General features: G+C 73.3%; 91 protein-coding genes and 1 tRNA gene (1 of these 92 running past the window's edge). 50 read left to right on the top strand and 42 right to left on the bottom strand.

The features are described from left to right. On the top strand, nucleotides 1–6926 hold the 3' portion of the coding sequence (locus VK611_27800; protein HMG45168.1) for an RNase A-like domain-containing protein. The gene continues 1681 nt to the left of window position 1, outside the view; only the last 6926 of its 8607 coding nucleotides appear in the window; its start codon lies off the left edge, out of view; its stop codon occupies nucleotides 6924–6926. Between the two features lie 13 nt (nucleotides 6927–6939). Then, nucleotides 6940–7482 (top strand): hypothetical protein, encoded by a 543-nt coding sequence (locus VK611_27795; protein HMG45167.1) that lies wholly within the window; start codon nucleotides 6940–6942, stop codon nucleotides 7480–7482. A gap of 96 nt (nucleotides 7483–7578) precedes the next feature. Here VK611_27795 and VK611_27790 read toward each other — a convergent pair whose 3' ends face one another. The 3 genes from VK611_27790 to VK611_27780 all read right to left on the bottom strand — a co-directional run bounded on the left by VK611_27790 (nucleotide 7579) and on the right by VK611_27780 (nucleotide 13247). After that, nucleotides 7579–7875: a WXG100 family type VII secretion target gene (locus VK611_27790; GenBank protein HMG45166.1), complete on the bottom strand. Its 297-nt coding sequence runs from the start codon at nucleotides 7873–7875 to the stop codon at nucleotides 7579–7581. A gap of 81 nt (nucleotides 7876–7956) precedes the next feature. Beyond that, a complete protein-coding gene (locus VK611_27785) occupies nucleotides 7957–12441 on the bottom strand; it encodes an FtsK/SpoIIIE domain-containing protein (protein ID HMG45165.1) in 4485 nt (1494 codons plus the stop codon). 71 nt (nucleotides 12442–12512) lie between these two features. Beyond that, nucleotides 12513–13247 carry a GntR family transcriptional regulator gene (locus tag VK611_27780; protein ID HMG45164.1) on the bottom strand — a complete coding sequence of 245 codons (735 nt, stop codon included), beginning with the start codon at nucleotides 13245–13247 and terminating at the stop codon, nucleotides 12513–12515. 46 nt (nucleotides 13248–13293) lie between these two features. Between VK611_27780 and VK611_27775 the strand changes: the two genes are divergently transcribed. From VK611_27775 to VK611_27765, 3 genes are all read left to right on the top strand, one after another. Continuing rightward, nucleotides 13294–15588 (top strand): aconitate hydratase, encoded by a 2295-nt coding sequence (locus VK611_27775; GenBank protein HMG45163.1) that lies wholly within the window; start codon nucleotides 13294–13296, stop codon nucleotides 15586–15588. 65 nt (nucleotides 15589–15653) lie between these two features. After that, complete coding sequence (locus VK611_27770; GenBank protein ID HMG45162.1) at nucleotides 15654–17309, top strand: diguanylate cyclase; 1656 nt, start codon at nucleotides 15654–15656, stop codon at nucleotides 17307–17309. Between the two features lie 5 nt (nucleotides 17310–17314). Further along, entirely contained in the window at nucleotides 17315–18547 is a 1233-nt protein-coding gene (locus tag VK611_27765; GenBank protein HMG45161.1) for a hypothetical protein, read from the top strand. A 38-nt stretch (nucleotides 18548–18585) separates the two neighbouring features. On the opposite strand, the gene VK611_27760 is transcribed toward VK611_27765, so the two are convergent. Then, a complete protein-coding gene (locus VK611_27760) occupies nucleotides 18586–20013 on the bottom strand; it encodes an HAD-IB family hydrolase (GenBank protein ID HMG45160.1) in 1428 nt (475 codons plus the stop codon). 246 nt (nucleotides 20014–20259) lie between these two features. Between VK611_27760 and VK611_27755 the strand changes: the two genes are divergently transcribed. From VK611_27755 to VK611_27745, 3 genes are read left to right on the top strand one after another with little or no spacing between them, the layout of a single operon-like run. Next, on the top strand, nucleotides 20260–21177 hold the full coding sequence (locus tag VK611_27755; GenBank protein HMG45159.1) for a LysR family transcriptional regulator: 918 nt from the start codon (nucleotides 20260–20262) through the stop codon (nucleotides 21175–21177). 30 nt (nucleotides 21178–21207) lie between these two features. Further along, nucleotides 21208–22479, top strand: coding sequence for a citrate synthase (locus VK611_27750; protein ID HMG45158.1), 1272 nt, complete (start codon nucleotides 21208–21210; stop codon nucleotides 22477–22479). Nucleotides 22480–22496: 17 nt separating this feature from the next. Next, nucleotides 22497–23444 carry a zinc-binding dehydrogenase gene (locus VK611_27745; protein ID HMG45157.1) on the top strand — a complete coding sequence of 316 codons (948 nt, stop codon included), beginning with the start codon at nucleotides 22497–22499 and terminating at the stop codon, nucleotides 23442–23444. A gap of 62 nt (nucleotides 23445–23506) precedes the next feature. Here the strand turns inward: VK611_27745 and VK611_27740 are convergent, their stop codons facing one another. Continuing rightward, nucleotides 23507–24289, bottom strand: a complete 783-nt coding sequence (locus tag VK611_27740; protein ID HMG45156.1) for an acyl-ACP thioesterase domain-containing protein — start codon at nucleotides 24287–24289, stop codon at nucleotides 23507–23509. 4 nt (nucleotides 24290–24293) lie between these two features. Then, nucleotides 24294–24806, bottom strand: coding sequence for a GNAT family N-acetyltransferase (locus tag VK611_27735; GenBank protein HMG45155.1), 513 nt, complete (start codon nucleotides 24804–24806; stop codon nucleotides 24294–24296). 37 nt (nucleotides 24807–24843) lie between these two features. On the opposite strand from VK611_27735, the gene VK611_27730 reads away from it, so the two are divergent. Together VK611_27730 and rsgA are read left to right on the top strand one after the other, a co-directional pair. Then, nucleotides 24844–25968 carry an acyl-CoA dehydrogenase family protein gene (locus VK611_27730; GenBank protein HMG45154.1) on the top strand — a complete coding sequence of 375 codons (1125 nt, stop codon included), beginning with the start codon at nucleotides 24844–24846 and terminating at the stop codon, nucleotides 25966–25968. A 131-nt stretch (nucleotides 25969–26099) separates the two neighbouring features. After that, entirely contained in the window at nucleotides 26100–27158 is a 1059-nt protein-coding gene (gene rsgA, locus VK611_27725) for a ribosome small subunit-dependent GTPase A (GenBank protein ID HMG45153.1), read from the top strand. Nucleotides 27159–27207: 49 nt separating this feature from the next. On the opposite strand, the gene VK611_27720 is transcribed toward rsgA, so the two are convergent. Next, nucleotides 27208–29901, bottom strand: coding sequence for a GNAT family N-acetyltransferase (locus VK611_27720; protein HMG45152.1), 2694 nt, complete (start codon nucleotides 29899–29901; stop codon nucleotides 27208–27210). Nucleotides 29902–30036: 135 nt separating this feature from the next. Between VK611_27720 and VK611_27715 the strand changes: the two genes are divergently transcribed. Next, nucleotides 30037–31440, top strand: coding sequence for a neutral zinc metallopeptidase (locus VK611_27715; GenBank protein ID HMG45151.1), 1404 nt, complete (start codon nucleotides 30037–30039; stop codon nucleotides 31438–31440). Nucleotides 31441–31458: 18 nt separating this feature from the next. Here the strand turns inward: VK611_27715 and VK611_27710 are convergent, their stop codons facing one another. Then, a complete protein-coding gene (locus tag VK611_27710) occupies nucleotides 31459–32736 on the bottom strand; it encodes a hypothetical protein (protein ID HMG45150.1) in 1278 nt (425 codons plus the stop codon). 150 nt (nucleotides 32737–32886) lie between these two features. On the opposite strand from VK611_27710, the gene VK611_27705 reads away from it, so the two are divergent. Then, the gene (locus VK611_27705; GenBank protein ID HMG45149.1) at nucleotides 32887–34161 is read left to right on the top strand and encodes a hypothetical protein; all 1275 of its coding nucleotides are present in this window, start codon (nucleotides 32887–32889) and stop codon (nucleotides 34159–34161) included. 23 nt (nucleotides 34162–34184) lie between these two features. Next, complete coding sequence (locus VK611_27700; protein HMG45148.1) at nucleotides 34185–34388, top strand: hypothetical protein; 204 nt, start codon at nucleotides 34185–34187, stop codon at nucleotides 34386–34388. On the opposite strand, the gene VK611_27695 is transcribed toward VK611_27700, so the two are convergent. Next, nucleotides 34385–34720: a hypothetical protein gene (locus tag VK611_27695; protein ID HMG45147.1), complete on the bottom strand. Its 336-nt coding sequence runs from the start codon at nucleotides 34718–34720 to the stop codon at nucleotides 34385–34387. The genes VK611_27700 and VK611_27695 overlap by 4 nt on opposite strands. Continuing rightward, the gene (locus tag VK611_27690) at nucleotides 34698–36155 is read right to left on the bottom strand and encodes an aldehyde dehydrogenase (GenBank protein HMG45146.1); all 1458 of its coding nucleotides are present in this window, start codon (nucleotides 36153–36155) and stop codon (nucleotides 34698–34700) included. The genes VK611_27695 and VK611_27690 overlap by 23 nt, the downstream gene beginning before the upstream one ends. 100 nt (nucleotides 36156–36255) lie before the next feature. Between VK611_27690 and VK611_27685 the strand changes: the two genes are divergently transcribed. Next, the gene (locus tag VK611_27685; protein HMG45145.1) at nucleotides 36256–37479 is read left to right on the top strand and encodes a cytochrome P450; all 1224 of its coding nucleotides are present in this window, start codon (nucleotides 36256–36258) and stop codon (nucleotides 37477–37479) included. Nucleotides 37480–37624: 145 nt separating this feature from the next. Continuing rightward, nucleotides 37625–38293, top strand: coding sequence for a hypothetical protein (locus tag VK611_27680; protein HMG45144.1), 669 nt, complete (start codon nucleotides 37625–37627; stop codon nucleotides 38291–38293). Here the strand turns inward: VK611_27680 and VK611_27675 are convergent. Further along, a complete protein-coding gene (locus VK611_27675; protein ID HMG45143.1) occupies nucleotides 38290–40299 on the bottom strand; it encodes an acetoacetate--CoA ligase in 2010 nt (669 codons plus the stop codon). The genes VK611_27680 and VK611_27675 overlap by 4 nt on opposite strands. Before the next feature lie 138 nt (nucleotides 40300–40437). Here VK611_27675 and VK611_27670 point away from each other — a divergent pair, with 138 nt between their 5' ends. Then, the gene (locus tag VK611_27670) at nucleotides 40438–40644 is read left to right on the top strand and encodes a hypothetical protein (GenBank protein ID HMG45142.1); all 207 of its coding nucleotides are present in this window, start codon (nucleotides 40438–40440) and stop codon (nucleotides 40642–40644) included. On the opposite strand, the gene VK611_27665 is transcribed toward VK611_27670, so the two are convergent. After that, entirely contained in the window at nucleotides 40641–41201 is a 561-nt protein-coding gene (locus VK611_27665) for a plastocyanin/azurin family copper-binding protein (protein HMG45141.1), read from the bottom strand. The genes VK611_27670 and VK611_27665 overlap by 4 nt on opposite strands. Next, the gene (locus VK611_27660; protein HMG45140.1) at nucleotides 41201–42247 is read right to left on the bottom strand and encodes a DUF2330 domain-containing protein; all 1047 of its coding nucleotides are present in this window, start codon (nucleotides 42245–42247) and stop codon (nucleotides 41201–41203) included. The genes VK611_27665 and VK611_27660 overlap by 1 nt, the downstream gene beginning before the upstream one ends. Before the next feature lie 70 nt (nucleotides 42248–42317). On the opposite strand from VK611_27660, the gene VK611_27655 reads away from it, so the two are divergent. Next, the gene (locus tag VK611_27655; protein ID HMG45139.1) at nucleotides 42318–43988 is read left to right on the top strand and encodes an amidohydrolase; all 1671 of its coding nucleotides are present in this window, start codon (nucleotides 42318–42320) and stop codon (nucleotides 43986–43988) included. A 66-nt stretch (nucleotides 43989–44054) separates the two neighbouring features. On the opposite strand, the gene VK611_27650 is transcribed toward VK611_27655, so the two are convergent. Together VK611_27650 and VK611_27645 are read right to left on the bottom strand one after the other, a co-directional pair. Further along, nucleotides 44055–44255 (bottom strand): dodecin family protein, encoded by a 201-nt coding sequence (locus tag VK611_27650; GenBank protein HMG45138.1) that lies wholly within the window; start codon nucleotides 44253–44255, stop codon nucleotides 44055–44057. An 82-nt stretch (nucleotides 44256–44337) separates the two neighbouring features. Further along, nucleotides 44338–45723 (bottom strand): trypsin-like peptidase domain-containing protein, encoded by a 1386-nt coding sequence (locus VK611_27645; protein ID HMG45137.1) that lies wholly within the window; start codon nucleotides 45721–45723, stop codon nucleotides 44338–44340. A gap of 95 nt (nucleotides 45724–45818) precedes the next feature. On the opposite strand from VK611_27645, the gene VK611_27640 reads away from it, so the two are divergent. Further along, a complete protein-coding gene (locus VK611_27640; GenBank protein HMG45136.1) occupies nucleotides 45819–47306 on the top strand; it encodes a HAMP domain-containing sensor histidine kinase in 1488 nt (495 codons plus the stop codon). Here VK611_27640 and VK611_27635 read toward each other — a convergent pair. The 3 genes from VK611_27635 to VK611_27625 are packed head-to-tail and all read right to left on the bottom strand — an operon-like array spanning nucleotide 47287 to nucleotide 48992. Continuing rightward, nucleotides 47287–47532: a hypothetical protein gene (locus VK611_27635; protein ID HMG45135.1), complete on the bottom strand. Its 246-nt coding sequence runs from the start codon at nucleotides 47530–47532 to the stop codon at nucleotides 47287–47289. The two genes, VK611_27640 and VK611_27635, sit on opposite strands and share 20 nt — an antisense overlap. Next, nucleotides 47529–48377 (bottom strand): Clp protease N-terminal domain-containing protein, encoded by an 849-nt coding sequence (locus tag VK611_27630; GenBank protein HMG45134.1) that lies wholly within the window; start codon nucleotides 48375–48377, stop codon nucleotides 47529–47531. Before VK611_27630 ends, VK611_27635 begins: the two co-directional genes overlap by 4 nt. 48 nt (nucleotides 48378–48425) lie before the next feature. Then, complete coding sequence (locus VK611_27625) at nucleotides 48426–48992, bottom strand: DinB family protein (GenBank protein HMG45133.1); 567 nt, start codon at nucleotides 48990–48992, stop codon at nucleotides 48426–48428. A 91-nt stretch (nucleotides 48993–49083) separates the two neighbouring features. Here VK611_27625 and VK611_27620 point away from each other — a divergent pair, with 91 nt between their 5' ends. After that, a complete protein-coding gene (locus VK611_27620; GenBank protein ID HMG45132.1) occupies nucleotides 49084–49827 on the top strand; it encodes an SDR family oxidoreductase in 744 nt (247 codons plus the stop codon). Between the two features lie 3 nt (nucleotides 49828–49830). Here the strand turns inward: VK611_27620 and VK611_27615 are convergent, their stop codons facing one another. From VK611_27615 to VK611_27605, 3 genes are all read right to left on the bottom strand, one after another. Continuing rightward, on the bottom strand, nucleotides 49831–51351 hold the full coding sequence (locus VK611_27615) for an alpha-amylase family glycosyl hydrolase (GenBank protein ID HMG45131.1): 1521 nt from the start codon (nucleotides 51349–51351) through the stop codon (nucleotides 49831–49833). Next, complete coding sequence (locus VK611_27610) at nucleotides 51344–54121, bottom strand: ATP-binding domain-containing protein (protein ID HMG45130.1); 2778 nt, start codon at nucleotides 54119–54121, stop codon at nucleotides 51344–51346. Before VK611_27610 ends, VK611_27615 begins: the two co-directional genes overlap by 8 nt. A 123-nt stretch (nucleotides 54122–54244) precedes the next feature. Further along, on the bottom strand, nucleotides 54245–55171 hold the full coding sequence (locus tag VK611_27605) for a cyclase family protein (protein HMG45129.1): 927 nt from the start codon (nucleotides 55169–55171) through the stop codon (nucleotides 54245–54247). Nucleotides 55172–55194: 23 nt separating this feature from the next. On the opposite strand from VK611_27605, the gene VK611_27600 reads away from it, so the two are divergent. The 9 genes from VK611_27600 (at nucleotide 55195) to VK611_27560 (ending at nucleotide 65467) form a co-directional block, all read left to right on the top strand. Continuing rightward, nucleotides 55195–55758: a DUF3105 domain-containing protein gene (locus VK611_27600; GenBank protein ID HMG45128.1), complete on the top strand. Its 564-nt coding sequence runs from the start codon at nucleotides 55195–55197 to the stop codon at nucleotides 55756–55758. Beyond that, nucleotides 55755–56378, top strand: a complete 624-nt coding sequence (locus VK611_27595) for a DUF305 domain-containing protein (GenBank protein HMG45127.1) — start codon at nucleotides 55755–55757, stop codon at nucleotides 56376–56378. Before VK611_27600 ends, VK611_27595 begins: the two co-directional genes overlap by 4 nt. Next, complete coding sequence (locus tag VK611_27590) at nucleotides 56378–57061, top strand: SCO family protein (protein ID HMG45126.1); 684 nt, start codon at nucleotides 56378–56380, stop codon at nucleotides 57059–57061. Before VK611_27595 ends, VK611_27590 begins: the two co-directional genes overlap by 1 nt. Then, nucleotides 57058–57897 (top strand): cytochrome c oxidase assembly protein, encoded by an 840-nt coding sequence (locus tag VK611_27585; protein HMG45125.1) that lies wholly within the window; start codon nucleotides 57058–57060, stop codon nucleotides 57895–57897. The genes VK611_27590 and VK611_27585 overlap by 4 nt, the downstream gene beginning before the upstream one ends. Nucleotides 57898–57934: 37 nt before the next feature. Then, nucleotides 57935–58573 (top strand): ATP-binding cassette domain-containing protein, encoded by a 639-nt coding sequence (locus VK611_27580; GenBank protein ID HMG45124.1) that lies wholly within the window; start codon nucleotides 57935–57937, stop codon nucleotides 58571–58573. Then, nucleotides 58570–59898, top strand: coding sequence for an ABC transporter substrate-binding protein (locus VK611_27575; protein HMG45123.1), 1329 nt, complete (start codon nucleotides 58570–58572; stop codon nucleotides 59896–59898). The genes VK611_27580 and VK611_27575 overlap by 4 nt, the downstream gene beginning before the upstream one ends. Then, nucleotides 59885–61669: an ABC transporter permease subunit gene (locus tag VK611_27570; GenBank protein ID HMG45122.1), complete on the top strand. Its 1785-nt coding sequence runs from the start codon at nucleotides 59885–59887 to the stop codon at nucleotides 61667–61669. The genes VK611_27575 and VK611_27570 overlap by 14 nt, the downstream gene beginning before the upstream one ends. Nucleotides 61670–61674: 5 nt before the next feature. Then, nucleotides 61675–64107 carry a tetratricopeptide repeat protein gene (locus VK611_27565; GenBank protein ID HMG45121.1) on the top strand — a complete coding sequence of 811 codons (2433 nt, stop codon included), beginning with the start codon at nucleotides 61675–61677 and terminating at the stop codon, nucleotides 64105–64107. A 73-nt stretch (nucleotides 64108–64180) separates the two neighbouring features. Then, nucleotides 64181–65467: a DUF4143 domain-containing protein gene (locus VK611_27560; protein ID HMG45120.1), complete on the top strand. Its 1287-nt coding sequence runs from the start codon at nucleotides 64181–64183 to the stop codon at nucleotides 65465–65467. Nucleotides 65468–65476: 9 nt separating this feature from the next. On the opposite strand, the gene VK611_27555 is transcribed toward VK611_27560, so the two are convergent. Genes VK611_27555 through VK611_27540 form a run of 4 tightly spaced genes read right to left on the bottom strand, consistent with a single transcriptional unit; the run spans nucleotide 65477 to nucleotide 70140 of the window. Continuing rightward, nucleotides 65477–66448, bottom strand: a complete 972-nt coding sequence (locus VK611_27555; protein HMG45119.1) for a hypothetical protein — start codon at nucleotides 66446–66448, stop codon at nucleotides 65477–65479. Between the two features lie 31 nt (nucleotides 66449–66479). Continuing rightward, the gene (locus tag VK611_27550; GenBank protein ID HMG45118.1) at nucleotides 66480–67496 is read right to left on the bottom strand and encodes a DUF1338 family protein; all 1017 of its coding nucleotides are present in this window, start codon (nucleotides 67494–67496) and stop codon (nucleotides 66480–66482) included. 11 nt (nucleotides 67497–67507) lie between these two features. Continuing rightward, nucleotides 67508–69034 (bottom strand): aldehyde dehydrogenase family protein, encoded by a 1527-nt coding sequence (locus VK611_27545; protein ID HMG45117.1) that lies wholly within the window; start codon nucleotides 69032–69034, stop codon nucleotides 67508–67510. Beyond that, nucleotides 69031–70140: a saccharopine dehydrogenase C-terminal domain-containing protein gene (locus VK611_27540; GenBank protein ID HMG45116.1), complete on the bottom strand. Its 1110-nt coding sequence runs from the start codon at nucleotides 70138–70140 to the stop codon at nucleotides 69031–69033. The genes VK611_27545 and VK611_27540 overlap by 4 nt, the downstream gene beginning before the upstream one ends. Nucleotides 70141–70221: 81 nt before the next feature. On the opposite strand from VK611_27540, the gene VK611_27535 reads away from it, so the two are divergent. Then, on the top strand, nucleotides 70222–70668 hold the full coding sequence (locus VK611_27535) for an Lrp/AsnC family transcriptional regulator (GenBank protein HMG45115.1): 447 nt from the start codon (nucleotides 70222–70224) through the stop codon (nucleotides 70666–70668). A gap of 86 nt (nucleotides 70669–70754) precedes the next feature. Continuing rightward, on the top strand, nucleotides 70755–71096 hold the full coding sequence (locus VK611_27530) for a DUF5655 domain-containing protein (protein ID HMG45114.1): 342 nt from the start codon (nucleotides 70755–70757) through the stop codon (nucleotides 71094–71096). Here VK611_27530 and VK611_27525 read toward each other — a convergent pair. After that, on the bottom strand, nucleotides 71075–71284 hold the full coding sequence (locus VK611_27525) for a hypothetical protein (protein HMG45113.1): 210 nt from the start codon (nucleotides 71282–71284) through the stop codon (nucleotides 71075–71077). The genes VK611_27530 and VK611_27525 overlap by 22 nt on opposite strands. A 150-nt stretch (nucleotides 71285–71434) precedes the next feature. Then, nucleotides 71435–73597, bottom strand: a complete 2163-nt coding sequence (locus tag VK611_27520; GenBank protein HMG45112.1) for a hypothetical protein — start codon at nucleotides 73595–73597, stop codon at nucleotides 71435–71437. A 158-nt stretch (nucleotides 73598–73755) separates the two neighbouring features. Here VK611_27520 and VK611_27515 point away from each other — a divergent pair, with 158 nt between their 5' ends. Together VK611_27515 and VK611_27510 are read left to right on the top strand one after the other, a co-directional pair. Continuing rightward, complete coding sequence (locus VK611_27515) at nucleotides 73756–73911, top strand: hypothetical protein (GenBank protein ID HMG45111.1); 156 nt, start codon at nucleotides 73756–73758, stop codon at nucleotides 73909–73911. 153 nt (nucleotides 73912–74064) lie between these two features. Beyond that, a complete protein-coding gene (locus tag VK611_27510; protein ID HMG45110.1) occupies nucleotides 74065–74322 on the top strand; it encodes a hypothetical protein in 258 nt (85 codons plus the stop codon). Nucleotides 74323–74401: 79 nt separating this feature from the next. On the opposite strand, the gene VK611_27505 is transcribed toward VK611_27510, so the two are convergent. Together VK611_27505 and VK611_27500 are read right to left on the bottom strand one after the other, a co-directional pair. Beyond that, nucleotides 74402–77008 (bottom strand): LuxR C-terminal-related transcriptional regulator, encoded by a 2607-nt coding sequence (locus VK611_27505; GenBank protein ID HMG45109.1) that lies wholly within the window; start codon nucleotides 77006–77008, stop codon nucleotides 74402–74404. A gap of 295 nt (nucleotides 77009–77303) precedes the next feature. Then, on the bottom strand, nucleotides 77304–79892 hold the full coding sequence (locus VK611_27500) for a LuxR C-terminal-related transcriptional regulator (protein HMG45108.1): 2589 nt from the start codon (nucleotides 79890–79892) through the stop codon (nucleotides 77304–77306). 175 nt (nucleotides 79893–80067) lie between these two features. Between VK611_27500 and VK611_27495 the strand changes: the two genes are divergently transcribed. From VK611_27495 to VK611_27475, 5 genes are all read left to right on the top strand, one after another. After that, nucleotides 80068–82479: a LuxR C-terminal-related transcriptional regulator gene (locus tag VK611_27495; GenBank protein ID HMG45107.1), complete on the top strand. Its 2412-nt coding sequence runs from the start codon at nucleotides 80068–80070 to the stop codon at nucleotides 82477–82479. A 197-nt stretch (nucleotides 82480–82676) separates the two neighbouring features. Beyond that, entirely contained in the window at nucleotides 82677–85076 is a 2400-nt protein-coding gene (locus VK611_27490; protein ID HMG45106.1) for a LuxR C-terminal-related transcriptional regulator, read from the top strand. A gap of 104 nt (nucleotides 85077–85180) precedes the next feature. Beyond that, nucleotides 85181–87019 (top strand): hypothetical protein, encoded by a 1839-nt coding sequence (locus VK611_27485; GenBank protein ID HMG45105.1) that lies wholly within the window; start codon nucleotides 85181–85183, stop codon nucleotides 87017–87019. A gap of 81 nt (nucleotides 87020–87100) precedes the next feature. Further along, entirely contained in the window at nucleotides 87101–87358 is a 258-nt protein-coding gene (locus VK611_27480) for a hypothetical protein (GenBank protein ID HMG45104.1), read from the top strand. Beyond that, nucleotides 87355–89028, top strand: coding sequence for an amidase (locus VK611_27475; protein HMG45103.1), 1674 nt, complete (start codon nucleotides 87355–87357; stop codon nucleotides 89026–89028). Before VK611_27480 ends, VK611_27475 begins: the two co-directional genes overlap by 4 nt. A gap of 51 nt (nucleotides 89029–89079) precedes the next feature. Here VK611_27475 and VK611_27470 read toward each other — a convergent pair whose 3' ends face one another. Both VK611_27470 and VK611_27465 read right to left on the bottom strand, forming a co-directional pair. After that, complete coding sequence (locus tag VK611_27470) at nucleotides 89080–89586, bottom strand: hypothetical protein (GenBank protein ID HMG45102.1); 507 nt, start codon at nucleotides 89584–89586, stop codon at nucleotides 89080–89082. Nucleotides 89587–90142: 556 nt separating this feature from the next. Beyond that, nucleotides 90143–90216, bottom strand: a tRNA-Val gene (locus VK611_27465). Nucleotides 90217–90369: 153 nt separating this feature from the next. On the opposite strand from VK611_27465, the gene VK611_27460 reads away from it, so the two are divergent. Next, nucleotides 90370–90603: a hypothetical protein gene (locus VK611_27460; protein HMG45101.1), complete on the top strand. Its 234-nt coding sequence runs from the start codon at nucleotides 90370–90372 to the stop codon at nucleotides 90601–90603. A 15-nt stretch (nucleotides 90604–90618) separates the two neighbouring features. Here the strand turns inward: VK611_27460 and hppD are convergent, their stop codons facing one another. After that, the gene (hppD, locus tag VK611_27455; GenBank protein ID HMG45100.1) at nucleotides 90619–91743 is read right to left on the bottom strand and encodes a 4-hydroxyphenylpyruvate dioxygenase; all 1125 of its coding nucleotides are present in this window, start codon (nucleotides 91741–91743) and stop codon (nucleotides 90619–90621) included. 113 nt (nucleotides 91744–91856) lie between these two features. Here hppD and VK611_27450 point away from each other — a divergent pair, with 113 nt between their 5' ends. Beyond that, nucleotides 91857–92360, top strand: a complete 504-nt coding sequence (locus VK611_27450; GenBank protein HMG45099.1) for an Lrp/AsnC family transcriptional regulator — start codon at nucleotides 91857–91859, stop codon at nucleotides 92358–92360. 59 nt (nucleotides 92361–92419) lie between these two features. Here the strand turns inward: VK611_27450 and VK611_27445 are convergent, their stop codons facing one another. Beyond that, nucleotides 92420–95419: a proline dehydrogenase family protein gene (locus VK611_27445; protein HMG45098.1), complete on the bottom strand. Its 3000-nt coding sequence runs from the start codon at nucleotides 95417–95419 to the stop codon at nucleotides 92420–92422. Between the two features lie 287 nt (nucleotides 95420–95706). On the opposite strand from VK611_27445, the gene VK611_27440 reads away from it, so the two are divergent. Beyond that, nucleotides 95707–95907, top strand: coding sequence for a cold-shock protein (locus VK611_27440; GenBank protein HMG45097.1), 201 nt, complete (start codon nucleotides 95707–95709; stop codon nucleotides 95905–95907). A gap of 76 nt (nucleotides 95908–95983) precedes the next feature. Next, nucleotides 95984–96256 carry a hypothetical protein gene (locus tag VK611_27435; protein HMG45096.1) on the top strand — a complete coding sequence of 91 codons (273 nt, stop codon included), beginning with the start codon at nucleotides 95984–95986 and terminating at the stop codon, nucleotides 96254–96256. A 92-nt stretch (nucleotides 96257–96348) separates the two neighbouring features. On the opposite strand, the gene VK611_27430 is transcribed toward VK611_27435, so the two are convergent. From VK611_27430 to VK611_27420, 3 genes are read right to left on the bottom strand one after another with little or no spacing between them, the layout of a single operon-like run. Further along, the gene (locus VK611_27430; protein HMG45095.1) at nucleotides 96349–96831 is read right to left on the bottom strand and encodes a peroxiredoxin; all 483 of its coding nucleotides are present in this window, start codon (nucleotides 96829–96831) and stop codon (nucleotides 96349–96351) included. A gap of 50 nt (nucleotides 96832–96881) precedes the next feature. Continuing rightward, the gene (locus VK611_27425; protein HMG45094.1) at nucleotides 96882–98072 is read right to left on the bottom strand and encodes a histidine kinase dimerization/phospho-acceptor domain-containing protein; all 1191 of its coding nucleotides are present in this window, start codon (nucleotides 98070–98072) and stop codon (nucleotides 96882–96884) included. Between the two features lie 3 nt (nucleotides 98073–98075). Beyond that, nucleotides 98076–98732 carry a response regulator transcription factor gene (locus tag VK611_27420; GenBank protein ID HMG45093.1) on the bottom strand — a complete coding sequence of 219 codons (657 nt, stop codon included), beginning with the start codon at nucleotides 98730–98732 and terminating at the stop codon, nucleotides 98076–98078. A gap of 129 nt (nucleotides 98733–98861) precedes the next feature. On the opposite strand from VK611_27420, the gene VK611_27415 reads away from it, so the two are divergent. From VK611_27415 to VK611_27405, 3 genes are all read left to right on the top strand, one after another. Beyond that, the gene (locus VK611_27415) at nucleotides 98862–99533 is read left to right on the top strand and encodes a GDSL-type esterase/lipase family protein (GenBank protein HMG45092.1); all 672 of its coding nucleotides are present in this window, start codon (nucleotides 98862–98864) and stop codon (nucleotides 99531–99533) included. Nucleotides 99534–99602: 69 nt separating this feature from the next. Further along, the gene (locus VK611_27410) at nucleotides 99603–101591 is read left to right on the top strand and encodes a hypothetical protein (protein HMG45091.1); all 1989 of its coding nucleotides are present in this window, start codon (nucleotides 99603–99605) and stop codon (nucleotides 101589–101591) included. Continuing rightward, nucleotides 101588–102733 carry a crosslink repair DNA glycosylase YcaQ family protein gene (locus VK611_27405; protein HMG45090.1) on the top strand — a complete coding sequence of 382 codons (1146 nt, stop codon included), beginning with the start codon at nucleotides 101588–101590 and terminating at the stop codon, nucleotides 102731–102733. Before VK611_27410 ends, VK611_27405 begins: the two co-directional genes overlap by 4 nt. A 61-nt stretch (nucleotides 102734–102794) precedes the next feature. On the opposite strand, the gene VK611_27400 is transcribed toward VK611_27405, so the two are convergent. Then, nucleotides 102795–104879 (bottom strand): hypothetical protein, encoded by a 2085-nt coding sequence (locus VK611_27400; GenBank protein HMG45089.1) that lies wholly within the window; start codon nucleotides 104877–104879, stop codon nucleotides 102795–102797. 61 nt (nucleotides 104880–104940) lie between these two features. Here VK611_27400 and VK611_27395 point away from each other — a divergent pair, with 61 nt between their 5' ends. From VK611_27395 to VK611_27385, 3 genes are all read left to right on the top strand, one after another. After that, nucleotides 104941–105393 (top strand): DUF3291 domain-containing protein, encoded by a 453-nt coding sequence (locus VK611_27395; GenBank protein ID HMG45088.1) that lies wholly within the window; start codon nucleotides 104941–104943, stop codon nucleotides 105391–105393. Nucleotides 105394–105567: 174 nt separating this feature from the next. Continuing rightward, nucleotides 105568–106773, top strand: a complete 1206-nt coding sequence (locus VK611_27390; GenBank protein HMG45087.1) for a serine hydrolase domain-containing protein — start codon at nucleotides 105568–105570, stop codon at nucleotides 106771–106773. Nucleotides 106774–106775: 2 nt separating this feature from the next. After that, nucleotides 106776–106961: a DUF1508 domain-containing protein gene (locus VK611_27385; GenBank protein HMG45086.1), complete on the top strand. Its 186-nt coding sequence runs from the start codon at nucleotides 106776–106778 to the stop codon at nucleotides 106959–106961. A gap of 11 nt (nucleotides 106962–106972) precedes the next feature. Here the strand turns inward: VK611_27385 and VK611_27380 are convergent, their stop codons facing one another. Then, on the bottom strand, nucleotides 106973–107278 hold the full coding sequence (locus tag VK611_27380) for a GNAT family N-acetyltransferase (protein HMG45085.1): 306 nt from the start codon (nucleotides 107276–107278) through the stop codon (nucleotides 106973–106975). A 58-nt stretch (nucleotides 107279–107336) separates the two neighbouring features. On the opposite strand from VK611_27380, the gene VK611_27375 reads away from it, so the two are divergent. Together VK611_27375 and VK611_27370 are read left to right on the top strand one after the other, a co-directional pair. Then, nucleotides 107337–108236: a GNAT family N-acetyltransferase gene (locus VK611_27375; GenBank protein HMG45084.1), complete on the top strand. Its 900-nt coding sequence runs from the start codon at nucleotides 107337–107339 to the stop codon at nucleotides 108234–108236. A gap of 81 nt (nucleotides 108237–108317) precedes the next feature. Next, complete coding sequence (locus tag VK611_27370) at nucleotides 108318–109949, top strand: N,N-dimethylformamidase beta subunit family domain-containing protein (protein HMG45083.1); 1632 nt, start codon at nucleotides 108318–108320, stop codon at nucleotides 109947–109949. A gap of 8 nt (nucleotides 109950–109957) precedes the next feature. Here the strand turns inward: VK611_27370 and VK611_27365 are convergent, their stop codons facing one another. From VK611_27365 to VK611_27355, 3 genes are all read right to left on the bottom strand, one after another. Further along, a complete protein-coding gene (locus VK611_27365) occupies nucleotides 109958–111235 on the bottom strand; it encodes a condensation domain-containing protein (GenBank protein ID HMG45082.1) in 1278 nt (425 codons plus the stop codon). A gap of 29 nt (nucleotides 111236–111264) precedes the next feature. Then, on the bottom strand, nucleotides 111265–112548 hold the full coding sequence (locus tag VK611_27360; GenBank protein ID HMG45081.1) for a hypothetical protein: 1284 nt from the start codon (nucleotides 112546–112548) through the stop codon (nucleotides 111265–111267). Between the two features lie 104 nt (nucleotides 112549–112652). Continuing rightward, nucleotides 112653–113306, bottom strand: a complete 654-nt coding sequence (locus VK611_27355; GenBank protein HMG45080.1) for a chaplin family protein — start codon at nucleotides 113304–113306, stop codon at nucleotides 112653–112655. Nucleotides 113307–113406: 100 nt separating this feature from the next. On the opposite strand from VK611_27355, the gene VK611_27350 reads away from it, so the two are divergent. Next, complete coding sequence (locus tag VK611_27350) at nucleotides 113407–114600, top strand: hypothetical protein (GenBank protein ID HMG45079.1); 1194 nt, start codon at nucleotides 113407–113409, stop codon at nucleotides 114598–114600. 34 nt (nucleotides 114601–114634) lie between these two features. On the opposite strand, the gene VK611_27345 is transcribed toward VK611_27350, so the two are convergent. Continuing rightward, nucleotides 114635–115111 carry a hypothetical protein gene (locus tag VK611_27345; GenBank protein ID HMG45078.1) on the bottom strand — a complete coding sequence of 159 codons (477 nt, stop codon included), beginning with the start codon at nucleotides 115109–115111 and terminating at the stop codon, nucleotides 114635–114637. Between the last annotated feature and the right edge of the window lie 232 nt (nucleotides 115112–115343).

Below are 115343 nucleotides of genomic sequence, written 5' to 3'. Positions count from 1 at the left end.
GCGTCGTCACCCGCACCGACCCCGACGGCAGCGTGTGGCGCACCGAGCACTCCCCCGCCGGCCGCGTGCTGGCCGTCGTCGACCCGCTCGGCAACCGCGAGGAGACCCGCTACGGCGCCCACGGCGAGCGCAGTGAGGTCGTCGACCCGCTCGGCGGGACCACCCGCTACGACTACGACACCCAGGGCAACGTCGCCGCGATCCTCGACCCCCTCGGCCACACGTGGCGCACCGAGCACGACGGCTGCCAGCGCCCCGTCGCCACCGTCGACCCGCTCGGCCACACCTGGCACCGGCGCCACGACCCCGAGGGCGAGGTCAGCGCCACCGACGCCCCGTCCGGCAAGCGCCAGGAGATCCCCCGCGACGAGGCCGGGCGGCCCCTCGCCCTCACCGCCGCCCACGCCGGCAGCCTCCTCGGGCCCACCGCCCGCCAGGACCCCGACGCACTGCCCTTCCAGATGTTCCTCGCCGCCGGCTTCGCCGGCCTCCCCGACGCGGCGGAGGTCACGGTCGGCTACGACGCCGCCGGCAACGTCGCCACCCTGGGCCGGGCCGACGGCACCGAGGCCCGCTCCGAGTACGACGGCTGCGGCCGCGTCGCCGTGCTGGTCCAGCCCAGCGGCGCCACCACCCGGTTCGGCTACACGCCGGGCGGGCGCCTGTCGCTGGCCACCGGCCCCACCGGCAGCATCACCCGCTACCGCTACGACGACTGCGGCCGGATGGCCGAGATGATCGACCCGACCGGCAGCCGCACCCGGGTCCGCTACGACGCCGACGGCAACGTCGTCGAGCTGCTGGAGGCCACCGGCGACCGCACCCGCCACAGCTACGACGCCTGCAGCCGGGTCGTCTCCTCCACCACCGCCAACGGCGGCACCACCACCTACGAGTACGACGCCGCCGGCCGGCAGGTCGCCGTCACGTCGCCCACCGGGGGCGTCACCCGGATCGCCCACGACGCCGCCGGCCGCACGATCGCCACCACCGACGCCAACGGCGGCACCACCACCTACGAGTACGACGGCCGCGACAACCTGGTGGCCGAGATCGACCCCCTCGGCGCTCGCACGACCCACGTCTACGACGCCTGCGGCCGGCTGACGGCCACCGTCGACCCGCTGGGCCGGGAGACGACCCGCGTCTACGACGTCGACGGGCGCCTGGTGTCGATCACCGAGCCCGACGGCACCGTCCACGAGCTCCTCGACGACAGCGACGAGCCCGATGCCTCCGATGCCTCCGGCGAAGGCGGGGACGCCGACGGCCCGGCGCTGGTGCGCGACGAGCTGGGCCGGATCAGCGAGGTCGCCACACCCGACGGCCAGGTGCTGCTGCGCCACGAGTGGGACGTCGACGGCAACCTCGTCGGCGAGACCACCATCACCGCCACCCAGGGCTGGACCTACGACCCCGCGGGCCGCCTCGTCGCCCACACCCTGGAGCTGCCCGGCCAGGAGCCGGCCACCACCCACTTCCGCCTCGACGCCGGCGGCCGCCCCGTCACCGTCACCGACCCGGCGCTCGGCCGGGTGGTCGTCGAGCGCGACGCCGCCGGCCGCGCCACCCGCGTCGTCGGCGCCGGCCTCGACGAGCGCCGCACCTGGCGGCACGGCCAGCTCAGCGCCTGGGCCCGGGTCCGCTCCGCCGACGAGGCCGCGGCCGCGCTCGCTGCCGAGGTCCGCTACGTGCGCGACGTGACCGGCCGGATCACCCGCGCCCGCCACGGCGACGGCACGACCGTCGACTACCGCTACGACCCCGCCGGGCAGCTCACCGAGGTCCGCCGCGACGACTCGACCTGGCGGTTCGGCTGGGACGCCGCCGGCCGGCTCGCCACCGAGGACACGCCCGACGGTCGCCGCGCCTTCACCTACGACGCCGCCGGGCAGCTCACCGAGCTCGACGACCACGACGGCACCACCCGCGTGGCCTGGGACCTCGCCGGTCGCCGCGAGTCGGAGGTCGGCCCCGCCGGCACCCGCTCCTACACCTGGGACGCCGACAGCGGCCGGCTCAGCGCCGTCCTGATCGAACCCGTGGGCGTCGACGACCCCACCGTCCACCAGCTCGACTACGACATCCTCGGGCGGCTGTGCGCGGTCGACAACACCGCCCTGGCCTGGGACGCCGCGACCGACCCCGTGCCGCGCCTGGTCGGCGTCGCCGGCCAGCGCATCACCGGGGCCCCCGGCGCACCCGTGGCGCCGGCCCTGGTCGCACCGGACGGGATGCCCGACTGGCTCCCCGCCGTCGACGACCGCTACGACGTCCCCGGCCTCGACCCGTGGGGCCGGGCGGGACGGGCGCAGGGTGGCGGCCCGGTCCTCATCCCGGGCTCCGACCTGGCGTTCGGGCACCGACAGGAGCTCAGCATCGACGGCCTGGTGTGGCTGCGCGCCCGCGCCTACGACCCGACGACCCGCAGCTTCCTCTCCCCGGACCCGCTGCCGCCGGTCCCCGGCGCACCCTGGACCCACAACACCTACCACTACGCCGCCAACGACCCGGTCAACTTCTGCGATCCCCTGGGCCTCCAGGCCCTGAGCGACGAGGCCCTCGCCGAGGTCCGCGCCGACTTCAAGAAGGGCTGGTGGGAGAAGCACTGGAAGGTCGTCGCCGGCATCGGCGTGGTGGCGCTGGGCGTCGTCCTCACCGTGATCCCGGTCGGCGGTCCCCTGGGCGTCGGCCTGATGCTGCTCGGCGGCGCCCTGATCGGCGGCGGCGCCTCGTACTCCATGCAGATGGGGATGACCGGCGAGGTCAGCTGGAAGCAGGTGTTCATCGATGCCGGCATCGGCGCCCTCAGCGCCGGGCTCTCCGGGCTGGCCGCCAAGGGCCTCTCCTCGGTCGCCATGCCCACACTCGCCCGGGTGAGCACCGTGGCCGCCACGGAGGCCGTCGTCAACGTGGGCGCCGGCATGACCACCCGGGCGATCAACGGGCAGCCGGTCCTCGACTGGACCAGCATCGGCATCGACGCCGGCGTCGGCGGCATCCTGGGCGGGGGCGTCGCGGGCGGCATCGCGTGGAAGGCGGCCCGCAACGCACCGACCGTCCCGGTCTCGACGCCGGACACACCGACGATCGTCCCGACCAACGTCGACGGCCCGAGGGTCGAGATCCCGGCCTCGGGTATCGACGACCTCCCGACCGGTACGAGCACCACGGGAGCCGGCGAGCCGGTCAACACCAGCACGACCACCACCGGAGCGGGCGACAACCCCGGCGCCAACACCGGAGCGGGCGACAACCCCGGGGCGAACACCGGAGCGGGCGACAACACCGGCGCCGACACCACCACGACGGCCGGCGACAACCCCGCCGACACCACCACGACGGCCGGCGACCCGAACGTCGTCAACCCGGCCGACAACCCGGCCGCCCCGGGCCAGACCGTCGACCAGCCCCGGGTCGACACGACGACCACCGCCGCGGGTGATCCGAACGTCGTCAACCCGGCCGACAGCCCCGTCGGCGCCGTCGACCAACCCCGCGTCGACACAGCGGCCCAGCCGGCCGGCCAACCCCGGACCGAAGCTCCGGCGCAGCCGGTCGACACACCGGCCCGTGTCGCCGACCCCGAGGCCTTCGCCCCCATCCACCTCGGGGAAGGCCCCCGGGTCAACGCCCTCGACCAGCCCCGCGTCGACGCCCCCACCGGCACCGGCCTCGACGACTTCGAGCCGATCCACCTCGGTGACCAGCCGGTGGTCCGGGGCGCCGACGACGTCCCGGCCCGGACGCAGATGGAAGCACCCCCGGCCCGTGCCGTCGAGGACCCGGCGGCCCGCCTCGACCCCGAGCTCGAGCCGGCCGCGGCCGCCGTCGTCTCGTCGCCCTCCTCCGCCCCCGCCGCCGCGGCAGCCGGCGCCTCGACCCCGGCACCGGCCGTCCGCGCGCCGGTCCCGTCCGGTGCAGTCGGGCCCGGCAGCTCCGTCCCGAGCAGCCCCGGCGGTCCCACCGGGCCCGGCGGCTCCGGCCCGGGTGGCCCCGGTGGTCCCGGTGCGGGAGCCCCACCGCCGCGGTTCCCCCCACGCCGGCCCAGCCAGTGGCACGACATCGCCGACCCGGGCCTGCAGGGCAACGCCCTCCTGCCCGACGGGACCCGCGTGGGCGACCACTTCCACGGCCCCACCAGCCGCCTGCCCCGGGACGCCCGCGACCTCACGGCCGGGTTCGTCACCGTCGACGGCCAGATCCCGCCGAGCATGCGGGCAGCCGACCCGAGCATCGCCGCCAACCCCGGCAACGCCGTCCGGTTCAGCGGCAACGGGCTCCACGCCGAGGACGTCGTCATCCAGTCGGGCGATCTCCAGCGGGCCGTGCAGGACGCCGCCGAGCTGGCGGCCGCCACGGGCAACCGGGTGCCGGTGAACCTCGTGATCAACCGGTCGCCGTGCAACACCCGGTGCCCCACGACCATCACCAACTACGTCACCCGCGAGCTGCCCGGGGCCCTGGTGCGCCCGCCGCGCATCTCGCAGGTCGACTGGGACGCCGCGCTCCGCAACGTCGACATCGAGCTGCACGTCCCCCACGCCTACGAGCCGCCCCGGATCGCCGACCGCACCACCACCGGCGACCTGCTGCAGCTCGAGTCGAGCGGCGTGCGGGTGGTCGTCTACCAGCCCCGACCCGGGGAGTACCGGCCTGGCAACCCCGCCGCCGGCGGGAAGGGCTCGGGCGGCAACGACGGCGGCAGCGGGGAGGCGCTCAACGAGACCCTCACCCACCTCGACGACTACCGGCTCACCACCGGCAGCCGGCCGCCCCGGCACTGGACCGAGACCGGCGAGCCGCCGGGCCCCGAAGGCCTCCCGCCGAGTGGCGGCCCCGACCCCGGCCCCGACGTCCCCGGCGGCCCCCGCACCACCGACCCGACGACCCCACAGTCCCGGGCCGACACCCCGGCGGCCCCCCAGGCCCGCACCGGCGGCCCCGCCGATGTCAGTCCCCCCGCCCGCCCCGTCGAGCCGCCCGCCGCTCGACCTGCCGACCCACCCACTGGACGCCCCACCGAGCCGCCCGCTGCTCGACCCACCGACCCACCCGTCGGACGCCCCACCGAGCCGCCGGGAGGCCGGCCCGTCGAGCCGCCCGCTGCTCGACCCGCTGATCCGGCCCAGCCGACCGGGCCCCGACCCGTCGACCAGCCGTCCGGGCCCCGGACCGGCGAAGAGGTTCCCGGCCCGCGGGCCGGTGAACCCGGCAGCCCCACCACCCCCGCCGCACGGGCCGGTGAACCGGAGAGCCCGGGGGTCCGGGGCGGAGAGGCCGACCCGGCAGCACCGCCCGGGGCCCGTGACGTCGACGTGCCCGGGGGGACCGGAGGGGGTGCCGGACCGAGAGGCGCACCCGACGCGCCCGGTCGGCCGGCACCGGACGGACACCCGGCACCGGACGGTCAGCCGTCGAGCTCCCCGGAGCCCGTCGATGGCACGGCCGTCGACGGCACGGCCCAGGTGCCGCCGCGTCCGGACAGCACGCCGGCGCCGCTCCAGCCCGTCCCTCCGCCGCGCCTCAACCCCGGGTTCCGGCCGGTCATCAAGCCGGAGACCCCCGCCAAGTGGTGGCAGATCAACCGCAAGCTCAAGGGCCTGAAGGAGTCGCTCTTCCCCAAGAGCGTGAGGATGGAGACGCCCCCGCCGCCCGGGCAGGCACCGGCGCACCTCCACCCCACGCACCAGATCGATCTGCTGATCCAGCAGCAGTACGTGCGGCAGGTGTTCCACCCCTCCCCCGTCGACGTGGGCCAGCGGGTCAGCGACCTCTACCCCCACCGGTTCGCTCCGACCCCCGGCGCCGACCAACGGCTCGCCGACGCGATCGAGCAGTTCGGACGCGAGAACCCGGAGCAGTGGCTCGACTTCGTCAACCCCCACTTCAACGCCGGCAACGGGGGGATGAACGCCTACGGGACCAACTGCACCGACAACATGCGGGCCTACGCCGACGCCCGCCAGGGCGCCCAGCCCTACGCGGCCTCGGGCGACCGGGCGTTCTTCGAGGCCGACCTCACCGCGTGGTGGGCCGGAGCGGTGCCCAACAACACCATCTACGCCCAGAACCTCGGTGACCTCGGCCTCTTCCAGCAGCGGGCGTGGAGCCACGTCGCCCTCCAGTTGCGAGGGCATCCGCCGGGCACGGTCGCCATCGTCGGCGTCGGCTGGGAGCCGTACATGGTGAACGGCGTCGCTCAGCGCGGTGCCGCCCACGTGTTCGGCGCCGAGGTCGCCCCGGACGGCACGCTGCGGTGGGTCGATCCGCAGCCGAAACCCCCGGTGTACCGGCCGTGGCCGCCGCAGTACCCGAACCGGGTCAGGTTCGTGCAGTCGATGTTCCGCCGCCCCGACGAGATGGTGTGGCGCACCGACAGCCCGCTGGACCAGTACCGGGCCGTGCCGAGCGCCCCGATCGACGGGCCCTTCCAGTCGAACATCACCCCGTACCGGTTCGAGGGCGGGACCCTGGCCATGCACGATGGGCTCCCCTCACTGACGGGGGGCCAACCCGGCCCCGCCCTGACCGAGCACATGGGCGCCGCCGACTCGTTCATGGAGCACCGGCTGTGGCAGAACCCCGACCTGCCCTACCACTCGACCTTCGACAACGGCCACACCGCCGACTTCTGGGTCGACCAGGCGATCGGCTCCAACCAGGCCCGGGTCGACCAGTGGCTCCAGGGCTCGACGGACGCCCGCCTCACGATCGACCAGCCCTTCTCGTCCGTCACCGGCCGAGCCATGGTGCAGGGCCAGAGCACCAGCGTGCCGGCCACCGGCGTCAAGGTGGTGCTCGAGCGGCGTCCCCCGGGCTCGTGGCCCGCCTACCTCATCGTGAAGGCGCAGCCGAGCCTCGTGGCACCCCCGCCGCCGCCCACGTTCCCGCCCACCGTCGCCGGCCCGGCCGGCGTCTCGTAGGGTGGACCGACCGATGACCGACACGCTCACCGCCCGCTGCCCCGAGGTCGTGTACCTGCTGAGCGCCTACGTCCTGGGCGACACGACGCTCGCCGCCGAGCTCGACGACTACACCAAGGTCGAGGGCCTCGAGCGGGGTGCCGACGCCCTCGGAGAGCTGCAGGCGCTCCTGGCCGACCCCACGGTCGCCGACGCCGACCTCGACGCCTTCGCCATGGCCCACTCGTCGAGGTACCTCGGCACGGGCCGCGCCACGTTGCAGTGGGTGGCCGACGAGCTGCAGCCGTCGCTGGAGCGGCTGGCCGCGGAACCGGACCCGGCCGAGCCGTCCGACGACGTGGCCGACCAGCTGGCCGGCTGGATCGAGGGCCAGGGCATGATCCGGCCCGCCGACCTCCAGAACTGGGAATGGGCCGACGCCGGCGACGGCCGGTGGGTGGTCACCCCGCCGGGCACCGGTGGTGTGATCTTCGTGGTCACCCCCACCGCCATCCGGGCGATCCGGCCGGCGTACGAGTCGGTGCCCGAAGCCCTCCGCGAGCTGGGCATCCAGTAGGCGCAGGCCCGGCGTCCCGGCCCCACCAGGCCCGGGCGCGACAGAAGGCCGGGGCGCGTGCTGCGCTCCCGGCCTTCGTGGACGTCGAGAGTGGCTTCAGGCGCCGCCGGAGGCGACGCGGCGGGCCATGGTGGCGTCCATCTCCTGGAAGCCGTCCTTCATGCTCACCAGCAGGTTCGAGCAGCCCCGGAGGTTGTCCTCCACGCCCTTGAACGAGCGCCGGGCGTTCCCGAACATGTCCTTGTAGGCGTCGCCGGCCGCGCCCTGCCAGTCGGTGCCCTGCAGGGCGGTCAGCTCCCGGTCGAAGTAGCTGGCCATCTCGTCCACCATCGAGTTGATGTTGTTGGCACGGGTCTGCAGCTCGGTGGGAGTCAGCTTCAGCAGGTCGCTCACGAGTCTTTCCTCCGTCAGTCGTTCCTCGTCCTACACGAGGAGATGTACATCACGAGCCCCCGGAGCGCGAGGGCGGCCCCCTCAGGTGAGGCCCACCTGCACCAGCGACCAGCTCCGGTTGGCCACGAAGATGCCCCGCCCCGGAGGGAAGTCCTGGCCGGGCCGGAGGGCCGGGCGCACGTCGAGCACGGTCTCGACGTCGGCGCGGGTGTCGGGCTGCAGGAACACGGCGCTGCGGTTGCGCCGCAGGGTGGACAGCCAGCCGCTGTAGGCCTTGGACATGGTCGACGGCTCGCACGCCACGATCAGCCGCACGCACTCGCGCTTGGCCAGCTGCTCGAGCGGGCGCTCGACGTCGAAGTCGTCGATCTCCTCGGCCCCGTCGATGAACAGGACGGCCCGGGCGTCGACGCCCTCGTCGTCGGCGACGGCCTCCCACAGCGCCTCGGCCACCCGGGCGTGGGCGGCCCGGGAGAAGGCGGCATCGTCCCACAGGTCGAGCGACTGCAGCGGGCTCGAGGCGGAACCGATGGCCACCAGCCGCAGGGCCTCGCCAGACGACGCCCGCAACCCGGCCGCTGCCGTGGCCAGCGTCGACGACCGGCCCGACATGGGCGGCCCGAGCACCACGAAGTTCTGGCGCCGCAGGTCGATCTGGAGGGTGGCGAGCGTGAGGTCGACCGCGCCCAGCGGGGCCGTGAGCTCGGCGCCCACGGGGGCATCGTCGAGCATCAGGCGCTCGGGCAGCTTGGGCAACGCCGGGGCCCGGGCGGCGCTCGCGGCCGCCAGCTTCTCGGCCTGCTTCAGGAGGGCGTCGACCTGGGCGGCGCCGGCCGGGTCGTCGCCCGGGCACGCCACCTGCACCTCGGTGGCGCCGCCGCCCAGCCACGAGGCGAACCCGCGGCCGAGGGGGAGGTCGGCGTCCTTCGCCACGGTGGTGGGCACGTTGAGCGACGTCATCTCGTCGACCGACGACATGCGCAGCACCAGCCGGGCGGCGATGGCCGACTGCAGCGCCGGACCGATGCCCATGCGCCGGTCGTGGGTGATGACGCAGTGGATGCCGACCTGCCGGCCGGCGGTGACGATCTGCTGGAAGATCGTCTGCCACTGGTAGCGGTCGGACTTGTCGAAGGTCTCGTGGAAGTTGCCGTAGCTGTCGAGCAGCACCACGATCCGCGGCACGTGGATCTCGCCGGAGCGCTGCCGGAGAGCGCCGAGGCTCTCCGAGCGATGCTGGGCGAGCAGCCGGCGGCGGATGTCGATCTCCTGCTCCAGCAGCGTGAGGAGCCGGGTGACGCCCTCCTCGTCGTCGCCCTGCAGCACGGCGGCGCACTGGGGTAGCTCGCTGAGCGGGTCGAGCGACCGGCTGGCGTAGTCGAGGGCGTAGACCACGACGTCGTCGGCGTCGCCCTGGGCGGTCATGCCGAGGGCCACGGTCCGGAGCAGGGTGGTCTTGCCGCTGCCGCCCGTGCCGTAGACCAGCAGTCCGCCGGACGCCTCGAGGTCGACGATGGCGGGCCGTTGGGCCTGGTTCTCCGGGTCGTCGTAGCGGCCGAGGACGGCGTAGCGGCCGGGGTCGCGGATGACGTCGAGCGGCGGGATCTCGGCGAGCACGTCGTCGACCGGGATGACCTCCGGCAGCGGCTCGACCCAGGGCCGGCGCACCGGCGGCAGGCCCAGCTGCCGGGCGGCGTCGGCGCTGGCACCCACCAGCACGTCGAGGTGGCTCTCGGGCTCGGCGACCACCAGCGACAGGGGGGCGACCTCCACGGCCGCGACCCCGTCGGGGTCGAACGCCCCGGGTGCGGCCTCGCCCGCCACCGACACCTCGGGCGCCATGTCGGGGTGCAGCACGAACGGGTGGACGTTGACGGCCTGCATCTCCTCGCCGCGGGACGCCACGAACGGCGCCCCCGACCAGGCGGTCTGGAACGGCACCAGCGTCTGGGGCCCGGTGCGGGCGAACGCCCGGCCCCGCAGCGGCACCGGGATGTCGGCCGCCTCGCGGGAGTTGATGATGTTGTCGGAGTCGGTGGGGTCGAGCATGCGCAGCGCGATGCGCAGGTTGGTGTTGGCCAGGATGTTGTCGTTGACGACGCCGGTCGGCCGCTGGGTGGCCAGCACCAGGTGGATGCCGAGGCTGCGACCCCGCTGGGCGATGTCGACGATGCCGGCCACGAAGTCCGGGATCTCCTTGACCAGCGCCGCGAACTCGTCGACGACGATCACCAGGCTGGGCGGGGCGTCCTCGGGGGCCACCTCCAGCATCTCGGTGAGGTCCTTGGCCCGGCCCTCCATGAGCAGCATGCGGCGCTTCAGCTCGGCCCGCAGCGACGTGAGCGCCCGCAGCGCCAGCCGCCCGGACAGGTTGGTGACGTAGCCGACCGTGTGGGGCAGGTCGCGGAACTCGGCGCTGCTGGCGCCGCCCTTGTAGTCGACGAACAGGAAGTTGAGCTTCTGCGGCGAGTAGTTGGCGGCCAGCGCCAGCACCAGGGTCTGCAGCAGCTCGCTCTTGCCGGCGCCGGACGTGCCGCCGATCAGGCTGTGAGGGCCCTGCTCCACCAGGTCGAGGGTGAACGGGCCCTCCACCGACTGGCCGATGGCGAACTCCAGTCCGTAGGGCCGGGCGACGTTCCAGCGGGCGGCGATCTGGTCGCCGTCGGGGTGGTCGAGGCCCAGCACGTCGAGCAGCGGCACCATCCGGGGGATGGCGGTGGTGGCGCTGCCGGCGCTGGCGTCGCGCAGCGGGGCCAGGGAGCGGGCGACGGTACGGGCCACGGCCGGGCCGGCGCCGTCGAGCTCGACGGGCTGCTCGGCGACCGTCGGGTCGGTGGAGCGCAGCACGCCGGTAAGGCCGACGCCGGCGCAGTGCAGCACCGCCCGGCACTGGCGGGGCACCTGCAGCTCGCTGCGGCCGAGCCACAGCATGTGGATCCCGAGGCCGGGGGCGACGTCGAGCAGCTGGGACAGGAGCGACCGGTCGGGCTCGGCGGCCTCGTCCATCACCACCAGCAGCCGGGGCCAGACCAGGGCGGTGTCGGCGTTGGAGAAGCCCTTCATGCGCTCGCCGCGCAGGCCGGCCACGGCCAACAGGTTGACCAGGAGCCGCCGGGTCTCGGCCGGGCCGACCACCACGTGGGCGCCGTCGAGCGGCGACGTGGCCGACCGCACGTGGGGCAGCCACTTGACCCAGTCGAAGCCGCTGGTGCTGCCGGCGCCGATGGCGGCCGCGACCACCAGGTCCTCGGGGCTGTGCAGGCAGGAGGCCTGCGCCACGAGCGCCCGCCCGGTGGCGGCCACCTGCGCCGGGTCGCCGCTCAGGCCGACGGTGCCGACCTCGACGACGTTGACGGTGACCGGCACGTCGAGCACGGCGCCGTGGTGGGCGAGCATGGCGTGGCCGGCGGCCTGCAGCTCCTCGTCGCCCTGGGGCCGGATGCGCTGGGAGATGTGCGAGGGCCGGTCACCCAGGCCGAGGCGCACGTCGAGGAGGTCGCCGGCGATGCGGTCGCGCTCCCACAGGCGCGGCATGTGGAAGGCGGCCTGGTGGCCGAGGTCGGCGAGGTCGGGGGCGGCGAGCAGCCGGATGCGGCGCTCGTGGTCGAGCGCCCGGTCGATCTCGGCCGAGCGGGACTCGACCTTGTCGAAGTACGCGGCCCGGTCGCGCAGGAACTTCTTCTTGCCGCCGCGCTTGTCGGTGAAGTGCTTCACGACGAGCAGCAGCGGTGTGGCCAGCATGAGGGCCAGGAACCACGGGTTGTTCATCATGAACGCGAAGCCGAGGCCGCTCATGGCGGGCAGCAGAGCCTGCATGATCGACAGGCCCTTGCGGTCGGGCGTGGTGGGCGGCGGGGGCAGCTCGTCGAACTCGCGGGCGGGGATCATCGCCCGCCGGTACGGCACCCGGTTGAACGGCACCTGGCCCAGACGGTCGCGCCGGCGGGTCTCGTCGGGCGAGAGCCGCCGGGGGATGAGCATGGTGGCCCCGGCCTGGATCTCCTCGCCGGGCATGACGAACGTGGGCTCGTCGAGCGTGGCGCCGCCCACCCGGGTGCCGGTGATCGCCTCGGGGGTGGGCGCCACCCGCAGCTCGCCCTGGGCCGTGACCTCCAGCGTGAACTGGAACCGGGCCAGCGTGGGATCGGCGATCACGATGTTGCAGCCCACCCCGCCGCCGACGGTGAGGCGCCCGGGCGCCAGGCGTACGGACCTCCCGGCCTGGGGGCCGGCGACCAGGTCGAGGGCCAGGGCCAGGTCGGGGGGCGGCGGCTCGAGCGGCCGGGGCGTGGTGAGGAGCACGGTGTCGCCGCTGACCAGGCCGGAGTCCACGATGCGGGCCGCGGGGTCGAGCGGCCGGTCGCCAGGACGGGCCGGCGAGCTGGCGGAGCCCCGGACGACCACCACCCGGTCCTCGGGCAGCGGCGCAGGGCTGTGCCGGTTGGCGTACGAGGCCAGAGCGTGGGTGAGCGCCTCGACGGTGTCGTCGGGGTCGATGTCGACGACGACGTCGGTCGAGGTCACCGCGCCGCCGTGCCAGCACCTCAGCTCCAGCAACAGGTCCATCCAACCCCTTGATGTCCGACGCGCCTCACCGTTGCGCGATCAGCCTCTCACGGCTGGGCGCGGCGTCCCGGTCAGTTCTCCACGAGGCGCAGGCCCGACGGGCCCATCGAGGGGTCGAAGCGGGGCAGCTCCACCACCAGCTCGGTGCGGTGGCCCGGGAACACGTGCTCCGACAGCAGCACCGCCCGCTCCTCGGTGTCCCAGGTCACCCGCTCGCAGCGCAGCACCGGCGACCCCACGGGCACCGCCAGCAGCTCGGCATCGGCGGCATCCGCGGCCGACGCCCCGATGGTCTGGGTGGCCCGCCCGATCTGCACGTCGAGCAGCTCGTAGAACGGCTCCCGCTCCACGTCGGCCCGTGACAGCGTCGACCCCAGGTCCTCCGGGCACCACACGGTGACCCGGGCGAAGGGCTGCCCGTCGGCCAGGTTGACCCGCCGCACCTGCAGGACCGTCGGCGAGTGCAGCACCTGCCGGGCCCGGGGCGGCGCCTTCACGAACCCGAAGTCGACCACCCGGCGCTCCGAGGCGACGCCCAGCGACTCCAGCTGGTCCTCGATGGTGCCCAGCCAGCCCAGCGCCTGGCGCACGGGGTCGGCGGCGACGAACCACCCGAACCCCTGCCGCGAGTCGATCAGGCCCTCGTCGCGCAGCAGCTCCAGCGCCTTGCGGACCGTCACCCGGCTGACGCCGTAGCCTCCCGACAGCTCGCTCTCGCTGGGCAGTAGACCGCCCGCGGCGAGCTCACCGCTCTCCACCTGACGGCGCAACTCGTCGGCGATGGTCCGATAGCGCAGCTCTCGCACTTGTCATAGACTTGTCTACATCAGTCGTCGAACGCAAGGGACCCCGATGGTCGTCACCGCCTCCACTCCCGTCGCGCTGGCCGAGCAGGTCTACGCCCGTCTGCCTCAGCGGGCCGCCCTCGGTCGTGAGCGCCTCGGCCGCCCGCTGACCTTCGCCGAGAAGATCCTCGTCAACCACCTGCGCAGCCCGCACGACCAGGAGCTCGAGCGCGGCCGAAGCTACGCCGACCTCGACCCCGACCGCGTCGCCATGCAGGACGCCACCGCCCAGATGGCCCTGCTCCAGTTCATGACCGCCGGGCTCCCCCAGGTCGCCGTGCCCTCCACCGTGCACTGCGACCACCTCGTCCAGGCCCGGGTCGGCGCCCAGCAGGACCTCGCCTTCGCCCTCGACGTCAACTCCGAGGTGTACGACTTCCTGCGCACGGTCTCCGCCCGCTACGGCATCGGGTTCTGGAAGCCGGGCTCGGGCATCATCCACCAGGTGGTGCTGGAGCAGTACGCGTTCCCCGGCGGGATGATCATCGGCACCGACAGCCACACCCCCAACGCCGGCGGCCTCGGCACGATCGCCATCGGCGTGGGCGGCGCCGACGCGGTCGACGTGATGACCGGCTTCCCGTTCAACGTCCGCTACCCCAAGCTCATCGGCATCCACCTCACCGGCGCGCTGTCCGGCTGGACGTCGCCGAAGGACGTGATCCTGCGGGTGGCCGAGCTGCTCACCGTGAAGGGCGGCACCGGCGCGATCGTCGAGTACTTCGGCCCCGGCGCCGACACCATCTCGACCACCGGCAAGGCCACCATCTGCAACATGGGCGCGGAGATCGGTGCCACCACGTCGCTGTTCGGCTTCGACCAGGCGGGCCTCGCCTACCTGGAGGCCACCGGCCGGGCCGACATCGCCGAGGCCGCCCGGGCCGTGCTCGACGACCTGCAGCCCGATCCCGAGGTCCACGACGACCCCAGCCGGTTCTTCGACGAGGTGGTCGAGATCGACCTGTCCATCCTCGAGCCCATGGTGAACGGTCCCCACTCCCCCGATCGCGGCCACCGCATCGGCGAGCTCGGCGACCACGCCCGCCAGGAGGGCTGGCCGCTGGAGGTGTCGTCGGCCCTGGTCGGCTCGTGCACCAACTCGTCGTACGAGGACATCACCCGGGCCGCGTCGATCGCCCGCCAGGCCGCCGCCAACGGCCTCAAGGCCAAGACCCAGCTGCTGGTCACCCCCGGCTCCGAGCAGGTGCGGGCCACCATCGAGCGCGACGGCCTGCTGGGCGACCTCGAGGCCATCGGCGCCACCGTGCTCGCCAACGCCTGCGGCCCGTGCATCGGCCAGTGGGACCGCAAGGACCTCGACCTCTCCAAGCCGAACACCATCGTCAACTCCTACAACCGCAACTTCCCCAAGCGGAACGACGGGAGCGCCAACACGCTGGCGTTCGTCACCTCGCCCGACCTGGTGGTCGCCCTGGCGCTGGCCGGAACGCTCGACTTCGACCCCCGCACCGACACCCTCACCAACGACGCCGGCAACACCGTCAAGCTCGACGCGCCCCGCGGCGAGAAGCTGCCCCACGAGGGCTTCGACCCGGGAGAGTCCGGCTTCCTGGCCCCGCCGGCCGACAGCGCCGGCATCGCCGTGACCGTGGCACCGACCAGCGACCGACTGCAGCTCCTCGAGCCCTTCGACCCCTGGGACGGCAAGGACCTCACGGAGCTGCCGGTGCTGATGAAGGCCGCCGGGAAGTGCACGACCGACCACATCTCGGCCGCCGGCCCCTGGCTCAAGTACCGCGGCCACCTGGAGAACATCTCCGGCAACCTGTTCCTCGGCGTGATCAACGCCTTCACCGGTCCCGACGACACGGCCTACGAGGCCGGCCACGGCAAGGACCCGCTCGACGGCCAGGTGAAGACGTTCCCCGAGATCGCCAAGCACCTGCACGCCGAGGGCGTCGCCTGGTGCGCGGTCGGCGACGAGAACTACGGCGAGGGCAGCTCCCGCGAGCACGCCGCCATGGAACCCCGCTACCGCGGTGCCAAGGTGATCTTCGCCCGCAGCTTCGCCCGCATCCACGAGACCAACCTGAAGAAGCAGGGCGTGCTGGCGCTCACCTTCGCCGATCCGGCGTCGTACGACCTGATCGGCGAGGACTCCCGCATCAGCGTCGTCGACCTGCACGAACTAGCCCCCGACCGGCCGGTACGGTGCGTCATCCATGGGTCGGACGGGGGGACCGTCGAGCTCGCGGCCACCCACACCATGAACGACGAGCAGATCGAGTGGTTCCGGGCGGGCAGCGCCCTGAACATCATCCGTAGGAAGCACACCAGCTGACAGACGATCGCCCCGCGCCCGCGCCTCGAGGCCAGCTCCTCGGCTTCGACCACGTCCAGCTGGCCATGCCGGCCGGCGAGGAGGCGGTGCGCGCCGCCGAGCGCTTCTACCAGGGGGTGCTCGGCATGCGGCGGGTGCCGAAGCCGCCGCGGGCCGACCCGAGCGGCTGCTGGTTCGAGGGGCCGTGCGTGGCGGTGCACCTGGGTGTCGAGGAGCCGTTCGCGCCGGCCCGCAAGGCCCACCCGGCCCTGCTGGTCGACGAGGTCGACGTCGTGGCCGGCCGCGTCGAGGGTGCCGGCGGCGAGGTCCGCTGGAGCGAGCAGGTCCCCGACGTGCGCCGCTTCCACACCGACGACCCCTTCGGCAACCGCCTGGAGATCGTCCAGATCCGCGAGCGGCCCACCCCGGCGATGTTCGAGGTGGTCGCCGAGCACTCGATCTACCCGATCGTGATGCTCGACTACGACGGCGTGGTCCGCTGGGTGGGCGCCTCCATCGAGCGCTTCTTCGGCTACGGCCCCGAGGAGATCGTCGGCCAGCACTTCGCGGTCATGATCTCGCCGGCCTCGCTGCCGGCCGCCTACGAGGCGTTCGCCAGCGTCCACGACGCCTTCGAGATCGACCCGTGGGGCGGGGTGGGCGTGCAGGTGGGCATCCTCCACGCCGAGGGCCACGAGGTGAGCTGCGAGCTGGCGGCGCTGACCACCCGGCGCACGGGCCTGCCCTGGTACGTGGTGGTGATCCGCCAGGCGGGCTACGAGCGGGCGCTCGACCAGGCCGTCGAGGCCATGGCGGCGGGCGGCTCGCTGGGCCACGTGCTGTCGCTGATCGTGGCGGCGGTGCAGAACATGGTCCCCCGCACCGGCATCGCGGTGTGCGACCGCTGGAACGGCGACCGCTTCGAGGTCGCCGCCGGAACGGCCATCAACCTGCTGGTGACGCAGCCGGGCTCGCCGTGGGCCCGGGCGCTGGCGTCGGGCCAGGACGTGTCGGTCGACACCCTCGACGACCTGCCCGGCCCCCTTGCCGCACTGGCCCGGGCCGAGGGCTACGAGGCCTGCTGGGTCCACCCCGTGTCGCTGGTCGACGGCGACCGTCCGGTGGCGGCGATCGTCGTGTGGCGCCGCCACCCCGGCGCCCCCACCCGCTTCAACTCGAACACCCTGCGCAAAGCCGGCCAGCTGCTGCGCCTCACCCTGCAGTGGGACCGCAGCCACCGCATGCTCGAGTTCGCCGCCACCCACGACCCGCTGACCGGCCTCGCCAACCGCCAGGCGCTGCGCGACCGGCTCAGCGCCGTCGCCAAGAGCGGCGAGGGCCAGGCCGCGGTGCTCTACCTCGACCTCGACCGGTTCAAGCCGGTCAACGACCACCTGGGCCACCAGACCGGCGACAAGGCGCTGGCGATCGTGGCCGAGCGCCTGGTCGCGGCGTTGCGGCCCGGCGACCTGGTGGCCCGCATGGGCGGCGACGAGTTCGCCGTGCTGTGCGAGCGGCTCACGTCGCCCGACGACGTCGAGCGGGTGGCGGACCGGCTGCTCGACGTGATCCGCCAGCCGATCGACCAGGCGGCCCGGGAGGACATCCTGCTCGACGTGAGCATCGGCGTGGCCGACGTCCACCCCGGCGACATGGTCGACTCGATCCTCGCCCGTGCCGACGAAGCCATGCGCGCCGCCAAGCACCACGGGCGCGGCCGCTGGGTTCGTCATAACCTCTGACCCTCATGGCGACGGTCGAAGCGGTGAGGGCGACGGGCACGAAGAGCGCGTCTCCATGGTGGGACCGGCGCCTGCGGGACCGGCACCTGGCGGTGATCGTCGCCCTGGTGGCGATGCCGCTGGTGTGGATGGGCTACGGCACCGACATCGACGTGGTCAACGTGCTGCGGTCGGCGGCGGGCATCCGGGAGGGCGACTACTTCCCGTCGCGCACCCCCGGGGTCCCGGTGTTCGAGGGGCTCACCGCCCTGTTCGACCCGGTCGGCGGGCACTTCCTGTTGAACCTGCTGACGGCGGGAGCGGCGGGAGCCGCCGTGGTCGGCATCGCCCGCCTGGTGCGCATGTGGCACCACGACAACGGCGACCTCGTCGCCCTGGCCGTGTTCGCCTCGCCGATGACGATCATCGCCGCCACCTCGCTGGCCGACTTCGTGTGGGCGCTGGTGTTCTTCGTGTGGGGCGCGATCGCCCACCTCGAGGGCCGCAGTCCCCAGGCAGGCGTCCTGTTCGCCCTGTCGATCGGCTGCCGGCTGTCGTCGGGCTTCCTGCTGGTGGCGTTCCTGGTGGCCGACGGGTGGGACCCCGCCCACCGGCGCCGCTCGATCCGGACCGGGCTGCTGGCGGCGCCGCTGGGGGCCCTGCTCTTCGTGCCCTCGTGGCTGGCCTACGACCGCACCTTCGCGTTCCTGGAGAACCAGGAGGGCTACCGGTCGTTCACCAACAACCTGGGCCGCTTCCTCTACAAGAACTACGCCGGCAGCGGGCTGGTGCTGATCGCCACGCTGCTGCTGGCCCTGCCGGCGTTGTGGGCGTCGCTGCCCCGGTGGCGCACCGACCCGATGCTGCGCTTCGCCGTGCTCGGCTTCGCGGGCAGCGAGGCGCTCTACTTCGTGATGCCGTGGAAGCTGGCCCACCTGCTCCCCGCGCTGATCTGCCTGTTCCTGTGGATCGGCGCCAGTGCCCGCAACACCCGGGTCTACCTGTGGGTGCTGATCGCCGCGGTGGCGGTCAACGGCGTCGTGTCGCTACGGCTGCTGGCGCCCGACGCGAGCGACGAGGCCACGTCGGGGTCGTGGTCGCCGGCGGTCGGGTGGGGCCTGCTGCTCAACGACGTCCGCTGCCGACTCGACTTCATGGACGAGACCCCCGCCCGCTACGAGAAGGCCGCCTGGGCCTGCACCCTCGAACCCCTCCGCGGCCCCACCACCGACCCCGAGTCGCTGGACCCCGGCGCCTAGACCCAGACCCAGACCCGAAATCTCGACAGGAACGGTCGCTATGGCGCCGTCTGTGTCGAAGTTTCGTCGGGGTTGGCCTTCGGGGCCTTGCCGGGCGGGTAGCTGAGGCGCAGCTCCTCCGCGGTCGGCTCGTGGGGCTCCCGGGCCTCGGGCGGCAGCAGGTCGGCGATCGCCGCCATGATGCGGCGGGTGTCGGCCTCGGGCGACCGGTGCTTCAGCGCCACCTGCGGTCCGGCCCGGACGACCACCTTCGGTGCCGCCAGCACGTTCCACACCCGCGGCACCCGCTCCGACCGGGGCCACACCTTCTCCGTGCCCCACAGCCCGAACGGCACCACCGGCGCCTTCGTCAGCGCCGCCAGCCGGGCCGCGCCCCAGCGGCCCTTCAGCTCCGGGTCGAAGAACTCCGGCCCCCGGGGGATCGTGCCCTGGGGCAGCACGGCGACCAGCTCACCCGCCGCCAGCGCCGCCGCGGCCTCGGCGAAGGGCTCCTCCGAGCCGCTCCCCCGGTCGACCCGGATGCCGCCCATCGCCCGCACCACGTGCCCGACGACCGGAGCGTCGAACACCTCCTTCTTGCCGAGGAAGCGCACCGGCCGACCCCGCTTCCCGAAGGCCAGGCCCAACGCCAGCGGGTCGAAGTAGCTGCGGTGGTTGGCCACCAGGATCGCCGGCCCGCTCTCGGGGATGTGCTCGATCCCGGCGATGTCCAGCTTCACCCACGGGAACAGCTCGGGTCGGGCGATCGTGAGCAGCAGCCGCTGGGGCTCGACGTCGAGCAGCGGCAGCTTCGGGACGCCCTCGGGCACGTCGAGCCAGACGATCGGCCAGCGCCGGAACAGCGCCATCGCCAGCATCCGGGGGTCGGGGTTCACGGCGACGGGGTGGCCGGCGGCCCGCAGCAGCGGCGTGTCGTAGAAGCTGTCGCTGTAGGCCCAGCTGTCGGCGACCGCCACGCCGTGGTCCAGCGCCCACGCCTCGACGGCCCGCAGCTTGCCCCGGCCCCACACGAACTCGCCACGGACGGTGCCGTCGTAGCGGCCGTCGGCGTCGACGCCGTAGCGGGTCGCGACCACGTCGTCGAAGCCGAGCCGCTCGGCCAGCGGGGCCACCAGGTCGTACGGCGTGGTGGTGGCGAGGACGACCGGCCGCCCGGCGGCCCGGTGCTCCTCGATCATGGGATGGGCGAACGGCTGCACGGCGACGATGAGCGCGTCGGCCGCCGACTCGGCCGCCTTCCGCACCGCGTCCTGGGGCCAGCCCTTGGCGAAGCGAGCGGCCTGGCGGGCCAGCTCGATCGACGGCCGGGTCTCCCCCACCAGGTCGAACAGCTTGTAGAGGACGCCCTCGCCCGGGAGGACGCGGCCGTCGACGATGCCCGCCTCCCGCAGCGCCCGACTGATCGCCGGACCGCTCGCTCCCCGCAGGAGGGTCCGGTCGAGGTCGACGAACGCAGCAGCACGCATGGGAACAGCCTGCCCGACCCGGGGGGCGCCCGCCCGCGTCACCGCAAAACGAGCGGAGCCGACCGTCGGGTGGATCGGTCGGCTCCTACAGACTGGAACGCTCAGAGGGGGGATCCGGCATTCTCACGTCTGTTCTGAGCGGCTTCGGAGGGGGGATTCGTCCACCGCTCTATGTGTTGATCATAGTGACGTACCGGCCGCGATTCGTCAAATGAATGTTTCTGATGGGTAATATCGCCCGCAGCGATGGACCTCCGACAACTTGCCGCTCTGGTCGCCGTGGCCGACGAAGGATCCTTCTCCGCCGCGGCCCGATCCCTCAACACCGTCCAGTCCAACGTCTCGACCCACATCGCCCGCCTCGAACGGGAGCTGGGGGCCGTGCTGGTCGACCGGGCCGGCGGGATGCTCACCGAGGAGGGCGAGGTCGTCGTGGAGCGGGCCCGGCGCATCCAGCGCGAACTCGAGTCGCTGCGCACCGACGTCGCCTCGCTGCTCCACCAGGTGTCGGGCCAGGTGCGCCTGGGCTGCATCGGCACCGTCAGCCGCTGGCTGGTCCCCCGGCTGCTCGTGCTCGTGAAGGAGCGCCACCCCGACGTCGACGCCGTCATCGTCGACGCCACCACCACGTCGTTGGTCCCCCAGCTGCTGTCCGAGACGCTCGACCTGGCCGTGCTCAACCTGCCCCTCGCCGAGCCCGAGCTGCTCACCGAGCAGCTGTTCGACGAGGAGCGCGTGCTGGTCGTCCCCGGCGACCACCCCCTGGCCGAGCGCCAGCGGATCGACTTCGCCGAGCTGGCCCAGCACGAGCTGCTGCTCGAACCCCAGGGCACGCCGTTCCGCGACGAGCTCGACCGGGCGGCCGCCGCGGTGGGCGTCACCCTGCAGGCCCAGGCCGAGGTCGACGGCATCCGCCTGCTCAGCACGCTGGCGTTCGAGGGCTTCGGCCCCGCCGTGCTGCCGGCCACCGCGGCGCCGCCGTGGATCGACGCGACCTGCCGGCGCGTCGGCGTCGACGGGCTGCTGCCACGCTCCGTAGGCCTGGCCCGGAACCAGCGCGGCCGGCTGTCGGCACCCGCCCGGGCGGTACAGGACGTGATCCGGGACATCGTGCGAGACGCCGACCAGTCAGGCATACGTAGGGCTTTCGCCGAAGGTGCATGAGAACCGGGGCTGAGCAGTAGCCTCGCCCGCGTGGCCGAGAGCATCACGATCACCGACAACCGCAGCGGCTCGAGCATCGAGATCCCCATCGCGAACGGGGGCGTGAGCGCCACCGAATGGCGCAAGCTGCTCCCGAACATCTGGTTCTACGACCCGGCGTTCACGACCACGGCACTGACCGAGTCGAGCGTCACCGAGATCGACGGCGACGCGGGGATCCTGCGCTACCGGGGCTACCCGATCGAGCAGCTGGCCGAGCAGTCGACCTACCTGGAGGTCGCCTACCTGCTGCTCCACGGCGAGCTCCCGACGGCGCCCCAGTACGACAGCTGGGCGCACGACATCACGTACCACACGTTCATCCACGAGAACGTGCGCAAACGCTTCCTGGAGGGCTTCCACTACGACGCCCACCCGATGGGGATGCTGGTCTCCGCGGTGGCGGCGCTGTCGACCTTCTACCTCGACGCCAAGCAGATCCACGACCCCGACATCCGCTACAAGCAGATCGTCCGGCTGATCGCCAAGATGCCGACGCTCGCCGCCGCCTGCCACCGCTTCAGCGTCGGGCAGCCGTTCGTCTACCCGGACAACTCGCTCACGTTCACCGCCAACTTCCTGTCGATGCTGTGGAAGGTGGCCGAGCCCCGCTACGACGCCAACCCGAAGCTGGCCCGGGCGCTCGACGTGCTGTTCATCCTCCACGCCGACCACGAGCAGAACTGCGGCACCACGGCCATGCGCACGGTCGGCTCGGCCCACGCCGACCCCTACGTGAGCGTGGCCGCGGCCACGGCGGCGCTCTACGGACCGCGCCACGGCGGCGCCAACGAGGCCGTCATCCACATGCTCCACGACATCGGCTCGCTCGACCGGGTCGACGACTACGTCGAGTCGGTGCGGCGGGGCGAGCGGGTGCTGCAGGGCTTCGGGCACCGGGTCTACAAGAACTACGACCCCCGGGCGAAGCTCGTGAAGAAGGCCGCCGAGGACGTCTTCGAGGTCACGGGCCGCAACCCGCTGCTCGACATCGCCCTGAAGCTGGAGGAGGTCGCCCTGGCCGACTCCTACTTCATCGACCGCAAGCTGTACCCGAACGTCGACTTCTACTCGGGCCTCATCTACCAGGCGATGGGCTTCCCGATCGAGATGTTCACCGTGCTGTTCGCCATCCCCCGCACCGCCGGGTGGCTGGCGCACTGGGTGGAGCTGCTGGAGCAGGACCAGAAGATCGTCCGGCCCCGCCAGCTCTACGTCGGTCACGACAAGCGCGACTACGTCCCGATCGAAGCCCGCGGCTAGGGCGGGCGGGCAACGACGTGTTCGCGGCGACGATCGCGGACGGCAAGGTGGCGTGGCGGGAGCAGCCCGACCCGACGCCGGGGCCGGGTGACCTGCTCGTGCGGGTGCGGGCCGCGGGCCTCTGCAGGGGCGACCTGATGCAGGTGGCGGGGTTCTACGCCCCGCCCCCGGGCACGGCGCCACCCGACCTGCCGGGGATGGAGCTGGCCGGCGAGGTCGTGGCGGCGGGCGACCAGTGTCGGCGCTTCTCGGTCGGCGACCGGGTGATGGCGGTGGTGCCGGGCGCCGGGCAGGCGTCGCTGGCCGTGGTGCCCGAGCTGGTCGCCATCCCGGTGCCGTCGACCGTGACGTGGGAGCAGGCCGGCGGGTTCCCCGAGAACTACACCACCGCCCACGACGCCCTGTTCACCCAGTGCGGGCTGAGCCTGGGCGAGCGGGTGTGCGTCCACGGCGGCGCCGGCGGGGTGGGCACCGCGGCGGTCGAGCTGGCGGCGGCCGCCGGCTGCGAGGCGGTGGCGTCGGTGCGCAACGAGAGCCTGCGGGCCAACGTCGAGGCGCTGGGGGCGACGGTGGTGCCGCCCGACGACTTCGGCGATGCCGGCCCGTTCGACGTGATCCTCGAGCTGGTGGGGGCGCCCAACATGCCGGCGAACCTGGCGGCGCTGGCGACCGGCGGCCGCATCGCCGTGATCGGGGTGGGCGCCGGGGCGAAGGCCGAGGTGAACCTGCTGGCCCTGATGGGCGCACGGGCCCGCATCCACGGGTCGACGCTGCGGGCCCGGCCGCTGGAGGAGAAGGCACTGGCGGCCCGGGCCGTGGAGCGCCACGCCCTGCCGCTGCTGTCGTGGGGTGATCTGACGGTGCCGATCGCGGCGACCTACCCCTTCGCGGAGGTGGCCGACGCCTACGCCCGCTTCGAGCAGGGCGGCAAGTTCGGCAAGATCGTCCTCGTCAACGAGGGCTGACCGACCCGAAATTGCGTGTGTGGCGGCCCTGGAGCGGCCACCGGCCACGCAATTTCGGGCTGTCAGAGCGTGGTCAGGCGGGCGGTGGCGTGGACGGCGCTGTCGATCGTGAACCAGACGTCGAGCTGCTTGTCGTTGTCGCGGCGGACCAGCAGCTCCACGGGGGCGCCGGCCTCGATGCCGGAGCCGTACTCCAGGACCGCCCGCACCGGCTGACCGGCCCGGGGGTGCGGGTCGCGGCCGGGTGAGCGGGCCAGGACCTCCTCGATCGCCGACCAGTAGGCGGCGTTGTTGACGTGGTTCATCACGTCATAGTCGACCGCCCGAAGTGGCCAGCGCATCCACTCCAGCTCCGGCCCGACCTCGGCCGGCGGAGGGTCGAGGACGTGCTTGGCGGAGACCTTGCGACCGCCGGCGGCGTCGCCGTAGATGTCGAGGAACGCCGGGGGCAGGCGGGCCGGCACGAAGGTCTCGGGCCGCAGGTGCACCCACAGGGTGTCGATCTCGACGCGGCCGCCCTGCTCCCCCACCATCGACAGGCGCCGCCCCGCCCAGCGGCCGCCGATGCCGCTGCACCAGGTGGCCAGGTCGAGCCACTCGCCCCAGCGGGGCGGGCTCACCACGTCGACGACGGACCTCCGCACCACCCACACCCCACCGCCGTGGCCGGCCTGGGCGTCGAGCCCGCTCTCCTCGGTGTCGTCGTTGCCGATGTCCTGCACGTATCGCGCACACGCGTCGAGCCGCAGCCGCTGCGACGGCGCCGCGTCCCCCAACCGCACCCGCCGCCTCGCCCGGTAGACCCGCCCCCGCTCCGGCAAAGGCACCATCGTCTCGTCGTCCATGTCGTCAGACCGCGTCGTCGGCAGGGAAGTCGAGGCGGAAGGCGAGGAGGGTGAAGTCGGGGAAGATCTCCCAGTCGTTGGGTACGTCGCGGACGAAGCCGAGGCGCAGGTAGAGGCGGTGGGCGGTGGTCATCCGGTCGGTGGAGTGGAGGGCGATGTGGCGCTTGCCGGCGGCGACGGCCCGGGCGAGGCAGGCCCGCACCAGGCCCTCGCCCACTCCCCGACCCTCGGCGGCGGCGCCGACGGCGAGCATGCGGATGCCGGCGGTGTCGGGGTCGTCGAACTCCGCCGAGGACGACTTGGGGCCCGGCACGTAGGTGACACCGCCGAGCACGGTGCCGTCGCCGTCGATCGCCACCAGCACGTCGGCGTCGGCGGCCCGCTTGGCGACATCGGCCAGCTCGCCGGCGTAGTTGCCCTCGGTCTCGACCGTGCGGCGGTCGACCGCCGTGTACGCCGCCACCGTGAGAGCGCCGAGGGCGTCGTACTCGTCGGGTCGCACGTCCCTGATCTCCATTCGCCCGACGATACAGAGGGGGTTACCGTCGCCGGCCATGGACTTCGCCTTGCCGAGTGAGCTGGAGGGGCTACGGGCCGAGGCCCGGGACGTCGGCATCGCCGCGGCCAAGCGGGCGGACGTCCCCGAGGACAGCTGGATCGTCGGCCACGACCGGCAGTTCGCCGAGGAGCTGGCGCAGCGGGGCTGGCTGGGCATGACCTGGCCGGTCGAGCACGGCGGCGGGGGGCGCACGACGCTGGAGCGCTTCGTGGTGTTCGAGGCCCTGATCACCGCCGGCGCCCCGGTGGCCGCGGCGTGGTTCGCCGACCGCCAGATGGGCCCGTCGATGCTGCAGTTCGGCACCGACGAGCAGCGGGCCCGGTGGCTGCCCGGGATCGTCGCCGGCACGTCGATGTGGTGCATCGGCATGAGCGAGCCCGACGCCGGGTCGAACGTGGCCGGCGTCCGCACCCGGGCCGTCCGCGACGGCGACGACTGGCTGGTCACCGGCCAGAAGATCTGGACCTCCGGCGCCGCCGACGCCGACTGGTGCTACGCCGTGTGCCGCACGGATCCCGATGCCCGACCGCACGAGGGCCTGTCCGACCTGGTGGTCGACATGCGCTCGCCGGGAATCACCGTGCAGCCGATCGTCGACGTCACCGGCAACCGCCACTTCTGCGAGGTGTTCTTCGAGGAGGTCCGGGTGCCGGGCGACAACCTGGTGGGCGAGCTGAACGGGTCGTTCCGCCAGATCATGCGCCAGATGGAGCACGAGCGCGGCGGCATCGACCGGCTGGTGTCGAACCGCCGCCTCTACGACGACGTGCGCCCGCTGGCCGACACGAGCGACGCCCTGGTGCGCCAGGAGATCGCCGCCCTCGAGACCGGGTACCGGATCGGGCGGCTGCTGGTGCTGCGGGAGACGCTGGGCCAGGGCCCGAAGCAGTTCTCGGCGGCGACGAAGACGTTCTGCACCGAACTGGAGCAGCGGGTGGCCAACTTCTGCGGCTCGGTGCTGGGGGCTGCGGCCATGCTGGCCGAGCCCGGCTACCTCGACGACCTGGCCCGACGGGTGAGCCGCAACATCTGCTACGCCCCCGCCTACACGATCATGGGCGGCACCACGCAGATCCTGCGCAACATCCTGGGCGAGCGCACCCTCGGCCTTCCGCGGTAGGTCGAGTCATCTGTGGTCGCCGCTCCGAGGTCGAGTCTCCTGTGGTCGGTCTTCGATCACAAACGACTCAAGCTGTGTCGGGCGACCACATATGACTCGGGGCACGGCCCGGCGGGAACGGGTAGGCGACCATGACGACCGACTTCCCGTCGCTCGCGCCCTACGGGTGGAACCCCCGTTGGGAGGCGCTGTTCGCCGACGCGGCCGACCGCCGCGACGACGACGTCGTCCCGGCACGGGTGGTGCGTCATGACGGCGTCGCGGTCATGGTGGCCGAGCCCGACGGGGTGCGGCAGCTGCCGGTGTTCGCGAGCATCGAGCCGCAGCCGGTGGTGGGCGACTGGGTGGTCTGCACCCATGAAGCCGTGGTCGCCACGCTCGACCGCACCTCGCTGCTGCGCCGGCGCGACCCCGGCCGACCGGTGGAGCAGCCGCTGGTCGCCAACGTCGACGTGGTCCTGGTCGTGAACGGGCTCGACCGCCCCGTGCGGGCCGGCCGCATCCGCCGGGCGATCGCCACCGCCTGGGATGCGGGGGCGGTGCCGGTGGTGGTCCTCACGAAGGCCGACCGCTTCTCCGACGCCGACCTCGACGCCGCCCGGGCAACCGCCGACGAGGCCGCGGCGGGGATCGACGTGGTGGTCACGTCGGCTGTGTCCGGGCGAGGCATCGACGAGCTGCGGGAGCTCGCGGTCGGCAAGACGATCGTGCTGCTGGGCGAGTCGGGGGCGGGCAAGTCGCGCCTCACCAATGCCCTGGTCGGCCTCGACGTGGCAACGGTCGGCGACGTGCGGGAGAGCGACACCAAGGGCCGCCACACCACCACCACTCGGCAGATCCACCTGCTGCCCACGGGCGGGGTGCTGGTCGACACGCCAGGCGTGCGGGCGTTGGGGCTGTGGGCCGACCCCGAGGCCGTCGCCGCCACCTTCGACGACCTCGAGGAGCTCGCCACCACCTGCCGCTTCAACGACTGCCGCCACGGCGGTGAGCCCGGCTGCGCCATCGCCGCGGCGGTGGCGGCCGGCGAGATCTCGCCCGACCGCGTGGAGGCCTGGCTGGCCCTACGCCGCGAGGCCGAAGCCCTCGATCGCCGCTCCGACCCCCGGGCGAACCGGGCCTACGGCCGCCACGTCGGTCGCATCGCCAAGGACGCCCAACGCCACAAGGGCCGCGACCAGGGCGAATAGCCGCTAACGGCCGGGTGGGCTGAACCTTGCGCCCTGTCCGCTCGGCTCCTCAGAGGCGGCGGACCGGGGGCCGGCGCTCGCGGTCGGCCGGGGCGACCCGGATGCGGGCGTCGGTGACCGCGGCGCCGCTCGCCGACAGGATCACCGGGTTCAGCTCCAGCGCCTCCACCTCGGGCGCCGCCTCCACCAGGGCGCCGACCCGCAGCAGCAGGTCTTCCAGCAGGCCCCGCGCCCGGTCGTCGAGCAGCGGGGCGACGGCCGAGGCGGCGACACCCCGCCGGGCGTCGCGGTCGGTCAGCGGCAGCACCTGCACCTGCGACGCCGACACCCTCGTGGCCACGCCCCCGGGCCCCAGGCTCAGCACCGGCCCCACCAGGGGGTGGTCGGCCACGACGACCGCCACGTCGACGCCCGGCGCCACCATCGCCTGCACCACGGCCGGGAACGCCGCGTCGCCGCGGGCGGCCGCCCACCGGTCGCACGTGGCCCGCAGGTGGTCGTCGCCCCAGATGTCGAGCGCCAGCCCGGCCGCCTCGCTCTTGGCCATGTGGTCCCGGGTCACCGCCTTCACCGCCACCGGGTAGCCGAGCTCCTGGGCGGCGGCGACCGCGCTCTCGGCGTCGTCGACCAGGCGCGACGGCACCGTCGGCACGCCCACGGTGGCCAGCAGCGCGGCGGTCTCGTCGGGCGGCAGCCAGTCGGCGCCGCGGGCCGCCACCGCCTCGGCGGCCGCGGCCCAGGCGTCCGCCGGCCGGGCGCCCTCGGGCAGCACGAACTCGCCCTCGGGCTCGGCCCGCCAGGCCGCGTACTGGGTGACCTGCCCCAGGGCGTAGGCCGCGGCGTCCGGGAAGTCGAACACGGGCGTGACCACACCGTCGCCCGCGCCCCGGATCACCGCCGGGTGGGGCCCGAAGATCGACGCCACCACCGGCGTCCGCGGCGCCGCCCCCCGGGCCGAGCGGATGACGCGTTCGAAGTCGGCGGTCTGGTTGCCCGGCGACGGCGTGCACACCACGAGCACGCTGTCGACGCCCGGGTCGCGCAGCAGCGCCCGCAGCACCACCTCCAGGTCGTCGGCCGAGGCCTGGAAGCCCAGGTCGAGGGGGTTGTGGCGGAGCTTCGTCGGTCCGACGCCGAGGTTCTCGTGGACCGCCGGGTCGGGGTCGGCCAGCGTCATCCCCGCGGCGACGCAGGCGTCGGCGGCGGTGACCAGCGACCCGCCGGTGTTGCCCACCACCGCCACCCGCGGCCCGGCCGGGAGCGTCGGTGCCGCCGCCAGCACCCGGGCCACGTCGATGAGCTGGCTGAGCGTGTCGACGTGGACGACGCCGGTCTGGCGCAGCAGCGCGCCGACGGTGGCCGCCGGGATGTCGACGCCGCCGCTGTCGTCCGGGTAGGCCCGGGCCGAGCGCCCGCTCTTCACCGCCACCACCGGCTTGGTCCGCGACAGCGACCGGGCGATCCGGCTGAACTTGCGGGGGTTGCCGAACGACTCCAGGTTCAGCAGCACGATCTCCGTGCGCGGGTCCTCGGCCCAGTACTGGAGCAGGTCGTTGGCGGACACGTCGGCCCGGTTGCCGATCGCCGCGAACGACGAGATGCCCAGGCCGACCGAGGCCATGTGGTCGAGCACCACGCCGCCGATCGTCCCCGACTCCGACAGCAGGGCCACCGGGCCGGGTCGGGGCTGGGGCGTGGCGAACGTGGCGTGCAGCCGCACCTCCGGGTCGGTGTTGATCACCCCCAGGCAGTTGGGGCCGAGCAGCCGGATGCCGAAGCGCCGCGCCGCCTGCATCGTGGCCAGCGTCAGCAGCTCGCCGTCCGGGCCCGACTCGGCGAAGCCCGCGGAGAGCACCACGGCTGCAGGGACCTGGTGGCGCCCGCAGTCCTCCATGACCTGCGGCACCTCGGCGGCGGGGACGCAGATCACCGCCAGGTCGACCGGCCCGTCGATGTCGGCCAGCGATGGCACCGCCCGCACCCCGGCGACGTGCTCGGCGGCCCGGTTGACCGGGTAGATCGGCCCGACGAGCTCGTGGTGGAGCAGGTTGCGCAACACGTCGTGGCCGACGCTGCCCCGCTCCCGGCTGGCGCCGACGACGGCCACCGAGCGGGGCTCGAGCAGCAGCCGTACCGAACGGGCCTCGGCCCGGTTGGCGCGGGCCTCGATCGCGGCCGCGGCCTCGGGCGTCGGTTGCAGGTCGAGGCGCACCTCGATGACGCCCTCCTCGAAGCTGCTGGTCGCCACGAACCCGGCCTGCTGGAACACCGCCACCATCCGGCGGTTCGACGGGAGCACGGTGGCGGTGAAGCCGCTGATGCCCACGTCGCGGGCCGCGGCGGCGAGGTACTCCAGCAACAGGGTGGCCATGCCCCGGCCGCGGTAGGCCTCGTCGACGAAGAACGCCACCTCGGCGTCGGACCGGCCGGGCCAGCGGTCGTAGCGGGCCACCCCCACCATCACGTCGCCGCGCAGGGCGACGAACGCCATGCGGTCCTCGTAGTCGACGTGGGTGAGCTGCTCGACCTCGCGCTCCGACAGCGTCGGGTGGGCGGTGAAGTAGCGGAAGTAGATGCTCTCCGGCGACTGCCGGGAGTGGAAGTCGTGGATCAGCGGGGCGTCGGCGGGGAGGATCGGCCGCAGGTGCACGGTGCCGCCGTCGGCCAGCACCACGTCGGCGTCCCAGCGGACGGGGTAGCCCTCCGGCAGCTCGGTGACCTCGTCGTCAGCCACGTCAGCCACGTCCATGAACTTAACGGCGTCGCGGCCCGACGGCGGCGGGTCGGTTGTCACGTCGCGGTCCACTAGCTTGAGCCTCGCTCGGTGCCCGTCGGCGGAGGCGGGCGCGACAGGAGAAGGGGCGAGGTTCCGAGGTCGATGTCCAGGTCTGCAGTGTCCAAGGTTGCGCTGGCGGTCGTGCTCCTGCTGTTCGGCGCGTGCGCCCAGGAGTCGGACGACAGCCCGCTCGTGGTCGGTGGCTCAGGGCCGGAGGGCCCGCTCGACACCGACGACGCCGAGAACCAGCCGGAGACCCCGGACAACCTCCGCGACCTGGTCGACGGTTCCATCGACGACGTCGAGAGCTTCTGGACCGAGGCCTACCCGCAGGTCTACGGCAGCGAGTTCGAACCGGTGGAGGGCTACTTCGGCTACGGGCCCGACACCGAGACGCCGCCCTGTGGCAACCCCCGGCCCTCCTACGAGGAGATCGCCGACAACGCCTTCTACTGCCCCGAGTCCGACATCATCGCCGCGGACGAGGTGCGGCTGATCCCCTTCCTGGCCGAGAACTTCCACCCCTTCACGGTCGGCATCGTGTTCGCCCACGAGTACGGCCACGCCATCCAGGCCCGGGCCGGCGCCTTCTCCGACCGCTCGGTGGTCACCGAGATGCAGGCCGACTGCTTCGCCGGCGCCTGGACCGCGTGGGTCGCCGACGGCAACAGCAGCAACTTCGGCGTCCAAGAGGACCAGCTCGACTTCAGCGTGGCCGGCATGATCAGCATCAGCGACGTGCCTGGCACCTCGCCCGACGACTTCGCCGCCCACGGCAGCGGCTTCGACCGCATCGGCTCGTTCCAGGACGGGTTCGACAAGGGCGCCGAACGCTGCGCCGAGTACGACACCGACCCCAACCTCCCCGTCGTCGAGATCGAGTTCACCGTCGACGATGCCCAGACCGGCGGCAACCTCCCGTCGTCCGAGCTGGTGCCGCTCCTCGAGGACAACCTCGACCTCTTCTACGAGACCCTGTTCTCGGAGAAGCTCGACGGCGACTGGGAGTCGATCGAGCGCGTCGCCGTGGTCGACCCCGACAGCGACGACATCGAGTGCGGCGGCCAGACCCTCAGCGGCAGCGACCTGGAGTACGCCAGCTACTTCTGCGCCGACGAGAACATCGTGGTGATCGACGGCACCAACCTCGTGCCGCTGCTGGAGGAGATCGGCGACTTCGCCGTGGCGGCCGAGGTCGCCCGCCTCTACGCCGTCGACGCGCAGCTGCAGCTGGGCATCGAGGACCGCAACAAGACGTCGAGCCTCCAGGCCGACTGCCTCACCGGCGTGTGGGCGTCCGCCAGCTTCCCCGACGAGAACGGCGACACCCAGCTCGGCGAGGCCGGCGGCCTGACGCTGTCGGCCGGCGACCTCGACGAGGGCATCCAGGGCTTCATCACCTACGGCGGCGACCGCACGGACGAGACGGGCACCGTGTTCGAGCGGGTGCAGGCGCTGCGGGCCGGCTTCCTCGACGGCGTCGGCTCCTGCGACCTCGGCAACTAGGGCCGTAGCCCCTCGGGCTCAGGGGTTCTTGCAGAACGAGTCCTGCGTCCCGACCTCCGACCAGGGGATCTGGTAGTAGGTGCCGTCCGGGCACGTCAGCTTGGAGTTGATCTCGCTGAACACCCCGCGGTCCGACTCGTAGCCCGGCACCGTCCACACGTGGACCATCCAGCCGGTGAGCTCCAGCATCTCGCCGCCGACCTCGGCGCACAGCTCCGGCGTGGTCGACGAGTCGTCGGCGCCGAACGGCACGTCGGCCGGGCCGTCGGCGTAGGTCACCATGCAGACCTCGGTGTGGCGGTGCCAGTGGTCGTTGGGGCCGGCGAACCCCTCCGGCTCCTCGTCGCCCAGCATGCGGTACATGAACCCGGCGATCGGGGAGTCGGGCTCGCTGCCGTCGAAGATCACGATCGGCGTCAGCAGGTCGGCCTCGTCGAGCACGCCGACGGCGTCGACCTGGTCGTCCTGCATCGTGAAGTACGTGCCCTGGCCCGGCGTGAAGGGGCCCTGCCGGCGCAGGCCCTGGGCCTCGGCGGCGGCCACCGTCGGGTAGCGCCGCACCAGCTCGGCGGTCTCCACCAGCTGGGCGGTCAGCTCGGCCTGGGTGGCGTCGTCGAGCTCGACGGCGCCGGGCGAGTGCTGGTGGCCGTCGGTCAGCAGTGACAGGCCCTTGTCGTCGGCCGCGGCACTCTCGCCCTCGGCACCGTGGACGTGGCCACCCTGCCCGTCGACGCTGCCGCCAGCAGTTTCCGTGTGCCCGCCGTGGGAATGGGCAGAGTGGTCGCGGGCTTCCGGCTGGGCGATCGCCGCCGAGGCGACGGCGAACACCGCCAGCGGCACGCCGACGGCGAACGCGCCGCCTTTGAACCGCAGCTGCTCGGGCCGCCACAGCCACACGCCGGCCAGAGCCACCAGCAGCAGCTCGAACGCCACGCAGCTCCCGTCGACGAACGAGACCGTCTCCGGGTGGTCGGCGTGCCCGCCGAACGGCAGCCCGGCCGTGCGGCTGACCGCCCACACCAGCACCAGCAGCGCGTTGAGCACCACCACGGCCTGCAGCACCCGGCGGCTCGGCCGGGCCACGAGCGCCACCGCCAGGGCCAGCTGCAGCCAGGCGGCGACGAGGAAGCCCCCGCCCTCCAGGGTCGACGCCCCGAAGTGAGAGGGGGCCATCACCACGTGGACGATCCCGGCCGCCGCGGAGAACGACGCCAGGATCCAACGGTTCGGGCGGTCGTCTCGGTGGTCGTCCGGACGGTCGTCGTGGGTGGATGGTTCGACGCTGACCGTCGTCATGTGTCCCCCTGTTGCAACCTCGGCGGGAACCCCCAGCCCTCCTGTGTCAACCGTCACAGCTTTCGTGCTCACGGTAGGACTGCGCGTAACTTTAGTATTTGCCTACCGCGTGCAGCGGCGAGGACGAGGCAGCACCCTTGGGGGGATTCAATGGTCGACACGACCGTGAGCACAGCCGGCGAACCGCCGGAGTCGAGCCCGACGCGGGCGTCGATGAAGCCCGACCTCCTGTCGCTGGCGGGAGTGGTCTCGATCGCCGCCGGGATCATCCACGCCACGGCGGCCGGAGCCCACAGCGAGCACAAGCAGACCGTGTGGGCCTTCGCCGCCTGCGCCGTGTTCCAGATCGGCTGGGGTGCCCTGGCCCTGCTGCGGTCGGGCCGGCTGCTGGCGCTGCTCGGCGTGGTCGGCAACGCCGCCGCGCTCGGCGGCTGGGTGCTGGCCAAGACCGAGGGCATCAGCTTCATCAACGGCCTCGAGGAAGCCGAGGGCGTCCAGTTCGCCGACGGCCTCGCCGCCGGGTTGGCCGCGGCCGCCGTGCTGATCGCCCTGCTGCCGCTGGTCGGCACACCCCTGGTGGCACGCCAGCCGCGGCTCCCGCTGCTGGGCACGGCCGCCCTCGCCACCATCGCCATCACGCTGCCGGGCATGGTGGCGACCGGCAGCCACAGCCACGCCGGCGGCGGCGGTCACGACGACGCCTCGGCCCACGCCCACGGTGACGCTGAGGCGGCAACCGCAGGGGCGCACGACGACCACAGCACCATGGCGGCGAAGGCCTACGACCCCAGCCTGCCGATCGACCTGAGCGGCGTCGAGGGTGTCTCCCCCGAGCAGCAGGCGCGGGCCGAGAACATGATCGCCGTCACGCTGTCCCGGCTGCCGCAGTTCGCCGACACCGCCCATGCGTTCGAGCTGGGCTACCGCAGCATCGGCGACTCCATCACCGGGCACGAGCACTTCATCAAGTGGGACCTGATCAACGACGACAAGGTCCTCGACCCGGACTACCCCGAGGCGCTCGTCTACGAGGTGGCCGAGGAGAACCGGACGTTCACGGGCATCGAGGCCCCGCCGCCGGCCGGCACCCGCAAGCTGGTGTCGGCGATGTTCATGCTGGAGACGGGATCGACGCTCGAGACCGTGCCCGACCTCGGCGGTGCGCTGACGCAGTGGCACATCCACGACGACCTCTGCTTCTCCCCCGACCCTCCCGGCCCCGAGGGCCCGCGGGTGGCCGGCGTCACCGAGGTCGGCGGTACCTGTGAAGCGCCGCTGCAGAAGCTCACGCCCGTGCCGATGATCCACGTGTGGATCACGTCGCACCCGTGTGGCCCGTTCGCCGCCCTCGAGGGCACCGGCGCCGGGCAGGTCCAGGAGGGCGAGGAGCGCCTGTGCGACCACGCCCACGGTTCAGGCGCCTGACCCGGGGGTAACGCGCGCGCCGCATGCGGCTTCCCCAGTTCGCGTTGATGCTGGTCAGCGTCGTCGTGACCATCGTCTGCCTCGGTGCGGTGGGCGGCCTCGACACGGTCGAGGTCGCCACCACGTCGATCGTCATGAGCGGAGCCCTGATCGTCTGGTACCTCCGCCGCTCCCGCCCCCAGCCGGGCCCCGAGGCCCGCACCCGCACCCGGTCGGGCGTGCGCTAGGAGCCGCGGGCGGCGAGGTTGCGGCGGGACTCGCGGACGACGAAACCCGCGATCACCCCGACGCCGGTGACGATCACCGCCAGGACCGCGAGCTGGAGGGAACCGCCGCGGTCGCCGGCCTCACGGGGCTCGTGGCCCGAGTTCGGCTCGGGGATGATGCCCTGCTCCTCGTCCGGAGCGATGGTGCTCGGCGGCGGCTCCGGCTGCGCGGATGACGCCGCTGCGACCGGGAACGAGGCGGTGTACCCGGCCGCAGCGACGATCAGGAGCCCGACGAGGAGTCGGGCAAACCGGTGTGAGCGATGGTGGTCAGCTCGGTGGTTGGTAGTCACCAGGAAGAACGATGGTCTTGGTCTCCAGGAACGCTGCCAGTCCTTCGGCGCCGAACTCACGTCCGATGCCCGATGCCTTGAAACCGCCGAAGGGCTGATGGATGTCGATCGTAGCCATGGAGTTGACCCCGTAGGTACCGGTCCGCACCTGGCGGGCCACGTCGATGCCCCGCTCCACGTCGGTGGTCCACACCGAGCCCGACAGGCCAAAGTCGCTGTCGTTGGCGATCTTCACGGCCTCGGCCTCGTCGCTGTAGGGGATGACGGCCAGGACCGGGCCGAAGATCTCCTCCTGGGCGATGGTCATGGCGTTGTCGACGTCGACGAACAGCGTCGGCTCCACGAACCAGCCCTTGTCGAGGCCGGCCGGGCGGCCGCCGCCGACGGCGAGCTTGGCGCCCTCCGACGTGCCCTTGTCGATGTAGCTGAGCACCCGGTCCCGCTGCCGCTCGGCGACCAGCGGGCCGACCAGCACCGACGGGTCGGTCGGGTCGCCCACGCTGGTGGCCTTCACGGCCTCGGCGATGGCGTCGACCACCTCGGCGTAGCGGCCCTGCGGGGCGAGGATGCGGGTCTGCGCCACGCACGCCTGGCCGTTGTTCATCAGCGCGGAGGGCATGAGGGTGGGCAGGTGGGTGGCGAGGTCGGCGTCGTCGAGGATGATGGCCGCCGACTTGCCGCCCAGCTCCAGGGTGACCCGCTTGAGCTGCTCGCCGCAGATGGCGCCGACCTTGCGTCCGGCGGCGGTGCTGCCGGTGAAGGTCACCTTGTCGATGCCGGGGTGGCGGACCAGGTACTCGCCCACCTCGCGGCCGGCGGGCAGCAGCGACACCATCCCCTTGGGGAGGCCGATCTCGTCGAGGATCTCGGCGAGGATGTAGCCGTCGAGCGGGGTCTCGGGCGACGGCTTCAGGATGATCGGCGAGCCGGCGGCGAGGGCGGGGCCGAGCTTGCAGGCGATCTCGAACAGCGGCACGTTCCACGGCACGATGCCGGCCGACACGCCCACCGACTCCTTGCGCACCAGCACCGGCCCGAGCGCACCGGCACGGTGCTCCTCGAAGGGGAAGGTGCGGGTGACGTTGGCGAAGCCGTCGAGGATCATCGTGGCCGAGAAGACCTGGCCCATCAGCGAGAAGCTGGCCGGCGAGCCCATCTCGGCGGTGATGGTCTCGGCGAGCTCCATGGCCCGGGCGCCGATGGCCTGGCTGAGCTTGGTGAGGTAGTCGGCCCGCTCCTCGGCGCTGAGCTGCGGGTAGGGCCCGGCGAGGGCGGCCTGCGCGGCCTCCACGGCCCGGTCGACGTCGCCCTCGGCGGCTTCGGGCACCGTGGCGATCACCTCTTCGGTGAAGGGGCTGATGACCTCGATCGTGTTGGTCGTCGAGGGCGTCACCCATTCGCCACCGATGTAGAGCTGGTTCTTCGACTCGACCATGGTTCCCCGCTTCCCCTGAGTACGACGGGACCTGACAGTGCGTCAGGTAGTTTGCCACGCAGTCATCGCCGTCATGCACTCCAGGGGATCGGGGGGATCGATGGAGGTCTCGCAGCTCACGGCACCGCTGTTCGAGGACGGGTTCCTCGCCGGCGAGCCCCATCCGCACCTCGCGCGGCTGCGCGCGGAGGCGCCCGTCGCCTACGACGAGGCGCACGGGGTGTGGGTGCTGTCGCGCCACGCCGAGGTGACGACGGCCGCCCGCGACCCGGCGACGTTCTGCTCCGGGAAGGGGATCCTGCTGTCGGAGATCGGCGTCAACTACGACACGCCGCCGACGATCATGCACACCGACCCGCCCGACCACACCCGCTACCGCAAGCTGGTGCAGCCGGCCTTCTCCCCCGCCGCCATCCGGGCGTGGGAGCCGGCGATCCGGCGTCGGGCCGAGGCGGGGGTGGATCACCTCCTGGCGTCGCTCGACGGCGACGGCGACGGTGCGGTCGTCGACGTGGTCGCCGAGCTGGCCGTGCCGTTCCCGCTGCAGGTGATCGCCGACCTGCTGGGCATCCCGGACGACGACTGGCCCCGGTTCTACGAGTGGTCGGAGGCCGCCATCCCGGGCGCCACCGACCTGCCGGCCGACCGCATCGTCGAGCTGATGGGCGAGATGGTCACCTACCTGCTGGCGGTCGCGGCCGACCGGCGGGCGACGCCCCGGGACGACGTGGTGTCGCGGCTGGCCACCGCGGCGCCGGACGGCGACGTGCTCGACGATGCCGAGCTGGCGATGTTCCTGGTGCAGCTGCTGGTGGCGGGCAACGAGACCACCCGCAACTCGCTGTCGGGCGCCCTGGTGGCCTTCTCGGAGCACCCGGAGCAGTGGGCGCGGGTGCGGGAGGCCGTCGCCGCGGGCGACCGGGCGCTGCTCGACTCGGCCGTCGAGGAGATCCTGCGCTGGACCAGCCCCGTCGCCTACTTCCTGCGCACCACCACCCGCCCGGTGGAGCTGGCCGGCCAGACGCTCCCCGCCGGCGCCCCGACGATGCTGCTCTACCTGTCCGCCAACCGCTGCGAGCAGGAGTTCGGCCCGACGGCGGCGACCTTCGACGTCGCCCGCACCCCGAACCACCACCTCGCCTTCGGCTCCGGCCCCCACTTCTGCCTCGGCGCCGCCCTCGCCCGCGTCGAGCTCCGCGTGATGCTCGAAACCCTGGCCCCCAGACTCCTGGAGCTCGGCCCCGCCGACCCCCCGGAACGCTCGATGTCCCTGGTGATCGCCGGCCTCCGCCGCGCCGCTCTGGCCCTCCGCACAGCTGTCTGAGCCCGCCCGGCACGGCCACTACTCTGGCCATCGTCTGGCGGCAGCGGGAGCCGTAACCCGGGCAAAACGGCGTAACCCCGGCCGTTTGCCGAAGCAGGGACGGTTCCGGGGCTTTCGAGACGCAAGGTTAGCCGGGAGACGGCGGATGTCAACGATCAATCACGCAGTCATCGCCTCGCGTCTCACGGCCGAACGACTTCGCTCCTACACCGCATCGGCCCACGACCTTCCAGGCGCGATCCGGCTCTACGACTGGAACACGGCGATCAGCGGCGCCTTCCACGAGGACCTCGGCCGCCTGGAGGTCGTGTTCCGCAACGCCCTGGACACCGCCCTCGTCCGCCACGCAACGGCCCGCAACTGGCCGACGACCTGGTACCGGCGCAGCCAGCTCTTCCCCGGCAAGCCCGGCCGCCGTCCTCTTGCCGTCGTCGCCGAAGCCCGACAGCGAGCCACCCGCGGCGGCCTCCCCGAGTTGCACGGCAAGGTCATCGCCGAGCTGCCGTTCGGCTTCTGGCGGTACCTCTGCAAGGGCGCCTACCTGACCTCCCTGTGGGTCCCGGCCCTGGCGGCAGCCTTCCCCCTTCACCCCACGAGCAACGACGCCCGCTCCGTGCGACACGACGTCGACGACCGCATCCAGCGGCTGCACTACCTCCGGAACCGCATCGCCCACCACGAGCCGATCCATCAGCGCGACCTGCGACGGGATCACGAGCAGCTCCTGGAGCTGACCGGTTGGATCTGCTCCGACAGCCACGCCTGGATGGTGGAGGTGACGCGGACGGCGGGGGTGCTGGGGCGGCGGGCCTAGGGATCGATCGCGAAGGGGGTGAAGGCGTCGAGGGTCTCGGGGTTGGTGAGGCTGCCGCGGCTGGCGGCGGCGTCGGGTGGGGTGCCGGTGAGGATGCGTTTGACCGGGATCTCGAGCTTCTTGCCGGAGAGGGTGCGGGGGATGCCGGGGACGGCGTGGATCTCGTCGGGGACGTGGCGGGGGGACAGCTCGGAGCGCAGGGCCCGGGCGATGCGGGAGCGGAGGGCGTCGTCGAGCGCCGCGCCCTCGGCGAGCTGCACGAACAGCAGGAGGCGGCCCGGCCCTCCCCCTTCCGAGTCCTCCAGGTGGATCACCAGGCTGTCGGCCACCTCGGGCTGGGCGTCGACCACCGAGTACAGCTCGGCCGTGCCCATCCGGACGCCGCCCCGGTTGAGCGTGGCGTCGGATCGCCCGGTGATCACGCAGGCGCCGTCCTCGTAGAGCGTGATCCAGTCGCCGTGGGTCCACACGCCCGGAAAGCCCTCGAAGTAGGCGGCCCGGTAGCGCGAGCCGTCGACGTCGCCCCAGAACCCCACCGGCATCGACGGCAGCGGGGCGCTGATCACCAGCTCCCCCTGCCGCCCGACCACCGACTCGCCCTCCTCGTCGAACGCCTCGACCTTGGCGCCCAGGTAGCGGCACGGGATCTCCCCCGCCCGCACCGGCATCAGCGGGCTGCCGCCGACGAACGCCGTGCACACATCGGTGCCGCCGCTGATCGACGCCAGCACGGCGTGGTCGCCCAGCTCGTCGTGCACCCAGCGGAAGCCCTCGGGCGGCAGCGGCGCCCCCGTCGACCCGATGGTGCGCACCTTCGACAGGTCGGCCTCCGCCCCCGGCGACACCCCGGCCTTGCGGCACGCCAGCAGGTACGGCGCCGACGTGCCGAAGTAGGTGACGCCCACCTCGCCGGCCAGGCGCCACAACGAGCCCAGGTCGGGAGACCCGGGGTCGCCGTCGAACAGCACCGGCGTCGCCCCCACCAGGAGGCCCGACACCAGGAAGTTCCACATCATCCAGCCGGTGGTGCTGAACCAGAAGAAGCGGTCGCCCGGCCCGAGGTCGCTGTGCAGCGAGAGCGCCTTGCAGTGCTCCAGCAGGATGCCGCCGTGGCCGTGCACGATCGGCTTCGGCAGGCCGGTGGTGCCCGACGAGTAGAGGACGTAGAGCGGATGGTCGAACGGCACCGGCAGCGCCTCGACGTCGGCACCGGCCCCGCCAGCGGAGCTGCCGGGGTCGGCGAGCAGCTCGTCCCAGGTCAGCGACCCGTCGAGCCGTGCCCCCGGATCGAGGTAGGGCACGGTGACGACCGAGCGGACCGTCGGCAGGTCGGCCCGGATCGCCGCCACCTCGCCCACCCGGTCGATCTCCTTGGCGCCGTAGCGGTAGCCGTCGACCGCCAGCAGCACCACCGGCTCGATCTGCCGCAGCCGGTCGAGCACCGAGCGGGTGCCGAACTCCGGGGCGCACGACGACCAGATCGCCCCCAGGCTCGCCGTCGCCAGCAGGGCCACCACCGCCTCGGGGATGTTGGGCAGGTAGGCGGCCACCCGGTCGCCACGCCCGACGCCCAGCCGCTCCAGCCCCGCCCGGCAGCGGGTCACCTGCTCGGAGAGCTCCGAGGCCGACAGCGACACCGGCGCCCGGCTCTGCGAGTGGGCGATCAACGCCGGCCCGACGGCCCGCCCCGCACCCCGCAGCGCATGTGACGCGTAGTTGAGCGTGGCGCCGGGGAACCAGCGGTGCGCCGGCAGGCGCCCGGGCATGAACCCCGTGCGGGACTCGTCGCCGAGCACCATCTCGGGCGGGGTGGTCGCCTGGATGTCGAAGTACTCCCAGAGCGACCCCCAGAACGCCTCGAGGTCGTCGACCGACCACCGCCATAGATCCTGATAGCCCGCGAACGACATCCCCTTGTCACCGAGCCAACGGATGTACCGTCCGACCTCGCTGTGGTCCAGGACGTCGGCGGGCGGTTTCCAGAGAAGCTCACCGCGCTCCGACATTCCCCGAACATAGCCGTGTGATCCCACCACGCTCCGTGTAGGGCACTCGTCATCGTCAGCCACGTAACGTGACCGACACAACTTCTTGCGTAGCCGATCACGCCCGTGTAACTTGCGCCAACGACGAGACGTCAGCACATGAGCACGGAACGCGTCACCGGGCGGGCTTGGGGCAACCACACGACCCGCTGGCTGCTGGGAATCCCAGCTGCTACTGCGTTGTACCTGCTCACAGGGTGTGCGACGTCGCTGGCCGACACGAGCCCCGAGCGGATCGACTACTGCACCGAGGCCGACGGACGCAACATCGTCGACGCCGCCTCCGGCTGTATCCCCCGCCCCTAGCGCGGCTCCACCACCACGATCCCGTGCATCCCGTATTCGTAATGGCGGGGCAGATGACACGCGAACTCAAACTCGCCGACGTCGTCGAACTCGAATGTGGTGATCGCCAGGTCGCCGCCGCCGACCGACACCTCGCCCGGGATGCTCGCGTGCTGCGGGTGGGTGCCGTTGGCGTGCTGGACGTGGATCGCCGGCGGGCCGGTGATCAGCTCGTGGCCGATCGGGTCGCCGTTGTCGACCACGAACCGGACCCGGGTGCCCTCCACCACGTGGATCTCGTCCACGTCGTACAGCGAGTGCTCGATGCCGACCCGCACGGTGACGTCGCCCGGCCCGAGCAGGGCGGGTGGCGGCGCCTCGTCGCCCGTGATCGCCTCGTACCCATACCCGGCCCCCGTCGCCGCCAGGGCCACGACCCCGGCGACGACGACACGACCCAGCCGACCCCGACCCCGACCCCGGCCCCGGCGTCGGACCCCGGAGGGAGCGGCCGGAGCCGCCGGGCCCGCGGCCGCAACCGTCGAGCCCGGCGACACCTGGTCAGTCGAGGTGGCCATCAGATCGGCATCCGGCGGCCGGCGAGGCGGGAACGGCGGATGCCCAGGACCAGGGCGGCGAGACCGGCACCGGCGCCCAGGACCACGGGCCACAGGGCGGGCCCGGGGCCATCCAACTCCAGCCGCAGGGCCTGGGGAGCGTCGACGCCGGCATCGACCAGCGACGGTGTGGTATCCGGCTCGGTCGACGCCGCCAGGTCGAAGTCGAGGTCGCCCGCCGGCGTGTTCACCTGCAGGTACGAGAGCCACATCGACTCCGGCACCCACTCCATCCCCACGTCGGAGCGCAGGTCGTCGAGCAGCAGGTCAGACGCCGCCTCGCTGCGCACCACGTCGACGCCCGCGCCGCCGGCGAGCAGGTCGGGCTCCTCGTCGGTGAGCATGAAGACGTCGGCCTCCACCACCTGGTCGTCGTCGAGACCAAGGCCGAGGATGCGCAGCGGCACCCAGGGATCGTCGGTCGGGATCGTGGCCATGATCGGCGTGCTGTCGCCGGCGCCCTGGCCCAGCTCCTCGGCCCGATCGGCGTCGAAGCGGGCCGCCATGAACACAGGCGAGCGCTCGGCGTAGAAGTCGAGCACCTCGGGGGCGTCGGGGGTGAGCAGGAAGCCGTTCTCGGTGGCCCAGTCCCCCACCTCGTCGCCGCCGCCCTTGAGCACGGTGATGTCGAGGGCGTCGATCTGGGTCTCCAGGATGATCTCCGCGCCGGCCGACGTGTCGGAGTCGGCGCCCAACGAGGCGGCCGCCTCCGGAGCCGGCGGGGCGACCTCCTGGGAGAGGCGCTGCAGCGTCCAGTCGCCGCCCCTGATGACCTCGGTGGGCACGTCGGGCAGCGGGATGATCGACCCGACCTCCTCGCCCTCGCCCGTGAACTCGAAGCCGGTCACGTACCGCTCCACGCCGTCGCTGTACGCCGCCAGCGTGGTGGTGCGCAGCAGCTCGATCGAGCCGTTCTCGCCCACCAGGCCACCGCACGCGCCGGCCGGTGACGCCATCGTCAACGACAGCGGGACCACCGCCAACGCAGCTACCACTGCTCGTCGCATCGCAAGTTCCTCCACAACATCGAGGGTTTTCAGCGGGTAGGACGGCGGGCGGGTACGTTGCGGTTCCCACATGGTCCAGCATCCGGCGACCGATGCCCGCGGCGTGCTCTACCGGGGCGGACCCGTCGTCACCGTCGACCCTCGACGGCCCGAGGCCCATGCCGTCGCCACCCGGGACGGTCGCATCGTCGCCGTCGGCTCGGAAGACGACTGCCGCCGCGCCCTCGGGCTACCCGAGACCGGCGACCTCGGCGGCGACGGCCCGGCCGTGCTCGAACTTGCCGGCCGCGCCCTGCTCCCCGGCTTCGTGGATGCGCACCTGCACCCGATCACGATGTGCTTCTACGCCTTCCACCTGGACCTCAGCCCCGCCCGGTCGATCGCCGACGTGCTCGACGCCCTGTCGGACCGGGCCCAGGACACCCCGCCCGGGGAGTTCGTGCTGGGCGTGAAGATCGCCGCCGAGCAGCTGGTCGAGCGGCGGATGCCCAACATCGCCGAGCTCGACAAGGTGGGCTCCGGCCGGGCGGTCGTGCTGCTGGCCCGCGACGGGCACACGTCGATGGGCAACACAGTGGCCCTGGCGGTCGCCGGCATCCGCGGCGTCCGGGAGAACCCGCCCGGCGGCACGTTCGACCGCGACGAGCGCGGCCGCCTCACCGGCGTCTGCCGCGAGACCGCCACCCGGATCCTGCTCGGCGCCGTGCCGCTGCCGGGCCTCGACGCCCTGCGGGCGATGACCCCCGACGTCTTCGGCGGCCTTGCCGCCCAGGGTGTCACCGCCATCTCATCGGTGCTCCAGACCGACGCCGAGGGCCCCGGCGGCCCGGCCGGCGAGCTGGAGAGCGTCGGGATGATGATCTTCGTCGAGGACCTGTGGCTCGGCAGCCACGCCGTGCTCGGCGGCCAGCCGGCCAAGGCGATCGACGCCCGCACGTCGTCGTCGCTGCACGACCCCGCCCGGAACCGGGTGGTCGGCGGCGTGAAGCTCTACCTCGACGGCACCCTCGGCGCCCGCAGCGCCTCCCTGCACTTGCCCTATGCCGACGACCCGTCGGAGCTGGGCTGGCTGGTGCTCGACCCCGCCGTCGCCGCCGCCCGCATGGAGGCCGCCCACCTCGCGGGCCTGCAGGTGTGCATCCACGCGGTGGGCGACGCCGCCAACGAGGTGGCGCTCGACCTGTTCGCCGACCTGGCTGCCCGCTACCCCGACTCGTCGGGCACCAGCCCCCGCCACCGCATCGAGCACGCCTCGGTGCTCGACGGGGGGTCGGCCCGGCGCTTCGCCGACCTGGGCGTGGTCGCCGTGGTGCAGCCGTTGTCGCTGCGCAGCGAGGCCGATTGGCTGGGCGAGCGCCTCGGCGACGACCGGACGCCGTGCACCTACCCGTTCCGGTCCCTGCGCGACGCCGGCGTGGTGCTGGCGGGGTCGTCCGACGCTCCGATCGAGCCGCCCGACGTGCTCGCCGCGCTCACCGCGGCCGTCACCCGCCACGGCTTCGAGCCCGACCAGGCGCTGACGGCCGCCGAGGCCGTGGAGATGTACACGGTCGGCGGCGCCACCGCCCAGCAGCGCGAGCACGAGGCCGGCCGGCTCGTCGAGGGCTTCCGGGCCGACCTGGTGGTGCTGTCGTCGGACCCGACCACCGTCCCGCCCGAGAAGATCGCCGAACTCGACGTGGGGCTCACCGTGGTCGGCGGCCGGGTGGTGCACAGCGACGTGAGCCTCCCCGGCGGCTGAACGCGAAATTGCGTGGCAGGTGGCGCCATAGCGACCACGAGCCACGCAAGTTCGGTTTGCTGGGGATCAGTCGACCTTGAAGGTGATGGCCAGGCTGACCCGATAGTCGGTGACCCGGTTGTCGACGATCACCACCTTCTGCTCCTTCACCCAGGCGCCTTCGATCCCGTGGATCGTCTCCGACGCCCGAGCGATGCCCGTGCTGATGGCATCCTCGAAGCCCTGGGTCGACGACGCACTGATCTCGATGACCTTGGCGATCGACATCCGGTCACTCCTCAAGTCGGGCCCGCCATGCGGGGAGTCAACCGCAGCGCCGCCGGGATGACAACCACCAGGGGTAGCGCGACTACGACGATTCGTTGGGGAACGTCCCCAGCGTCACCTCGACCTCTTGCTCGTCGCCGTCGCGGGTGACCTGCAGCGTGACCTTGTCGCCCGGGGCGTGGGCCCGGATCCGGGCGGTGAGCGACGCCACGTCGTCGACCTGGTCGTCGTCGATGCCGGTGACGACGTCGCCCTCCTGCAGGCCCGCCTTGGCGGCCGGGCTGTCGGGCTCGACCGCGGCCAGGGTGGCCCCGGCGGTCGCCTCGTCGTCCACCATCTGGACGCCCAGGAAGGCGTGGGTGGCCTCGCCGTCGTTGACCAGCTGGTCGGCGATGTCGCGGGCCTGGCCGATCGGGATGGCGAAGCCGAGCCCGATGCTGCCGGTCTGCGAGCCGGCCATCTGCGGCGACGCCAGCGAGGCGATCGCCGTGTTGATGCCGACGACCTGGCCCTCGTTGTCGACCAGGGCGCCGCCGGAGTTGCCAGGGTTGATGGCAGCGTCGGTCTGGATGGCCGAGACCACGGCCGTGGTGGACGACGCGGTGTCCTCGCCCAGCGTGATGGCCCGGTCCTTGGCGCTGACGATGCCGGCGGTGACGGAGCCGTCGAGGCCCAGGGGGCTGCCCACCGCCAGCACGGCGTCGCCGACGGAGAGGTCGTCGCTGCTGCCGAACGTGGCCGGGGTCAGGTCGTCCTGGCCCTCGATCCGGATGACGGCCAGGTCGCTGGCGGGATCGCGGCCCTCGATGCTGGCGTTGGCGGTGGAGCCGTCGGGGAGGGTGACCTCCAGCTGTCCGCCTTCGGCCGCCAGCGCCACGACGTGGTTGTTGGTGAGGACGAGGCCGTCGCTGCTGATGATGACCCCGGAGCCCTCGCCGCTCTGGCGCCCGTCGGTGGCGGTGATCGACACCACGCTGGGCAGGACCTTGGCGGCAGCCTGGGACAGCGGCTCGTCGGGGTCGGCGGCGGCGGCGTTGCCGTTGTCCTGGGACACCGGGTCGAGGGAGCTGAGGGCGTCGCTGGTGACGGCATCGTGGGGCGAGTCGTCGTCGAGGGCCGTGGCGGCGACGGCGCCGACGGTCCCGCTGGCCAGGGCCAGTGCCACGACCAGGGCGGGGGCCGCGATCCGCCGACCCCGGCCACCGCCGCCGCGGGCAGGTGCGGCGGCGGCGCCGGGGTGGGTGGGCGGAGCGGGCGGCGGAGGAGGGCCGAGCGGCGGCAACCCGCCCGCCGGAACCGCCGGCACCGCCGGGGTGATCGGCGGGCCGGCGGCCGGGGGGGTCGGCGGAGCGACGGGGGGACCCGTGGGGGGCGCCGGACGATGCCGCGGTGGCGGCGGAGCGGGGCTCGAGTGCTCGGGGGCAGGGGTGGGGGCCTGGGGGTTGTCGTCGGCAGACGGGTCGGGCATGGCGTCATGGTGCGCTCGCGAACCTGAGACACCGCTGAGGGGAACCTCAATGTTTCCGCCGAATCCTCGGCCTGGAACGCTCTACGGTGAGCCGGGTGTGGAGAGGCGTGCCGCTCTGGCTGAAGCTCCTCGGCAGCCTGCTCGGCCTCAGCGCTCTCGCCCTGGCCCTGAACGGGCTGGTCGGGGCGAGGCTCGTGCGCAGCTACCTCGTCGACCGGCTCGACGCCCAGCTGCAGGTCGCCGTCCGGCCCATCGACGACGGCCTGGCCGACACCGCGCCCGCCGACCTGCCCAGCCCCTTCTACGTGAGCCTGGTCAGCCCCTCCGGGCGGGTGGTGGACGAGCGCTGGGCCCCGCCGTCGCCCGACGAGGCCGCCCCGGCACTGCCGTCGCTCACCCTCGAGGATGTCCGTGAGCTGGGCAGACGTCCGTTCACCGTCGCCGGCGCCGGGGGCGAGCCCGACTGGCGGGTGGTCGTCGAACCGGTCAGCGATCGGGCCGGCAGCCTGGTCGTCGCCCGCAGCCTCGACGACGTCGACGCCACCGTCGCCCGCCTCGGCCGGGTGAGCCTGGTGGGTGGCCTCGCCCTGCTCGGCGCCCTGGCCGCGGCCGCCTACCTGGTGGTCCGCCGGTCGCTGCGCCCCCTGCCCGGCATCGAGGCGGCGGCGCTGGCCCTTGCCGAGGGCGACTGGGGCCAACGGGCACCCGAGGCCGACCCCCACACCGAGCTGGGCCGCATCGGACGGGCCTTCAACACCATGGCCGACCAGGTGCAGTCCGCGGCCCTGGGCCGGGAGCGGGCCGAGGGCGTGGCCCGGCAGACCGACCGGCGGCTGCGGCAGTTCGTCGCCGACGCCTCCCGCGAGCTGCGGGCGCCCCTCATGTCGCTGCGCAGCTTCACGGAGGCCGGCCGCCACAGCGCCCGCGTCGACCCGGACACCATCGACGACGTGCTCCGCCACGTCGAGCGGGAGTCGCTGCGCATGGGCCAGCTGGTCGACGACATGCTGCTGCTCACCCGACTCGACCAGCGGCACCCGCTCGAGACCGCGCCCGTCGACCTGGTGCTGGCCGCCCGCGACGCCGCCGACGCCGCCCGGGTGGTGGCCCTCGACCGGCCGATCGTGTTCGTCGGGCCGGAGGCGCCGCTGGTGGTGCAGGGCGACGAGATCCGCCTGCGCCACGTGGTGACCAACCTGGTGGAGAACGCCCTGACCCACACGCCGGGCGGCACCAAGGTGGAGGTGGCGGTCGGCCGCACCCGGCGCGACGACCAGGGCTGGGCCGAGCTGGAGGTGCGTGACGAGGGGCCCGGCCTCACCACCGACCAGGCCGAGCGGGTCTTCGACCGCTTCTACCGGACGGACCAGGCCCGTCACCGTCCCGGTGGGGGCGCCGGGCTGGGGCTCGCCATCGTCGACGCCATCGTCACCGCGCACGGCGGGATCGCCGAGGTCGACGTGTCGTCCGGGGAGGGCACCACGTTCCGGGTGCTGCTCCCCGTCGCCGACGAGGTCGAGCCCCCGGACCGGCTACCGGTGCCCCTCGCGGCGCCGGCCCCGGTCAGTCGGCGTGGCGGGTGAGCTGCTCCAGAGCGTCGATCAACTGCTCGTTCGACGGCACGTCGAGCACGTGGCCCAGGCGCCCGAACAGGTCGGCCAACGCCTGACGCTGGCCCGGGTGCTCCACCGGCACGCGGTCGAGGTCGACCTTCAGCAGCCAGTCGAACAGCACCACGGCGTCGGCCTCCCAGAGCCGCACGTCCACGAAGTCGAGATCGCCCACCAGGTGCCTGCCTTCCTCGGTCACCCGCGGGAGGGTGACGTGCCGAGGCTCAACGTAGCGGTACGGCTCTCGCCGTCGAACACGAGCGTGAAGTCCTGGCTCAGCGCGTCCATCACCCCGAGCAGCCGAGCGCTGGCGCGCACGCACTCCACGCAGATCCGGGCGGTGGTGCCGGCGACGAACCGGTCGCCGTGGCCCAGCTCCCCCTCGCAGAACGAGCAGGCGTGGGCCCGGGGCGCCACCTCGCCGTTGGTGGCGCGGCGCCGGTGCCGGATCGCCGGCCCCTCCGGCTCGTCCGACTCCTCGGGGTCGGCCGTGGCGACGTCGGTGGCCGTCCGCGGGTCGTCCCGCAGGTCGACCTCGGCCGGCTGCTTGATCGCCAGGCGGTGGCCGGCGCTGATCGCCGTCCGCCGGTCCGGCGGCGGCGACGGCGGCTGCTCGCTGTCGAGGCCCACCGCCACCTTGCGGCGCAGGCCGGCGAGGTCGACGCCGAGCGACTCCAGCGCCCGCACCCCGTTGCCCTGCCCCAGCCGCAGCAGGCCCAGCAGCAGGTGGCTGTTGGCGACGTAGTGGTGCTCGACTCCGAACGCCTCCCGCACGCTCAGCTCGAAGGTGTGCCGCACCCGGGCCGTGTAGGGACCTTCTTCCCAGGAGGTCGACGCCGTGTCGCGGCCGACCACGTCGGACACCGCCACCCGGGCCCGTTCGAGCGTCACCCCCTCGGAAGCCAGGGCGGTCGCCGTGCTGCCGGCCGTGGCCAGGGCGATCAGCGCGTGCTCCGTGCCCACGTAGTCGTGCCCGAGGAGCCGGGCCTCCACCAACGCGCGCACGACCGTGCGCCGAGCCTCGTCGCTGAACCGCTCGAACATGCCCGCATCCCTATCCGTCGCCCGTCCTGCCGGAACGACGCTAGTGCACTACCGACCGCGCGCGGCCCGGAGGACTCGGCCGACGTCGAGGAGGTGGTGGTGGCCCTCGTGGACCGTGTGGCGGCCCAGCCAGCGCATGTCGCGCTCGGTCGGTTCGGGGTAGCCGTACAGCGCCCGGCGGGCCCACTGGTCGGCGTCGAGGACCGCGAACCAATCGGCGAGCGCCTCACCGTTGGCGGCCAGCTGGTCGGCGACGGCGAGCGGTGCCTGCTCGTTGTAGCGGTCGTCCACCACCCTCTCCTCCCGCCCCATCGGCGTGTAGGAGGGCACGTCCTCCGCCAGGGCCAGCTCCAGCCGCTCCCGCTGCACCTGGAGGACGTCACGGACGTGGCAGGCGTACTCCAGCGCCGACCAGACCCCGGGCGTCGGGTGCGCCCGCACCAGGGCGTCGAGGTCCTCGCCCTTCAGTCCCCGACTCAGGGGCGTCCGGTAGCGACGGCCCAGGTCGCGCAGCCGCTCGGGCACCTCCGCGTCGGTGAGGCCGTCGTAGTCGAACCCGCACTCCTCGCAGACCCCGTCGACCGCCGGCATCGTCGTGTCGCTCGCGTCGCTCATGGGCTCATCCTGCCTCCCGGTAGGGTCCCCGTACCGACCACCCCGCCGCCGCCCCAAGCGGTCTCGGGCTTCGCCGAGGCAAACTGTCACCATGGACTTCGGACTCGCCGGACGCCGGGCCGCCGTCGCCGCCTCGTCCGCCGGCCTCGGCCTCGCCTCCGCCCGGGCGCTGGCGGCCGAGGGGGTGCGGGTGGCGATCTGCGGCCGCGACCCCCACAAGCTGGCCGCGGCCGTCGCCGACCTGCCCGACGCCATCGCCCTGCAGGCCGACGTGTCGACCGTCCCCGGCGCCCTCAGCTTCGTGGAGGAGGCCACCGTCGAGCTCGGCGGGCTCGACATCCTCGTGCCCAACGCCGGCGGTCCACCGCCCGGGACGTTCGAGACCACCCCGCTCGAGGCCTACCTGCCCGCACTGGAGCTCAACCTGCTGTCGACGGTCGCCATGTGCAAGGCCGCCGTGCCCGCCATGTGCGAGCAGGGCTGGGGGCGGGTGGTGGCCATCACCTCGATGGCGGTCCGCCAGCCGAACCCGATGCTGATCCTGTCGAACACGGCGCGGGCGGGGGTCACCGGGTTCCTCAAGACCCTCGCCACCGAGGTCGCCGACAAGGGCGTCACCGTCAACTCGGTGCAGCCCGGCATCCACGCCACCGACCGGATGACCCAGCTCTACCGCGGCAACCCGGAGGACGCCGCGGCCGACATCCCGGCCAAGGTGGTCGGGCAGCCGGAGGACTTCGGTGCCGTGGTGGCCTTCCTGTGCTCCGACGCCGCCCGCTTCGTCACCGGCACGGCGATCCCCGTCGACGGCGGCGCCTTCCGGGGCCTGCAGTAGGTCTCAGCGGAGTACGACGGCCTGGAAGGGGGCCAGCTCGCCCCCGTAGCGCTCACCCTCAGGCCCGACGCTGGCGACCTCGACCGTCCACTCCCCCGCCGGCAGCTCCCACGCCCGGGGCTCGTCGGCGAAGTTGACGGCCACGACCCGGCGGTCGGCGCCGTCGCTCGCGGTCCGCACCCACGCCAGCACGTCGTCGTCGCTCGGGAGCAGCGTCATCTCGCCCGCGTGCAGCGCCGGCGACTCCCGGCGGGCCGCCAGCATCCGGCGGTACAGGTGCAGGATCGACGACGGGTCCTCACGCAGAGCTGCGGCGTTGCGGGTGTCGGCGCCCGGTGGCCACGGCAGCCACGGCGTCGTGTCGGTCCAGCCGTACGACGGCGGGCCCTCCCACGGGATCGGCGCCCGGCAGCCGTCACGGAAGCCGGCCGGGTCCTCGACCTGCTCGGGCGGCACCACGGCATCCTCCAGCCCCAGCTCGTCGCCCGCGTAGACGAACGCGGTCCCCCGCAGGCCCAGCAGCAGCACGACCGCGGCCCGAGCCGACTCGTCGCGCCCCAGCCGGGTGCGCAGGCGGGCGATGTCGTGGCTGCCCAGCACCCACGTGGGCCAGGCGTCGACCGCGGCGTGGGCGGTCAGCGCCTCCTGCAGGTGCTCGCGCCACGTCGCCGCCGTCCAGTCGGACCACAGCGGCACGAAGTCGAACGCCAGGTGCAGCTCCCCGGCCTCGCGGCCGATGTACGTCGTCACCTCGGCCACGTCGAGGATGTACACCTCGCCCACCGCCACCCGGTCGCCGGGGTACGAGTCGACCACCTTGCGGATGCCCCGCAGCAGCTCGTGGGTGCGGGCGGGGTCGACCGGGCTGCCGACCCCGGCGGTGACCCGGCGCATGTCCTTGCCGATCTGGTGGATGACGTCCATGCGGAAGCCGTCGACGCCGCGGTCGAACCAGAACCGTAGGGTGTCGTGCATCGCCGCCACGACCTCGGGGTTGGCCCAGTTCAGGTCGGGCTGCTGAGGCGTGTAGCGGTGGTAGTACCAGGCCTCGGTGCCCTCGTCCCACGCCCAGGCGGCACCGGCGGGGAACGCTGCCGGCCAGTCGTTGGGCGGCGCGTCGGGCGTGCCGTCGACCCACAGGTACCAGTCGCGCCGGGGGTCGTCACGCGACGAGCGGGACGCCAGGAACCAGGGGTGGGCGTCGCTGGAGTGGTTGGGCACCCAGTCGAGCAGCACCCTCAGGTCGCGCTCGTGGGCCTCGGCCAGGAGGTGGTCGAAGTCGTCGAGCGTGCCGAACAGCGGCTCGACGTCGCAGTAGTCGGCCACGTCGTAGCCATGGTCGGCCATCGGCGACGGGTAGATCGGCGACAGCCACAGGGCGTCGAAGCCGAGCCAGGCGATGTGGTCGAGCTGGGCGCGGACGCCGTTCAGGTCGCCGACGCCGGTGCCCGACGTGTCGCGCAGCGACCTTGGGTAGATCTGGTAGACGACGGCGTCCATCCACCAGGGACGGACGTCACCCATCTTCGGTTGGTGCGTCGTCTTCGCCGAGGAGCTCGGCCATCTGCTCGACCACGAGGGGGATCAGAGCAGGCGTGGCGTAACGGCGCAGAGCCTCGGACAGCTTGGCGGCGACGGCGCGGGCCATCTCCTGGTCGAGGCCGGCGAAGGCGTCCCGATGGAACGGTTCGACCCGCAGGTCGATGGGGGTGGGCTCGGACACGGACCTCGTCGATGTCGGGGCCAGCAGCGGCGGCGGGGGCGGGGGTGGAGGGGGTGGCGGGGGCAGCGGGTGCTCGACGCCGGGGCCGGGCCCGACGCCGTTGTTGCGACCGGGGGCCAGGTACGCGGGCGGGGCAGGCGGCGGCGCGGCGGCGGGCGGCTGGATCGGGACGTCGTACTCGGTCGGGGCGTAGGGATCGGTGGTCGTCGGCGCCGCGGCGGCGGCCGGCTGCGCCTGGATCTCGTGCCGCGACGGGAACGGGTCGGGCGGGGCCAGGAAGCCACGGCCGGGAGAGGACGGCGGCGGGGGCGGGGGCGACGGCGGCGGGCCGAGCGCCCCGGTGCCGAACGCCTCGGAAGGCTCCGCAAGCGAGAGGGCCATGCCGAACGGGTCGGTGTCGGTGTTGACCGGGGCGGGCAGGTCGCTGTCGAGGCCCAGCACCTTGGGCAGGGGCTCGGCGTGGACCAGGGCGAGGCGGCGGGTCGGGCGGGTCAGCGCCACGAACAGCGCCCGCAGGCCCTGGGGCGACTCGGCCGCCACCTGCGCCGGCTCCACCACCACGACGTTGTCGAACTCGAGGCCCTTGGCCTGCTCGGCGCCCAGCGCCACGACGTGCGACGGCGAGCCCGACTGCAGCTCGGCGCTGCACGGCACGCCCGCGGCGACCAGCGCGTCGGTGACGGCCGCCCGGTCGCGCTCGGACGTGACCACCCCCACCAGGCCGTGGCCGATCAACCCCCGCACCACGTGCACCGTGGCGTCGGCCAGCTGATCCGGGCGAGCGGCCGTGACCGCCACCGGATAGCCGCTCGACCGCAGCGGGTCGGGTCGCTTCAGCCGGGGCGCGATCTCGGGGAGGAGACGCATCGCCACCTCGTGCACCTCGCTCGGCAGCCGGTACCCGAGCGACAGCTCCGCCAGCTCGATGGGCACCCGGTCGCGCCGCAGGTGCAGCGCCACCTCCTCCCACGACGCCGGGGCCCACGGGCTGGTGGCCTGGGCCAGGTCGCCCAGCACGGTCATCCAGCCGGTGCGGGAGCGGCGCCGGATCGACTCGAACTGCATCGGCGACAGGTCCTGCGCCTCGTCCACCACCACGTGGTCGTAGGTGGGCGGCGGGCCGTTGAGCAGCGTCTCCGCCAGGTCGAGCAGCGGGATGTCGTCGATCGCCCAGGGCCAGTCGGCCACGGGCAGGTCGCGGGGCAACAGCAGCAGGTCGATCTCTTCGCTGGTGAGCAGGCCCGCGCCGGCCGCCTCGAGCCGGCTCCGGGTGGAGAACAGCTCCACCAGGAAGCTCTGCGGCGTCAGGTGGGGCCACACCCGCTCCAGGTAGTCGTCGATCTCGCGGCCGGCCTCGCCCCGCAGGTCGATCTCGTAGGAGCCCCGGTCGTGGGTGGTCCGCTGGGTGGTGAGCTGCCGCTGCACCTCGTCGATCACGAACGACCGCAGGCCCCGGCGGATGTCGTTGTGGGGCTGGCCCGCCAGCTGCCGCGCCCGCACCGCCAGCTTCTCGCCCTCGAACTGCACCTGCCGCCGCTCGACGGTGAACTCCACGATCCGCCGCGACACCCGCTCGCGGTTGCGGATGGCCCGCAGGATCAGGCGCAGCATCCGGCGGTCGCCCTTGAGGCGCCGCACGACGACGGGGTCGACCCGTGCCAGCTTCACCCGCGGCCCCAGGCCCGTGAGCGGCAGCTGCACCACCGAGTCGTCACCCAGCGCCGGCAGGACCGCGGAGATGTAGCGGATGAAGCCCTTGTTGGGACCGACGATCAGCACGTCCTTCTCGGCGAGCTGGTCGCGACGGTTGTAGAGCAGCCACGACACCCGGTGGAGCCCGACGACGGTCTTCCCGGTGCCCGGCCCGCCCTGCACGATCAGCAGCTGCTCGGCGTCGCGGGTGATGACGTCGTACTGGGCGGCCTGGATGGTGGCCACGATGTCGGCCAGCTCGCCGGAGCGCTCGCGGCTGAGCGCCTCCAGCAGGGTGTCGGTCATGACCAGGCCGTGGCGGGACAGGTCGGGCTCGTCGCTGTCGCTGTGGTGGGCGGCGGCGGCGTCACGCTCGTAGTCGCGCTCGTAGTCCTGATCGCGGTCGTGGTCGCGCTCGTAGTCCTGATCGCGATCGTGGTCGTGGTCGTGAGCGCGGGCGCCGTTCGACGCGATCATCTCCTCCACCCCGGCGAACACCAGCTCCTCGATGTCGAGGATCCGGTTCTCGCGGCAGCGGAAGATGCGGCGCCGGTCCAGCCCACCCGGATCGTCGGGTGTCGCCGTGTAGAAGGGCGCCGCCACCGGCGCCTGCCAGTTGACGACCACGAGGTCGTTCTTCTCGTCCCAGATGGCGCCGCGGCCGATGTAGTACGGCGTGCGGTCGACGTCGATCCGCCCGAAGGCGACCGACTGGGCCGGGTCGACCACCCCGAGGGCGCCGACGCGGCGACGCAGCTCGGCGGCGGTCTTCGGATCCGCGACCAACGAGGCGGCACGGTCGAGGTTGGCGTCCAGCCGCTCGCGCAGGTCGAGGGCGTGATCGAAGTACGCCTGCTCCTCCGGTGTCTCCGGATGCATCGATCTCCCCAGGGGGTGCCCGCGCTCTGGTTTGCCTTCCCCGCACACTACCCCGCGCGACAATCCCGCTACTGCGGTACCCCTTCGGACCCCTTCCTGCCCGATTCGAGCCGGATCTCCTGACTATTTGACCGCGGTCGGGGCGACAGGACCGCCGACCGCGCGCGTGAGCGGCAGGGGCGTGGCGCAGAGGAGGAAGTCGTACTGGCCGTCGGTGGCGCAGTCGGCGGCGAGGGCGTCGAGCGACCACAGCTGGCCCTGCGCCAGGCCCATGTCGACCAGGTGCAGCATGTGTACCGGGAGGAGCACCGCCGGGTCCTCGCCGGGGAACACCTCGAGGGCGAGCGTGTCGGTGGCGACGGCGGCGACGTCGTGGTCGCGGAGCCACTCCACCGACTGCGTCGACAGGCCCGGCGCCGGGTGGCCGAAGCGCCGCCGGTCGCCCTCCCGCAGCCAGTGCATCTGCCCGGTGCGCACCAGCAGCACGTCGCCCGGCTCCACGCGCACGCCGGCCTTGTCGACGGCGGCGTCGAGGTCGTCGCCGGTGATCGGGTAGGCCTCGTCGAAGTGGTCGACGCCGTGCACCCGGGCCACGTCGGCCAGGATCCCCCGCCCGACGACCGGGCCGAAGCGGTCGATGCCCAGCCGCCCGGCGCCCGACTCGTCCACCGAGGCGGCGGGGATGCCGTTGTAGAGGCGACCCTCGTAGCTGACGTGGGCCAGGGCGTCCCAGTGGGTCGACGCCTGCACGCCCATCGTGACCGTGTCGTCGCTGGTGCAGAAGTCGGACGGGTCGCCGGTGAACGCCGAGTTGACCGTCAGCATCCGCCGCACGGGGTTGTCGCGGCCGGGGATGGCGCCGGTCTGCGGGCCGTCCTCGTCGAACGGGATGGCCAGCGAGAACACCTTGCCCTGCCGCACCGCCCGCACGCCCCGCAGCACCGCCTCGGCGGTGAGGAGGTTGAGGGTGCCGCGCTCGTCGTCGTCGCCCCAGCGGCCGGTGTTCGCCACGCGCGCCGCGAGCGCCTTGAGCCGAGGGGGTAGCGCCATGCGGCGAAAGATATCGTTCGGCGATGCGCCGGGGATTCTCGTGGACACTGGTCGTGCTGTTGCTCGTCGGGGCGGCGTGCTCGGGCGACGACGACGACGAGACGGGCGGCACCGACGACAGCGCCGGCGGCCCGACCTCCTCGGTGCCGCGGGGCGAGGTCGTCACCTACGACGGGCTGAGCCGCAACCACGTCGACCACCGCGTCGACTACGCCCAGATCCCCCCGGTGGGCGGCGACCACGCCCAGGTGTGGCAGACCTGCGCCTTCTACGACCAGCCGATCGTCACCGAGGCCGGCGTCCACTCGCTGGAGCACGGCGCCGTGTGGATCACCTTCCGTCCCGACCTGCCCGCCGACCAGGTGGCGCTCGTCCAGGCCTACGCCGAGCAGCCCGACACGCTGGCGTCCCCGTGGGCCGACGGCGAGCTGCCGGCGCCGGTCGTCATCTCGGCCTGGGGCGCGCAGATCCAGCTCGACGCGCTGCCCGACCCCCGGGCCGACGAGTTCATCACCCGCTTCCGCAAGTCGCTCGACGCACCCGAGCCCAACGCTCCCTGCCACAGCGGCACCACGTTCACGGAATGACCGGCGCGCGCCGGCTGGCCGGACCGGCTGGGCTGGTGGGCGCCGCGGTGCTCGTCGCCGCGCTGCTCGGCGTCGCCACCGGCTGGTGGCTCGCCCGCGACGAGCCGCCCGGCGAGGGCTCGGTCGACGTGGGCTTCGCCCGCGACATGGGCGTCCACCACGACCAGGCCGTCGAGCTGGCCGAGCTGGTGCGCGACCGCACCGACGACCCGACGATCCGCCAGGTCGCCCGGGACATCGCCCTCACGCAGCAGGCCCAGATCGGCGAGCTGCGTGGCTGGCTCGACGTGTGGGGTCGCCGGCCCACCAGCGTCGACCCGCCGATGCAGTGGATGGACCACCCGGCCGGCGAGCCCATGCCGGGCCTGGCGAGCGACGAGGAGGTCGCGGCGCTCACCGCGGCCGAGGGCGTCGAGGCGGAGACGCAGTTCCTCGAGCTGATGATCCGCCACCACGAGGGCGGCATCCACATGGCCGAGTCCGCCGCCGCCGAGGCCGGCGAGCCGTTCGTGCGCCGCCTCGCCGACGGCATGGTCGAGGCGCAGTCGGCCGAGATCGCCGAGATGACGGATCTGCTCGCGGACAGGGGTGTTCGGTACGGTGACGCCGAGGCCCCCTGATGAGTGTCGACACCCCCACCGTCGCATCCCCGCCTGAGCCCAAGCCCCCGCCCGAGCCCCGCACCCGCCTCACGGTGATCGCCGCCGCGGTCGCGGCCGTGGTGCTGCTCGGCATCGGCGGCATCGCCGCGGTCGCGCGAGGCAACGCCGACGACAGCGGCTCCGACTGGCACGGCACCGTGCAGGAACCGGCCACCGCCCGGCCCGAGTTCACGCTGACCGACACCGCGGGCCGGCCCTACGACTTCGCCCAGGAGACCCAGGGCCGGCTCACCCTGCTGTTCTTCGGCTACACCAGCTGCCCCGACGTCTGCCCCGGCCACATGGCGATCCTCAGCGGCGCCCTCGCGATGCCGGGCATGCCGAAGCCGGTCGTCGTGTTCGTCACCACCGACCCCGAGCGCGACACCCCCGAGCGCCTCCGCGACTGGCTCGACGGCTTCGACGGGAGCTTCGTCGGGCTCACCGGCACCATCGACGAGATCGCCGCCGCCGAGCGGGCCTCGTTCGTCGCCGGATCGGTGCGCCAGACCAGCGACGACGGCGAGTACGAGGTGGGCCACGCCGCCCAGATCCTGGCCTTCTCCCCCGACGACCAGGCGCACCTCGTCTACCCCTTCGGCACCCGCCGGGAAGACTGGGCCGCCGACCTCCCCCGCCTGCTGGAGGAGTACCCGAAGTGACCTGGTGGTGCGCGGCATCGACCGACCCGTGGAGCTGGTCGCCCCGGGCGTACCCCGGCATCTGGCTGTTCATGGGCCTGCTGCTGGTGGGCTACGTGCTGGCGTGGCGACTCGCCCCCGCGGTCGACAGCGCCACCGACCGCAACCGGCGCTGGGCCTTCCTCGGCGGCTGGGCGGTGCTGTGGCTGTCCACCGACTGGCCGCTGGGTTCGCTCGGCGCCGGCTACCTGGCCACCGCCCACATGACCCAGTACGTGCTCTACACGATGGCGGCCGCGCCGCTGCTGGTGCTGGGCCTGCCCGAGTGGATGCTGCGGCGGGTGCTGTCGAAGCTGCGGGCCTCCCGGCTGGTGAGCCTGCTGGCCCGACCGCTGGTGGCCGGGCTGGTGTTCAACGTGGTGCTGATCAGCACCCACGCCCCGATCACCGTCGACAACCTGCGCACCAGCCAGGTCGGCTCGTTCGCCCTCGACGTCGCGTGGCTGGTGTCGGGGCTGCTGCTGTGGCTGCCGGTGTGCGGCCCGCTCGCCGAGCTCAAGCCGTCGCTGCCGGTCCGCGGCGTGTACCTGTTCCTGGCCGCGGGCCTCGTGCCGATGGTGCCGGGCGGCTTCCTCACGTTCTCGGAGACGCCGCTGTACGCGGTGTACGAGCTGGCCCCCCGGGTGAACGGCTTCGACGCGCTGGACGACCAGCAGGCGGCCGGGGCGATCATGAAGATCGGCAACCTGCCGCTGCTGTGGCCGGTGCTGGCGGGCCTCTTCGTTCGCTGGGCCAACCAGGACCGCGACGCCACTCCGAAGGTCCCTGCGTCCTCCCGACCCAAAGCGACGACGTAACGTAGGCGGCGCTGCACCCGAGGCGAGCGGGGGTGACATGGCAGCGCTGCAGCTCGACGATCTGACCGTGCGCGCGTCGCCGAGCGGCGCCCGCTTCCACGTCACGGCCGCCGCCGACCGCGGCGAGGTCGTGGGTGTGGCCGTGCCCTCACGGCCCGTCGGCCGGGCGTTCGCCCGCACGATCGCCGGCCTGACGCCGCCGGTCGCCGGCCGGATCGTCACCGGCGACCGCGACGTCACCGCGGTGGCACCCCCGGCCCGGAGGATCGGCTACGTCCCCGCCGGCGGCGGCCTCCTCCCCCACCTGAGCATCGTCGACAACATCACCTACCGGTACCGGCTCGACCCCGCCGAGCAGATCCGGGGGCTGGTCGACGACGAGGTGGTGGAGCTCACCACCCAGCTGGAGCTGGTGAGCGTGCAGAGCCGCCTGCCCCACGCCGTCACCCCCGACCAGCGCCTGCGGGCCGCCATCGCCCGGGCGGTGCTGCGCTACCCGCCGACGGCGCTGGTGGTCGACCTGCCCGAGGCCGACGCGCTGGCCCTCCGGGAGCACGCGGTGTTCACCCAGGTCCGGCTGCCGTCGGGCGATGCGCTGGCGGTGGTGGTCTGCACCGACGACGCCGTCCTGCAGAGCAACCTCGACCGCTGCGCGCCGGCGACGGCGCTCGCATGATCTCCCGGCGGGCGCTCCTGGCGGGCGCGGCGGCCACCGCGACCGCGGGTGTCCTCCCCGCGCTCACCGGCTGCACCCGGGGACGGGGTCGTCGCCTCGAGGTGGCGGTGGTGTGGAGCGGCGGCGAGCTCGACCGCTTCCGTGAGGTGCTCGACGCCTACCCCGGCCGGGTCGACGTGACCAGCGCCGGCGACGAGATCGACGCCTTCCTGCGCGCCCGCCACCGGGCCGGCAACAGCCCCGACATCGCGGTGCTGTCCCGCCCGGGCCTGCTGCCCACCTACGTGGACGAGGGGTGGCTGGTGGAGATCCCGGAGACGTCGGCCTTGAGGCGGCGCTTCCCCGACCCCTGGCGGGACCTGCTCCGAGTGGACGGCACCCTCTACGGGGTCTGGGTCAAGGCGACGCACAAGTCGCTGTTCTGGCAGCAGCCGTCGGAGCCGTTCGACGCGCCCACCTCGTGGACCGGGCTGGTCGCCCAGGTCGAGCGGCTGGCCGAGGCGTCCCGGAGCGACGACGGCCCCGCCCCGCTGGCGATCGGCGCCGCCGACGGCTGGGTGCTCACCGACTGGCTGGAGAACCTGCTGGCCGCCCGCACCGACTGCGAGCAGTACCACGCCCTCTCCCGGGGCCGGCCACGGTGGTCGGAGCCCGAGGTCACCCGGTCGTTCGGCGACCTGTACGACATGTGGAGCGTGCCCGGCGCCTTCCCCGGCGGACCGTCGCGGGCGCTGCTGACCCAGAACGAGGAGTCGGTGGTGCAGGTGTTCGCGGCCGGCACCGCGCTGGCGATGTTCGAGGGTGACTTCGTCACGGCAGTGATCGAGCGCTTCGCCACCGACGACGACCGGGAACCCGGGTTCTTCCGCTTCCCGTCGCCCACCGGCCGCCGCGACGACCGCCCGTTGGTGGTGGGCGGCGACGCCGCGGTGCTGCTCAGCGACACCGACGACGCCCGCGAGCTGCTGCACTGGCTGACCGACGCCGACACGTTCGCCCCCTGGCTGCGGGCCGGTGGCTTCCTCGCCCCCAACGTCCTGGCCCACGAGGCCGAGCACTACCACGACGACGTGCAGCGCCTGCTCGCCCAGGAGCTGCTCACCGCCGGCGACGACCTGCGCTTCGACCTCTCCGACCTCCTGGCCGGGCCGCTGGGCGGCGGCGAGGGTCAGGGCAGCTGGCGCATCCTGCAGGACTTCTTCGCCGCCGCCACCCGACCTGGCGCCGCGCGCGACGAGGTCGTCGCCGACGTCACCCGCCGCCTCGACGACGCCGCCCACAGCTACACCGACACCCGGGGGATCGACCCGCGTGCCTGTGGCTGACCCGGCCCCGCCCCGGCTGCTGGGCCAGACCCGGCTGGTGCCCGACGTCGGGCCGGAGCGGCGGGGGCGCGCCTACCCGCGAGCGGCGACGTCGGCGATGCTGCTCGCCCCCGCCACGCTCGTGCTGGGGCTGTTCGTGGCATGGCCGGTGCTGCGGATCGTCGTGGCCAGCGTGACCGACGACGACCTCGGCTTCGTGGGCCTGCGCCACTTCCGGACGGCCCTGGAGCTGCACGGCGCCGGGACGGTGATCGGCCGCACGCTGCTGTGGGGCGCCCTCGTCCCGGCGGTCGTCACCACCCTCGGGTTCGCCCTGGCGATCGTGTCGCGGCGCGGGCGCACCGGTCGCCTGGCCACGTTCGTGCTGGTGGCACCCATCGCGCTGCCACTGGTGGTGACCGGCATCGTGTTCCGCCTCGTCTACGACCCGGACCCCGCCCGCGGCCCGGTGAGCGGCTCGGTGGGCCTGTCGTTCCTGGGGCCGCGGCTGGTGACGGTGGCGCTGATGTCGGCGTTCGTGTGGGCCTGGGTCGGCCTGGCGCTGGTGGTGTTCCGCACCGCGCTCGACCGGGTGCGGCCCGAGCTGGCCGACGCGGTGCTCGCCCACGGCGGCGGGCGGCGCGAGGTGTTCCTCGACGCCCGCTGGCGACCGGTGCTGCGCCGCACGTACGCCATCGTGTTCGCGCTGGTGGCGCTGGCGACGGTCCGGTCGTTCGACCTGATCCTCGTGATGGCACCCGGCTCGGTGCTCGACGAGGCCTCGGTGCTGGGGGTGCTGCAGTGGCAGACCTCGGAAGGCACCACCACGGGGCCATCGGCGGCGCTGGGCGTCATCTGGCTGGCGATCGTGATCCTGGCCGTGACCGGGGCGGCCTGGTGGTCGCGCCAGAAGTGGCCGCCGCCGCTGCTGCTGACCGACGACGAGGTCGCCGCCGCCGACGACCCGACCGCCGGGGACTTGCCCCCGGCGTGGCGGCAGGCCACACGTCGCACGGTGCTGCTGGCGGCGTCGGTGCTGTGGCTGTTCCCGCTGGCGGTGCTGCTGGGCACGGCGTGGCAGACCCCTCGCGACGCCGCCGTGTCCGGTTGGTGGCACCGGCCGACCAGCCTGGAGTCGTACCGGGTGGCGCTGCAGGGCGACGACCTGTGGCGCTCGCTGCTGCTGACGGGCGCCCTGGCGCTGGTGGTGGCGTGCGTGGTGACCGGGGTGGCGCTGCTGGCGGCATCGGCCATCGCCTGGACGCCGACCGTCCCCGCCCAGCTCGCCGGCTTCGTCCTGCTGGGCGCGGCGGTGGTGCCGGTGCAGGTGGTCGCCGGCCCGATCGACGACGTCCTGCGCACGCTGCACCTCACCGACACCACGTTCGGCCTCGGCCTCGTGCACGTCGCCCTGGGGCTGCCGTTCGCGGTGCTGCTGCTGCGCAACGCCCTGTCCGACGTCGAGCTCGACCGGCTGCGGCGGGCCCGGCTGGCGGGTCGCCGCGAGTGGGAGGTGGTGTGGAACCTGGCGCCCTCGGCGGTGACGACGGCCATCGCGGTCTTCGTCCTGGAGTTCGTGCAGGTGTGGAACGACTTCGTGGTCGGCCTCCTCTTCGGCGGCCCCAACGCCGCGCCGCTGGGGGTGGTGCTGCACGGCCAGTCCCGGCAGTTCGTGGCCAGCAGCGGGGCGCTGGCGGCGAGCGCCGTGATCGCCTCGGTGGTGCCGCTGCTGCTGGTGCTCGTCGTCCGCCGCCGCATCGTCAGCGGCCTGGTGAGCGGGGCCCTGCGGTGAGCGACATGGAGCCTCCCGACGGCGACGGCGACCGTGACCACGAGGGCGACCTCCGCCGCCGCCGGCAGGTGGCCACCGGGCTCGCCGCGCTCGGAGCCGGTGGCCTCGCCCTGGCGCGGGAGGGGCTGCTCGAGGGTCTCGGCGACAAGCTCGGGCCCGTCCCGGTGGGCGTGCTGATCGCCGGTCTCCTGCTGGTCACGGCGCTGCCGCCGCTCGTCCGCTGGCTCGTGGGCCGCCTGCGCCGGGCCCTCGCCGACCCCGTCGAGCCAGCCGCTCCCATGCTGTCCGTGGAGTCCCGCCGGTCATCCGCCGCCGAGCCGGCCCGCCACCCCCACAACCTGCCGCCCGTCGCCGGGTTCGTGGGCCGCACCGCCGAGCTCGACCGGATCGTGGGCACGTCGCCCGGGCCAGGACGCACCCGCGGGCTGATCCAACGGTCGCCGGTCGTGGTCCTGGTCGGTGACCGGGGCGTCGGCACGTCGTGGCTGATGTGCCGGGCGGGCCACGACTCCTGGGACGCCGGCCTGCTGCGGGAGGGCCGGGTGTACGTCGACCTGCGCACGTCGCCCGAGCCCCTGACCGCCCGCCAGACCATGGAGCTGATGGCCCGGCTGGCCGAGGTCGGCGAGCTGCCGCCGTCCGAGAGCGACGTGCAGGCTGCGGCCGACCTGCAGCGCCTGGTGGCCGGGCGGCGCATCCTGTTCCTGCTCGACAACGTCGACCGCCCCGAGCAGATCCGCCCCATCCTCGGCGCCGGCTGCCACCTCCTGGTCGCCGGCGGCCCGGCGCTGCGGGGGCGGACCGCGGCCCAGACGCTCGACGTGCGACCCCTCCCGCTCCGCGACGCCGTCGACCTCTTCGAGCGAGCCCACCCCCGACTGCACACCGAGCCGAAGGCCGAGTACAAGCAGGCCGTGGCGACCATCGCCCGGCTCTTCGCCGGCCAGCCCAAGGCCCTCCACGAGCTGGGCGGTTGGGGCGACCGGCGCCAGACGGCGGCGGCCGGCCTGGCCCAGGCGCTGCGGCGGACCCTCGACGCGCCGCCGTACGCGTCGGTCGAACGCCGCGACTCGATCGACGCCGCCTGCCGCGCCCACGTCGCCTACTGCACCCTGGGCGAACCGGCCCGGCGCCTGGTGCGGCTGCTGTCGATGGTGGACGACTTCCTCACGCCCGACGCCGTCGCCGCGCTGGCCGGACGACGGCTGGCCCGCCGGACCACGGCGTGTCTCGACGAGCTGTCGGCCGCCGGCTTCCTGCAGCAGCGGGGCGACGACATGCGGCGACTCCACCCCGAGCTGGCCCGGCTGGCCCGCCTGCACCTGCACCACGACGAGCCGGCGGCGCAGCGGCGCCGGGCCTACACCCGCCTGGTCCGCCACCTGGCCCGCCGGGCGTCGGAGCAGGCCGAGCGGCTCACGCTGGCGACCGCACGCACGCCCCGGGAGCAGGCCGTCGCTGCCGCCGCCGAGGAGTGGTTCTCCCGGCACTGGCACCTGCTCCACCGGGTGGTGATGGCGCCGGCGCCGACCCGCGGGGCCGACGTCGTAGCGCCGCCGTGGCGGGCCCGCCGCGCCTGGTTCCGCCTGGCCCGGGGGCTGCGGGCCTGGTACGAGCGGTGGGGCAGCGAGAAGCGCTGGCGGGCGCTGTGCGAGTCGGTGCGGGTGATCGCGGCGGCCTCGCGCTTCCCCGACGCCGAGGGTTGGGCGCACAACGGGCTCGGGGCGGTGGCGCTGCGGCGGGGCCAGTGGACCAAGGCGATCGACGAGCTGGGCGCGGCCCTGCGGCTCCGCGGTCACCGGGGCCAGTCGCAGGCGCTCACCAACCGGGGCGTGGCCAAGCTGCACCTCGGCCGCACCGAGGAGGCGCTGGAGGACCTGACCGACGCCCGGCGGCACCGCGGCTCGGGCGACCGGGTGGGCCGGGGCATCACCGACCTGAACCTGGGCGAGGCCCTGCGTCGCAGCGGCCACACCGAGCAGGCCCGCCACTACCTGGTCGAGGCGGCCAACGCCCTCGAGGACGTCGACGAGCGGGGCTACGCCGCCGCCCTCGCCAACGTCGTGCTGGTGTACGCCACGCTGGGCCAGGAGCAGGACGCGGTGCGAGCCTGGCAGGAGGCGCTGCGGGTGTACGGGCGGCTGGGCGACGAGGCCGGGGCGGCCGAGGTCCGGCTCAACGCCGCGGCGGCGCTCCTCTCGTTCGACCCGCCCCGCCCCGACCAGGCCGACGAGATGCTCACCGAGCTGACCACCTACCTGGCCGACCGCCCCGCCACCCCGCTGCTGGCCCGCTGCCTCCTCTACGCCGGCGACGTCGCCCACCTCCACGAGGACCCCACCGCCGCCCGCTCGCTCTGGCACACCGCCCACGACACGGCCCACGACACCTCCGACCCCCTCACCGCCGCCACCGCCAAGTCCCGCCTCGAACCGTGACCCTCCGCCGGTCGGTAGCGCAGAGATCCGCCATTCGGTAGTGCAGCGATACGCCAATCGGTAGCGTAGAGCCATGCCACCAGGGACGACCGACTACCTTCCCCGGGTCGTCGACAACGAGCTCGACCTACTGCTGCCTGCCCTCCCGGCGATCTCGCTCGAAGGCCCGCGTGCGGTCGGGAAGACGGAGACCGCCTCCCGCCGAGCCAGAACTGTCAATCGCCTCGACGAGCCCGAACGTCGCCAGCTCATCGAGGCCGACCCCGGCCGGCTGGTGGACGGCGACCCGCCGATCCTCATCGACGAGTGGCAGCTGCTGCCCCGATCGTGGGACCTCGTGCGACGGGCCGTCGATGCCGACGCCGCACCGGGGCAGTTCCTCCTCACCGGCTCGACGACTCCGACTGAGCATCCCACGCACTCGGGAGCCGGGCGCATCGTGAGCCTGCGCATGCGACCCCTGACGCTCCACGAGCGAGGCATCGGCCAGCCGACCGTCAGCTTGGCCGCGCTGTTGGCCGGCCACAGGCCAGCGATCGAAGGTGGGACGGACGTCAGGCTGGTCGCCTACGTCGACGAGATCGTCGGATCGGGCTTCCCGGGGCTTCGGGGGCTCAGCGGCCGTGCCCTCCGAACTCAGCTCGACGGGTACCTCACCCGCATCGCCGAGCACGACCTACCGGAGGTCGGGCTGTCGGTCCGCAACCCGTCGTTGCTCCGACGCTGGATGACGGCTTACGCCGCCGCCACCGCGACGACCGCGTCGTACGAGACCATCCGTGACGCCGCCACGAGCGGCGAGGGGCACAAGCCGGCCAAAAGCACCACGCAGCCCTACCGCGACATGTTGGAACGGCTCTGGATCATCGACGCGCTGCCCGCCTGGCTGCCCAGCCGCAATCCCCTCGCCAGGCTCTCCTCGCCGCCCAAGCATCACCTGGCGGACCCGGCGCTGGCCGCCCGACTCCTGGGCGCCGACATGGCCGCCCTGCTCGACGCCCAGCCACTCGGACCGACCATTCCGCGGCGAGGAGCGCTGCTCGGTGCGCTCTTCGAGTCGCTCGTCACACTGGGGGTGCGGGTTGCGGCGCAGGCCGCGGAGGCCCAGGTGAAGCACCTCCGCACCCGTGGCGGCGAGCACGAGATCGACCTGATCGTGGAGCGGGGTGATCACCGTGTCGTCGCCATCGAGGTCAAGCTCTCGCAAACGGTCGACAACCAGGATCTCCGGCACCTCCTGTGGCTCCGCGACCAGATCGGCGACGACCTGCTGGACGCCGTCGTCGTGACGACGGGCACCGAGGCCTACCGGCGCCCGGACGGCATCGCCGTCGTACCCGCCGCGCTCCTGGGCCCGTGAGGGACCGGGTCAGTCGTCGGGGCAGGAGGTGACGGCGGATTCGAGGTCGGACCACTCGGCGGGGGTGAGTTGGCGGGTGTACTGGGCCAGCTCGGTGATGACGGGGAGGTCGACGCCGGTGCCGACGATCCGCAGGATGCGGCCGTCGGGCTCGCGCCAGGTGGCCACCGCCGGGCCCGTGTCACCCCAGGCGTTGCCGGTGAGCATCTCGACGCCGTGGACGTCGGCCTCCGACAGCTCCCGGGTAAGGAACCGGAACGCCTCGAACTCCTCGACCGTCCCCTCCAGCCCGTACACGCTCACCACGCCGGTCCCCTCGCCCTCGCCGGTCCGGTACAGCACCCGGTAGTCGGTCTCGAGGGGCAGCAGCAGCGACAGCGACGCCGCCGAGCCCAGGTAGACGAGCCCGTAGCCGGCGGGCAGCGCCGCGTCGGGCAGCTGGAACAGGCCGTCGCCGAACGTGAGCGCGTCGGCCAGCGCCACCAGCTCGTCGGCCCGGTCGGGTGACCACCGCCGCCCGTAGAGCCCGACCGCCCGGCCCGCCTCCCGCCAGGCGACCACCGTCCCCAGCTCGGGCAGCACCGTCTGCTGGAACACGGTGATGGGCGCCAGCACGCCCGACGTCGCCCGCACCTCCACCGGCGTCGGCTCCCCGTCGCCGGCGGGATCGACCTGGTCCTCCGGCCCCCAGACCACCCCCAGCATCGGCCCGGCGTAGGGGTCCTCCCGGTCGACCTCGCCGTAGAGCGCCACCTGCGGGGCATCGACGTGTGCCGTCGAGGGGCCCTCGACCGCGCACAGCTCCAGGCCCGACGGCGTCTCGTCGGCGGGGATGCCGAAGCGGCCCGTCGGGTCGACGGTCAGCCCGCCGTCGACGGTCGGCTCGGGCCCGCCGTCGTCGCTGTCGTCGCCGGAGCACGACGACGCGCCGGCCATGAAGACCAGCGCCAGGAGCGCGACCGCCACCCGTCCTCCACCCACGCCCCCACTCTCCCCCGGGAGCGGGCGGATATCACCTCCGGGTCATGGCGAAGATGCCCGAGGCGTTGGCGGCGTCGAACGCCAGGTCGAGGCCCGAACCGTCGGGCAACTGGTCGCGGGAGATGAACTCGAAGAACGACCCCGGCACCTCGCGCTCCACCTCGCCGCTGCTGCTGCCGCCGCCGTCACCCGACAGGCGGAAGCGCCGCACCACCGTGTCGGCGTGCAGCGCCGTCTGGCGCACCCGCCCACTGCCCGACCGCTCCACGGTCGACTTCAGCGGCCAGCCGCCCCGCTGCCACAGCGACACCGCCAGGGCATCGACGTCGGGCACCCGGTCGGTGGCGTGGTTGAAGGCGGTGCCCTCGGTGGCGATCCACGCCATCTCCGCCGAGTGCTCCAGCAGCAGCTCGTAGTCGTCGAGCCGGGGATCCGGGTGGTGGCGGCCGAAGCACCGGGCCGCGCCCCGCACCAGCCGCACGGCGTCGTCGAGCGGCAGCCGACCCCGGGCGGCCAGGCGGTCGAGCAGTCCGGCGACGTCAGGGGCCAACGGGTCGACCGACGAGCCGACCACCCGGTGGACGGCCTCCTGGGCCGACGGGGGCAGCCGGTCGACGTGCAGCTCCGACACGAAGTACTGCAACACGCCCTCGGGCAGGTCGCGGTGGGTGAACGCCTTGCCGGTCATGTGGATGCGGTCGAGCGGGTAGATCCCGCTCTCCTCGTAGCCCAGCGGCACCAGCACCCGGCGCAGCGACTCGGCGCCCGGCGGCAGCGCCCCGGTGGGCCCGTCGACGGTCCGCACGGCGCCGTGGTCGAGCACGATCCGCCGCCGCACGTCGCGCTGGGCGTCGACGTAGCGGGCCCCGGAGTGCACCCGGTCCAGCAGATCGTCCAGCAGCACCAGGCCCAACGCCACAGCCGCGGTCGCCCGGTCGACCTGGCCGCGCGGTTGCTCCTCCCCTGCCAATGCTTCCGGCAGGAGGGCTGTCGAGAGCAACCGGTTGGCCCGGTCCCCGCCGACGAGGGCAGCGAGCAGCTCGTCCATGGCCACTGCCGCTAGCCCACCTCGAACTCGATGCCCTGCGCCAAGGGCAGATCCGTGGAGAAGTTGACGGTCGCCGTCGAGCGCCGCATGTAGGCGCGCCAGGCGTCGGAGCCGGACTCGCGGCCCCCACCGGTCTCCTTCTCGCCGCCGAACGCGCCGCCGATCTCCGCCCCGGACGGCCCGATGTTGACGTTGGCGATCCCGCAGTCGGACCCGTCGGCGGCGACGAAGCGCTCGGCCTCGCGCACGTCGAGGGTGAAGATGCACGACGACAGGCCCTGCGTGACCCCGTTGTTGAGGGCGATCGCCTCGTCGAGGTCGTCGTAGCGCAGCACGTAGAGGACGGGGGCGAACGTCTCCCGGCGCACCAGGTCGGTCTGGCCCGGCATCTCCACCAGCGCCGGACGGGCGTAGGCCGCGCCCGGGTGCTCGGACGCCAGCGCCCGACCGCCGCCGTGCACCACCCCGCCGTCGGCCTGGGCCGCGGCGAGCGCCTTGTCCATCGCCTCGAGGGCGGCGCCGTCGATCAGCGGGCCGACCAGCGTCGACGCCGCGAACGGGTCGCCGATCGGCAGCCCCTCGTACACCGACTGCAGCCGGGCGACGAGGTCGTCGGCGATCGAGTGGTGGACGATCAGTCGCCGCAGCGACGTGCAGCGCTGCCCGGCGGTGCCCACGGCGGAGAACACGATGGCCCGCACCGCCAGGTCGAGGTCGGCCGACGGCGTGACGACCATCGCGTTGTTGCCACCCAGCTCCAACAGCGAGCTGCCGAAGCGCTCGGCCACCACCGGCCCGACGGCCCGCCCCATCGGCACCGACCCCGTGGCCGACACCAGCGCCACCCGAGGGTCCGCCACCAGCTGCTGGCCGACACCGCGCTCCCCCAGCACCACCGCCGAGAGGCCCGACCAGTCGTCGTCGCCGCCCGACTCCTCGGCGAACCGGGCGATCGCCCGGTCGAGGATCCGCTGCGTCGCCAGCGCGCACAGCGGCGTCTTCTCCGACGGCTTCCACACGATCGGGTCACCGCACACCAGCGCCAGCGCGGCGTTCCAGGCCCACACGGCGACGGGGAAGTTGAACGCCGAGATCACGCCCACCACGCCCCGCGGGTGCCACGTCTCCATCATGCGGTGGCCGGGCCGCTCGGAGGCGATGGTGCGGCCGTAGAGCTGCCGCGACTTCCCGACGGCGAAGTCGCAGATGTCGATCATCTCCTGCACCTCGCCGCGGGCCTCGGCCAGGATCTTCCCGCACTCCAGCGTCACCAGCGCGGCGAGCGGCTCCTTCGACGCCCGCAGCTCCTCGCCGAAGAGGCGCACCAGCTCGCCCCGCTTGGGCGCCGGCACGTTGCGCCAGCGCCCGAAGGTGGCGACCGCCCGGTCGAGCACGGCGTCGAGCTCGTCGGCCGAGGTGGTCCGCAGACGGGCCACCTCGACCCCGTCGACCGGACTGGAGGTGACGAGGTCGCCCTCCCGCAGCCCGGCCGGATCGAGCCCGACCGCCGCGAGGATCTCGTCGGCGTGCGCGCTCATGTGCTCACCGCCGTGCCCCGCAGGTAGAGGGCCCCGAACCGGTTGGCCAGGAACTCCTCCAGCGAGCAGTCCTCCTGGCGGACGAAGCCGGTGGTCGGCAGCTTCTCCTGCCGCACCAGGTCGGCCATGGCGCAGATGCCGGCCGCGGTAGTGAGCTGGATGGCCGAGTAGGGCTCGCCGTCGACCTCGGAGGCGTACACCTTGCGGGCGAACGTCTCCTGGGTGAGCACGCCGTCCCGGATGCCCGACACGCTGACGAACACGAGCACCACGTCCTGGTGGGTCACCGGGATCGCGGTCTCCAGCACGTCCTTGAGCACGTCGCGGCGGCGGGCCAGGCGCAGGTCTCGCACCAGCAGCGAGATCACGTCGCGGTGCCCCGGGTAGCGGACGGTCTTGTAGTTGAGGGTCTCGACCCGCCCCGCCAGGGTCTCGGCCAGCGTGCCCAGCCCGCCCGACGTGTTGAACGCCTCGTAGGTGACGCCGTCGAGCGAGAACGCCTCGACCTCTTCGAGAGCCGGCACCTCCCGTAGCTCCCCGTCGACGACGGCCTCACACGGGTTGCAGTACTCGTTGATGAGCCCGTCGGTGGACCAGGTGAGGTTGTACTTGAGGGCGTTGGTGGGGAACTGCGGCAGCGCCCCGACCCGCAGCGACACGGAGCGCAGCTCGTCGAAGCGGCCGGCCAGCGAGGCGGCGACCACGGAGATGAAGCCGGGCGCCAGCCCGCACTGGGGCATGAGGACGGAGCGGGCGTCGGCGGCGAGCGCCCGCACCGCACGCGAGGACGAACGGTCCTCCGTGAGGTCGAAGTAGTGGGCGCCGGCGTTGCGGGCCACGGTGGCGACCGTGGTGGTGAGGTGGAACGGCGCGGCGCTGAGCACCATCGCATGCTCGCCGGCGAGACGGGTGAGCAGGGCGCCGTCGGTGGAGTCGCCCGCCACGGTGCGGACACCGGGGCGGTTGGCGGTCGCCGTGGCGAGGGCCCGCTCGTCGCGGTCGAGGATCGTGACCTGGTAGTCGGACGTGCGGTCGAGCAGGGAGGCGATGGCGCTGCCGATGTGGCCGGCGCCGATGACGAGGACCGGGGTGGTGTCGTCGCTCATGGCCGAACGTTACGACGACCCTGTGACAGTTTGGCGTGGCACGTTGCCCACTCTGACGCGCCGGAACCGTCACATCGCCGGATGTCCCGCCAGACTGGCGGGGTGGACGCCCTCGACACCCGGATCTTCGACCTGCTGGTGGAGGACGCCCGCCAATCGGTCACCGCCCTGGCCCAGCGCCTGCGGGTGGCGCGCTCGACGGTGCAGGAGCGCATCCGGCGCCTGGAGCGCGGCGGCGTGGTGGCCGGCTACACGGTCCGCCTCGGCCCCGCCGCCACCGGCCGGCGGGTGACCGCCCACGTCGCCGTGACCGTCGACCCGAAGCGCAGCGACCACGTGCAGCAGACCCTGCGCAAGATCGACGGGGTCCGTACGCTCCACACGGTGAGCGGCCCCTTCGACCTGATCGCGGTGGTGGCCGCCGAGACCACCGCCGAGATCGACTCGGTGCTCGACCGCATCGGCGGCATCTCCGGCGTCGAGCGCACCACCTCGGCGATCGTCCTCACCACCAAGTTCGACCGCTGACGGGACCCGACGGAATGGCCTGGACCTGCCCGAGGTGCCAACGGCGGTTCCGCCGCCCCGGGCAGGGCCACGAGTGCACCCCGGCGATGACGCTGGAGGAGTACTTCTCCACCGGCCCCGAGCGGGAGCGACCGATCTTCGAGGCGGTGATGGCCCACCTCGACTCCGTCGGCGACGTGCACGTGGAGCCGCTGTCGGTCGGCATCTACCTGAAGCGGTCCCAGACCTTCGCCGTCCTCACCCCGATGACCCGGTGGGTCGCCCTCGGCTTCTCGCTCCCCCACCGCGTCGAGAGCCGCCGGATCGCCCGCAAGGTCGAGCCGGCCGGCGCCCACTACTGGCACACCGTGAACCTGCGCACCGCCGACGACGTCGACGCCGACGTCCGGGACTGGGTGACCGAGGCCTACCTCAGCTCCCCGGAGTGACGTACGGGGCCGTAGGGCGCCATGGGCAGTCCGTCGTACCTCGCCAACGCCGCCCTCGATCGCTCGCTGTAGCTCGGCGATGCGGCCCGGACAACGGTGATGATCACGGCCACCAGCACCAGGGCGGCGCCGAGGATCACCGCGTCCCAGAGCACGGCCAGGACGGCGACGAAAACCACATAGGTCATCCGGTAGCCGGCACGGTACAAGCCGAACTGCGGGGGAGATCGAGTCCCGATCTGGTCGACCAGCCACGGCTGGTACCTGGGCGGAACCTTCTTGGCAGCGGCTAGGTACCTCGGCCTCCGCGGCCACGGTGGGCGCAGCATGCCTCGGGCTCAGAGCTCGGTGAAGCGGCGAGGAGCCGGGGTGTCGGGGTCCTCGGCTGGAGGTGACGTCCGGGCCGTGGGGCCGGTCGGGGGCATCGGCGGCAACGGAGGCGGCGTCCGTGGCTTGCCCGTCAGCGACGAGAGGGGCTCCACCTGCGGGAGGGACGGCAGGGCCGCCAGCTTCGCCTCGGCCGAGCGCTCGGCCCGCTCCACCTTGCCCTTGCGGCGCCGACGCCGCCAGCGGCGGATCCGCCACAGGGCGAACAGCCCGCCGCCGCCCACCAGCACCACTCCGCCCACCCGCAGGGCACCGTCGCGGGCCGCGTCGTCGAGGCTCTGCTCGACCGCGGCGCTGGCCCGCAGCGACGCCCCCGGATCGCCCGCCTCCAGCTCGCGCCGGGCGGTGTCGAGCCGGCCGTCGGTGCCCGACCACAGCAGCCCGACCTCGCCGAGGAAGCCGACGCCCTCGTCCATCTGCCCGTCGGCGGCGGCGTAGGCCTCGGCGGCGTCGAGGGTTTCCCGGGCGACGGGCAGCACGGTCTGCGTCCCCTCGGCGGTCTCGTAGGCCTCCTCCAACCCCAGGTCCTCGACGTCGAGCCCGGCGAGCGCGGCCTCGATGTCGTCGCGCACGGCGAGCACGTCCTCCGCCTCGGCGACCGCGTCGTCGAGGGCGCCGAAGTTCCACTCGGCCATCGCCCGGCGCACCTCCAGCGGCGGGGTCCAGCCGTCGCCGCTCGCCACCAGCTCGTCGTAGGTGGTGCGCGCGGTCGTCCGGGCGGCGAGCTCGGCCCGCTGCTCGTCGTTGACCACGAACGTGTCCCACAGCTCCGGGGCCTTGGCCGACCCGGCCTGGCCCTCCAGCAGGTCGAGCAGCCGCTGCCAGTCGGCGACCCCCACGAACGACTCGGGGTCCGGGTCGCCGGTGTAGGTGATGCGCTGGTCGGCGACGGCGTCGAGCACGCCGCGCAGCTTCTCGACCCCGACCTCCTGGGCGATCTGGTCGACGATGTACCACGAGGCCGCGTAGCCGTACAGCTCCGTGGCCTCGCTGGTCTCGTCGAGCAGGAACGGGTCCGACCAGTCGTTGAGGGCGACCGCGCCCGCGGCCCGCCGGTCGGGGGCAGCGGGGCCGTCCTGGGGCTGGTCCAGCTCCTCCAGCGCCGTGGTGGCGTACTCCTCGGCGAAGCCCTCGGCCACCCAGCGGTCGGCGAACAGCCGCGAGTTGAACCACACGTGGCTCAGCTCGTGCACCATCACCCGCGGGTCCAGCTCGTCACCCACGCTGATCGCGTGGTCGGCCTCGTCGTACCAGCCGGCGTACCCGTAGGCGTAGGGGCTGGCGGACTCGACGATCGCCAGCTCGTCGTCGCGGGGCCACGGCAGGCCGACGAGCTCCTCCAGAACGGGCTTGGCGTCGGCGACCTGCTTGGCGGCGAAGTCGGCCCACTCGGCGTCGTCGGGCCAGGCGCGCACCACCACCTCGGCGCCGTCGGTGTCGGCCGGCTTGCTGACGAGCTTCGCCTCGTCGGTGCCCACCACGAAGGCGATGAAGCCGTCGGGGTCCTCGATGCTCTGGGCGGAGAGGATCTTCTGGTCGCCCTGGGTGGTCTCCTCCAGCTCGGCGCCCACCACCTCGACCTCGTAGCGCTTCGGCAGCCGCACCTCGACGCTGCTGAGCCCGGCGTCGCCGAACGTGAACGCCGGGAAGGCCACGAAGGCGTCGTTGGCCCGCGACACGCCCGGGGACCGGGGCCGCTGGTTGGGGAGGTCGTAGGTGAGCTTCACCGTCTGGCTCTGCCCGTAGAAGAGGTTCGGCTCGAGGTCGACCAGCGCCGAGCGCACGTAGGGGTTGCCGATGTCCTGGGCGGTCACCGTCAGCGGACCGGCGCCCCCGGCGGCGACGAAGTTGGCGGCCTCGGTGAGCACCGGCACGCCGATCTCGGAGAAGTAGGCCTGCTCGATCACCCCGTTGCGGTTCCGGTCGGGGATCTGGTTGGCGAGCGTCACCTCGACGGTCACCCGGATGGCGGCGGCCGCCGGATCGACCACGTAGGTGGCCTTCGTGCGGGTCTCGAGGCCGTCCTCCTGGGCCGGCGCGGCGGGCACCGCCACCTCGGCTGCGGCCGGCGACGCCGCCAGGGGGACACCCAGGCCCACGGTGAGCAAAGCCACGACGACTGCTTGTGAACGCACGATCTCCCCAGAGACGACGGGATGCGGGATGAACCCATGGAGCGTAGACGCACCGGATGGATTGGGGAGCAGCGGGTAAATCGCTGTGCGGAGTTACAAGGCGAAAGGACACAAAGATGTTGTTTGCAGTTGCCGCTATGGATCCCACAGTCAAGATGCTGTTCTACGGAGCAGCAGTGGTGCTGTTCGTCCTGTCGGCAGTCGGCTATGCGTGGGGGAAGGTCTCGCTCGTCGGGGCTGGCCTCGCTGCGTTCGCGTTCCCGGCCTTCTGGGACGCGCTGGCTGCCTCCTGAGGCAATTCGGCTTTCACCCCACCCGGGTGATTGCCGCTCACCCGATGCGTTGCGACCGTGTGATGCAACGCAAAGCGGCTGGGCGTCGCCTCGCTGCCTGTTCCTCGATGGCGACGCCCAGCCCCAACTCCACACCCCCTGGAGGTTTGTCCCATGTCAGCGGCGGAGCCCCTCGAAGTGCCTGCGTCGTCAGGACGCACCCGCAAGAGCCGGCGCCATCTCCGCGTCGCCGAGCCCGCAGCGGACCTCCCCCGCCTGTCGAGCCGACTGAACCGACTCGAGCGTGAGCTGCGGGACACCTGGACGGCGATGCTCGAGCTCGATTCCGCGACGGCCGGACGCATCGGGCACGCCGGAAAGCTGGTGCACCGGGCGGCCGTCGTCCTCGACGACCGCAGCACGATCTACTGACCACTGACCGGTTACAGCCCATACCGACCTCCCCGCCGCCGCCCCAAGCGGTGGCGGGCGGCCGGGGCCGCCGCCGCTGTCAAAGCAAATGCAGCTCACGGGCGTGGGCCACGGACTCGCCCCGTGAGCCGGCACCGAGCTTGCGGTAGATGCTCTTGAGGTGGGTCTTGAGCGTGTTGACCGACATGTGCAGCTCGGCGGCGATCCGCTTGTTGGACAGGGCGGTCGGCAGGTAGCGGAGCACGATCTGCTCCCGGTCGCTCAACGACTCGTAGTCCCCCACCATCACCACGGACCCGTTCACCGGCAGCACCGGGTCCCGCTCGGCGATCGCCGCCAGCAGGCTGAAGGGATAGGCGTCGTCGTAGCCGCTCACCAGCCCGCGCAGCACGGGCTCCAACGCCGGCAGGTCCTCGGCGAACAGCTGCACGAACTGCTCCCGCCGGGCCCACTCGATGGCGGTGCGCAGGTGGTGCTCGGCCTTGGTGTCGTCGTCCCAGGCGAGCGCCAGCCGGGCCCGCAGCAGCTGGGCGGTGATGCGCTCCTGCAGCGACTGCATGCCGGCCTCGAACACGGCGAGCCGCTCGGGCACCTCGTCCGTCGGCCCGACCGCCAGCGCCAGCCGGACGTCCAGCTCGGCGGTGAGCCGGCCGTCGGGTAGCTCCTCCCGGCCGAAGAGGCTGCGCTCGACGTCGCCGGCCCGCAGCCACAGGGACGCCTCGGTCTGCTCCACCCGCTGCAGCAGGTAGGAGCCGTGGGCCTTGGGCCGGGCGTCGGTGAGGATGGCGAAGGCCTCCGACTGGCGGCGCTGGGCGAACCGCAGCAGGGCCAGCTCGATCGAGCCCAACAGCTCGATGCTGGTGCGGGCCCAGCGGCGACCGGCCTCGACCCCGGCGAGCAGGTCGGCGTCGGCCTCGACCAGTTGGTTGCGCTCCCGCCGCACCGCCCCGCGGGTGACCAGCGGCATGGCGTCCTCCCACGGCTTGCGGCTCTGGGCGATCAGCTCCTCGGCGTAGGTCACCGCGTGCTCGAGGCGACCCTCCCGGAACGACAGCCACGAGCTGAGGGCGTGCGACAGCACGTTGCCCGTCGCATCGGACGGGGCCTCGGCCCGATGGTGGCGGGCCTCGTCGAGCTGGTCGAGCGCGGCGTAGATGCCGACCAGGAGGTGGTGGGCGCGCATGCGCAGCTCGGCATCGGCGGGGCCGCCGCCCGTCTCGAGCAACAGCACGCGGTGGCCGTCGACCAGCGCGGCCTCGAACCTCCCGTAGCCGGCGTTGGCGTACCCCGAGATCAGGGCGCGTAGAGCGCTCATGAGCTGGTCGTCGCTGCCCTCGAGGCGCCAGCGGGCCCGTTCGAGCCACAGGACGACCTCCTCGCGCATGCCGACCATCGCGCACAGCTCGCACACCTGCAGCAGCTGGTAGACGTCACCCGTGAGGGCCCGGTCGGGGAGCGCCGCCAGCCAGCTGCGCAGCTCGTCGACGTTGCCGGCGGCAGCGACGCGCTCGCCGTGGGACAGCAGCAGGCGGATCGCGTGGTCGGACTCGCCGGCGCCGACGAAGTGCGAGATCGCCGGCCCGATGTCGCCGCGGCTCTCGAGCTCCTGGGCCGCGGCGAGGTGGGCCGCCACCTCGCGGTCGGGGTCGAGTAGCCGCAGGCGATGGCGCAGGAACTCCTGGAACAGCGGCCGGTAGCGGAACGACGTCCGCTGCTCGTCCATCGCCTCGACGAACATGCCGGAGCGCTCCAGCTTGTCGAGCGTGGCCGCCCCGCCGGTGACGCCGGAGACGACGTCGGCGAGCGGACCGTCCATGACGTCGAGCACCGAGGTGGCCAGCATGAACTCGCGCACCTCGGGCGGTTGCGGGTCGAACACCTCGGCCGCCAGCAGCTCGGCGACGTAGCGGCTGCTGCCGGTCAGGTGGTGGACGTGCGCGCCGGTGTCGACGTGGCGCAGGAGGGCGAGGCCGGCGAGGGTGACGCCGCCGATCCAGCCCTCGGTCCGCTCGTAGAGGGCGTCGACATGGTCGGCGCCCAGGTCGAGGTCGGCGAAGTGGGTGAAGAACTCCACCATCTCGTCACGCGTGAAGGCGAGGTCGTCGGCGTGGATCTCGGTCATCTGGCCCCGGGCCCGCAGCAGCCCGGCCCGCAGCGCCGGCGCCGGCTCCGCCCGACCGGACAGGATCACCCGCAGCGAGGCCGGCAGGTCGAGCAGGAACTCGCCGAGCACCTGGCAGGTGTCGGGGTCGGTGAGCACGTCGGCCCGGTCGAGCACGAGCACCGACCGCTCGCGGCCGACCAGTTCGGGGAGGTGCAGCTGGAGGAGCTGCCGGGCGTGCGTGCCGGTGTCGATGTCGACGAGGTCGCCGTTGCGGCGGCCGACCCCCAGCCGGAGCTCGTGGAACACGCGGTCCCAGAAGCGGGTGGGGTCGTTGTCGAGGCGTTCGAGCGACACGTACGCCATCGCCGGCCGGCCGCCCTCGGCGTGCCACCCGCTGATCAGCGTGCTCTTGCCCGACACCGCGGGCGCCCGGAGCAGCGTGACCTTGGCGTCCTCCAGCGCGTGGTCCAGGAGGCGGTGCAGCCGCGGCCGTGGCACGTAGTACCGGGGCAGGCTCGGCACCACTGGTGCGCCGGGCTCCACGAGTCGCCAGTTCGTATCTACCCAATCCCAGCCGGCCACGGTGACACCTCCGCTCGTCGTGCCCACCACGAGTGCCGGCGCCGCCCCGCGGAACGACGATGATCCTGACCTCACAAAACGCTACCGAGTAGTGGCAGCGGTCCGTCGACGCCGGTCGTGCCGCCGCTGGCCAACCGGGGTGACGGACCGCCGCCGCCTACGCATTGCCGCCGAGATTCCGCCGGGCACCATGGGGGATCCACACCGCCGGCCCTCGGAAGCGTCCCCAGCATGGCGAGCCCGGGGGTGAATCCCCGTCACCCTGCCGGGGTGACTTGGACATATGCCCAGGTCATCACAGAAGTCGCAGGTGGCGGGCGTGGGCGACGGCCTCGTCGCGCGAGCCCACACCGAGCTTCCGGTAGACGCTCTTGAGGTGGGTCTTCAGCGTGTTGACCGACATGTGCAGCTCGGCGGCGATGCGCTTGTTGGAGAGGTTGGTGGGCAGGTACCGCAGCACCACCTGCTCACGCGAGCTCAGCGACTCCGAGATGTGGGCGTGGTCGGGCACGTCCTCGTCGGACTGGGCCATGGCCGCCAGCAGGCCGAAGACGTAGGGGTCGTCGCCCGTGGCGGCCAGTTGGCGCAGGAGGCCGTGCAGCGGACCGAGGTCCTCCACGTAGACCTGCACGAAGCGCTCCCGGCGCCCGATGTCGATCGCCCAGCGGAGGGCGTCGCCCGCTGCAGCCGGGTCGCGGGCCAGCAGGGTCCGGGCCTGGAGCAGCCGCATGGAGATGCGGTCGTGGACGGAGCGGGCCCCGCCCTCGTTGGCGGCGACCAGTGCCTGCGCCTGCTCCAGGCGGCCCTCGACGATGGCCGTGCGGATGTCGAGCAGGGCGGTGAGCCGGGTTTCGGGCAGCTCGTGGCGGATGGTGAGGCTGCGCTCGACGTCGCCCTCGCGCAGCCAGAGCGCTGCCTCGGTGGCGTCGAGCAGCTGGCCGATGTAGGCGCCGTGCACCTCGGGACGGGCCGCGGCGAGCGCCTCGAACGCGGCGGTCGAGCGCCCCCGGGCGTAGTGGACCTGGGCCTGCTCGATCGACCCGAACACCGTGGCCCGGGGCCGGTCCCAACGCCGGGCCAGCTCGATGGCCCGGCCCAGGTCCTCCTCGGCCTCGTCGAGCTGGTTGCGCTCCCGCAGGACGCCGGCCCGGGCGATCAGCACGGTGGCCCACTGCCAGGGCCAGTCGTTCTCGCCGAGGATGCGGTTGGCGTGCTCGACCGCCCGGTCGAGACGGCCCTCGCGGTAGCAGAGCCAGGCGCTGTAGGAGTCGGTGGGCACCTCGCCGCGGGTCTCGTTGGGGGCGGCGGCCCGATGACGGCGGGCGGCCTCGAACTCGTCGAGGCTCGCACAGGCGGCAGCGATGAGGTGGTGGGCGCGGGCACGCAACCAGTCCTGCTCGTGGCCTTGCAGCGCCGACGCCTTGGCCAGCACGCGGTGGCCCTGGCTGGTCGCCCCCTCCAGGTCGCCCAGCTGGGCCTGGGCGTAGCCGACGAACAGGGCGTGGCGGGCCACCAGCTCGGCGTCGTCGGACTCGTCGAGCCGCAGGCGGGCCCGCTCCAGCCACATGCCGGCCTCGTCGCGCAGGCCCGGGATCAGGCACAGCCGCCCGATCTCCAGCATCCGGCGGACGTCGCCGGTGAGCGCGTGGTCCGGGAGGACGGTGAGCCACGACCGCAGCACCTCCACCTCGCCGTCGGCGGCGTACCGCTGCCCGTGCTGCAGCACCAGCCGCACGCCGTCGCCCTCCTGCCCGCCGGCGACGTAGTGGTCGATGGCGGCGGTCACGTCGCCGCGCTCCTCCAGCTCGACGGCCGCGGTCCGGTGGGCGGCCCGCTGGCGCTCGGGGTCGAGGACGTGCAGCTCCCGCTGCAGGAACTCCCGGAACAGGGGTGCGTAGCGGAAGCGCGTGCGCTCGTCGTCGACGGCTTCGAGGAACATGCCGGCGCGCTCCAGGCTCTCGAGCATCGCCCCGCTGCCGGTCCCCTGGGTGACCAGGTCGCACAGCTCGGCGTCGAGCTCCCGCAGCACCGAGGTGACCTCCAGGAAGTCGCGGGTCTCGGGTGGCTGCGGCTCGAGCACCTCGCGGCCGAGCAGGTCGGCCACGTAGCGGTTGCTGCCGGTGAAGCCGCGGATCGCCGCCAGCGGGTCGGCGTGCTGGGCGGCGGCCAGGGCGGCCAGCTTCACGCCGCCGGTCCAGCCCTCGGTGCGCTCGTGCAGGGCCAGGGTCTCGTCGGGGCCGAACGGCACGGTGTCGAAGGTGGCCAGGAACGAGGCGGTCTCCCGGACGTCGAAGGCCAGGTCGGTGGCGGGGATCTCCGCCAGCTGGCCCCGAGCCCGCAGCAGGCCCAGCCGCAGCAGCGGCTCCGACCGGCTGGAGAGGACCACCCGCAGCGGGTCGGGCAGGCCGACGAGGATGTCGCCGATCACCGTGTTGACGTCGGGGCCGGTCACCGCCTCCAGGCCGTCGAGCATCACGACGGTTCGGCCGAGCCCGGTCAGCTCGGGGAGCAGCATGTCGAGGAAGCGCCGGGCGTCGCTGGTGGCGGCCAGCTCCGAGAGGGCCGAGGCGCCGAAGCCGGGGTGGACGTGCTGGAGCCCGCCGACGAGCTTGCTGCAGAAGCGGGTGAGCTCGTTGTCGTAGGAGTCGAGGGCCACGTAGGCGAGCGGCGGCGCCGCCTCGGTGGCGCTCCACCCGGCGACGAGGGTGGTCTTGCCCGACACCGCCGGCGCCACCATCGCCACCACCCTGGACCGGGCGATGGCTTCGGTCAGGCGCTGCTCGAGCCGGGGGCGGGCGATGTAGCGCTCGGGCAGGGCGGGCAGCTCCGGGCCGACCGGGGTGACCACTCGCCAGCTGCTCTCGATCGCGTTCACCGTGGCCATCGATCCTCTCCCCGATACTCTGCCGATCACGATCGCACCGTTGTTCGTTCACACCGGCGGGTGGAACGGAGCTGGGAGCGACCTATCGATGCATCACGGTGGCGAGCAACAGGGTGAGTCTCAATCACCTCCATCGGGTGACCCTGGTGAGCTGCTCCTGAAGCGGCCTGACGTGGTGGAACACCTGCGTGCGGCCACCACCCGGCCGCTCACCCTGGTTCGGGCGCCGGCGGGCTACGGCAAGACCGAGGCGCTGCGCCAGTTCGCCGACACCGCCGGCCTGCCCACGGTGTGGGCCTCACCTCACCCCGCCGACTTCTGGGGTGAGATCGCCCGGGCCCTCCAGGGTGAGGCGGGACCGGACGACCACCTGGTGGCCGACCGGCTGTGCGACCTGGCGGCGGCCCTCCCCGACACCACGGTCATGGTGCTCGACGGACTCGACGGGGTCCTCGACCCGACCCTCGCCCGCCAGCTCGCCCGGTTCGTGGAGCTGCTACCACCCACCCTGCGCCTCGTCGTTGCCACCCAGCGCGACCTGCACCTTCCCACAGGAAGGTGGCGGACCCAGGGCCGCGTCGCCGAGCTCGACGCCGACGACCTGCGCTTCGGGCCCGACGACACCGCCCGGCTGCTCAACGAGCTGGGCGTCCCCGACGTGCGCGACGAGGTCGTCGCCGCCCTCACCGACCGGGCCGAGGGCTGGCCCGCGGGCGTCCAGCTCCTGGCCACCTCACCCGCCGGCTGCGACCTCGACGGTGACGCGGCCCGCGACCTCACCCACCGCACGCTGGGCGCCCAGTCGCCCGAGATGAAGGACTTCCTGCTCACCACGTCCGTGCTGGGCCGGTTCTCGGCCGACCTGTGCCGGGTGGTGACCGGTCGTCCCGACGCCGGCCGGATGCTGCGCGAAGCCGACGAGGCCGGCCTGTCCGTGGTTTCCCTCGACGACGACCGCGCCTGGTTCCGCTACCGGCGCCTCTTCGCCGAGCTGCTGCGGGCCGAGCTCGACCGCCGGCACCCCGGCACGGCCCGGTCGCTGCGCCGCAGCGCGGCCGGGTGGTTCGCGGCCCGGCACGACTCCCGGGGCGCCGTGCACCAGCTGGCCGGAAACGCGGACGACCTGGGCGAGGCGTTCGCGCTGGTCGCCGACGACCCCTACGACGCCGGGTGGGGTCACCTCGTCGGCACCGACTGGAGCACGGTGTTCCCCGCCGCCTGGGTGGAGGAGTCGCCGGAGCGGATGCTGCACTTCGCCGCCCTGGTGGGTCGCAGCGGCCGGTTCGACCACGCCACCGAGTGGCTCACCCGGGCCGAGGAGGCGCTCGCCGGGGCGCCCGACGACCACCCCACCCGGGGCCTGCTGCTGTCGGCCCAGGCCCTGTGGAACGGGGTGACCCTGCACGCCCGACGCGCCGAGGAGCTGGGCGCACAGGCGCTCGAGCTGCCCCTGCCGCCCGAGGCCACGGCCTTCCACGAGCGGGTGCGGGTGGTCATGATCACCACCCGGATGCTGCTCGACGACGTCGACGGCGCCGCCGCCCTCACCGACGAGCTCGACGTGCCGCGCTCGTCGGAGATCATGCGCAGCCTGATGGCACCGGCCTTCCGGGCCCGCCAGGCGCTGCGCCGGGGGCAGCTCCGCACCGCCGAGGACCAGGCCCGCCGCGTGCTGCGGACCGCCGAGGCGATGGGCATCCCCGACCACCCCGGCATGCGTGACGCCCAGGTGACCCTGGCCGGCGTGCTGACCGAGCGCGGCGAGTTCGACGAGGCGGAGCGCCTCGTGGGCCGGGCCGCCGAGATGGCCGACAGCCTGGGCTGGCCCGCCCTGGCCGCCCTCTACCGTGCCGAGCTCGCGCAGATCCGGGCCGCCCGCTGGGACCCGTGCACGGGCGTCGGGATGCTCGCCGAGATCCGGCGCAGCCTGCGGGATCACCCCGTCGGCCCGGAGCTCTACGCCACCCTCGACCGGCACGAGGCGCGGCTCCGCCTGGCCGACGGCGACGTCGACGGGGCCGCGGCTCACCTCCGCGGCGTGCTGCCCGGCATCCAGCGCGACCTGCTGGCGCTGCGGCTGGCACTGACCCGCGACGACCGCGCCACGGCGACCACCCTGCTCGCCGAGCTGGAGCCGGCGAACCCCCGCGACCGCCTGGTCCGCGACCTGTGCGCCGCCCGCCTGGCCGCGGCCCGCGGCGACGGAGCCGAGCGCGACCGGCACCTGCTTCTGGCTGCTCAAGTCGGCAGCACCGAGGGCTTCGGCGCCACCTTCCTGTCCGAAGCCGGCCAGCTGCTGCCGGCGCTGCGCCGCCTGACCGTCCGCCACCACGAGCTGCACCGGCTGGTGGCCCGGGTCGACGCCGTGGCCGCCCGGCGGGGCCGGCCGAGCCGCACCCGGCTGTCGGAACGGGAGATCGCCGTGCTGCGCTACCTGCCCAGCGGTATGACCCACCACGAGATCGCCGGCGAGCTGGGCGTCTCCGCCAACACGGTCAAGAGCCACGTGCGGTCGCTGTATCGCAAGCTGGGCGTGCAGTCGCGGCCCGACGCCGTGACCGCGGCCCGCCGCACGGCGCTGTTGTAGCGACGTCCGCACGATCACCCTCTGCGAGTGACGCCCTCTCACCCGTCGTGCCCCCACACTGATCTCAGCGCAGAGGGCTCGGCGTCGGGCCCCAACCCTCCCCCCAGCTCCGACGCCGAGCCCTCCCTCCCTCTTCTGCCACCGTCGGTGATGCGACCTGCCTGACGGAAGGGGCCGATAGCTACGCTTGGTGGCTGATGCACCACGAGATGCTGCTCGTGCGGCGTCAGCGAGTGGTCGACCTGATCCGCCGGGCCACGGCGAGCACGCTGACGATCGTCCAGGCGCCCTTCGGCTACGGCAAGACCGTGGCCGTCGAGCAGTTCGCGGCGACGGGCGAGTGCCGGGTCACCTGGGTCGACGGCCACCACCTCACGGCCGGCGGGCTCCCCCGAGCCGACCGCATCGGCTCACCCGACGAGACCACCGTCGTCGTGATCGAGGACATGCAGCTGGTCGACGACCCGGCGGCGCTGGAGGCGCTGGGGCACCTGGTGGAGGCGGTGCCGCGCCACGTGCGGCTGCTGGTCACCACCCGCCGCCGGCTCGACCTGCCCATCGCGCGCTGGCGGGCGCAGGGCCTGCTGGCGGAGATCGGGCCGGACGACCTGCGCTTCCGGCCCGACGAGGTGGCGGCGGCGTTCGCCCACGACCCGCTCTCCCCTGCCGACCGGGCCGAGCTGCACGACCTGGCCGAGCGCTCCGAGGGCTGGGCGGCGGGGCTCCGGCTCCTGACCGCCACCCCGGCCACCGGGTCCGTCGCCACGCCGGCCGGCCGGGCGCTGCTCGACGAGCTCCTGGCCGACCAGCCCGACGACGTCCGCGAGTTCCTGACCACCACGTCGGTGCTGGCCCGCTTCACCGCCGACCTGTGCCGCGTCGTCACCGGGTCGGCCGACGCCGGGCGGCTGCTCGACCGGGTGCGCCGGGCCAACCTGTTCCTGCTGCCGCTCGACGACGAGGAGGTGTGGTTCCGCTACCAGCCCCTGTTCGCCGAGCTGCTGCGGGCCCGGCTGCGGGAGCGGGGCGGGGCCGAGGTGCGCACCCTGCACCACCGGGCCGCCGGCTGGTTCCTCGACCAGGACAGACCCGACGCCGTCGGCCACCTCGTCGCCGCCGGCGACGGTGAGCACGCCCTCGACCTGCTGGCGGCCGACGTCCAGTTCATGACCACCAGCGACGGCATCGGCCGCGGGGTCGACTGGAGCGCGGTGTTCCCGCCGGGTTGGATCGCCGAGACGCCCACCCGCATGGTCTACGTCGCCGCGGTGCTCACCCGCACCGGCTGGATCGACCACGCGGCCGACTGGATGGACCGGGCCGACCGCGCCCTGCGGCACGCACCCCGCGACGACCCGGCGCGCGGCCTGCTGGCGGCCGCTCGCTCGATCTGGCACTCGTTCGACGACGACCCCGTGCGGACGATCGAGGTCGGCAACGAAGCGCTGGCCCGGCTCGGCGACGCCAACCCGCCCCTGCGTCGTCGGCTGGTGGCCAACCTGGCGATCAACCACGTGCAGCTCGACCAGCACGACGAGGCCGAGGCCTACTGCGCGCTCCTCGACGACACCCGCTCGTCGGAGCTGATCCGGGGGCTGCTCGTGCCGGCGCTGCGGGCGCGGAGCGCCGAGCGCCAGGGTGCGCTCCTCCGGGCCGAGAGCCTGGCCCGGCAGTCCCTCGGTACGGGCGAGGCGCTCGGGGTGCCCTTCCACGCCGCCGGAAACGAGGCGCGGGTGGCACTGGCGCGGGTGCTGGTCGAGCAGGGTGCGTTCGGCGAGGCCGAGGCGCTGCTGCTGGCGACCGTCGACGGGTACGGGGAGCGCGGCTGGCTGACCGGGGTGGTGGTCGCCCGGGTGGAGCTGGCCCGGGTGCGGGCGGCCCGGGGTGGTCCCGCCGCAGGACTCGCCGTCGTCGAGGAGCTGCGGCGGAGAGACGGGGAACAGCCGGTGCCCAAGTCGGTGCGACCGGTGCTCGACGTGCTGGAAGCGCAGCTGCGGATCGAGGTGGGCGACGTCAACGGCGCCTCGCCGTTGATCGACGGGCTGCGTCCCGGGATCGACCGGCAGCTGCTCGACGTCACCCGGGCGCTGGCCCAGCGGGACCTGCGGGCGGCGACCGACCTGCTCGACGCCGTCCCCGTGCCGGACCTGCGCACCCGGCTGGTCACCGACCTGCGGGCGGCCCGGATCGCCGGGCTGCGCGCCGACCACGACGTCCGCGACCGGCGGCTGCTCGACGCCGCCAGCGCCGGGGCCCGCGAGGGGTTCTGCCACGTGTTCGTCGAAGAGGCCCCCGAGCTGCTGCCCGTCCTGCGCAGCCTGGCCGAGACCCGCCGGCAGCTGCTGCCGCTGGTCGTCTCCCTGGACGGCCTGCAGCGGCACCTGTCGTTGGCCGGCGGGACCGACCTGACACTGAGCCGCCGCGAGCTGAGCGTGCTCCGCTACCTGCCCAGCGACCTGACCAACCCCGAGATCGCCACCCAGCTCGACATCACCACCAACACCCTGAAGACCCACGTCCGCTCGCTGTACCGCAAGCTCGGCGTCGGCTCCCGCGCCGCCGCCGTCCGCGCCGCCCGAGCGTCCGGCGTGCTCTGACCGTCGGGTGGCGGTGACCGAGTTGGCGAGAGGTTCGCCTCGGCGTCGGGCGGTGGTCACGGAGCGGCCAGGGAGGCGCCACCGGCGCGTGGTCCCCTCCGGGTGTGGGATTCCGCAGGTTCCTGCGCGTGCGCCTGCTCACCGCCTACGGCCTGGGAGCGCTGCTCGTGTCGGTCCCCATCGACACGCTGGCCCCCGGCAGCGCGCCCGACCTCGCCCGCGAGCGGGCGCTGGCGGTGGTCGTCGCCGGCGACGGCGTGGGCTTCGTGCTCGACCGCACCGGCGACCTGGTGCGGGTGGCGGGCGACGGGTCGGTCAGCCGGGCCGCCTCGCTCCCCCGGTACTCGACGCCGTTCGGCACCTCGGTGGCCGGGCGGGTGGTGTTCGGCGGCATCCGCTGCGACGGGTCGGGGTGCGAGCACCGGATCGCCGAGGTCACCGTGCTCGACGGCCGGGGCCGCCACGAGCGGACGGTCACGTTGCGGCAGTCGTCGGGGTGGCCGTCCGGGCTCGACGGCGCCGCGCTCGTCGGCGCCGAGGGCGACACGCTGTGGGTCAACGCCGACGGGCTGCTCACCCAGGTCGACGTCGTGCGGGGGCGGATCCTCGACGAGGTGCCATGGACCGGCGGCGAGCCGTGCCTGGTCGACGGCGACCTCTACGACCTGACCGCCGACGCCACGGCCGCGCCGCACGGCAACGGGTCGCCCACGTCGACCACGTTCTCGTTGCGGCTGCTGCGGTGGGACGGCTCGGCGTGGGCGCCCGTCGAGGGCGGCGACACGTCGATGCCCTACGGGCGCAACGCCCACTGCGCCCCGGGCGGCTACGAGACCCGTGGGGGTGACTCCACCGTGGCCCGGTGGTCGCCGGGTGAGGGTGGCTGGCAGTCGGTGGGTGCCGGGCGGCCGGCGTCGCTCGCCTGGGCCACGACCAGCACCGGCAGCCGCTACTCGGTGGGCGACGACGGGTCGCTGCTGGTGGCCGGCGGCGACGGGCCGCACGCCACGGGCCTGGTCGTTCCCGGCGTCGAGGTCGGCCGCATGCCGACCGCCCTCCAGATCGACGACTCCGGCGGGTCACTGTTCTGGTGCGCCACCAGCTACCGGGAAGGCGGTGGCGTCACGTCCTGCGCGGTGGAGCTCGTGCCGGCGGCCCGAGCCGCGACCGGGGCCGCGGCGGTCGCCCCGGCCCCGATGGCGTCGCCACCGCAGGGCGTGCACCACTACAACCTCTGCTCGGCCGCCTGCGGCGACGGGGTGCGGGCGCACAGCCGTGACGTCGTGGCCTGGTTCGTCGAACACGAGCGGCCCGAGGCGCTGTCGCTCAACGAGGCCTGCTACGACGACGTCGCCCACCTCACGGGCCGGCTGCCCGGGTATCGGGCCGCGGCCGGTTACGTCGCCCTGGGCACCACCACCAACTGCTCGGGGGCCGTGAAGCAGTTCGGCAACGTGGTGATGGTCGACGCCGGCCTGGAGCCGCGGCTGGCCACGTGGGACGAGTTCACCGCCCAGACCGCCGTGCCCTGCGACCGCCGCCATCACGAGTGCCGGGGCATGGCGTGCGCGGTCGGCGGGCTGGGCGAGCAGCGGCGGGTGTACTGCAGCACCCACCTCGAGTCGCCGCGCCGCGGGCCGACCGTGGCCACCCGGCAGGTGGTGGAGTACATGGGGCGGGCCGTCGAGCGCTACGGGGCCGACGTCGACAAGGTGCTGGCCGGCGACTTCAACCTGGGGCGGGCGGCGTCCGAGGAGCTGCTCGCGGAGCAGGGCTACCGGTCGCTCACCACCCGGCCGACGAGCAGCGCCCACCGCCCGCCGGCCTCGGACCAGATCGACGCGATCTACCACGTCTCCTCGGGTGCCCGGCAGGCCACCGACGCCACGTACTGCGACATGCAGGCCAGCGACCACTGCTACGTGACCGCCTCCGACTTGTGATCACGGAGGCTCAAGGCACCTGCCCCACGGCGTTCACCGGCGGCCCACGTGCCGGAAATGCGCCACCCGGACATTGCGTCCATGGCCGTCTCCCCACCCACAGATACAGAGCTCGACGCCCTGGCGAAGACCTACTGGGCACTGCTCGGCATCGACATCTCCGTCCTCCCCGTCGACGACCCGGCAGCGGTCGTCGACCAGACCCGCTGCCTGTCCAGCGCCCGCAGCACGCTGCGCGGCGAAGTCGACATCACCGAGTTCGCCGGTCTCGACGCGCAGGCCGACGTCGCCGTGCTCTACCCCGCACCGTTCGCCGAGTGGACGGAGCTGGACCGATGACCGACACCGTCCCCAGCGTCGAGACCGATGCCCCCGTCGACCAGCCGCCGCCGCAGGACACCGTCGTCGGCCGGCGCTGGCTGCTCGAGCGGGCGGCGTGGATCAGCACGGCCGCGTCGGCCGGCACCCTGCTGGCGCCGCGCCCCGTGTCCGCCGCCGACCGGACCGCGGCGAGCTACCGGCAGCCGGCCGCCGACACCGTCCGCCAGGAGGCCCTCGACGATCCCACCGAGCTCACCATCGCCGAGGCGCTCGCCGCCTTCGAGCGCCGGCGGCTCACGCCCACCGACCTGATGGAGGCCTACCTCGACCGGCTCGACCGCTTCGAGTCGATCTACCTGGCCTTCAACGACCGGCCGTCGCGGGAGTCGCTGCTCGCCGCGGCCGGCGCCCTCGGACGACGACCCGGCCGGGGCGCCCTGCTGTGGGGCACGGCCATGGCTCCGAAGGACAACTACTACACCGCCGACCTGCTCACGACCGGCAACAGCCCGATCTTCGCCGACTTCCAGCCCGCCTACGACTCGACGTGCGTGGCCCGGCTGCGGGCCGCGGACGGCCTGGTGATCGGCAAGGCGCAGATGGGGCCGCTGGCGTCGGGTCGTGCCCTGCTGCCCGGCACCAACATCCCCACCACCCGCAACGCCTGGAGCCCCGACGACATCCGGTTGAGCCCGAGCGGCTCGTCGGGTGGCACGGCCACGGCGGTCGCCGCCCGGCTGGCGACGTCGGGGATCGGCACGCAGACCGGCGGCTCGATCACCAGCCCCGGCCTGGCCCAGGGCCTCACCGCCTTCAAGCCGACGTTCGGCCGGACGTCGCTCTACGGCGTCATCCCGCTCACCTACACCCGTGACCACACGGGGCCGCTGGCTCGTGACGCCAAGGACGCGGCCATCATGCTGCAGGCGCTGGCGGGCGCCGACCCTCATGACCCCCGTACCGTCGGGCTGCCGCCGGTGCCCGACTACGTGACCGCGGCGACACCGGTCACCCGGCGCCGTCGACTCGAGCTGCGTTGGCGCACGAAGGTCGGGGTCCTGCCGGGGTGGTCGACGCCCTCGGACCCGGAGCAGGCCGCGCTGCGGGCCGCCCTGGTCGACGAGCTGGCGTCGATCCCGGGCTGCTCGGTGGCGGACGTGACGCTGCCGGACGACTGGGAGGTCCTGCAGCTCCTGTCGTCGACCACGGGCGAGGGCACCAACGCCTTCCTGCCCTACCTGCGGGAGGATGTGGCGCAGTTCGCCACCCGGCTCACCGGCTTCCTCGGCGGCACCCTGCGCAGCGCCACCACCTACCTGAAGGCGATGCAGATCCGCTACGTGGCGTTCAAGCGGGCGCAGGAGCAGCTGTTCACGCAGTGCGACCTGGTGCTGGTGCCCAACGTCGGCGACTTCGACTCGATCGGGCACCCGGTGTGCTCCTTCCCGATCGGCTTCGGCACCGACGCGACCACCGGGCTCACCGTGCCCCGGGGCGCGGTGCTGGGCGGGCCGCCGTTCGCGGAGCAGCGGATCCTGTCGGTGATCGCCACCTACCAGGCGCTCACCGATTGGCACCAGCGCCGTCCTCCCGACCCGACGGTCACGGCCGCGGCCGGGGCGCCGGCCCGCACCCTGGCCGCTCCGTTCACCGTCGACGCCGACGCGCAGCCACCCGACGAGTCGTGATCTCGTGACCTCGTGAGCCCCTGACGACCCGGCGGGCGGAAGTCCGCCGGGTCAGCTCCGGCTGTACTGCACCGGGGCGCGGCCGCGGCCGGAGTAGTCCGACATCGGGCCGAGCTTCTCGACGGCGCCGGACTCCACCAGCTCGTCGACGGCCTTGCGCACCGTCGCCTGACTGCCGCCGACGCCGCTCATGACGTCGGTCAGCACGAACGTCCCCTTGAGGCCGAGAACGTAGGACTTGATGGTCTCCACCGGCACGGCCTTGGCCCGCTGGCGATCCCCCGTGCCCGCGCTGCGGCCCCGCGGCGCGGGGACGTCGAACCCGGCCTCCCGGAGGACCTCGTCGGGCACCTTCAGCTCGCGGAACGCGGAGAGCGGGACGGGGACCGACTGGGCCTCGGCCCAGTACTTGGCGTGCTCGACGAAGCCCTTGCGGATCGGCTCCTCGTCGATGCTGGCCAGCCGCTCCAGCTCGGCCAGCGCCTTGAGCTTGTCGACGGGGTCGCTGGCGTCGAGCACGGCCTGGGTCTGCCTCTGGATCTCCTTGTCATCCCTCAACTGCCCGGGATCCTGGAGAAAGAGCAGATACTGGCGCACAGCGCCTTCAGATGTGTCCGTGGCGGCGGTCATATTCCAAACATATCGCATTAGCTGCTGCCGATGATGAACACTTCAACTTACGCAATAGCTATTTATGAGATGAAGAACTCACCGTTGGCTGGCACTCCGCTCTCCACATGACCATTGGCCTGGTAACTGTCGAAGCGGAATGGCAGTCCGGCTGCAAATAAGGTGCCGGGAAGGTCCATGACTGCCCGAAGGCACCGTCCACAGATCATGTCCCGGGCTCCGGTGGAGATCGGTGTCGTGACCTCGATGGGAGCCATGAGATCCATGACAAGGTTCGGATCTCCACCGACCAGCCGTGTTCGGTCAGAGACGTCAGGAGCGCCGTGGTCCTGGCCGTACAGCCGCGGTCGAAGGGCCATTGGTGCTGCGTCACCATGGTGACGATCGATCCGGAGAAGACGTCTGCGCCCTCGGGCATGACGCCAGCATGGCGGGTCCGGTCCTGACGCGAATCGACCAGGGCGGGTGCCCTGGTCGAAACGGGTGGGCCGTAAGGGATTCGAACCCCTGACCCCCTGCGCGTCATGCAGGTGCTCTAGCCAACTGAGCTAACGGCCCGGACGAGTCGGTCACCTTAGCAGCCGGTGCCACAAGCCTCGTACCCGCGTGTGCCGGGGCGGTGCGAGGGGTAGCCTGTGCTCTTCTCCGACCACCACCCACGCCCGAGGACGCACGCTGAGCGACCACACGCCCGACCCTGTGCCGGCTGAATTGGCACCTTTCCTCGCCAAAGCCTGGGGCCATCTCGAAGCTGCCACCGACGGGCTGCAGCCGGACGAAGCCATAGCGCACCTTGAGACGACCCTGGCGCGCACGGAGATCGAGGCCTCCCGCCTCGGCATCCGCATCGATCCCGGCCAGCTCAGCCCCGACGGGCTCAACGTCGGCGACCCCGACGACGGCCCGGTCGTCGTCATCCATCGCCTCGTCGAGGGCGACGAGTAGCCCCGTAGCCAGTAGCTAGAGGTTGCCGCGGGCCTCCTGGGCTCGTTCGATGGCTTGGAAGAGGGCCTTGAAGTTGCCCTCGCCGAAGCCCTTGGCGCCCTCGCGTTGGATGATCTCGAAGAAGACCGTCGGGCGGTCGCAGACGGTCTCGGTAAATATCTGCAGCAGGTAGCCGTCCTGGTCGCGGTCGACGAGGATGCCCAGCTCCGCCAGCGCCGACCACGGGAGCTCCACCTCCGCCATCCGGGCCCGGGCCTCGTCGTAGTACTCCGGCGGCACCTGCAGGAAGCGCACGCCCCGCGCCCGCAGGGAGCGCACCGCCTGCACGATGTCGGGCGTCCGCAGCGCCACGTGCTGCACCCCGGGCGACCGGTAGTAGTCGAGGTACTCCTCGATCTGCGACTTGCGGCGCCCGTCGGCGGGCTCGTTGATGGGCAGCACCACCTTGTCGTGGTCCCACACCACCGTCGACATCAGCGCCGAGTACTCCGTGGAGATCTGGTCGTCGCTGAAGTGGGTCAGCTGCTCGAAGCCGAGCACCCGTTCGTAGTACCCGACCCACTCGTCGAGCTTCCCCCGCTCGACGTTGCCGACCACGTGGTCGACCCGCTCGAGCCCCACGGCCGGGCCGACCCCCGGCTCCAGCGGCGAGGCGACGAACTGCGGTGCGAACACACCGTGGAACGCCGAGCGGTCGAGGAACGTGTGGACCGTCTCGCCGTACGTCCGGATGGCGGCGTGGTGGATGACACCGTCCGCGTCCTCGTCGACCGCCGGCGGTCGCTCCGACCGGGCGCCCCGGCGCAGCGCGGCCTCGTAGGCGGCGCCGGCGTCCGCCACGACGAACGCCACGTCGCGCACGCCGTCGCCGTGCTGGCGGACGTGCTCGGCGATCGGCGACTCGGGCCCGAGCGCTCCCGTGACCAGGAAGTGGACGCGCCCCTGCCGCAGCAGGTGCGACACCCGGTCCGCTCTCCCGGTCTCGGGCCCGGCGTAGCCGACGGGTTCGAACCCGAACGCCGACACCAGGAAGCCGGCGAACGCCCGGGCGTTCCCGACCCACCACTCCATGTGGTCGATCCCGCCCAGTTCGGGCGGGGCCGGCACCGGCGCGGCGGTTTCGTGTTGGGTGGCCACCATCACGGGCTCCCTTCGAGGGTGACGCATATCTGACCAGTCAGAGAACAGCCAGACGGGCATGACGTCAAACGTTCAATCAATGAGTGAACAATGTGGTCAGCCTTCGCCCACCCATGCTAGACACCTTGCTCATGATGCCCATGGGGATCGATGAGCTGGACGCTCGCCTGATACGGGCTCTGTGCGACACGCCACGGGCGGGGGTCATGGAGCTGGCACGTCAGCTCAGCGTGGCGCGGGGCACGGTACAGGCACGCCTCGACAAGCTCCAACAGCGCGGCATCATCAGCGGTTTCGACCCTGACCTGGACATTCGTCGCATGGGCTACGAGGTGCTGGCCTTCGTGAGCCTGGAGATCGCCCAGGGTCGGCTCGACGACGTGTGCGAGCACCTGCGCGAGATCCCCGAGGTGCTGGAGATCCACTCGGTCACCGGGCCGGGCGACCTGCACTGCCGGGTGGTGGCCCGCACCAACGACCACCTGCAGTCGGTGATCGGGCGGATCCTCGAGGTGAAGGGCATCGGCCGCAGCACCACCCAGATCGCCATGACCGAGCAGCTGCGCCTGCGGGTGCTCCCCCTCGTGGAGCTGGCGATCACCGACGGCGCCGGCTGACACCCACCGAAACTTCGACACAGGTGGCGCCATAGCCACCAGTTCTGTCGAGATTTCGATCAGTCCGGAGCGAAGCCCTGGCGGAGGGTGTTCTCGGTGACCACCCGGGGGTCCGAGAACTGGAGCAGGTAGTCGGGGCCGCCGGCCTTGGAGCCGACGCCGGACATGCCGTAGCCGCCGAACGGCTGGCGCCCGACGACTGCCCCGGTGATCGCCCGGTTGACGTAGACGTTGCCGGCCCGCAGGTCGGCGGCGGCCCGGCGGATCGCCCCGGGTGAGCGGGAGAAGATCCCGGCCGTGAGGGCGTAGTCGGTGTCGTTCGCCAGGGCGAAGGCCTCGTCGAGGTCGCGGGCCCGCAGCACGGTGAGCACCGGTCCGAACAGCTCCTGCCGGGCGATCGGCGCCTGCGGGTCGGCCACCTCGACGATCGTCGGGCCGACGAACCACCCGTCGGGCGGCACGTCGTCCCGCCGGAACCGCACCTGGCCCGCCGCCGACGCCCGGGCCACCCAGCCCGACAGCCGCTCGTGCGACTCGGCGTCGATCACCGGCCCCACCTGCACCTCCGGCCGCCGGGGATGGCCCACCACCAGCTCCTGCGTGCAGCCGACCAGACGGTCGACCACCTGGTCGTACACGGCGTCGAGCACGATCAGCCGGCTGGCCGCCGAGCACTTCTGCCCGGCGAAGCCGAACGCCGAGGTGGCGATGGCCGGCACCGCCTGGTCGAGGTCGGCGTCGGCGTCGACGATCAGCGGGTTCTTGCCGCCCATCTCGGCGACGACCCGCTTGACGTGCCGCTGCCCCTCCCGCACCTCCGCAGCCTGCTGGTTGATGGCCAGCCCCACGGCCTTGGAGCCGGTGAAGGCGATCATCGCCACGTCGGGATGGCCGACCAGCGCGGCGCCCACGTCCTCGCCCGGGCCCGGCAGGAACTGGACGACACCCCGGGGCGCGCCCCCCGCGATCAGCGCGTCCACCAGGCAGCGGGCGATCAGCGGCGTCTGCTCGGCGGGCTTGAGGATCACCGGGTTGCCGGCCACCAGCGCCGCGGTGGTCATGCCGGTCGGGATCGCCAGCGGGAAGTTCCACGGGGCGATCACCACCACCACGCCCTTGCCCTGGTACGTCAGCCGGTTGGTCTCCCCCGGCGGCGACTGCACCAGCCGCGCCGACAGCGAGTCGAGCCGCAGCACCTCCCGCCCGTAGTACTCGCAGAAGTCGATGGCCTCGCACACGTCGGCGTCGGCCTGGTCCCACGGCTTGCCGGCCTCGAAGCACTGGAGCACTGCCAGGTCGGGCCGCCGCGCCCGCAGCCACTCGGCGGCCCGGAACAGCACCGCCGCCCGCTCGACCACCGGGGTCCGCCGCCACGACTCGGCCACCCGCGACGCCGCGTCCACCGCCGCCGACGCCTCGGCCGCGCCACACGACGTCGACGTGGCCACCACCAGCGACGGCTGCGACGGGTCGACCGACGGGATGGTCCGCCCCGTCCGCACCTCCTCGCCGTCGAGCAGGGCCGTCACCTCGGCGCCGAGCCCGAGCCCACTCCCACCCCGCGCCACCCGCTCGACGGCCGCGGCGAACTCGGTCCGCACCGACGTCCGCCGCCACTCGGCCACCGGCTCCGGGGCGTAGGGACCGGGGTTGGTCGGGACGGTCGCCGCCCGCCGCACCACCTCGGTGGGCAGCGGCAGGTCCTTCACCTCCGGCGGGTTCAGCAGCTGGGTGAGCTCCCGGCCCTCGGCGAAGCGGTGCCGCACGAAGGAGTCGTTCGACGTGTTCTCCAGCAGCCGCCGCACCAGGTAGGCCATGCCCGGCACCAGCTCGCCCACCGGGGCGTACACCCGCAGCCGCAGGCCCAGGCGGCGGATGGCGGCGTGCATCGGCTCGGCCATCCCGTAGAGCATCTGGATCTCGTAGCCGCCGTCGGGGATGCCCTGGCGCCGGGCGTAGGTGATGGCGTGGGCCAGCGAGCGGAGGTTGTGCGAGGCGAACGCGGCCCGCACCGACCCGTGGTGGTCGAGCAGGAGGCGGGTGCAGCGCTCGTAGTTGGCGTCGGACTCGACCTTGCGCTCGAAGGTCGGCACCGGCCAACCCTCGGCCCGGGCGTGGACGGTCTCGGCGTCCCAGTAGGCGCCCTTCACCAACCGGACGCCGATCGGTCGACCCCCGGCCGCCACCCGCCGGCCCGACCACGTGACCAGCTCGAAGAGGTCGTCGTAGGAGTCGCGCAGGTAGGCCTGCACCACCACACCGGTGTCGACGGAGGCGAACTCGTCCTCCGACAGCAGCTCCCGGAACAACGTCAACGTCAACGCCTTGACGTCGTAGTGCTCCATGTCGAAGTAGACGAATGCGCCCAGCGACTGCGCCAGCCGCAGGATCGGCCGCAGGCGCTCCTTCGCCTCGGCCAGCCCGACCGAAGCCGTGAGCGGGGCCAGGTGGGGCGACAGCGCCGTCGGCTTGATGCTCACGTTCACCCGGGGCAGCGGGCCCAGGTCGTCGGCCTCGAGCACCGGGTGCGACGGCCAGGTCGCCGACGCCGCCGCCAGCGTCGACAGCAGCTCCACCACCCGGGCCGCGTAGCGGTCGGCCTCCGAGGCGACGATCGTCTTCTCGCCCAGGAGGTCGACGGTGAAGGCGCTGCCCTCCTCCCACAGCCGCTGGAGGCCCGACACCGCGGCGGCGGGCCCGTCGCCCACGATGAACTGCCGCGCCATCCGCTCGATGTTGCGCTGCGCCACCCGGGCCTCGACGTGGTGGCCCAGCGGTACCCGGTCGGCGGCGTGGATGCCGGCCCGCAGCGCCGCGGGCACGTCGTCGCCGTCGAGGTACTCCTCGATGTGGCGGGCGACGTCGGCCCGGTCGGTGAGCGCCGGGAACACGTCGACGAAGCGGAACAGCTGGGTCTTGAAGGCCGGGCGGGCCATCGCCCACTCCATCATCCGCTCGCTCCACCACGACATGTGGAACGCCCCCGAACGGGTCCCGTCCCCGAGCGCGGCGATCTCCCTCGCCAACGTGGTGGTGGCCTTGTCGAGGCCGGCGCTCATGGTCCGGAATGTAACGGCGTCGGCGAAGCCGACACCGCATGGGGCGGCGGCGGGGTGGTCGGCGGGGGTGGCTGGAGAGCCCGGGTCGCCGGGGAATCCCTGCTCAGGTAACCCAGTTCGCTGATAGGTGTGTCGCCTCCGTATCTGGCATTATCTGGCGGTGAATCCTCCGTCCGATCCCGATCGGGCTGAGGGATCAGGGCGCCGAGCGCCTAGCCTCACCGGAGCGGCCGGACATGCCGGTGAGGCCAGTACAGGGCCGGCCCCGACAGAAGAGGCAAGCAGAAATGGCAATCGGAACCGTCAAGTTCTTCAACGCCGAGAAGGGCTACGGCTTCATCTCACGTGACGACGGTGACGACGTGTTCGTCCACTTTTCCAACATCACGGGCAGCGGCTACCGCACCCTCGAGGCCGGCCAGCAGGTCGAGTTCGAGGTCGGCCCCGGCCGTAAGGGCGACGAGGCCCAGAACGTCCGTGTGATCTGAGGCGCTACTTGTATTCAACAGCAACAGCAACGTCTGCGGTCGCTCGGCGACCGCTCCATCGGACACTTAGGTAACGGTGGCTCGACGGAGGACGACTTTCGGCAAGCTCCAACGCGACCGCGACAAGCAGGCCAAGCAAAAGGCCAAGATCGAGCGGCGCATAACGCGAGCCGAACAGTCCACAGACGAAGAACCAGAAGAAACGGTCCAGCCGGCCGGGCAACCCGATCAGTCAGCCGTTCTCGCCGCGCTCGCCGACCTGCACGCCGCCTATGACGACGGGCAGCTCAGCCTCGATGACTTCGAGGTGAAGCGCGACGAGTTGCGCAACTCGCTCCAGATCGATTGAGCCCCAAGCGCCAAAGCTGCGCTGGTGAGTGGCAAAGGTGCCGCCCCACCAGCGCACTTTCGCGCGCCCGATGACGCTTTCCGGGTCTACAGCTAGAGCTTCGAGAGGACCGACTCGGCCGAGCTGACCGCGAGGCCGGGTGCCGGCTCCACCAGCAGCTCGGTGACCACGCCGTCGTCGATGATCGCGGCGTAGCGCTGCGAGCGGGAGCCGAGGCCGAAGCCGCTGCCGTCCATCTCCAGGCCCATCTCGGCGGTGAAGTCGCCGTTGCCGTCGGCCAGGAACGTGAGCTGGCCGTCGGTGTCCTGCGAGTCGCCCCAGGCGCCCATCACGAAGGCGTCGTTGACGGCGATGCAGGCGATGGAGTCGACGCCCTTGGCCTTGATGTCGTCGGCCCGCACCAGGAAGCCGGGGAGGTGCTTCTCGGAGCAGGTGGGGGTGAACGCGCCGGGCACGGCGAAGAGCACGACCTTGCCCTTGCCGAGCACCTCGCCGCTCTGGACCGGCTGCGGTCCGTCGGGCGTCATCGTCGTGAGCTTCACGTCGGGGATGCGGTCTCCGACCTTGATGGACATCGGTCCTCCAGAACAGCGGCGGTGGGACGTACGGAAGGGGCGACCGTACCTCACCCGACCGGTTCCGGAAGAGGTGCGGCGGGCAGCCGTACGGTGACCGTGACCACGCCCGGAACGGTCCGGTCCCAGGCCAGATCGCCACCGTGGGCGGCCAGGACCGAGTCGACCACGGTGAGGCCCACGCCGTTGCTCGGCACGCCGCTCGTCGCGGCCTCCGGCCTGTCCTCGTCGGCCACGGGGACCGAGTTCTCGATCTCCAGGATCGACCAGTCGCCGAGGGCCCGGGTGCGCATCTCCACCCAGCCGCCCTCGCCGCGGTTGTGGCGCACCGCGTTGGACAGCAGGTTGGCGACGAGCCGCTCCAGCAGCGCCCGGTCGCCCCGCACCGGCGCCGCGTCGAGGTGCAGGTCGACGCGCACCACGCGCCACTCCGGGCCGTTGACGACGTCGCCCAGCACGTCGCCGGCCACCAGGTCGAGCCGCAGGTCGTCGGACTGGAGGTCGCCGCTGCCGCTGCGGGCCAGCACCAGCAGCGCCCCCACGATCCGCTCCGCCCGCTGGGTGGCGACGCGGATCTGCTGCAGGGCGTCGCGCTCCTGCGTCGACGGCGCGTCCCGCAGCAGCAGGTCGGTCTCGCTGGAGATGATCGACAGCGGCGTGCGGATCTCGTGGGACACCTGCGTCGAGAAGCGCCGCTGCGCCAGGAACGCCCGCTCCAGCCGGTCGAGCATGGCGTCGAACGTGTCGCCCAGCTCGCGGATCTCGTCGTGCGGCCCTTCGAGGCCCACCCGGCCGCTCAGGTCGGTGCCCGACGCCGCCCGGGCGCGGGCCGTCATCGTCCGCAGCGGCCGCATCGCCCGGCCGGCGATCATCCAGCCGGCCAGCGCCGCCACCGCCGCCATCCCCGCCAGGGCGGCCATGCTCCACAGCCGGGCGCGGTCGGCGGCGGCGTCGGCCGAACGACGCTGCACCCGCTGGAACGCCTTGTTGATGGCGCTGTCGAGCCGGCGCTCGGGCCCTTCGCCGGCGGGCGGCGACACCACCGTCTCGGGGTGCGCCCGGATGTACTCGGTGGCGAGCTCCCGGCTGACCCCCAGCTCCACCAGCAGCTCGTCGGTGATCTCACCGGGGCTGCGGTACACCGCCCGCTGGTAGGTGACCGCACCGATCGCCAGGGTCACCGCGCCGGCGGTGAGGAAGCTGGCCGCCAGCAGGAGAGCGATCCTCAGCCGGATCTTCATCCTTCACTCCAATCGGTAGCCGCGCCCGACGACGGTCGCGATGACCGGCGGGTCGCCGAGCTTGCGCCGCAGCGTCAGCATCGTCACGCGGACGGCGTTGCTGAACGGGTCGAGGCGGTCGTCCCACACCCGCTCCATCAGGTCCTCGGCGCTGACCACCTGGCCGGGCTCCCACAGCAGCTCCTCCAGCACCGCGAACTCGCGGTTGGTGAGCTGCAGCGGCACGTCGCCGCGGGCGGCCTGGCGGCTGCCGGGGTCGAGCCACAGGTCGCCCCACGTCAGCTTCGGCGGTCGGGGCCGCAGCGCCCGGCGGCCCAGCGCCCGCAGCCGGGCCACCAGCTCGGCCATGGCGAACGGCTTGGTGAGGTAGTCGTCGGCGCCGAGCAGCAGGCCCTCCACCCGGTCCTCCACCGCCGCGGCGGCGGTCAGCATGAGGATCCGGGCCACGGAACGGTCGGCCACCAGGCGGCGGCACACCACGTCGCCGTGGACGGTGGGGATGTCGCGGTCGAGGACGATCACGTCGTAGGTGACCTCCTGCGCCTTCTCGAGCGCCACCGCACCGTCGGTGACGACGTCGACCGCGAAGGCGTCGCGGCGCAGGCCGCGGGCGATCACGTCGGCCAGCTGCTCGTCGTCCTCTACTACCAGCACACGCACGGCATCGGCTCCGATCCGGAACCTACCGGTGCGTGCGAACAAGACGCCACCGCGTGACCTAATGCCCCGCTTAGGCGGCGATCTGTAAACCGCACCCGCAGAATGCCTCGACCCCTCATAGGCCTTCTCGTGGCGGTCGCCATGCTCGGGCTCTGCGGAGCCGCGTACGCGCTGCAGAGCGAAGCGACCGTCGCGCCACCCTCGACGCCGACCGCCGTCGACCCGGCGCTCGCGTCCGTGCCCGCCAACGACCGGGGCGACCAGCTCGTGGTGCTGTTCGGTGACAGCCTCACCGAGCTGGCGGTCGCCGACGTGCGCACCCGGTTCGTCGCCGACCCCGAACTGCGGCTCTCGGCCCACTACTACGGCGGCACCGAGCTCGACACCGAGGCCTGGACGGAGCTGTACCCCCACGTCGGCGCGGGGTCGGTGGTGCTGCTGTTCCTGGGCATCAACGACGTGTTCGACGGCACCCCGGCCGAGGCCGAGCGCGACGCGGCCACCGCCATCGACGCGGCCAGTGCTGCCGGCGCCCGGCGCGTGGTGGTCGGCACCGTCAACACCGACGGGCGATCGCCGCAGCTGGGCGACGACTGGGCGGCGCGGACCCGGGAGCTGAACCGGTGGCTGCGGGAGGCCGACGCCGACGAGCTCCGCTTCCCGACGCTCGAGGTGGCGCCGTGGGACCTGGTGAGCTCCGGCCACCCCGAGTGGCTCAATCCCGACGGCATCCACCTCACCGTCGCCGGCGCCGCCGCCTACGCCGAGATGATCCACGACGCCGCCCAGGAGCCCGGCTAACGCCCACCAGGGCGACTGGCGGGGCCGCTTCCCGGCACCCGACGCGGCGCGATTAGGGTTCGCCCGCGCATGAGGAAGTCGACAGGGGCGGCGGTGCTCGCGACGCTCGCCGCGGCCGTCCCCATCGTGGTCGCGGGCGTGCGGGGAGCCCTCGACGGCTGGATCCCGACCGGCGACGACGCCTTCTCCGGCATCCGCGCCTGGGACGTGTTCACCGCCGACATCCCGCTGCTGGGCACGTGGTCGTCGGCGTCGACCTACACCACGCTGCCCGTCAGCCACCCCGGCCCCCTGCACTTCGACCTGCTGGCGCTGCCGGTGCGGCTGCTGGGCCACGCCGGTGGGACCGCCGTGGGCATGGCGCTGATCAACGCTCTGGCGGTGGCCGGGATCGCCTGGCTCGTCCACCGCCTCGCCGGTGCGCCGGCGGCGACCGCGGCGATGGGCCTGAGCGCGTGCCTGGCCTGGAGCATGGGCTCGGAGATGCTCTACGACCCCTGGAACCCCTACGCCACCCTGTTCCCGTTCGCCCTGTTCCTGGTGGCGGTGTGGGGCCTGATGGCCCGTGACCGGGCGGCGCTGCTCGTGATGGTGGTCGCCGGCAGCTACGTGCTCGAGACCCACCTGTCGTACTCGCTGCTGGTGCCGGGCATGGCGCTGTTCGGCCTGGGCGTGGTGGCCGTGCAGCTGTGGCAGCGCCGGCGGGCCGACCGGGAGGCGTGGCCCGAGCTGCGGCGGCGGGTGCTGCGCTGGGGCGGCGGAGCGGCGCTGCTCACGCTGCTGCTGTGGACGCAGCCGATCGTCCAGCAGTTCACGACCGCCGAGCAGGGCAACCTCACCGGCCTCCTGCGGTCGGCCCAGGAGGGCACCCGGACACCGGGTCTGGGTCGGACGCTGCGGGCGCTGGGCGGCACGCTCGCCGTCCCGCCGGCCTGGCTCCCGCCGTCGTACGGGGAGCCGTCGTTCGAGCTCGACGGCAGCGGGCTGCCGACGTGGCTGGCCGCGCTGGGGCTGGTGGTCCTGGCGGCGCTGCTGGCCGGCCTCGGCCGGCGGGCCCGGCGACGGGGGTCGACGGCGGTGGCCATGGGCGCGCTCATGGGCCTGGCGGCGCTCGTGCTGGGCCTGCTCACCACCTTGCGGGCGCCGATCCTGTTCGAGATGGTGCCCACCTACTTCCGCTGGATGTGGCCGATGGGCCTGGTGCTGTGGCTGGTGGTCGCCGTCGCCGTGCTCGACGAGATCACCGCCTGGCGGTCGTCGCGTGCTGCGGACGACGGCGACGCCGCCGACCCGGCGTGGGTGCTCCGGCTGGCGGTGCCGGGGCTGGTGTTGGCGCTGGTGGCGGGGGTGGCGACGCTGCCCCGGGTCGACCACGGCACCGCGTCGCCGCCGTGGACGATCGCCGCGGTGAAGGCCGTCGATGACGACCTCGCCGAGGCGCTCGAGGACGAGGACGGGCCGCTGCTGGTGGAGCTCACCATCCACCAGTCGTCGACCGCGGCCGGCCCGGCGCTCTTCGCCGTGCTGCAGGACGCCGGCGTCGACTTCTACGTGGAGGACTGGACGCTGGTGCGCCAGCTCGGCGAGCACCGCCGCTACGAGGAGGGCGATGCCGACCGGCGCCTGCGGATCACCGGCGACGGGTCGACCCGGTCGGCCCGCGACGACGAGACCCTGGTGGCCTCCTACTCGCCGCTGAGCCGTTCGGAGCGCCAGGAGCTGCGGCGGCTCGACGAGGAGGTCACCGACCTCGTCGAGGCGCACGGCCTCGTGTGGTCCGGCGACGCCGAGCAGGTCTACGAGGCCATCGACAACCCCGAACGCATGGCCGAGCTGGAGAGCTGGGTGAAGAAGAGCCCGAAGTACCTGGTGGAGAGCGGCATGCTGCGGACGCTGTGGCTGGGCGGCGTGCCGGCGTTCGCCGGCCACCCCCTGCTCGACGTGACCGTCTTCCCGGAGCCCCTCCTCGACCGCTGGGCCCACCTCCAGGACACCCAGGACCACACGCTCCGGGTCTACCTCTCCGACATCGAACCCCCGGACGACGAGGACGGGTGACCGGCCCGACGGCGGAGATCGAGGAGCGCATCCGGGCGTTCGGCCGGAGCCGGCAGGGGCTCGGGGGCGAGGGTGGGTTGTTGGGGGCGTTGACCGAGGTGGTCGCGGTGTACTCGGCGCAGCCGTCGGGGCCTCTGTCGCTGGCGGCGCGGGTGGCGACGTTCGATCCGGGCGAGTTCGCCGCGCTGGAGCAGGAGCGGCTGGCCGTGCGGGTGCCGGCCATGCGGTCGTCCGCCCACCTCGTGCCGACCGCCACGGTCGCCCGGGTCATGGCGGCGACGCGGCCGCCGCTGGCCAGGTTCGCCTGGCACCTCGAGCCGCACGGCTACACCCTCGACGACCACCCCGCCCTCCGCGACCAGGTGCGGGCGGTGGCGACCACGCCGCTCACGTCGAAGCAGCTGCAGGCCGCGCTGGGCTGGTCGTCGGCGCTGGTGCGGGGCGTCGTGCAGATCGCCTCCATGGAGGGCACGGTCGTGCGGGTGGGCGGCTCGGGGCTGCGGTCGAACGCCATCGGCTGGGTGTCGACCGACGCCTGGCTCGGTCGCCCTATCGACGCCGTCGACCCCGACGACGCCCGGGCCTGGCTGGCCGGCGAGTACCTGCGGGCGTTCGGCCCCGCCCGGGCGGAGGACTTCGCCTGGTGGACGTCGTCGACGAAGCCGCGGGCCGCGGCCGCCCTCGCCAGGGTCGCCACCGTCGAGGTGGCACCGGGCCTGCTGCTGCGGGCCGACGACGAGGCCGCGTTCGCCGCCGTCGAGCCGCTGCCGCCCGACCACGTCGACCTCCTGCCGGTGTGGGACGCCTACACGATGGGCTACCCGTCGACCGGCCGGAGCCGGTTCGGCCCGCCCGAGGTGCTCGACCGCCTCTACGACGACGCCGGCAACGGCCTGGGCGTGGTGCTCGCCGGGGGCGGGGCGGTCGGGTCGTGGAACAGCCGCTTCGTCGGTCGCACGATGCAGGTGGACATGGAGGAGCTGGCGCCGTGGACCCCCGCGGTGCGCACCCGGGTGGACGGGCGCCTCGCCGCGCTGGCCGAGCTGCTCGGCGCCGCCGACCTCGAGGTCGTCCCGGTCGCCGGCGGCACCCGGAAGCCCGTCGGCGGCAAGGGCAACCGCCGCTCCTACGTCACCGACTGACCCGAAACCTCGACAGAGATGGCGCAATAGCAACCACTTCTGTCGTGGATTCGATGGGGAACTAGGGCAGCAGCTCGTCCGGGGCCCAGGCGAGCAGCTCCTCGCGGTCGAGGAGGAAGATCCGCAGGCGCCAGTCCACGGCGTTGTCGCTCGGCTCCGGCAGCGACCGCAGCATCCGTCGGATCAGGTCGGGGTCGAAGTCCGGCTGCTCCAGCGGCGTCTCCAGCAGGAGCTCCAGGTTGCGGCGGTCGCCCAGCGCGACCTCGGCGCCGTCGCCGGTGAACCCCGTCAGGTGCTCGCGCACCATGATCCGGCCGGCCTCGGACGCCTGGCCCTCGATCAGCTGCTCCGCCGCCGGCCCGAGCACGACCTCGTCGGTGGCCTCGGCCTCGGCGAGCAGTCCCTCCCAGGCCTCCTCGTCGACGGGCGTCCGGCCGTCGATGTCGACCAGCAGCTCACCGGGCACCCCGTCGACCACGGCCTGGTCGACCTTGAACGCCTTGTCGACCACCAGCACCAGACCGGCTTGGACGTCCGAGGCGTGCGCCAGGTGCGGCCAGTCGACGAACGACACCGAGGCCCACGGGTGCCGGACGTCGAGCCCCCGGTCGTACAGATCGAGGGCCAGCGCCTCCCGCAGCCCGACGTACGTGCCTTCGCCCCGGGACAGCACCGCCACCGGCCCGTCGAGGCGGTCCTGCGACTCCATCACGCCGTCGTCCAGGTCGTCGAGGACGCTCCGGGTGACCGGTGAGTAGGCCGCCAGCAGGGTGTTCGAGCGACGCTCCAGGCTGGGGTTGACGACTGCGGGCAACGCCACGGCCAGTAGGCCGAGGCCCGGCAACACGGCGGCCCGCAGGTCACCCAGCCGGGGCCGGCGGGGCAGCCACGACGCGGTGGCGACGTCGCCGACCAGCAGCACCAGCGCGGTCGTGACGAAGAACGCCAGGACGAAGGCCCAGTGGTAGAAGGGCAGCCGGTACTGCTCGATCCCCACCGGCACCGACGAGCCGTTGACGAGCCCGCCCAGCGCCGCGGCCACGGCCATCGCCACCAGCATCGCCCGGCGACGGTCGCCGGCCCGCCGCCACCGCACCGCAGCCGCCAGCAGCGCGGCCACCACGGCACCGGCCGACAACCAGGTGAGCAACGACGGCGAACCGAAGAACCAGGTGCCGTCGAGCTGGGTCCGACCCAGCAGCGGTGGCAGGCCGAGGGTGTGCAGGACGTGGCGGGACGCGTCGTCGAGCCCCAGCTTGGGGCGGCTGGAGCTGGCGGCGAACCGCCGCAGCCCCGACAGGTTCCCGTCGGTGCCGAACAGCTCCTGCACGATCACCGGCGACCAGACCAGCAGCGCCACGCCCGCCGCGACCAGCGCCGGGCGCACCAGCCGGCGCCACCGCGGCAGCTCCAGCACCAGGAACCCCGCCACGCCGGCGCCGGTCATCAACGCCAGGGCCGGCAGCACGGCGAGGTGCTGCTGCGCGGTGAACGACACGAACAGCGCGGTGAGCGGCAGGAGCCGCAGGTCGCCGCACAGGAGGCACCAGAGCAGCACGGCCGAGCACAGCAGCGGGTAGCCCGAGATGCTGGAGCTGACCGGGTTCGCCAGCGACGAGGCACCGGTGGTGAAGGTGGTGGTGCCGAGCACCACGGCGGCGATCGCCCCGGCGGCCGGCCCGAGCTGGCGGAACATCGCCCAGGCCGCCACCAGCACCGATCCCCCGGTGATCAGCGTCGACACCAGCAGCATCCCGGTGGCCGGCCCGAGCAGGCGCATGAACGGCGCCAGCAGGTAGAAGTGCGACGGCCCGAGGTGGTGCACCAGGTGGCCGTCGACGTAGTCGGCCGACGTCGACGGCTGGCCGACGAGCGGGGTGCGTCCCGTCCCCACGTCGAGGGCCCGCAGGCCCATGAAGGCGGGGTCGCCGGCCGGCACCCAGTCGGGCAGGTAGCGGGCGAACGCCAGCGTCGGGGCGAGGAGCAGCGCGGCGGTGAACGCGGCCGCGATCCAGCGCCCTCGCCGGTCGAGGTCGCTCCAGCGGTGGACGGTCGGCCCCTCGGCCGCGGCCGCCCGTTCGGTTGTCCCGGTCTCCGGCGCCCCATCGTCGTCCCGGAGCTCGTCGTCGGCGAGCACCGCTCCCATAAGCAACCCCCAGTCGCAGCCGACGACGTTAGCGCCACGCCACGCCCCCTAACCTGGCCGAGTGTCGACGCACCATGTCGCCCAGGTGAACATCGGCCGCCTGCGGGCACCCGAGGGGTCACCGCTCGTGGCCGACTTCTTCGCCGCCCTCGACCCGGTCAACGCCCTGGCGGACGCCGCGCCCGGCTTCGTGTGGCGGCTGCAGACCGAGTCCGGCAACGCCACCGACATCCGCCCGTACGACGACGACCTGATGATCGTGAACCTCAGCGTGTGGGAGTCGATCGAGGCGTTGCGGACGTTCGCCTACCGGTCCGACCACCGCGCCTACCTGCGACGCCGGCGCGAGTGGTTCGAGGCGCTGAGCGACGCCTACCTGGCGCTGTGGTGGGTGCCGGTCGGCACCGAGCCCACCCCGTTCGACGCGGTCGACCGCATCGCCCTGCTCCGGGAGCACGGCCCGACCGCCGAGGCCTTCACGTTCCGGGACGCCTTCCCACCGCCGGGCACCTGACCTGAACACTGTCTCTGACAAGTATCCAGAGCGGCCGAGGCACGGTCCGCCTTGTCTCGATCCCCGACGTGCTGTGCTGCCGGAGGCCTCGCAGTTGAGCTGGTCCTCGGCCGCCAAGTACCGGACCCGTGGGCTGCAGGAGCACGCCACCCGCTCGGCCTCTAACGTGCGGGAATGACCGTTATCCCTGCCGATCTCACGGTCGCCGACCCGGCCTCGCTGGGCATCGACACCGCCAAGCTCGACGAGCTGCGCGCCCGGGTGCGCCGGGAGGTCGACGACGGGTTGCTGCCGTCGTGCCAGTGGGCGCTGGCGCGCCACGGCCGGCTGGTGGCGTTCGAGACGTTCGGGCCGCGCACGAACGACACCCGCTACGGCATCTTCTCGGCCACCAAGGCGTTGGTCGCCAGCACCGTGTGGCAGCTGATCGCCGAGGGGTCGATCGACGTGAGCCGGCGGGTGGCCGACCTCATCCCGGAGTTCGCCACCAACGGGAAGGACGGCATCACGATCGAGCAGGTGATGCTCCACACCTCCGGCTTCCCGCTGGCGCCGCTCGGGCCGCCCGCCTGGGACACCAGCGCCGGCCGCCGGGAGGCGTTCGGCCGCTGGCGACTCAACTGGGAGCCGGGCACGGCCTACGAGTACCACGCCACCTCGGCGCACTGGGTGCTCGCCGAGCTGATCGAGACCGTCACCGGCCAGGACTTCCGCGACGTCGTCCACGCCCGGGTCACCGAGCCGCTGGGGCTGCCCCGCATCCTCGGCCTCGCCCTCGACGACCAGGACGGCATCGCCGACCTCGAGCTGTGCGGCGAGCACGCCTCGGCCGAGGAGCTGAAGGCGGCGTTCGGGATCGAGGAGCTGCCGGTCGGCGAGGTCACCGACCAGGTGCTGCTCCAGCTCAACCGGCCCGAGGCCCGGGTGGTCGGCCTCCCCGGCGGGGGCGGCGTCACCACCGCAGCCGTGGTGGCGCTCTTCTACCAGGGCCTGCTCCACAACCAGGCAGGCCTGTGGGACCCCGAGGTGCTGGCCGACGCCACCGGCACCGTCCGCAACGACTTCCCCGACCCGCTCACCCACACGCCCGCCAACCGGGCGCTCGGCGTGATCGTCGCCGGCGACGACGGTCGGGCGCCCTTCCGGGGCTTCGGCCACACCCAGTCGCCTCGCACGTTCGGCCACAACGGTGCCGGCGGCCAGATCGCCTGGGCCGACCCGGACAGCGGCCTGTCGTTCTGCTACCTCACCAACGGCAACGACCTGCACGAACTGCGGCAACCACGGCGGGGCATCGGAATCTCGAGCCGCGCCGCTGTCTGCGTTCGACCCGGTGCGCTAACTTCCGGCGTCGGACCTGACGACGACCACGGGGAGTAGACATGGCGGGTAAGGGCGAGATCTACAAGCGCAACGACGGCAAGTGGGCCTTCCGGGTGAAGGCGTCGAACGGCGAGGTCGTGGCCACCGACGGCGGCCAGGGCTACAACGCCAAGGGCGACGCCGAGTCGACGCTGGCGAAGCTGCTCAGCGGCACCTACGACGGGCCGATCACCGTCCTCGACTGAGTTCGGCCGGACTAGTCCCGCAGGCGCACGTCGAGGTCGGCGTCCACCAGGTCGCCGTACTCGGCGTGCTCCCTCACGAAGCGGTCGACGAAGGGGCACAGCGCCACCAGCGTGCCCCCGCGGCCGCGCACTTCGTCGAGCGAGCTCCGCACCAGGATGCTGCCGAGCCCGCGCCCACCGAAGGCGGGGAACACCTCGGTGTGGGTGAACACCCGGGTGCCCTTCATGTCGCGGTAGGCCGCGAAGCCGGCCAGCTCACCGTCGACGGTGAGCTCGTAGCGGGATCTGTCCTTGCTGTCGGTCACCTCGGTGGTCACGGCGGGGAACCTACCGGCCTGTTGGCGTTCTCGCAGCGAACGATGTGAGGCTGGGCCCATGGCGGCCCGGTCGATGCGTAGCCCCTCGTTGCGACCGTTCGACCCCCATCGCGACCGGGCCGCGGTCGCCCGGCTGTGGGCGTCCGCGCTGGGCGACGACTGGCCCGTGCTGCCCGACGCGGTCGACCGGCTGGGGGCTGGCCACGTGCTGCTGGTGAACCGATCGCTGGTCGGGATGATCGCCGTCGACCCCCGTGGTTCCATCACCTTCCTGGCGGTGGAACCCGCCGAGCAGCGCCGGGGCCACGGCACCCGGCTCGTCGGGCGGGCCCTCGACGACTTCCGCCGGGACGGCCTCGCCGCGGTGCGGGTGGGCAGCGGCGGCGACCACTACGTCTGGCCGGGCGTGCCGACGTCGTGCACCGCGGCGCTGGCGTTCTTCGAGCGGCTGGGCTGGGCGGAGGACGACCGCACCACCGACCTGGTGCAGGACCTCCGAGCCTCCGACGTGGTCGAGCGGATGGAGGGCTACCCGCCGCCCGACGGCGTCGACGTGGCGCCGGCCGGGCCCCGCCTGATGGCCGACGTGATCGCCTTCGAGGACACCCACTTCCCCCAGTGGTCGCGCTACTTCCGGGAGCCCCACGACGGGGTGCTCATCGCCCGCGACCGTCACGGGTCGATCCTGGGGTCGCTGCTGCTCGACGGCCCGGGCCGCACCGCCTCGCCGTACTGGCCGCTGCTGGGCGACCGCTGCGGTGCCATCGGCTGCGTCGGCGTGATGCCCGAGCAGGAGGGTCGCGGCATCGGCACGGCGATGGTGGCGGCGGCCACCCGGCTGCTGGTCGACCGCGGCGTCCACCGGTGCCTGATCGACTGGGTCGTGCGGGTCGACTTCTACGGTCGCCTCGGCTACCGACCCTGGCGCACCTACTCGATGCGCTCGCGCGGCATCTGACGCGCTCCGTGGCCGAACGACCACATCGGGTTGGCTAGCGTGGCCGGCTGATCCAGACGAGGCGGGCAGCCAGGAGCCCCTGTGTCGCCCGCCCACCTCCGCCCGCGGCGCCCCACCACCGACCTCACCGTCACCGTCCTCGCCGTCGGTCTCGTGCTGCTGGCCGCCCTGGGGGCGTGGCGGCTGACCGACCAGGACGACACCTCGTCGGCCGGAGGCCCGGCGCCGCTCCGGGACCTGGCCGCCGGGCCCGCGCCCGTCGCCGCTGCCGCGCCGGACGAGGAGGACGCCGAGGACGAGACGAGCCGGGGCGCCGCCCGCATCCGGGAGGAGAACGCCCGGCCCGGCAACCCCGAGTGGCCCATCGACGACGGCGACGAGCGGCCCCGCGGCGCCGAGGGCTTCACCGACCGGGTCAGCGGCCAGCAGGGCGACACCGTGCGGCTCTACGTCGACACCCGCGCCCCGAGCTTCCTCGTCACCGCCTACCGCCTGGGCCACTACGGCGGGGCCGGCGCCCGGCAGGTGTGGCAGTCTCCCCCGATCCCCGGCCGTGACCAGCCCGACTGCGAGGTCGTGGCCGCCAGCAAGATGGTCGACTGCAGCAACTGGGCGCCGTCGCTGAGCGTCGCGGTGGGCGACGACTGGCTCGGCGGCCAGTACCTGTTCAAGCTCGTCCCGACCACCGGGTCGGCGTCGTTCGTGCCCTTCGTGGTGCGCGACGACCGCAGCCGGAGCGACGTGCTGGTGATCAGCGACGTCACCACCCTGCAGGCCTACAACCGCTGGGGCGGCCACAGCCTCTACGGGGGCGACGGCGGGCGCTCGACCGTGGTGAGCTTCGACCGGCCCATGGACACCGGTTGGGCCATGTCGGGCATCCTCGGCGACAGCTACAACGTGGGGGTGATGGTCGAGTCGCTGGGGCTCGACGTGAGCTACACCACCAACGTCGACCAGCACGCCCGGCCCGAGCTGATGCGCGACCACAAGGTGATCGTCTCCGGCGTCCACGACGAGTACTACTCGCTGGAGATGCGCGACGGGCTGGAGGCGGCCCGCGACGCGGGCGTCAACATCGTGTTCCTCGGCGCCAACGCCGTGTACCGGCGCATCCGGCTGGAGCCGTCGCTGATCGGCCCCTACCGCCACCAGGTGAACTACCGCTCGGCCGACGCCGACCCGCTGAACGGCGTCGACCCCGACCGGGTGACCACCAGCTGGCGGGAGGGGCCCGCCGCCCGGCCGGAGAGCTCCCTCACCGGCACCTACTACGAGTGCAACGAGGGTGGGATGCGGGCCGACATGGTGATCGTCGACGCCGCGGCGTGGATGTTCGAGGGCACCAACGTGACCTCCGGCCAGCACTGGCCCGACGTGGTGCGGGAGGAGTACGACCGGGTGACGCCCTCGGCCCCGACGCCGCCGGGCATCCAGGTGCTCGCCCACTCGCCGCTCACGTGCCGGGGCGAGGCCAGCCACTCCGACATGGCGTACTACACGGCACCCGGCGGGGCCGGGGTGCTCAACACCGGCACGCTGGGCTTCGAGCCCCGGCTCGGCCCGCTGTGCGCGCCCGCGGACCTGACCCCGGCCCGCTGGGAGTGCCAGCTCCGCCAGATGGTCGCCAACGTCGTCACCGACTTCGCGACCGGCCCCGCCGGCGACCGCCACCCGTCGCAGCCGAACCTGGCGGAACTGGGGATCAGGTGATCGGCTGATCAGCCGAGCAGGCGGCGCACCTCGGCGGCGAAGGTAGCGAGGAGGGCGTCGGCCGCTGGCTGGTCGAAGTCGGTGCCGTCGTAGGCGAGGCGGGCGACGAGGCCGCCCTGGGGGTCGTGGTGCACGCCGAGGTGGGCCCCGTAGGCCAGCGACTGCGTGTTCCTCCCCTCGTTCGCCGCCACCCGGCCCACGGCGTCGCCGAAGCGGAACGCCGAGGTGATCGCCTCGCACGGCAGGTAGAGGAACACCCGGAACCACGACGGCTCGACGCCGAGCACGCCCGGCACGAGGGCCGGGGCGAGCGTCGCCAGGTCCTGCACCGTGACCTGCGCCCGCGAGTAGGCGGCGGCGACCACGTCGCGCACCCGGGTCACCAGCGCCGGCGACGGCTCGCCGTCGACCACGCCGATCCGCAGCAGGGTCGCGTAGAGGAAGGGCCCGGGCAGGTTGCGGATCGCCGGGTGGTCCCGCTGCTCGAACGCCGACATGACCGGTAGGTCGCGGGCGTCGGTGGTCGACGCAAGGGTGCGGGCGTAGGCCGCCAGCAGCGCCGCGAACGTCGTGCCCTGGGACCGCTCGGCCCAGGCGGCCAGCGCCGCGAGCTCCTCGGCGTCGAGCAGCGGCCGGCTCAGCTGCCGGCCCGACGGCGGGCGACCGGGCTCGAACGGTAGCGCCCGGCGGTAGGTCGGCGGCACCAGGCCGTCCAGCGCCGTGGCCCAGCCCCGATGGTCGTGGTCGGCCCGTTCCGCCAGCCGCTTGCGCTGCCAGACGGCGTAGGCGCCGTGCTGCAGCGGGACGGGCGGTGGCCCCTCGCCCCGCCGCCGGGCCGTGTAGACGGCGGCCAGATCGCGCATCGCCAGCGCCGCCGACGACTGGTCGGCGACCGCGTGGTGCAGGGTGAGCCCGACGAGGTGCTCGGCGTCGTCCACCCGCACCACTCCCCCGCGCACCAGCGGCGGCTCGTCCACGGGGATCGGCCAGCTCGGCCCCCCGGCGACCGGGCGCTCGTCGCCCGCCACCAGGCGCTCGAGCCGGGCCTCACCCGTCGGGAGCACCTCCTGCCACACCTCGTCGCCGTCCGCCACGAGGCGGGTGCGCAGCAGCTCGTGCCGGTCGACCAGCTCGGCGTAGGCGCGGTCGAGCACGTCGACGTCGAGCGGGCCCCGCACGCGCACGGTGACGCTCGTGGTCTCCGTCGGGTGGGTCATCACCCCGGGCATGAGGCCGTCCAGCTGCACCAACGACCGCTGGAAGACCGAGGCGGGCCAGCGCTCCATGGCGCCCCAAGCTGCCACAGGCGGCGACGTCAGGCGGCGCGGACACCGCCGACCTGGGCAAGCCCGAGGTCGGCGAGGCAGCCGTCGAGCAGATGCTCGAGCCCGGCGGCGTGAGCGTCGGAGCTGGCGACCACGGCGTACACGAACCGGCCGCGAGGCGGGCGCACCGTGCTGGCGGTCAGCGGCAGGATCCCCGGGGTGCCCTGGCGGACCAGGCAGTCGGCCCGCTCCAGGGCGTCGGCGAGGCGGGAGTGGTCGTGGTCGTCGGGCACCTCCACCTCGCGCACGGCGATGGCCGCCCGCAGGCCGTCGACCTGCACGCGGCGGTCGAGGTCGAGGCACAGGCGGCCCATCGAGAGCCGGGCGTTGATCTCCAGCAGCGGCACCAGCCGGCCGTCCTCGAGGACGAGCGCGTCGACACAGACCGGACCGTGGTAGCCCGCCGCCGCCAGCCGCTCGCCGACCGCGCCCATCGTCTCGCGGTGCCCGTGGCCGGCCAGGTGCCGGACCAGCGCCGCGGGTGCGGGTCGGGAGCCGCTGTAGCCGAAGCGGGTGCCGGCCCGGGCCTCCACGTGACCGCGCCAGGTCATCGTGCCGTCCGGGGCGAGGTCGAAGTGGGCCGACACGTCGGCCTGCTTCGGCAGCCACGGCTGGACGAGCAGCTCGACCCGTCGACCGTCGGCCTCCTGCCGGGCCACGGCGCGGGCGATCGCGCTCAGCACCCGCGGCGACGCCACCGGTACGCAGCCCCGCCCGGACACGCCGAACGGGTCCTTGACCACCACGGTCCCCGACCCGAGAGCGGTCACCGCGGCCTGCAGCTCGGCCGCCGAGCGGGCCACCACGCCGGCCCCGGCGAGCCCCAGCTCGGTGACCAGCCCGTTCGACCAGGTCTTGGAGTTGACCGTGCGCACGGCGGCGGCGGCGGGCGGCGGTCCCAGGGGCGAGCCGAGGCGCCGGGCCAGCTCGATGGTCTCCGGCAGCCAGGCGTAGGGCTCCACCTGGCGGGGCAGGAGCGCCAGCTGCGAATCGTGGGCCAGCAGGCGGGCCTCGACCGTCTGCCCCGAGCAGCACGGCGAGGTGTGCCCGGACACGAAGCCGGCAGCGGCCAGCGTGCCCCGGAACCGCTGGGGCAGGCGCTCGTTGGTGACCAGAACGTCGTCGGGTGAGCACAGCACGGCGAGCGCCTCGTCCATGGCCCGCACCACGTCGGCGGCGTGCGGATCGACGATGCCGGGCAGGTCGACGAGGTCGTCAGGTCGCCAGACCTGCTCTGCGTCGAACGTTCCCAGCCGTAGCACTCCCGCGTGCATCCCGACCCCCTCTGTCAGCACGCGCAGCGTATCGGCGTTCCTGGCTAACTGTCCAGGAACTTGTACGTTCGTTCAATTTGGACCGCGCGTGCCGCCCGCGCTGGTCAGTCGATCCGGGCCATCCGGCGGCGCGACACCCACACGAACAGCGCACCGGCGCCGACGAGCCCGGCACCGATCGGCAGCTGGTGCCCCAGGTCGCCACCGGTGACCGGGAGGTGCCGCACGCTGGGAGGGGCGGTGCTCGGCGGCACCGAGCTGCTCGGCGTCGACGTGGAGGAGCTGGTGGTGGACGACGAGGTGGTCGTCGATGTGGACGTCGACGTGGTGGTGCAGTAGCAGGTGGTCGGGGGGACGCAGCACGTGGTCGGCGGGACGCAGCAGGTGGTCGGCGCGCAGTTCGGCTGGCACGTTGTGGCCCCCGGGCCACCGAGGCTGATGGGGATGTCGGCGTCGAGGGTCAACGCGTTGCCCGACACCACGCCGTCGCCCTGCGCCCCGGAACCGGCGGCGTCGCTGCCGATGGAGATGGGCAGCGTGGTGCAGCCGTTGACGCCGGTGCCGAACAGGGCGCTGAGCAGCCCGCAGATCGTGACGGGCACGTCGAGGTCGACGTTCACCACGTTCCCCGCGAGCACGCCGTCACTCGACGACCCGGACGGAGCGTCCTGGGCCTGGGCAGGAGCTACGCCGACGACCAGCAGCAGCCCTGCCGCAAGAAGCGCTGTCCTTGCCAGCTTCTCGACCAAGATGTGCACTCTGACTCCTAGCTAAGGATGAGTCGTACCGGACCACCCAGAGCGGGCACCTTAGTACCGAGAGTGGTAGCGAGGGTGCATCCCCGGGTACTGCATCCGGGTGTTCCTGGCCCGACCAGCAGTTGCCCGCCCCGCCTGCCTGGTCGTCGCGCTCGTGGGCCAGGCGCTGCTCCCCTCGGCGAGCGTCGCGACGACCCCGCCCGTGGCCTCGGCCCCGATCCCCCGCAGCGTGTGGCTCTACGAGCCCGACCCGGCCGCGCTGCCGGCGGTCAACTCCCGGCTCGACGAGGTGCTCGACCTGGTCAACCCGGTCAATGGGCTGCGGATGGCCGACACGGAGATCCGCATCCACGTCATCCCCGAGGACTGGCGGCTGACCGACCTGCCGCCCTGGTCGAACCTGAGGGGCGCCCGGCTCCCCGACCCGAACCCCTTCGACGGCTACACCGAGACCCGCACCTACGACACCCTCCGCGGCCTCGGCCCGCCGTCCTGCATCGACGGGCCGCTCGAGATCGCCCTCGGCGAGGAGCTGCTGGTCCCGAGCCCCCAGGGCGGCAGCGACGTGGGCAAGATCCTGGTGCACGAGGTGGGCCACGGCATCGAGTGCAGCCTCACGCCGACCCAGTCCCAGATGCTCGACAGCGCTTACGATGCGGCCGGTGCGCGGTTCCCCACCGGCATGGTGGGCGACAACCCGACCTACTCGGCCTCGACCCGGCGGGAGTACTTCGCCGAGGGCGTGACCTCGTGGTTCGAGGCCGCTCGCGGGCCGACCTACCGGCGGGCCTGGCTGCGGGAGAACGACCGGGCGCTGTACGACCTGATGGCGGAGGTCTTCGCCGTGCCGCCCCCGCCGCCGCGGTGCGACACCCGCCGGGCCACGCTGGTGATGCGACCCGGCGCGGGCCCGCTCACCGGCACGCCGGGCAACGACGTGATCATGGGCACCCCCGGCGACGACGTGATCAACGGGGGCGGGGGTGACGACCTGATCTGCGGCGAGGATGGGAACGACGCCATCCGCGGCGGCTACGGCGCCGACCGGCTCTACGGCGGGCCGGGCGACGACACCCTCGACGGCGGGGCCGCCGACGACGTGCTGTCGGGCGACGCCGGCGAGGACTCGCTCACCGACATGTCGGGCGGGAACCGCCTGCTCGGAGGGGCCGGAAGGGACCGCTGCGAGGCCGAGGCGACGGCCGAGATCACCAGCTGCAACGAGCCCGAGCCCCCTCCGCCGACCACCACGACCACCCGCCCACCCGAAACTTCGACAGAGATGGCGACATAGCGACCATCTCTGTCGAAGTTTCGTGGTCGGGGGGTCAGGCGAACGGCAGCGCCGGGGGCACGGCGGGAGGGACGAGCTCGAGGCTGTCGAACTGGATGGCCGGGTTGGGGGCCGAGAAGCGGACGGTCCACATGCCCGGCGAGGGGAACGACACGGTGCCGGCGTAGCGGCCGTCGGCGTCCCAGGGGGTCAGGACGACCGGAGGCAGCGGGCCCTGGGGGCCGAGGATCGACGCGGTCAGGGCCGTGGTGGCCGGGTCGGCCGGGTGGCCGTCGCCGCTCCAGGTGAGGCGGACCACGAAGTGGACGTCGGTCGGACCGGTGGGATGGCGGCCCTCCACGACGAGGACGCCGGAGCCCTCGTGGGCCTCCGAGCCGACGGCGTCGGCACTGGTCGCGGTGGTGTCGGCGGCATCGGGGCGGGGTGCGGCGAGCGCAGCGCCGCCGGTGAGGGCGAGCACCTCGGAGAGGAGCAGGGCGACGATCGCGCCGCGGGCGAGACGTGACGACATGGGGAGATCTCCTGGGTGGGTCGGGGGCGAAAAATGCGGCGTCCCGGGCAGCCGAAGCCACCCGGGACGCCGCGGGACTGCTACCTCGTCAGACGCAGGGCGGCATCGGAGGGGGGCAGGGAGCCGGCGGGCACGGCGGTGCCGGGGGTGCCGGAGGGCACGGCGGCATCGGCGGGACCGGCGGAACCGGAGGCACCGGCGGGATCGGCGGGATCACGACCGGGGGGACCGG

Source organism: Acidimicrobiales bacterium, assembly GCA_035316325.1.
GTDB lineage: Bacteria > Actinomycetota > Acidimicrobiia > Acidimicrobiales > VFJN01 > DASXTK01.
This window is presented reverse-complemented; position numbering and strand designations above follow the sequence as displayed.

Coding starts and splice junctions, on each gene's coding strand:
- VK611_27410 (HMG45091.1), top strand. CDS start 99,603: ATGAGGAAGTCGACAGGGGCGGCGGTGCTCGCGACGCTCGCCGCGGCC.
- VK611_27385 (HMG45086.1), top strand. CDS start 106,776: ATGGCGGGTAAGGGCGAGATCTACAAGCGCAACGACGGCAAGTGGGCC.
- VK611_27595 (HMG45127.1), top strand. CDS start 55,755: ATGACCGGCGCGCGCCGGCTGGCCGGACCGGCTGGGCTGGTGGGCGCC.
- VK611_27630 (HMG45134.1), bottom strand. CDS start 48,377: ATGTTCGAGCGGTTCAGCGACGAGGCTCGGCGCACGGTCGTGCGCGCG.
- VK611_27605 (HMG45129.1), bottom strand. CDS start 55,171: ATGGCGCTACCCCCTCGGCTCAAGGCGCTCGCGGCGCGCGTGGCGAAC.
- VK611_27580 (HMG45124.1), top strand. CDS start 57,935: ATGGCAGCGCTGCAGCTCGACGATCTGACCGTGCGCGCGTCGCCGAGC.
- VK611_27705 (HMG45149.1), top strand. CDS start 32,887: ATGGTCGACACGACCGTGAGCACAGCCGGCGAACCGCCGGAGTCGAGC.
- VK611_27425 (HMG45094.1), bottom strand. CDS start 98,072: ATGAAGATCCGGCTGAGGATCGCTCTCCTGCTGGCGGCCAGCTTCCTC.
- VK611_27730 (HMG45154.1), top strand. CDS start 24,844: ATGGACTTCGCCTTGCCGAGTGAGCTGGAGGGGCTACGGGCCGAGGCC.
- VK611_27440 (HMG45097.1), top strand. CDS start 95,707: ATGGCAATCGGAACCGTCAAGTTCTTCAACGCCGAGAAGGGCTACGGC.
- VK611_27740 (HMG45156.1), bottom strand. CDS start 24,289: ATGGACGACGAGACGATGGTGCCTTTGCCGGAGCGGGGGCGGGTCTAC.
- VK611_27660 (HMG45140.1), bottom strand. CDS start 42,247: ATGCGACGAGCAGTGGTAGCTGCGTTGGCGGTGGTCCCGCTGTCGTTG.
- VK611_27535 (HMG45115.1), top strand. CDS start 70,222: ATGTCCCGCCAGACTGGCGGGGTGGACGCCCTCGACACCCGGATCTTC.
- VK611_27645 (HMG45137.1), bottom strand. CDS start 45,723: ATGCCCGACCCGTCTGCCGACGACAACCCCCAGGCCCCCACCCCTGCC.
- VK611_27615 (HMG45131.1), bottom strand. CDS start 51,351: ATGGGTGACGTCCGTCCCTGGTGGATGGACGCCGTCGTCTACCAGATC.
- VK611_27510 (HMG45110.1), top strand. CDS start 74,065: ATGTCAGCGGCGGAGCCCCTCGAAGTGCCTGCGTCGTCAGGACGCACC.
- VK611_27490 (HMG45106.1), top strand. CDS start 82,677: ATGCACCACGAGATGCTGCTCGTGCGGCGTCAGCGAGTGGTCGACCTG.
- VK611_27675 (HMG45143.1), bottom strand. CDS start 40,299: ATGTCGGAGCGCGGTGAGCTTCTCTGGAAACCGCCCGCCGACGTCCTG.
- VK611_27515 (HMG45111.1), top strand. CDS start 73,756: ATGGATCCCACAGTCAAGATGCTGTTCTACGGAGCAGCAGTGGTGCTG.
- VK611_27760 (HMG45160.1), bottom strand. CDS start 20,013: ATGCGTGCTGCTGCGTTCGTCGACCTCGACCGGACCCTCCTGCGGGGA.
- VK611_27655 (HMG45139.1), top strand. CDS start 42,318: ATGGTCCAGCATCCGGCGACCGATGCCCGCGGCGTGCTCTACCGGGGC.
- VK611_27445 (HMG45098.1), bottom strand. CDS start 95,419: ATGAGCGCCGGCCTCGACAAGGCCACCACCACGTTGGCGAGGGAGATC.
- VK611_27755 (HMG45159.1), top strand. CDS start 20,260: ATGGACCTCCGACAACTTGCCGCTCTGGTCGCCGTGGCCGACGAAGGA.
- VK611_27715 (HMG45151.1), top strand. CDS start 30,037: ATGTCCAGGTCTGCAGTGTCCAAGGTTGCGCTGGCGGTCGTGCTCCTG.
- VK611_27625 (HMG45133.1), bottom strand. CDS start 48,992: ATGAGCGACGCGAGCGACACGACGATGCCGGCGGTCGACGGGGTCTGC.
- VK611_27545 (HMG45117.1), bottom strand. CDS start 69,034: ATGAGCGCGCACGCCGACGAGATCCTCGCGGCGGTCGGGCTCGATCCG.
- VK611_27540 (HMG45116.1), bottom strand. CDS start 70,140: ATGAGCGACGACACCACCCCGGTCCTCGTCATCGGCGCCGGCCACATC.
- VK611_27375 (HMG45084.1), top strand. CDS start 107,337: ATGGCGGCCCGGTCGATGCGTAGCCCCTCGTTGCGACCGTTCGACCCC.
- VK611_27365 (HMG45082.1), bottom strand. CDS start 111,235: ATGGAGCGCTGGCCCGCCTCGGTCTTCCAGCGGTCGTTGGTGCAGCTG.
- VK611_27775 (HMG45163.1), top strand. CDS start 13,294: ATGGTCGTCACCGCCTCCACTCCCGTCGCGCTGGCCGAGCAGGTCTAC.
- VK611_27430 (HMG45095.1), bottom strand. CDS start 96,831: ATGTCCATCAAGGTCGGAGACCGCATCCCCGACGTGAAGCTCACGACG.
- VK611_27600 (HMG45128.1), top strand. CDS start 55,195: ATGCGCCGGGGATTCTCGTGGACACTGGTCGTGCTGTTGCTCGTCGGG.
- VK611_27590 (HMG45126.1), top strand. CDS start 56,378: ATGAGTGTCGACACCCCCACCGTCGCATCCCCGCCTGAGCCCAAGCCC.
- VK611_27765 (HMG45161.1), top strand. CDS start 17,315: ATGGCGACGGTCGAAGCGGTGAGGGCGACGGGCACGAAGAGCGCGTCT.
- VK611_27530 (HMG45114.1), top strand. CDS start 70,755: ATGACGCTGGAGGAGTACTTCTCCACCGGCCCCGAGCGGGAGCGACCG.
- VK611_27650 (HMG45138.1), bottom strand. CDS start 44,255: ATGTCGATCGCCAAGGTCATCGAGATCAGTGCGTCGTCGACCCAGGGC.
- rsgA (HMG45153.1), top strand. CDS start 26,100: ATGACGACCGACTTCCCGTCGCTCGCGCCCTACGGGTGGAACCCCCGT.
- VK611_27685 (HMG45145.1), top strand. CDS start 36,256: ATGGAGGTCTCGCAGCTCACGGCACCGCTGTTCGAGGACGGGTTCCTC.
- VK611_27560 (HMG45120.1), top strand. CDS start 64,181: ATGCCACCAGGGACGACCGACTACCTTCCCCGGGTCGTCGACAACGAG.
- VK611_27475 (HMG45103.1), top strand. CDS start 87,355: ATGACCGACACCGTCCCCAGCGTCGAGACCGATGCCCCCGTCGACCAG.
- VK611_27575 (HMG45123.1), top strand. CDS start 58,570: ATGATCTCCCGGCGGGCGCTCCTGGCGGGCGCGGCGGCCACCGCGACC.
- VK611_27480 (HMG45104.1), top strand. CDS start 87,101: ATGGCCGTCTCCCCACCCACAGATACAGAGCTCGACGCCCTGGCGAAG.
- VK611_27785 (HMG45165.1), bottom strand. CDS start 12,441: ATGGACCTGTTGCTGGAGCTGAGGTGCTGGCACGGCGGCGCGGTGACC.
- VK611_27700 (HMG45148.1), top strand. CDS start 34,185: ATGCGGCTTCCCCAGTTCGCGTTGATGCTGGTCAGCGTCGTCGTGACC.
- VK611_27345 (HMG45078.1), bottom strand. CDS start 115,111: ATGTCGTCACGTCTCGCCCGCGGCGCGATCGTCGCCCTGCTCCTCTCC.
- VK611_27400 (HMG45089.1), bottom strand. CDS start 104,879: ATGGGAGCGGTGCTCGCCGACGACGAGCTCCGGGACGACGATGGGGCG.
- hppD (HMG45100.1), bottom strand. CDS start 91,743: ATGGTGGCCACCCAACACGAAACCGCCGCGCCGGTGCCGGCCCCGCCC.
- VK611_27710 (HMG45150.1), bottom strand. CDS start 32,736: ATGACGACGGTCAGCGTCGAACCATCCACCCACGACGACCGTCCGGAC.
- VK611_27525 (HMG45113.1), bottom strand. CDS start 71,284: ATGACCTATGTGGTTTTCGTCGCCGTCCTGGCCGTGCTCTGGGACGCG.
- VK611_27665 (HMG45141.1), bottom strand. CDS start 41,201: ATGGCCACCTCGACTGACCAGGTGTCGCCGGGCTCGACGGTTGCGGCC.
- VK611_27670 (HMG45142.1), top strand. CDS start 40,438: ATGAGCACGGAACGCGTCACCGGGCGGGCTTGGGGCAACCACACGACC.
- VK611_27450 (HMG45099.1), top strand. CDS start 91,857: ATGCTAGACACCTTGCTCATGATGCCCATGGGGATCGATGAGCTGGAC.
- VK611_27550 (HMG45118.1), bottom strand. CDS start 67,496: ATGGACGAGCTGCTCGCTGCCCTCGTCGGCGGGGACCGGGCCAACCGG.
- VK611_27360 (HMG45081.1), bottom strand. CDS start 112,548: ATGCACGCGGGAGTGCTACGGCTGGGAACGTTCGACGCAGAGCAGGTC.
- VK611_27620 (HMG45132.1), top strand. CDS start 49,084: ATGGACTTCGGACTCGCCGGACGCCGGGCCGCCGTCGCCGCCTCGTCC.
- VK611_27735 (HMG45155.1), bottom strand. CDS start 24,806: ATGGAGATCAGGGACGTGCGACCCGACGAGTACGACGCCCTCGGCGCT.
- VK611_27770 (HMG45162.1), top strand. CDS start 15,654: ATGCCGGCCGGCGAGGAGGCGGTGCGCGCCGCCGAGCGCTTCTACCAG.
- VK611_27390 (HMG45087.1), top strand. CDS start 105,568: ATGACCGTTATCCCTGCCGATCTCACGGTCGCCGACCCGGCCTCGCTG.
- VK611_27795 (HMG45167.1), top strand. CDS start 6,940: ATGACCGACACGCTCACCGCCCGCTGCCCCGAGGTCGTGTACCTGCTG.
- VK611_27680 (HMG45144.1), top strand. CDS start 37,625: ATGTCAACGATCAATCACGCAGTCATCGCCTCGCGTCTCACGGCCGAA.
- VK611_27610 (HMG45130.1), bottom strand. CDS start 54,121: ATGCATCCGGAGACACCGGAGGAGCAGGCGTACTTCGATCACGCCCTC.
- VK611_27500 (HMG45108.1), bottom strand. CDS start 79,892: ATGGCCACGGTGAACGCGATCGAGAGCAGCTGGCGAGTGGTCACCCCG.
- VK611_27690 (HMG45146.1), bottom strand. CDS start 36,155: ATGGTCGAGTCGAAGAACCAGCTCTACATCGGTGGCGAATGGGTGACG.
- VK611_27565 (HMG45121.1), top strand. CDS start 61,675: ATGGAGCCTCCCGACGGCGACGGCGACCGTGACCACGAGGGCGACCTC.